Genomic DNA, 115,343 nt, shown 5'->3' with positions numbered 1-115,343 from the left:
TGCTGGTGATCTTTCTTGTGTTGGTGTTTTTCGCCAACGACATTTATCAGGTGGTGTCTGCGCCGCTGATCAAACAGTTGCCCGCCGGGGCGAGCATGATTGCCACCGATGTGGCCTCACCGTTCTTTACCCCGATTAAGTTAACGATGATGGTTTCGGTGATCCTCTCCGCACCGGTCATTCTCTATCAGGTTTGGGCCTTTATCGCGCCTGCTTTGTATAAGCATGAGCGCCGCCTGATGATGCCTTTGCTGGTGTCCAGCAGCCTGCTGTTTTATCTCGGTATGGCGTTTGCCTATTTTGTGGTGTTCCCGCTGGCTTTTGGTTTCTTTGCCAAGACTGCGCCGGTAGGGGTACTGATCGCTACCGATATCAACAACTATCTCAACTTCGTTATGGCGCTGTTTATGGCGTTTGGCGTGGCGTTTGAGGTTCCGGTTGCCATCGTTCTGCTGTGCTGGAGCGGTGTGACTACGCCGGACGATCTGCGCAAGAAACGCCCGTATGTGTTGGTTGGCGCGTTTGTGGTCGGCATGTTGTTAACACCACCGGACGTGTTCTCACAAACCCTGCTGGCGATCCCGATGTACCTGCTGTTTGAGGTGGGCGTATTTTGTGCCCGTTTCTACGTCGGGAAACGGCGTAAACCGGCAGAAGAGGATGAAGGTGAAGAAGAGCCGCCTGCGGTTTAATCTCAGCTATTCGATAAGCCGCCCTGATGGGCGGTTTTTGCTTTGGAAAAACCATGTTTGATATCGGCGTTAACCTGACCAGTTCACAATTTGCCAAAGACGTTCCGCAGGTGGTTGAACGCGCGCGAATGGCGGGCGTTACGGGCCTGCTGATTACCGGCACCAACCTGCAGGAAAGCGTGGCAGCCAGCACGTTGGCTCAGCAACAGCGCGGCTATTGCTGGTCTACTGCCGGTGTGCATCCGCATCATGCCAGCAGTTGGAACGCAGAGGTGGCGCAGCAGCTCCGCCAGCTTGCGTTGCGGCCAGAGGTGGTGGCGATCGGCGAATGTGGGCTGGATTTTAACCGCAACTTTTCCACCCCGGCGGAGCAGGAAGCGGCATTCAGTGCCCAACTGGCGCTGGCGGCAGAGCTCAATATGCCGGTATTCCTGCATTGCCGTGAAGCACACGCACGTTTTGCCGCGCTGCTGGCACCCTGGTTGGATAAACTGCCCGCCGCGGTAGTGCACTGTTTTACCGGCACGGCGGAAGAGTTGGCAGGCTGCCTGGCACTGGGCTTGTCGATCGGCATCACCGGCTGGGTGTGTGATGAGCGCCGTGGCCTGGAACTACGGGCGCTACTGCCGCACATCCCTGCCGATCGTCTGCTGCTGGAAACCGACGCCCCCTACCTGTTGCCACGGGATTTGCAGCCAAAACCGGCATCTCGCCGCAACGAACCCTGTTTTCTGCCCCACATTGTCCGGCAGGTTGCTGCCTGGCGACAGGAAGACCCTGAGTGGCTGGGCAGGAAAACCGATGACAACGCCCGCCGGTTGTTCCGGCTGGTATGAGCAAGGAGAAAACTATGAGCTATGCATTTCCGGGCACTTTCCCTGGTCGCCGTATGCGCCGCCTGCGCCGCCATGATTTCAGCCGCCGCCTGATGGCTGAAAATCAAGTGACGGTGAATGACCTGATTTACCCGGTATTTGTGATGGAGGGCAGCAACCGCCAGGAAGCCGTCGCATCGATGCCCGGTGTGTCGCGCATGACCATCGATCTGCTGATCAAAGAGGCGGAAACCATCGCTAAACTCGGCGTGCCGGTGATCTCCCTGTTCCCGGTGATTGAACCCGCGCTGAAGTCACTGCATGCGGAAGAGGCCTATAATCCGGATGGCCTGGTGCAGCGTACCGTGCGTGCGCTGAAAGACGCCGTGCCTGAGTTGGGGATCCTGACCGATGTGGCGCTCGATCCGTACACCACTCATGGGCAGGATGGAGTGATCGACGAGCAGGGTTATGTGATCAACGATATCAGCAAAGATATTCTGGTGCGTCAGGCGCTGTCCCATGCGGAAGCCGGTGCCGAGATCGTCGCACCCAGCGATATGATGGATGGCCGCATCGGGGCGATCCGCGATCGGCTGGAACTGCAAGGCCTGGTCAATACCCAGATCATGGCCTATTCCGCCAAATATGCTTCCTGCTATTACGGCCCGTTCCGCGATGCGCTGGGTTCGAGCGGTAACCTGAAAGGCGGCAACAAGAAGACCTATCAGATGGATCCGGCCAACAGCGACGAAGCGTTACAGGAAATTGCTCAGGATCTGCACGAGGGGGCAGATATGGTGATGGTGAAACCGGGGATGCCGTATCTGGACGTGGTACGCCGCGTGAAAGATACCTTCGGCGTGCCGACCTTCGCTTATCAGGTTTCCGGTGAATATGCGATGCATATGGCTGCGATTCAGAACGGCTGGTTGCAGGAGCAACCGGCGGTGATGGAGTCCCTGATGTGTTTCAAACGTGCAGGGGCGGACGGTGTGCTGACTTATTTCGCCAAGCGTGTTGCGCAGTGGCTGCATGAGGATGCGATGCGGCGTTAATCGGCCAATACCAAACAGGCACCCAAGGGTGCCTGTCAGACTGCTGACTAACCCCACTTCTTCAGGTGGGGTTCTTCTTTTTTAGCGACCGCAGGTCGCGATCGCGATATTTTTCCATAACCCCGTCATTGGCAACTTCTGTTCGCCCAAGGCACCTTTCTGGCCTTCCCAAGACGCTTTCCACCACCGGTAAAGACAATAAAGAAGCGCCAGCAGCGCCATCTTTTTCATATTCTGCGCTGTGGCCGCCAGCAGGCACTGCATCTGCACTTTTGACAGGCCACGGAACCGCGCATATCGATGGCCATGGTGCTGTTTCGCATCCGCGAAGCTTCTCTCCACTGTCTCTTTGCGCCGCGCGTAGATTTTCTTGCCCCATTTCGTCAGCCGTAACCTGTTGGCTTCCTCTTTCGCCTCTTCCCACACATGCCGCGTTATCGTTTTCTGTGCCTTGCTGTTCTGCGTACATTGCTGCCTCTGCTCACACCGCTGGCACACTGCCGGGGGTGAACGGTAATGCCGATAACCGTTACGGTCTGTCGTGCTGTAGACCAGCAACGTGTCTGCCGGGCACACATACACATCACGCTTCTCATCGTACCTGAAGTGCTTTTTCTGGAAGTCATTCTGACCTTTGTGCGGCCGCCGATAGCCGGGAACCAGCGCGATACCCATTTCCTGTGTCAGATGGCACACCGCGGCGGTGAAGTAACCCGCGTCCACGCCCACCGCCACCGGCTCCAGACCGAAGCGCTCTACCTGCCGCTCAAGTCGCCCGATAAAGGGCTGGCTGTCATGGACATTACCCGGTGTCACATGCGTATCCAGGATGATGCCGTGCTTCCCGTCCACCGTGCGGTGGTCCAGATAGAAGAAGCCCTTCGGTTTGTTGTCCCGGTGCATAAAGCCGCTTTCCGGGTCAGTGGTGCTGACTTTGGTGTTCTTAACGGCGACGGCGTTTTCGGGTGTCTTTTTTACGGCGGGCAGCGGCTTTTTTTCGTGCTTCTTCCTGTCGGCCTCTACAGCAGCATCAAGCTGCTCCAGATATTCACTGATGCCCACCGGACGTTCTTCATTCACCGCTCTGCGAGGGTTGGCGTCGGCTTTCAAGTGCGTGCTGTCAGTGTAAAGAACACGCCCGTTGGCCATGCCGCGGCTGAGAGCCTGTTCCACGATGTGGTCAAAAATCTGCTGGAAGACGTCGCTGTGGTTGAAGCGGCGGAGGCGGTTCTGGCTCAGGGTCGAGGCGTCAGGGACTTTTTCGGTGAGGGCCATACGCAGGAACCAGCGATAAGCGACATTGACCTGTATTTCCTTGACCAGACGGCGCTCGCTGGGGATACCGAAGAGATAACCCAGCAGCATCATTTTAATCAGGCGAACGGGGTCAATAGCGGGTCTGCCGTTATCAGGACAATAGAGATGAGCAACGGCATCGCGGATAAATTCAAAATCGATGGCGGCATCGATTTGGCGAACCAGATGGTCTTCAGGGACCAACTCATCCAGGGTGATGGTTTCAAACTGATATTGCTGGGGAGAGGGTGTTTTGAGCATGGCAGTCAGTCCATTTTTTGCACTGACCTTATTAGATCAAAGTCCTGGCCTCACGGCCAGGACTTTGTCATCAATCTGACAGGCACCCAAGGGTGCCTGTTCGCATTACAGCTTCTGGAATTGCCGGTTATCAATACTTTGGCTGACCTGTTTGTTGATCAGGTTCAGCAACAGCATGGAACGGGTTTCACCATCCGGTTCGGTGTAGATCGCCTTTAAGCCTTCAAAGACTCCGTTGGTAATCAACACGGCATCGCCCGGCTGTGGGGTTTGTGGATCGACATAATGCTCATCACCGTGTGCCTGAAGCTCTTCAATAACCTGTAGCGGAATGAGAGCCGGTAAAGCCCCAAAACGCACAAAGTGACTGACACCTCGGGTTGCGCTGATCGTGGTGGTATGAATGCGCTCCGGATCGAACTCGACGAACAGATAGTTGGGAAATAACGGCTCATCGACCGCAATACGCTTACCGCGTACGATCTTTTCCAGCGTGATAATCGGGCTTAGACAGTTCACTTCTTGCCGCACCAAGTGTTCCTGCGCCCGTAAAAGTTGGCCACGCTTACAATAAAGTAAATACCAAGATTCCATAATTTCACATGCCTTTCTGTCAGCCAGTAAGCATAGCAAAAGCCGCAACGGATACCTAGTAACGCGGATTTTCTGTCTGTGACAATCTCTATCTGTATGAATCTTTGGCTGTCAGGGGAATATCACACACTTATCTACCCTGCTCAGGTATAACAGTAGGCTTTAAATTTGTTACTGTCACAGTATTGTAGGCGTGTCAGATGACCAATGTGACGTCATTATCATTTCTGAATTGAGGGAGAGACATGGAGCTATTTCTGCTGAGTAACGGCAAACTTTCCGGTGAGGCCGAACTGCTCGGCTATGCCAAAAACCAACTGTTGGCGATGATTGAACGCTGTAAGATCGCCTCTGCGGTATTAATCCCTTATGCACTGATCCGCAGCGATTACGATCAGCGGGCGCAAGAGCTGACCCAGGCGTTGGGTATCAAGGTCACCAGCATTCATCATGCCGAGTCTCCGGCGGCGGCGATCGCGCAGGCCGAATGCATCCTGATCAGCGGTGGCAATACCTGGATGCTGAACCAGATGCTGCACGAACAGAGCCTGATCGTGCCCATCCAGCGCGCGGTGCGTGAACGTAATGTGCCTTACGTAGGTTGGAGCGCGGGCTGCAACGTGGCGACACCGAGTATCCGTACCACCAACGATATGCCAGTGCGTAACAGCGTAGTGCTACCCGCCCTGGGCCTGTTCCCGTTGCAGATTAATCCGCACTATATCGATGCCCATATCAGTGGCCACATGGGGGAAACCCGTGATGAGCGATTGGCAGAGTTTTGCGCGGTCAACCCGAGCGAGTCGGTGGTGGCATTGCGCGAAGGCAGCCTGTTGCACGTCAGCGGTAACGATCTGCGTTATTTCAGTGCCAAGCAGCAGGGTTTCAAGGTGTTCCGCCATGGGGTAGAGACGCAGGAGTATCACGACACGCAGGCATTGCGCCCGCTAGTGCCGTTTACCTGTCATTGATCCGTTGAGCTTCGTTTAACAAAATTGCAGCAACAACCCTGAAGAGGGCTTATAATGCCCTCCTCACTGGCCGTTATAATGATCATCATGAAATACCGTGACTTACGTGATTTCCTCTCGTTGCTGGAAAAGAGAGGGGAATTAAAACGCATCAGCCAGCCGATTGATCCTTATCTGGAAATGACAGAAATTGCCGATCGCACCTTGCGTGCGGGCGGCCCGGCGTTGCTGTTCGAAAACCCGAAAGGTTACGACATGCCGGTGCTGTGCAATCTGTTCGGTACCACCCAGCGCGTGGCGATGGGCATGGGCCAGGAAGACGTTAGCGCGCTGCGTGAGGTCGGCAAGCTGCTGGCGTTCCTTAAAGAGCCGGAGCCGCCGAAAGGCTTCCGCGATCTGTTCGATAAAATCCCCAAATTCAAACAGGTGCTCAACATGCCGACCAAGGTGTTGGGTTCCGCGCCGTGTCAGGAACAGGTCTGGCAGGGGGATGATGTTGATTTGGGCCGTATCCCGATTATGCATTGCTGGCCGGAAGATGCCGCACCGCTGGTGACCTGGGGGCTGACCGTGACGCGCGGTCCGCACAAAGAGCGCCAGAATCTGGGCATCTACCGCCAACAGGTGCTGGGCAAGAACAAGCTGATTATGCGTTGGTTGTCGCATCGCGGTGGCGCGCTGGATTATCTGGAATGGTGTCAGACCCATCCCGGTGAGCGTTTCCCGGTCGCGGTTGCCTTGGGGGCCGATCCTGCCACCATTCTCGGCGCAGTCACGCCGGTGCCGGATAACCTTTCCGAATATGCGTTCGCCGGGCTGCTGCGCGGCAACAAGACCGAAGTGGTCAAATGCCTCTCTAACGATCTTGAAGTTCCTGCCAGCGCCGAGATTGTGCTGGAAGGCTATATCGATCCGGGTGAGATGGCACCGGAAGGCCCGTATGGCGATCACACTGGTTACTACAACGAGATTGACCACTTTCCGGTCTTTACCGTCACCCATATTACCCAGCGGCGGAACGCGATTTACCACTCGACCTATACCGGCCGCCCGCCGGATGAACCGGCGATTTTGGGCGTGGCGCTTAACGAAGTCTTTGTGCCGATCCTGCAAAAACAGTTCCCGGAAATTGTGGATTTCTATCTGCCACCGGAAGGGTGTTCCTACCGCCTGGCGGTGGTTACCATCAAAAAACAGTATGCTGGGCATGCCAAACGCGTAATGATGGGGGTCTGGTCTTTCCTGCGCCAATTCATGTATACCAAGTTTGTTATCGTGTGCGATGACGACGTGAATGCGCGCGACTGGAATGACGTGATTTGGGCCATTACCACCCGTATGGATCCGGCAAGGGATACCGTCTTGGTGGAGAATACGCCGATTGATTATCTGGATTTCGCTTCGCCAGTTTCTGGTCTTGGCTCGAAAATGGGCCTGGATGCCACCAATAAATGGCCGGGAGAAACCCAGCGTGAGTGGGGCCGTCCGATTAAGATGGATGAAAAGGTGCGTGCGCGCATCGATGAAATCTGGGACGAGCTCGCCATATTCAGTGACAGAGAACCGACGCTGTAGCGTCAGGCTTTGTACTCAGCTTTGCATTGATGACCCGACAGAGGGAACGCATGACAATATTGAGCTGTAAAGTGACCTCCGTAGAGGCCATTACCGATACCGTTTATCGGGTACGTTTAGTACCTGAAGGATCGTTTTCGTTCCAGGCAGGGCAATACTTGATGGTAGTGATGGACGAGCGTGATAAGCGCCCGTTCTCTCTTGCTTCGACACCGGCACAGCAGGACTATATCGAATTGCACATTGGTGCTTCGGAACTGAATCTGTACGCAATGGCGGTGATGGAGCGAATCCTCAAAGAGCAGGCGATCACCGTGGATATCCCGCACGGTGACGCTTGGCTGCGTGAAGAGGGGAACCGTCCGCTGGTGCTGATTGCGGGTGGGACCGGGTATTCTTATGCCCGTTCTATCCTGTTGGCCGCGCTGGAACGGCAGCCAGATCGTGAAATCTCCATTTACTGGGGCGGGCGTGAACTGAAGCACCTTTATGATCTCAGCGAACTGAAAAACCTTTCGATGCAGTACCCTAATCTAAAGGTGATCCCGGTGGTGGAACAGCCAGAGAGTGATTGGCGTGGCCGTAGCGGTACCGTATTAAGTGCGGTATTGCAGGATTTCGGTTCACTGGCAGAGCATGACATCTATATTGCTGGCCGTTTCGAGATGGCGAAAATTGCTCGTGAGCGTTTTTGTGCCGAGCGTGGCGCTTTAGAAGCGCATATGTATGGCGATGCATTCTCGTTTATCTGATCAAACACGCAGCAGTAAAAACGGGGTGGCCAAGCGCGCCCCGTTTTTATTGGGGCCGGTGCAGATTTTGGGCATAAAATCTATGGTCACCCCCGTTTTTGCAACACTGATTTTGATTTATGATGGGCTTGCTTAAATCTATCCGGCGTCACTATGGGCAAGGATGCCCGCGCCACGATGAGTTCCGCGCCTGATAAACCTAAAAAACCCGGCGGCTTCCAAGAGCCATTTTTTATGTTAGGTTTTTCATCAGGCCGTTTGGCCGTTCATGTCATCAATAATCAGTCTTCGCAAAACCAGATGGGTAACTACTTTAATTAGCGTTAAATCTGTCGGTTAGGGCAGGTTTAACGCTACCTTTCGAACACGGTTTGCCCTGTCGTTACTGCCCACGCTATCCGAGCGAGTTTGTTAGCCAACGCGCAAGCAACGACATTGGAATGCTTTCGTGTCAGTTGCTCTCTGACCCAGTCGGCAAGATGTCCTGACTGGGAGTCAATGTGCTGGAGAAAAACCCTGGCACACTGAACAAGCAACTGGCGCAACTTTTTATCACCGCGTTTACTTATCCCCAGTAACGTATTTTTCCCGCCAGTGCTGTGCTGTCGGGGAACTAAACCTGTTGCAGCCGCAAAATCACGGCTGCGAGCATATTGTTTGCCATCCCCCAGGTGAGAGGACAAAACGCTGGCGGTTATAGGACCGATGCCAGGGATGATCAATAAGCGCTGCCCGGTATCATCACGGCTCAGCTCTTGCTTCAACGCCACTTCCAGTTCTGTGATCTGTTCGACCAGATAAAGGTAATGGGCGTGTAAACGCATAAGCAGTTGTGCCAGATAGGGCGGAAGCTCATTATCTGCCAGTACCGCAGCAAGGCGTTTTATCACTGTAATCCCGACCGGCATGCTGATGCCAAACTCCAGCAAAAAAGCATGCATCTGGTTGGTTGTTTTGACCTTGTCTCTAACCAGCGACTCCCTGACGCGATGTAAAGCTCGCATGGCCTGCTGAGCCTCAGTTCTCGGCTGTACAAACCGCATGGAAGGACGTGAGGCAGCCTCACATATCGCTTCAGCATCGACGAAATCATTCTTGTTGCTCTTAACAAAAGGACGGACAAACTGCGGAGAAATAAGCCTGGCCTCATGGCCTAAGTCTGATATGCGACGAGCCATAAAGTGCGCACCGGCACAGGCCTCCATAACAACAGTCGCAGAGGAACAGCCAGCGAGAAACTCAAATAACTTGGCTCGAGTAAGTTTTTTACGAAGAAGCGCCCTGCCAGACTTATCCTGACAGTGAACATGGAACGAATGCTTGCCGAGAGCGATACCGATGAGTGTAACGTTTTGCATGATGATCCCCTTCAGAAAAAAAACACCCTGTCAGAGTACCGCTCACAGGGTGGGGGTGACCATCTCATTAACCCGCCCCTGACAGGCGGGAAGTACAGCAACTAAACTATGAGGGATGCCCCGGCGGGCATCCAAGCAGACACAGCTAAACGCGTTCAAACACCGTTGCGATCCCCTGACCCAGGCCGATGCACATGGTCGCCAGGCCGAACTGCACATCGCGGCGCTCCATGTTATTCAGCAGGGTAGTGGAGATACGTGAACCGGAACAGCCCAACGGGTGGCCGAGCGCGATCGCGCCGCCGTTCAGGTTCACTTTATCGTCCATACTTTCCAGCAACCCAAGATCTTTGATACAGGGCAGAGACTGGGCAGCAAAAGCTTCATTCAGTTCAAACAGACCGATATCCTGCACGCTTAAACCTGCGCGTTTCAGCGCCAGTTTACTGGCAGGCACCGGGCCGTAACCCATGATGGAAGGATCGCACCCGACCACGGCCATCGAACGGATACGCGCGCGGGCTTTCAAACCCAACGCTTTAGCGCGCGATTCGCTCATAATCAACATTGCAGAGGCGCCGTCGGACAATGCCGAAGAGCTGCCCGCCGTCACGGTGCCATTCACCGGATCGAATGCCGGGCGCAACGCGGCCAGGCTGGCGACGGTGGTTTCCGGGCGGATCACTTCGTCATAATCGTAACGTGTCAGCACGCCGTCGGCGTCGTGGCCGCTGGTCGGGATAATTTCATTTTTGAAGTACCCGGCCAAAGTGGCGGCATGTGCGCGCTGATGTGAACGTGCGGCGAACTCATCCTGCATTTCACGGCTGATGCCATGTATCTTGGCCAGCATCTCTGCGGTGAGGCCCATCATCCCGGCGGCTTTGGCCACGGTACGGCTCAAGCCTGGGTGGAAGTCCACGCCGTGGTTCATCGGCACGTGGCCCATATGCTCAACGCCGCCAATCAGGCTGACCTGCGCGTCGCCGACCATAATAGCGCGAGCGGCATCGTGCAAAGCCTGCATGGATGAACCGCACAGGCGGTTCACCGTCACTGCCGGTACGCTGTGGGGAATCTCTGCCAGCAGCGCGGCGTTGCGAGCGATGTTAAAACCTTGCTCCAGCGTTTGTTGTACGCAACCCCAGTAAATGTCGTCAATCTCGGCGGCATTCAGCGCCGGGTTGCGGCTCAGCACGGCACGCATCAGGTGAGCGGAGAGATCTTCGGCGCGTACCTGGCGGAAGGCGCCGCCTTTTGAGCGGCCCATCGGCGTACGTACGGCATCAACAATAACTACATTTTCCATCTTTATGACCTCATGCCGGTTGGCCAGTGGAGATATCAGACAGCGCCGCTGCCACCACCGGATAGTAGCTTTCATTGCGCTCTGCTTTGGCGCGCAGACCTGCTGGCACCTGATATAGCGCACCAAGATGAGCATAACGCTGCGCCATTTCGACGTAATGAGTGGTGCCAAGCGTATCCAGATAACGGAACACGCCGCCGTGGAACGGCGGGAAGCCAAGACCATACACCAGCGCCATATCGGCTTCTGCCGGGCTGGCGACAATACCTTCTTCCAGGCAACGCACCACTTCGTTGATCATCGGGATCATCATGCGCGCGATGATCTCGTCGCTGCTAATGGCTTGTGCCGGTTGGCTCACTTCTGCCAGCAATGCATCGCTCTGTTCGTCGTTATCCTTGCGCGGTTTACCTTTGCTGTCTTGGCTGTAACGGTAGAAGCCCAACTGGTTTTTCTGCCCAAAACGCTGGTTGTCGAACATCACGTCGACTGCATCGCGGTAATCTTTACTCATCCGCTCAGGGAAGCCAGCGGCCATCACGGCCTGAGCGTGGTGAGCGGTATCAATGCCGACGACATCCAGCAGATAAGCCGGGCCCATCGGCCAGCCGAACTGTTTCTCCATCACTTTGTCGATCTGACGGAAGTCAGCGCCGTCACGCAGCAGCAGGCTGAAACCGGCAAAGTAGGGGAACAGAACGCGGTTGACAAAAAATCCAGGGCAATCGTTGACCACAATCGGTGTTTTACCCATGCGGGTGGCATAAGCCACCACGGCAGCAATGGTGCTGTCGCTGGTTTGCTCACCGCGAATAATTTCGACCAGCGGCATGCGATGGACCGGGTTGAAGAAGTGCATACCGCAGAAGTTTTGTGGGCGCTTCAACGATTTGGCCAGTTGAGTAATCGGGATGGTTGAGGTGTTAGAGGCCAACACGACATTTTCACCGATCAACCCTTCCACTTCGGCTAGCACGGCAGCCTTCACTTTCGGGTTTTCTACCACCGCTTCAACAATCAACTGGGCCCGTTCAATACCGGCATAATCCAGCCGGGGCTGAATGGTGGACAGCACCTGTGCCATCTTCAAACCATCCAACTTACCGCGTTCCAGCTGTTTATTCAGCAGTTTGGCGGCTTCATTCATGCCGAGCGTCAGGGATTTGTCATTAATGTCTTTCATGATGACCGGTACGCCCTTCAGCGCTGATTGGTAGGCAATTCCACCGCCCATGATCCCGGCACCCAAGACGGCAGCCTGTTTTGGTGCCTCGGCATTTTTCGCCAGCTTCTTCGCTTGGCTTTTCACAAACTGATCGTTAAGGAAAATGCCCACCAAAGCGCGTGCTTCATTAGAGCGCGCCAAAGGGACGAAGCTGGCGGTTTCCAGCTTCAGCGCTTCGTCACGGCCCAATTTTGCCGCGGCTTCAATGGTTTTTATTGCGACCATCGGTGCCGGATAATGTTTACCCGCAGTTTGCAGCACCATGCCTTTGGCGGTGGTGAAGCTCATTGCCGCTTCGATTGGGCTTAGTTTCAATGGTTCTAGCTTCGGTTGACGGTAAGCACGCCAATCTAGCTGGCCTTCGATCGCCTGTTTCAGCATCTTCAGGGCGGCTTCTACCAGTTTTTCTGTTGCCACCACCGCATCAACCAGGCCGACTTTCAGTGCCTCTTTGGTACCAATGTCTTTGCCAGCAGCAATGATTTCCAGCGCGCTGTCATTCCCCAGCAGGCGTGGTAAGCGCACCGAGCCACCGAAGCCCGGCATGATGCCAAGTTTGGTTTCAGGCAGACCGATGCGGGCATCTGGAGAGGCAACACGGAAATCGGTAGCCAGGATACATTCACAACCACCGCCGAGTGCATAACCGTTGATGGCCGCAATGGTTGGTACCGGTAAATCTTCCAAGCGGTTGAAAACGCTGTTGGCAAATATCAGCCATTCATGCAGTTTTTCAGCCGGTGCGGCAAATAGCGAAAGGAATTCGGTGATATCGGCGCCGACAATAAAGGCGGCTTTGGAAGAACGCAGCAGCAACCCTTTCAGCTCGGTTTGCTTTTCCAGCACCTCAAGTGCCGCGCCTAGGCTGGCAACGGTGCTGGTATCCAGTTTGTTGATCGAGCCAGGTGCGTTGAACACCAGCTCGGCGATACCGTTTTCGAGCCAGTGTACTTGTAATGTTTCGCCTTGGTAGAGCATGTCTATCTCCTGAATCAGCGCAGATGATCTGGTATGACCAGATGATGAGGAGTGTGGTTTTTATGTTAACAATATGCAAATAAAAGATTGCGTATTTGCAGGATTGATCACATGGAAGATGAGTAATCCATTGATATAAATATAGGTTATTTTTCCTGCTGAGAACGATAAATACGCAAGTTAAAACGCGTTGCCAAAAGACTGAACGCGAGATGCAATGCATTTGCAGCAGGTTTGCGAAGCTCTCCGCATGCAAGAGGAGATGAGGTTGGAGCGCCGATGCAGTGTGTTAAGATGGCGCATTCCGTTTTGAGGATATAAGGGTACTGTGATGGAAACGCTGGCTTCTTTGTATAACGATCATCTGGCAACGCTGCAAAAGCGGGCGCGTGAAGTGTTAGAACGCAATAACTTGGACGCATTGCTGATCCACTCCGGGGAACTGCAACGGGTTTTCTTGGATGACCACCACTATCCGTTTAAAGTGAACGCGAACTTTAAAGCCTGGGTGCCGGTGACTTCCGTGCCGAACTGTTGGCTGTGGGTGGATGGCGTTAACAAACCGAAGCTCTGGTTCTATTCTCCGGTAGATTACTGGCACAGCGTCGAGCCACTGCCGGACAGTTTCTGGACTAAATTTATCGAACTGCAACCTCTGGTTAATGCCAACGATATTGCCAGTCAACTGCCATCACAGCGCGAGCGTGTAGGCTATATCGGCTACGCCCAGCAGCGCGCTCGCGATCTCGGGATTGTTTCTGAGAACATCAACCCGCAAGCGGTACTGAATTATCTCGATTTCCATCGCTCGATCAAAACCGGTTATGAATTGGCTTGCATGCGTGAAGCGCAGAAAACCGCCGTGATGGGCCATCGCGCCGCGCACGAGGCTTTTATGTCTGGCATGAGCGAGTTCGATATCAATCTCGCGTACTTGACGGCAACCGGTCATCGCGATACCGATGTCCCTTACGACAATATTGTCGCCCTGAACGAACATGCGGCGGTACTGCATTACACCAAGCTGGATCATCAACCACCGGCAGAAGCCCGGAGTTTCCTTATCGATGCAGGGGCTGAGTATAACGGCTATGCTGCCGATCTGACGCGCACTTATGCGGGCCAGAGTGGTAATGCATTCGCTCATCTGGTGAAAGATCTTAACGACGAACAACTGGCATTGATTGGTGCCATAAAATCTGGGGTACGCTATACCGATTACCATGTGCAAATGCATCAACGTATCGCCAAGCTGCTCAAAAACCATAAACTGGTGAGTGGCATCAGCGAAGAGGCAATGGTAGAGCAGGGCATTACCTGCCCATTCCTGCCGCATGGCTTGGGGCATCCTCTTGGTTTGCAGGTTCATGATACTGCCGGTTTTATGCAGGATGAAAATGGTACCCATCTGCCAGCACCGGCAAAATATCCTTTCCTGCGTTGTACCCGAGTGTTGCAACCGGGTATGGTGCTGACCATCGAGCCAGGATTGTATTTTATTGAATCACTGTTGGCTCCATGGCGTAGTGGAGAATTCAGTAAACACTTTGCTTGGGATCGCATCGATGCGCTTAAACCCTACGGTGGTATCCGCATTGAGGACAATATTGTGATTCATGAGAAGCGTGTTGAGAATATGACGCGTGACCTGAATCTGGCCTGATGCAGCCTTACCCGATCCCTAGCGCTGCGATCAGCGTCAGTGAAGAGATAAAGAAGAGCCGTTTCATCACGTTGCTGGCACCGACCTGCGGAGTTGATGCGGCCAAAGCCTTTATTCAGCAGGTTCGTGAGGAACATCCCTCCGCCCAGCATCATTGCTGGGCGTTTGTTGCCGGGGCACCTGATGATTCACAGCAGTTGGGTTTCTCTGATGACGGTGAACCTTCGGGGACCGCGGGTAAACCGATCCTTGCTCAGTTGATGGGCAGTGGGATTGGTGAGATAACCGCTGTGGTTGTGCGTTACTACGGCGGTATTAAACTGGGAACCGGTGGGTTAGTGAAAGCTTATGGTAGTGGTGTGCAGCAGGCACTGAAACAATTGGTTGTCAGTAACAAGGTTCCACAGGCCGAATATACTTTGCAGTGTGATTATGCGCAGTTGGCGCTGGTAGAGAATTTGTTGCAGCAAAGTGAAGGGCGGATTGTACATGGGGAATATGGTGCCGCAGTGATGCTGCATCTGGCCTTGCCAGCAACAGGTGTTGAGGTATTTGGGAATAAATTACGTGATCTGAGTCGCGGTAATTTGCAATTAACCCCTATTTCGTAATAATTCCCCAACTGAATCGCTAAGGATCGTGCTGAAATGCATTTTCGCGCCATAACCCGCATCGTGGGCCTGCTAGTCATCTTGTTTTCCGGAACGATGTTCATTCCCGGCCTGGTGGCATTGATATACCGCGACGGAGCAGGGCGGGCATTCAGTCAGACCTTCTTTGTTGCGGTGACAATCGGCCTGATGCTGTGGTGGCCGAACCGTAAACAGAAGAATGAGTTAAAACCTCGCGAAGGCTTCCTGATTGTGGTGCTGTTCTGGACGGTATTGGGCAGCGTTGGGGCATTACCTTTCCTGTTTGCGGAACGGCCAAATCTCTCTCTCACCGACGCATTCTTTGAATCCTTTTCCGGCTTAACCACAACCGGTGCCACTACGCTGGTGGGGTTGGATGCTTTACCGAAGGCGATCCTGTTCTACCGCCAAATGCTGCAATGGATGGGTGGGATGGGAATCATTGTTCTTGCGGTAGCCATACTGCCTATTCTTGGCGTTGGGGGTATGCAGTTGTACCGTGCAGAAATGCCGGGCCCGCTGAAAGACAATAAGATGCGTCCGCGTATTGCTGAAACCGCCAAAACCCTGTGGCTGATTTATGTCTTACTGACGATTGCCTGTGCGCTTGCGTTGTGGGGGGCTGGCATGTCGGCATTTGATGCTATTGGTCACAGCTTCGCAACCATCGCCATCGGTGGGTTTTCCACGCATGATGCCAGCATCGGTTACTATGCCAGCCCGACAATCAACACGATTGTCGCTGTTTTCCTGCTGATCTCTGGCTGTAATTTCGGTCTGCATTTTGCCGTGTTGAGCGGGCGCAGTTTGAAAGTGTACTGGCGAGATCCAGAATTCCGCATGTTCATCGCCGTGCAGTTTACCCTAGTGGCAGTATGCACTCTGATACTGTGGTGGCACGGCATCTATAAAAGCGGTATGGAAACCATCAACCAGGCTTTCTTCCAGGTCGTCTCGATGGCGACAACGGCGGGTTTCACTACCGACAGCTTTTCTAAATGGCCGCTGTTCCTGCCGATGTTGTTACTCTGTTCGGCATTCATTGGTGGTTGTGCTGGTTCAACGGGCGGCGGGCTCAAGGTGATCCGCATTCTTTTGCTGTATTTGCAAGGTTCGCGAGAGTTGAAGCGGTTAGTGCACCCTAATGCGGTTTACACCATCAAATTGGGTAACCGTGCATTGCCAGAACGTATCCTCGAAGCGGTATGGGGCTTCTTCTCGGCCTATGCATTGGTGTTTATCATCAGTATGTTGGCAATTATCGCGACCGGCGTGGATGATTTCTCTGCCTTCGCTGCGGTGACCGCCACACTCAACAATCTGGGGCCGGGCCTCGGTGTGGTTGCCGACAACTTCACTACCATGCCGCCACCGGCTAAATGGATATTAGTGCTGACCATGTTATTTGGTCGTTTGGAAGTCTTTACGCTGTTGGTTCTTTTCACGCCGACCTTCTGGCGTGAGTGATCCTATAAAAGGAGTAATGCCATGAAGGCACTGATTCTTTATTCGAGCCGTGATGGGCAAACGCGTGCCATTGCTTCTTATATAGCAAGCAAATTGCAGGATACCCTGAGCTGTGACGTTATCGACCTGCTGCAGGCGGATGCTATTGAGTTGGAGCAGTACCAACAGGTATTAATTGGTGCCTCTGTGCGTTACGGCCATTTCCATCCGGTGCTGGAAAGGTTTGTTAAGCGCCATGCTGAGCAGTTGAACCAAATGCCAAGTGCCTTCTTTGCGGTGAATCTGACTGCACGTAAACCGGAGAAGCGTGCACCGCAAACCAATGCCTATACTCGTAAGTTCTTGTTGTCATCACCTTGGCAGCCAAAACAATGTGCTGTGTTTGCCGGTGCGTTGCGTTATCCGCGCTATCGCTGGTTTGACCGCGTTATGATTCGTTTCATCATGAAAATGACGGGGGGGGAAACAGATACCAGTAAAGAAGTGGAATATACAGATTGGCAGCAGGTAGAGCGTTTTACCCAGGAGTTTCGCCGTATCCCGTACGAAAAGTGACAAAAACGCTGCCTTGCGCAGCGTTTTGTCGAAAATATCCGCGCTTGAAACGTTTTTTGAATTTAGGGGTTGCGGCGCTCTGAGAACTCCCTATAATGCGCCTCCACTGACCGGGAACAACGACTGATAAGGTCGCCCAGCCAGGAAGTGTCAACCCGGTGAAAACACCGTTCCTCGCAAGAGAAAAAAGGTTGACTCTTCAGCGGGAAAGCGTATTATCTGCCTCCCGCGTTACCGAGAAACATGCCGGTAACCACGCTCTTTAACAATTTATCAGACAATCTGTGTGGGCACTCACAAGACGATATCCAGCCACCTTGGTGGCAAAAAAATATCAAGTCTTGAAGAGTGACCAAAGCAGTAAGCATTTGAACTTCGGTTCAAATGAATATTTGCAGAAAGTAATCTTTGAGCACCGCTTTACTTGTTAAAGCAAATCGAACTTTTAATTGAAGAGTTTGATCATGGCTCAGATTGAACGCTGGCGGCAGGCCTAACACATGCAAGTCGAGCGGTAGCACAGGGAGCTTGCTCCTGGGTGACGAGCGGCGGACGGGTGAGTAATGTCTGGGAAACTGCCCGATGGAGGGGGATAACTACTGGAAACGGTAGCTAATACCGCATAACGTCTTCGGACCAAAGTGGGGGACCTTCGGGCCTCACACCATCGGATGTGCCCAGGTGGGATTAGCTAGTAGGTGGGGTAATGGCTCACCTAGGCGACGATCCCTAGCTGGTCTGAGAGGATGGCCAGCCACACTGGAACTGAGACACGGTCCAGACTCCTACGGGAGGCAGCAGTGGGGAATATTGCACAATGGGCGCAAGCCTGATGCAGCCATGCCGCGTGTGTGAAGAAGGCCTTCGGGTTGTAAAGCACTTTCAGCGAGGAGGAAGGGTGTGGTGTTAATAGCGCCATGCATTGACGTTACTCGCAGAAGAAGCACCGGCTAACTCCGTGCCAGCAGCCGCGGTAATACGGAGGGTGCAAGCGTTAATCGGAATTACTGGGCGTAAAGCGCACGCAGGCGGTTTGTTAAGTCAGATGTGAAATCCCCGCGCTTAACGTGGGAACTGCATTTGAAACTGGCAAGCTAGAGTCTTGTAGAGGGGGGTAGAATTCCAGGTGTAGCGGTGAAATGCGTAGAGATCTGGAGGAATACCGGTGGCGAAGGCGGCCCCCTGGACAAAGACTGACGCTCAGGTGCGAAAGCGTGGGGAGCAAACAGGATTAGATACCCTGGTAGTCCACGCTGTAAACGATGTCGACTTGGAGGTTGTGCCCTTGAGGCGTGGCTTCCGGAGCTAACGCGTTAAGTCGACCGCCTGGGGAGTACGGCCGCAAGGTTAAAACTCAAATGAATTGACGGGGGCCCGCACAAGCGGTGGAGCATGTGGTTTAATTCGATGCAACGCGAAGAACCTTACCTACTCTTGACATCCACGGAATTTGGCAGAGATGCCTGAGTGCCTTCGGGAACCGTGAGACAGGTGCTGCATGGCTGTCGTCAGCTCGTGTTGTGAAATGTTGGGTTAAGTCCCGCAACGAGCGCAACCCTTATCCTTTGTTGCCAGCACGTAATGGTGGGAACTCAAAGGAGACTGCCGGTGATAAACCGGAGGAAGGTGGGGATGACGTCAAGTCATCATGGCCCTTACGAGTAGGGCTACACACGTGCTACAATGGCATATACAAAGAGAAGCAAACTCGCGAGAGCCAGCGGACCTCATAAAGTATGTCGTAGTCCGGATTGGAGTCTGCAACTCGACTCCATGAAGTCGGAATCGCTAGTAATCGTAGATCAGAATGCTACGGTGAATACGTTCCCGGGCCTTGTACACACCGCCCGTCACACCATGGGAGTGGGTTGCAAAAGAAGTAGGTAGCTTAACCTTCGGGAGGGCGCTTACCACTTTGTGATTCATGACTGGGGTGAAGTCGTAACAAGGTAACCGTAGGGGAACCTGCGGTTGGATCACCTCCTTACCGAACGATATTGATTGAGTGAGTGTTCACAACAGATTGTCTGATGAAAAAGTAACGAGCAGAAAAATCTTTATAGGCTTGTAGCTCAGGTGGTTAGAGCGCACCCCTGATAAGGGTGAGGTCGGTGGTTCAAGTCCACTCAGGCCTACCAAATTCGCACTTATGCTGCGTTATGCGCGCGGTCGTTTACCCAAAAGTAAACTTCCCTTACGCATGCCTTGCCTAAGCACGAATTAACAGGATTTCCAACAGGAAAAGATTGTTATTCGCCGCGAGTGGTAATAAAGATTTCTGCAAGTGACTGTATGGGGCTATAGCTCAGCTGGGAGAGCGCCTGCCTTGCACGCAGGAGGTCAGCGGTTCGATCCCGCTTAGCTCCACCATATCCCTACGGTCCTTGAGAATACTTCAGAGTGTACTGGCAACAGTATGCTGCGAAGTATTTTGCTCTTTAACAATCTGGAACAAGCTGAAAATTGAAACCTGACAGCAGAAACTTATCCCTCCGTAGAAGTCTTGGGGTAAGAAGTACCCTGTCAGAGAGTCTCTCAATTGTTTACAGCACGACTGTTGTCTTCTGTTTACAGGAAACACCTTCGGGTTGTGAGGTTAAGTGACTAAGCGTACACGGTGGATGCCTAGGCAGTCAGAGGCGATGAAGGGCGTGCTAATCTGCGAAAAGTGTCGGTAAGGTGATATGAACCGTTATAACCGGCAATACCCGAATGGGGAAACCCAGTGCAATCCGTTGCACTATCGTATGGTGAATACATAGCCATACGAGGCGAACCGGGGGAACTGAAACATCTAAGTACCCCGAGGAAAAGAAATCAACCGAGATTCCCCAAGTAGCGGCGAGCGAACGGGGAAGAGCCCAGAATCTGAATCAGTTTATGTGTTAGTGGAAGCGTCTGGAAAGTCGCGCAGCAAAGGGTGATAGCCCCGTACACCAAAATGCATATTCTGTGAGTTCGATGAGTAGGGCGGGACACGTGACATCCTGTCTGAATATGGGGGGACCATCCTCCAAGGCTAAATACTCCTGACTGACCGATAGTGAACCAGTACCGTGAGGGAAAGGCGAAAAGAACCCCGGCGAGGGGAGTGAAATAGAACCTGAAACCGTGTACGTACAAGCAGTGGGAGCCTCTTTTATGGGGTGACTGCGTACCTTTTGTATAATGGGTCAGCGACTTATATTTTGTAGCAAGGTTAACCGTATAGGGGAGCCGTAGGGAAACCGAGTCTTAACTGGGCGTCTAGTTGCAAGGTATAGACCCGAAACCCGGTGATCTAGCCATGGGCAGGTTGAAGGTTGGGTAACACTAACTGGAGGACCGAACCGACTAATGTTGAAAAATTAGCGGATGACTTGTGGCTGGGGGTGAAAGGCCAATCAAACCGGGAGATAGCTGGTTCTCCCCGAAAGCTATTTAGGTAGCGCCTCGTGAACTCATCTTCGGGGGTAGAGCACTGTTTCGGCTAGGGGGCCATCCCGGCTTACCAACCCGATGCAAACTCCGAATACCGAAGAATGTTATCACGGGAGACACACGGCGGGTGCTAACGTCCGTCGTGAAGAGGGAAACAACCCAGACCGCCAGCTAAGGTCCCAAAGTCATGGTTAAGTGGGAAACGATGTGGGAAGGCATAGACAGCCAGGATGTTGGCTTAGAAGCAGCCATCATTTAAAGAAAGCGTAATAGCTCACTGGTCGAGTCGGCCTGCGCGGAAGATGTAACGGGGCTAAACCATGCACCGAAGCTGCGGCAGCGACGCTTAGGCGTTGTTGGGTAGGGGAGCGTTCTGTAAGCCGTTGAAGGTGGTCTGTGAGGGCTGCTGGAGGTATCAGAAGTGCGAATGCTGACATAAGTAACGATAAAGCGGGTGAAAAACCCGCTCGCCGGAAGACCAAGGGTTCCTGTCCAACGTTAATCGGGGCAGGGTGAGTCGACCCCTAAGGCGAGGCCGAAAGGCGTAGTCGATGGGAAACGGGTTAATATTCCCGTACTCGGTGTTACTGCGAAGGGGGGACGGAGAAGGCTAGGCTGGCCGGGCGACGGTTGTCCCGGTTTAAGCGTGTAGGGGGAGAGAATTGGTAAATCCGTTCTCTTATTCAACCCTGAGGCGTGATGACGATGCACTACGGTGCAGAAGCAGTTGATGCCAAGCTTCCAGGAAAAGCCTCTAAGCTCCAGGTAACACAGAATCGTACCCCAAACCGACACAGGTGGTCAGGTAGAGAATACCCAGGCGCTTGAGAGAACTCGGGTGAAGGAACTAGGCAAAATGGTGCCGTAACTTCGGGAGAAGGCACGCTGGCGCGTAGGTGAAGTCCCTTGCGGATGGAGCTGAAGCCAGTCGCAGATACCAGCTGGCTGCAACTGTTTAATAAAAACACAGCACTGTGCAAACACGAAAGTGGACGTATACGGTGTGACGCCTGCCCGGTGCTGGAAGGTTAATTGATGGGGTTAGCCGCAAGGCGAAGCTCTTGATCGAAGCCCCAGTAAACGGCGGCCGTAACTATAACGGTCCTAAGGTAGCGAAATTCCTTGTCGGGTAAGTTCCGACCTGCACGAATGGCGTAATGATGGCCAGGCTGTCTCCACCCGAGACTCAGTGAAATTGAACTCGCTGTGAAGATGCAGTGTACCCGCGGCAAGACGGAAAGACCCCGTGAACCTTTACTATAGCTTGACACTGAACATTGAGCCTTGATGTGTAGGATAGGTGGGAGGCAGTGAAGTGTGGACGCCAGTCTGCATGGAGCCAACCTTGAAATACCACCCTTTAATGTTTGATGTTCTAACTCGGCCCCGTGATCCGGGGTGAGGACAGTGTCTGGTGGGTAGTTTGACTGGGGCGGTCTCCTCCCAAAGAGTAACGGAGGAGCACGAAGGTTAGCTAATCACGGTCGGACATCGTGAGGTTAGTGCAAAGGCATAAGCTAGCTTGACTGCGAGAGTGACGGCTCGAGCAGGTACGAAAGTAGGTCTTAGTGATCCGGTGGTTCTGAATGGAAGGGCCATCGCTCAACGGATAAAAGGTACTCCGGGGATAACAGGCTGATACCGCCCAAGAGTTCATATCGACGGCGGTGTTTGGCACCTCGATGTCGGCTCATCACATCCTGGGGCTGAAGTAGGTCCCAAGGGTATGGCTGTTCGCCATTTAAAGTGGTACGCGAGCTGGGTTTAGAACGTCGTGAGACAGTTCGGTCCCTATCTGCCGTGGGCGTTGGAAGATTGAGAGGGGTTGCTCCTAGTACGAGAGGACCGGAGTGAACGCACCGCTGGTGTTCGGGTTGTCATGCCAATGGCACTGCCCGGTAGCTAAGTGCGGAACAGATAAGCGCTGAAAGCATCTAAGCGCGAAACTAGCCTCGAGATGAGTCTTCCCTGGGCCTTTAAGGCTCCTGAAGGAACGTTTAAGACTAAAACGTTGATAGGCTGGGTGTGTAAGTGCAGCGATGCATTGAGCTAACCAGTACTAATGAACCGTGAGGCTTAACCTTACAACACCGAAGGTGTTTTGGTGAGAGAGACAGAATATAAGTTTTGATTTTCAGCGATGTTCCGAGATTGGTTTTGATGGTTGCACAAAGAGTGCAACGGTTAAAATGAAACAGAATTTGCCTGGCGGCAATAGCGCGGTGGTCCCACCTGATCCCATGCCGAACTCAGAAGTGAAACGCCGTAGCGCCGATGGTAGTGTGGGGTCTCCCCATGCGAGAGTAGGACACTGCCAGGCATCAAACGAAGCAGAAGGCCATCCGCAAGGATGGCCTTTTTGCGTTATAGCTCTCTTTGCAAGAAAATCTTCTATTTGCATTTTATTGCTAACAGCTTGGTGAATGATTAAATATAGCGAAGATTCTCATCTGAAATATCCTAGAGAAGTTTGGTTTTAAGTATTTAATCTAATATTCATACATATAGACAATAGTTATTAACTTTATATAACGCAGAGAACAGAATTGAGATAGATAAGGTGAGTTCTGGTATCAATATGATCTTAAAATATTTTTCTAATTTTCTCTTAAAAAATTCATTGAGTAATGATGAAAAATCAAATCAATAAAAACAAATAATAGCCATATTCGTTTAATCGAGTAGACTAGATGATAATTTATTACGTAAGAGTATTTAACGTCATGTCTACTGAAAACACTTCTTTAAAAAAACACAATACTTTCGCGCTCCCGGTTAACGCTGCGCATTTAGTTATTGCTGAAAAAATTGAAATGATGATTAAGGCTTGGCAAAAAGCGCAGAAGCGCCGGGAGCCACTACTGGTAATCGGTGAAGGGAGTAATGTCCTGTTCTTGGAAGACTTCGCTGGTACCGTCATGATTAATGACCTGAAAGGTATCGAAGTCAGGGAAGAGGATGATGATTGGCATCTTCATGTCGGCTCCGGTGAGAATTGGCACTATCTGGTAAGTAAGACTCTTGAGCAGGATATACCAGGGTTGGAAAATCTAGCATTGATTCCTGGCTTGGTAGGTTCTGCACCGATCCAAAACATTGGTGCGTATGGCTTGGAACTGAAGCATGTTTGCGAATATGTTGATCTGTTGAATCTGAGGACAGGCGAGATTGATCGCATGAGCCCCGAACGTTGCGAGTTTGGTTACCGTGAAAGCGTGTTTAAACATGAGTTTAAAGTCGGCTATATCATCGTAGGTGTCGGTTTACGGCTCAATAAGTTGTGGAGTCCACTACTGAACTACGGTGATCTTACCAAACTAGACCAACAGACAGTCACGCCACAGCAAGTCTTTGATGCGGTATGCGCCATGCGGCGTAGTAAGTTGCCGGACCCACGGGTAACGGGCAACGCAGGTAGCTTCTTCAAAAACCCGCAGGTGAGCGAAGAAGAAGCCAACATGCTTCTTACCAAGTATCCAACGATGCCTCATTACCCGCAGCCGGGCGGGCAAGTGAAATTGGCCGCTGGTTGGCTCATCGATCAGTGCTCGTTAAAGGGATATCAGATTGGTGGCGCTGCGGTGCACCGTCAGCAGGCACTGGTTCTGGTGAATGCAGATAATGCCAGCAGCCAGGATGTGGTTGCGCTGGCAAGGTATGTTCGCAATACGGTAGCTGAAAAGTTTGATGTCTGGTTGGAGCCGGAAGTGCGCTTTATTGGGGCAACCGGTGAGCTAGATGCGATCGAGGTTCTGTCATGAAAGATCCCAAAGTACCACTTAAGATTATTTCACTTCTAGCTGATGGCGAGTTTCACTCAGGCGAGCACTTGGGTGAGTTTCTGGGAATGAGCCGCGCGGCCATTAACAAACACATTCAGACTATCCGGGAGTGGGGGCTGGATGTGTTTACCGTGCCAGGTAAAGGTTATAGCCTGCAAGGGGCGATGAATTTACTGGATGCCGAGCGTATTCTCGGCATGTTGGAAGATAAGCGTGTCACTGTTTTATCGGTTGTTGATTCGACGAACCAATATTTACTGGATCGCATTGCGGATCTAACCTCTGGTGATGCCTGTATCGCAGAATATCAGCAGGCAGGTCGTGGGCGGCGTGGCAGGCAGTGGGTCTCTCCTTTTGGCGCTAACCTTTACCTGTCTATGTTTTGGCGTCTTGAACAAGGTCCTGCAGCGGCAATGGGGCTTAGCTTGGTCATTGGTATTGTGATGGCCGAAGTGCTTCAACGCTTGGGGGCAGAACAAGTACGGGTTAAATGGCCAAACGATCTGTATCTCAACGATCGGAAGCTAGCTGGCATACTCGTTGAGTTGACCGGTAAAACTGGAGATGCGGCACAACTGGTACTCGGTGCTGGCATTAACATGGCGATGCGTGAAACACATGCGAATACGATCGATCAACGGTGGATTAATTTGCAAGAAACAGGGATCAATATCGATCGTAACGAATTGGCGGCAACCTTGCTTAATGAGTTACGCCATTCATTGGTGCAATTCGAAACTGAAGGACTCCCACCGTTTATTTCTCGTTGGCGCCAACTGGATAACTTTATTGATCGACCGGTTAAACTTTTAATTGGTGAACAGCAGATTTTTGGTATTGCCAGAGGTATCGATCAGCAAGGAGCACTATTACTTGAACAAGATGGTGTCATTAAACCCTTTATTGGCGGCGAGATATCTCTGCGTAGTGCTGAGTAATGTTGTGAAATATGAGAGGCCGAAGCCTCTCTTATTTTATGGCTATTTCCGCAACCGTACACTCTCTACAGCATGATTAGCACTCTTGGTCATAATCAAGCTGGCCCGCTCACGTGTTGGAAGTATATTTTGGTGTAAATTCAATCCATTAATCTCATTCCACAATTGAGTAGCAATATTAATCGCTTCCGTTTCTGGAAGCTTCGCATAGTTATGGAAATAAGAGTCTGGATTGGAAAATGCACCCTGCCGGAATTTCAGAAAACGGTTGATATACCAGGTTTGCAATAAGTCTTCTGGGGCATCGACATATATTGAGAAGTCAACAAAATCAGAGACAAAGACACGGTGGGGATCGTGCGGATAATCCATGCCACTTTGCAGGACATTCAACCCTTCAAGAATCAGGATGTCAGGTTGCTCAATAACTTTATTGCCTTCTGGAACAACATCATAAATCAGATGAGAATAAACCGGAGCGGTGACACGCCGAGCTCCCGATTTTACTTCTGAAACAAACTTCACCAGGCTGTGCATATCGTAGGATTGTGGAAATCCTTTTTTCTTCATCAAGCCACGTTCGTTCAGTACCTTGTTCGGATGCAGGAAACCATCGGTAGTAATCAACTCGACGCTGCGATGTTCAGGCCAACGGCTCAGTAACGCCTGCAACAAGCGTGCTGTCGTACTTTTACCCACGGCTACACTGCCAGCAATGCCAATGACATAAGGGATGCGTTGACCATCCGTGCCCAGGAACTGTTCAAGGACCGCCTGGCGACGCAGGTTAGAACTGATGTAGAAGTTCAGCAGTCGTGAAAGCGGCAAATAGATCTGCGCCACCTCTTCCAAAGAGAGATCCTCGTTAATCCCTTTCAGTTTAACAATCTCTTCTTCCGACAACGTCAGCGGTACTGAATTTCGCAATGCAGCCCACTGGGTACGATCAAACTGAAGATATGGCGTTGCTAAAGATTGCTCTCTTTTTATCATAAGCCAAATTCTGCCTGTTAACGCAGGTTGGGAACGGCGCCGGACGCCAACTCCAGATAATAAACAAGCTGCATATTATAGACAGCTTCGTTTTTGGCGTAGACTTTTTTCGCAAATGTTACCGATTAGCATGAGTTTATGCCAATAGTGCGAACAGGCACGCAGTTGATTGAAAGCAAATTGCAAAGTGCTATCTCCCGGTGATGATACCGCTCTCAGGTCAACTGCCGATGGTGTGAGATACAGCGAATGAAACGAGTACTTACTTTCTATGGACGATTATTTCCTGATGTAGTGCCTCGATCCCGATCACAATTTTTTGTCAGATTGTCCGTTATGCGATGGTCAACACGGAGAAATGCCGGGGAACCCTTGCAAAAAATGAATGAAATTGTACAAAATGATGTCCGCAATGTATGAATATGAGTACGTCCAAAGCGGTGAATTGCTAGCTGGCATGCAAAATCGAATGATTTGTGAGCGATAGTGCGCGGAACGCAAATTTTTTGTTGCATAGGCCGTCAGCTCTACCTAGAATGCGCTGCACTTGATGCCGGCTTAGCTCAGTTGGTAGAGCAACTGACTTGTAATCAGTAGGTCACCAGTTCGATTCCGGTAGCCGGCACCATCAAGTATATTTAGAGTGCATAATTTGGTGGGGTTCCCGAGCGGCCAAAGGGAGCAGACTGTAAATCTGCCGTCACAGACTTCGAAGGTTCGAATCCTTCCCCCACCACCAAATTCGATCCTGGCAACAGGATTAAACCGGGATGACCGATAACAATCAAGGTTGTCACGGAGAAGGTAAAAACCTTCTAAAAAATTCGCGTCAGATGGTAAAAACCATTGGCACGAAGGGTGAAGAGTTAAGCGACGAACAATCCTTTTCTCGCACCTAAAAATTCTACAGAAAAGTCAGGTAGCCGAGTTCCAGGATGCGGGCATCGTATAATGGCTATTACCTCAGCCTTCCAAGCTGATGATGTGGGTTCGATTCCCACTGCCCGCTCCAAGATGTGCTGATATAGCTCAGTTGGTAGAGCGCACCCTTGGTAAGGGTGAGGTCGGCAGTTCGAATCTGCCTATCAGCACCACTTCTTAATTTCTCGCCCCCTGATTTTCTTTCTGTTCTGGATTCAACAAGCAAACGCTTGGTTGATGTGGTGATACCACCGATTTATCCGTGTCTTAGAGGGACAATCGATGTCTAAAGAAAAGTTTGAACGTACAAAACCGCACGTTAACGTCGGTACTATCGGCCACGTTGACCATGGTAAAACTACCCTGACTGCTGCAATCACTACCGTACTGGCTAAAACCTACGGCGGTAACGCACGTGCTTTCGATCAGATCGACAATGCGCCAGAAGAAAAAGCTCGTGGTATCACCATCAACACCTCTCACGTTGAGTACGATACTCCGACTCGTCACTACGCGCACGTTGACTGCCCAGGGCACGCCGACTACGTGAAAAACATGATCACCGGTGCTGCTCAGATGGACGGCGCAATCCTGGTTGTTGCTGCGACTGACGGCCCAATGCCGCAGACCCGTGAGCACATCCTGCTGGGTCGTCAGGTTGGCGTTCCTTACATCATCGTATTCATGAACAAATGTGACATGGTTGATGATGAAGAGCTGCTGGAACTGGTAGAAATGGAAGTGCGTGAACTTCTGTCTGCCTATGACTTCCCTGGTGATGATCTGCCGGTCGTTCGTGGTTCAGCGCTGAAAGCACTGGAAGGCGAAGCCGAGTGGGAAGCGAAGATCATCGAACTGGCTGGTTACCTGGATTCTTACATCCCAGAACCAGAGCGCGCGATCGACAAGCCGTTCCTGCTGCCAATCGAAGACGTATTTTCCATCTCTGGCCGCGGTACGGTTGTTACCGGTCGTGTTGAGCGCGGTATCGTTAAAGTTGGCGAAGAAGTTGAAATCGTTGGTATCAAAGACACCGTTAAGTCTACCTGTACCGGCGTTGAAATGTTCCGCAAACTGCTGGACGAAGGCCGTGCTGGTGAGAACGTGGGTGTTCTGCTGCGTGGTATCAAGCGTGAAGATATCGAACGTGGTCAGGTTCTGGCTAAACCAGGTTCTATCAAGCCGCACACTCAGTTTGATTCAGAAGTGTATATCCTGAGCAAAGAAGAAGGGGGTCGTCATACGCCATTCTTCAAAGGTTACCGTCCACAGTTCTACTTCCGTACGACTGACGTGACCGGTACTATCGAACTGCCAGAAGGCGTAGAGATGGTAATGCCAGGTGATAACGTGAACATGAAAGTCACGCTGATCCACCCAATCGCGATGGATGACGGCCTGCGTTTCGCAATCCGTGAAGGCGGCCGTACTGTAGGTGCGGGCGTTGTTGCCAAAGTTATCGCCTAATCGCTGATAATATTTGACGCGACATGTGGTAAAAGGGCATCATTTGATGCCCTTTTTATACGCTGTGAACTAGAACCTATCTCATCAGCGATTTTGCAGTCATAATCATTGGTGAGATGGGCTCTTAAACCGTATTGACTGAAATACGTCATAGCGTAAAACACCGAGTGCTGCTCAGCAGCATCTGATCGGTTTGGTTTGCCTCGCGTTGCGAGGCAAAGTTATTTGTTCGAATCATTGTGACAGGTTGGTTTATGAGTGCGAATACCGAGGCTCAAGGGAGCGGACGCGGCCTTGAAGTGACTAAGTGGTTGATCGTCGCCGTTCTGTTGGTTATGGCAATTGTCGGTAACTATTATTACCGTGATTTCAGCCTGCCATTGCGCGCGCTGGCAGTTGTACTGATCATTGTGGCTGCGGGTGCAGTGGCACTGATGACTACCAAGGGCAAAGCCACCGTTGCGTTTGCGCGCGAAGCGCGTACTGAAGTACGTAAAGTGATTTGGCCAACTCGTCAGGAAACGTTACATACCACGTTGATCGTTGCCGCGGTAACTGCCGTGATGTCACTGATTCTGTGGGGGCTGGATGGTATTCTGGTCCGTCTGGTATCGTTTATTACTGGCCTGAGGTTCTAAAATGTCTGAAGCCCCAAAAAAACGTTGGTACGTCGTTCAGGCGTTTTCCGGTTTTGAAGGTCGCGTAGCTCAATCGCTGCGTGAACACATCAAACTGCACGATATGGAAGAACTGTTCGGCGAAGTCATGGTACCTACGGAAGAAGTGGTTGAAATCCGTGGTGGCCAGCGTCGCAAGAGTGAACGTAAATTCTTCCCTGGTTATGTATTGGTCCAGATGGTGATGAATGATGCCAGCTGGCACTTGGTGCGTAGCGTTCCTCGTGTTATGGGCTTCATCGGTGGAACTTCCGATCGTCCTGCGCCGATCAGCGATAAAGAAGTGGATGCGATTATGAACCGCCTGCAGCAGGTGGGTGATAAGCCACGTCCGAAAACGTTGTTCGAACCGGGTGAACTGGTGCGTGTTAACGATGGTCCGTTTGCTGACTTCAACGGTGTGGTTGAAGAAGTGGACTACGAGAAAAGCCGCCTGAAGGTTTCTGTTTCCATCTTTGGCCGTGCAACGCCGGTGGAATTGGACTTCAGCCAGGTAGAAAAAGGCTGATCAATTAGTCAGCAATGCAAGCGGATTTGCTGCTTGTCAGAGGCGCGGAATTGAACTACAATTTCGCGCCTTTTGTTTTTAGATGCTTTGCTCTTGGAGCAGGGCGAAACACGGGGAGCCTCTTAAGAGGCGATACTACCCATACGAGGAAATTTCAATGGCCAAGAAAGTACAAGCCTACGTCAAGCTGCAAGTTGCAGCCGGTATGGCTAACCCGAGCCCGCCAGTCGGTCCAGCTCTGGGTCAGCAAGGTGTTAACATCATGGAATTCTGTAAGGCGTTCAATGCTAAGACTGACAGCGTTGAAAAAGGTCTGCCGATCCCTGTTGTTATTACTGTTTATTCTGATCGCTCCTTCACTTTCGTTACCAAAACCCCGCCAGCGGCAGTTCTGCTGAAGAAAGCGGCTGGTGTTAAGTCTGGTTCCGGTAAGCCGAACAAAGAAAAAGTCGGTAAAGTGACTCGTGCTCAGGTACGTGAAATCGCAGAAACCAAAGCTGCGGACATGACTGGTTCTGACGTTGAAGCGATGACTCGCTCCATCGAAGGTACTGCTCGTTCCATGGGCCTGGTAGTGGAGGATTAAGAGATGGCTAAGCTGACCAAGCGCATGCGCGTGATCCGTGACAAAGTTGATGCTACTAAACAGTATGACATCACCGAAGCTGTTGCTCTGCTGAAAGAGCTGGCCACCGCTAAATTCGTAGAAAGCGTTGACGTTGCTGTTAACCTCGGCATCGACGCTCGTAAATCAGACCAAAACGTACGTGGTGCTACCGTTCTGCCACACGGCACCGGTCGTTCCGTTCGCGTTGCCGTATTTGCCCAAGGCCCTAACGCTGAAGCTGCGAAAGCGGCTGGCGCAGAGCTGGTAGGTATGGAAGATCTGGCTGACCAGATCAAGAAAGGCGAAATGAACTTCGACGTTGTTATTGCTTCCCCGGATGCAATGCGCGTTGTAGGTCAACTGGGCCAGGTTCTGGGTCCACGTGGCCTGATGCCAAACCCGAAAGTGGGTACCGTTACTCCGAACGTTGCTGAAGCAGTGAAAAACGCTAAAGCAGGCCAGGTTCGTTATCGTAACGACAAAAACGGCATCATCCATACCACTATCGGTAAGGTTGATTTCGATACAGACAAGCTGAAAGAAAACCTGGAATCCCTGCTGGTTGCGCTGAAAAAAGCAAAACCCTCTCAGGCGAAAGGCGTGTACATCAAGAAAGTTAGCCTCTCCACCACCATGGGTGCTGGCGTTGCTATCGATCAAAGCGGCTTGACTGCTGTAGCGAACTAATCGCCTTGCGATTATCGCTTTGACTTGGGGCAAAGATTCACCTAGAATCCTATGCCCCAAGGTTTTGCTATAGCGCTGCTACGGTAAAACGACAGATTTTTCGGTTGGAGCCTGGCCTATCCAGGCCTCCGTCCAAGACCGCAGGTGTGCTGAAAAGCGCTTAATCTTCCTGCGTAGACGGTGACAGAGCCTAAAGAAATTTTTTCTTTTATAAAGAATAGTCTTTGCTGGATTCTGCTCACCGTGTTAAGCCGCTCAACCCCGCGTGTTTACACTAAGGTGTTGAGTGAAGTGAGTTCCGGGGAATTTTCCCCGGCTAATCCAGGAGCAAAAAGCTAATGGCATTAAATCTTCAAGACAAACAAGCGATTGTTGCTGAAGTCAACGAAGTGGCCAAAGGCGCGCTGTCTGCGGTTGTTGCGGATTCTCGCGGCGTTACCGTTGATAAAATGACTGAACTGCGTAGAGCAGGTCGTGAAGCTGGCGTTTACATGCGTGTTGTTCGTAACACCTTGATGCGTCGCGTAGTTGAAGGCACTCCGTTTGAATGCCTGAAAGACACGTTTGTCGGTCCAACCTTGATTGCATTCTCTAACGAACACCCGGGCGCTGCTGCTCGTCTGTTCAAAGAGTTCGCGAAAGCGAATGCAAAATTCGAGGTTAAAGCTGCGGCCTTTGAAGGTGAGCTGATCCCTGCGGCACAAATTGACCGCTTGGCAACGCTGCCTACTTACGATGAAGCAATCGCACGCCTGATGGCAACCATGAAAGAAGCCGCTGCTGGCAAATTGGTTCGCACTCTGGCTGCTCTGCGCGATCAGAAAGAAGCTGCATAAGCCGCTCTTTCTTAGCCTTTGCTAACGTATTTAAACTATTTCTGAATTTTAGGAACTTTTGTTATGTCTATCACTAAAGACCAAATTATCGAAGGCGTTGCAGCTCTGTCTGTAATGGAAATCGTTGAACTGATCGCCGCTATGGAAGAGAAGTTCGGTGTTTCTGCTGCTGCTGTAGCTGCAGGTCCTGCTGCTGCTGTTGAAGCTGTTGAAGAAAAAACTGAATTTGACGTTGTACTGAAAGGTATTGGCGCGAACAAAGTTGCAGTAATCAAAGCAGTACGTGGCGCGACCGGTCTGGGCCTGAAAGAAGCTAAAGACCTGGTAGAATCAGCTCCAGCAGTAATGAAAGAAGGCATCAGCAAAGACGACGCTGAAGCTCTGAAAAAATCTCTGGAAGAAGCTGGCGCTGAAGTTGAAGTTAAATAAGCCACTGCTTTTGGAGTGCAGTCTGTTTTAACTAACAGACTGATGGCTGGTGACTTTTTGGTCACCAGCCTTTTTGCGCTGTAGGGCGTCAGTAGAGTTTCACACTGTTTGGCTACTGGCTAACCCCAATATTTCTTTCTATCGACGACTTAATATACTGCTTTTCCTGCTTCAGCCGAATCTGTCGCACAGGCAATGAAATGATTTAAGCGTGATAGAAACGAGTATTGCGGAAAGTGTTCCCGCTTTTCGATCGACAAAATGGTGTTGCATGAACTGCCCTGATTCTGGGCAGAGACAAATGGTTCGACTTTCCAGCGAGCTGAGGAACCCTATGGTTTACTCCTATACCGAGAAGAAACGTATTCGTAAGGATTTTGGTAAACGTCCACAAGTTTTGGACATACCTTATCTCCTTTCTATCCAGCTTGACTCGTTCCAGAAGTTTATCGAGCAAGATCCAGAAGGGCAACACGGCCTAGAAGCCGCATTCCGTTCTGTTTTCCCTATCCAGAGCTACAGTGGCAATTCGGAGCTGCAATACGTTAGCTACCGTCTTGGTGAGCCGGTGTTTGACGTCAAAGAGTGCCAGATTCGTGGTGTGACGTACTCTGCACCGCTGCGCGTAAAACTGCGCCTGGTTATCTACGAGCGTGAAGCACCAGAAGGTACGGTCAAAGACATCAAGGAACAAGAAGTCTATATGGGCGAAATTCCGCTCATGACCGAAAACGGTACCTTTGTGATTAACGGTACTGAGAGGGTTATCGTATCCCAGCTGCACCGTAGCCCGGGTGTGTTCTTCGACAGCGATAAGGGTAAAACCCACTCCTCGGGTAAAGTGCTGTATAACGCACGTATCATCCCTTACCGTGGTTCATGGTTGGATTTCGAGTTTGACCCGAAAGACAACCTGTTCGTGCGTATTGACCGTCGCCGCAAGCTGCCTGCGACCATCATTCTGCGCGCCCTGAGCTACACCACTGAACAGATCCTTGACCTGTTCTTTGCGAAAATTGTTTTCGAGATCCGTGATAACAAGCTGCAGATGGAGCTGGTTCCAGAGCGTCTGCGTGGTGAAACTGCGTCCTTCGATATCGAAGCCAATGGTAAGATCTACATTGAGAAAGGCCGTCGTATCACTGCTCGTCATATCCGTCAGCTCGAAAAAGACGAAATCCAGAGTATTGAAGTACCGGTTGAGTACATCGCAGGCAAAGTGGTCGCGAAGGACTATATCGATACCAATACTGGCGAACTGATCTGTGCAGCCAACATGGAGCTGTCGCTGGATCTGCTGGCCAAGCTGAGCCAGTCTGGCCACAAACGTATCGAAACGCTGTTCACCAACGATCTGGATCACGGGGCGTACATTTCCGAGACCGTACGTGTCGATCCAACCAGCGATCGTCTGAGCGCGCTGGTAGAAATCTACCGCATGATGCGCCCTGGTGAACCACCAACGCGTGAAGCGGCGGAAAGCCTGTTCGAGAACCTGTTCTTCTCTGAAGACCGCTACGATCTGTCTGCGGTTGGCCGAATGAAGTTCAACCGTTCTCTGCTGCGTGACGAGATCGAAGGTTCGGGCATCCTGAGCAAAGACGACATCATTGAAGTGATGAAGAAGCTCATCGATATCCGTAACGGTAAAGGCGAAGTGGACGATATCGACCACTTGGGCAACCGTCGTATCCGTTCCGTGGGTGAAATGGCCGAGAACCAGTTCCGTGTCGGTCTGGTGCGTGTTGAGCGTGCGGTGAAAGAGCGTCTGTCTCTGGGCGATCTGGACACCTTGATGCCTCAGGACATGATCAACGCCAAGCCGATTTCGGCAGCGGTGAAAGAGTTCTTCGGCTCAAGCCAACTGTCTCAGTTTATGGATCAGAACAACCCGTTGTCTGAGATTACGCACAAACGTCGTATCTCTGCATTGGGCCCAGGCGGCTTGACCCGTGAACGTGCGGGCTTTGAAGTTCGAGACGTACACCCGACTCACTACGGTCGCGTGTGCCCAATCGAAACGCCGGAAGGTCCAAACATCGGTCTGATCAACTCCTTGTCCGTGTACGCACAGACCAACGAGTATGGCTTCCTGGAAACCCCGTACCGCCGCGTGCGTGACGGCGTGGTGACCGATGAAATCAACTATCTGTCTGCTATTGAAGAAGGCAACTTCGTTATCGCTCAGGCGAACTCCAACCTTGACGAAGAAGGCCGCTTTGAAGAAGACCTGGTTACCTGTCGTAGCAAAGGTGAATCAAGCCTGTTTAGCCGCGACCAGGTTGACTATATGGACGTATCCACCCAGCAGGTTGTTTCCGTTGGTGCTTCACTGATTCCATTCCTGGAACACGATGACGCCAACCGTGCCTTGATGGGTGCGAACATGCAACGTCAGGCGGTTCCAACTCTGCGTGCTGACAAGCCGCTGGTCGGTACCGGTATGGAACGTGCTGTAGCGGTTGACTCCGGTGTTACTGCCGTAGCCAAGCGTGGTGGTGTGATCCAGTACGTGGATGCCTCCCGTATCGTTATCAAAGTTAACGAAGACGAGATGTACCCGGGCGAAGCAGGTATCGATATTTATAACCTGACCAAGTACACCCGTTCTAACCAGAACACCTGTATCAACCAGATGCCGTGTGTAAATCTGGGCGAGCCAATCGAGCGTGGCGACGTGCTGGCAGATGGTCCGTCTACCGATCTGGGTGAACTGGCACTGGGCCAGAACATGCGCGTCGCGTTCATGCCTTGGAACGGCTACAACTTCGAAGACTCCATTTTGGTCTCCGAGCGTGTGGTACAGGAAGATCGCTTCACCACCATCCACATTCAGGAATTGGCCTGTGTGTCTCGCGACACCAAGCTGGGGCCGGAAGAGATCACCGCCGACATCCCGAACGTGGGTGAAGCTGCGCTCTCCAAGCTGGATGAATCCGGTATCGTGTATATCGGTGCTGAAGTGACCGGTGGCGACATTCTGGTGGGCAAGGTAACGCCGAAAGGTGAGACCCAGCTGACACCAGAAGAGAAGCTGCTGCGTGCGATCTTCGGTGAGAAAGCGTCTGACGTTAAAGACTCTTCTCTGCGTGTACCTAACGGCGTTTCCGGTACGATTATTGACGTGCAGGTCTTCACCCGCGATGGCGTGGAAAAAGACAAGCGTGCGTTGGAAATTGAAGAGATGCAGCTGAAGCAGGCGAAAAAAGACCTGACTGAAGAACTGCAGATCCTGGAAGCTGGCCTGTTTGCACGTATCCATGCGGTGCTGGTCGCCGGTGGCATTGAAGCTGAGAAGCTGAGCAAGCTGCCACGCGATCGCTGGCTGGAACTGGGCCTGACCGACGAAGACAAGCAAAACCAGCTGGAACAGTTGGCAGAGCAGTATGACGAACTGAAATCCGACTTCGAGAAGAAGCTGGAAGCCAAGCGTCGTAAGATCACCCAAGGCGACGATCTGGCACCAGGCGTGCTGAAAATCGTTAAGGTTTATCTGGCGGTTAAGCGTCAGATCCAACCGGGTGACAAGATGGCAGGCCGCCACGGTAACAAGGGTGTTATCTCCAAGATCAACCCGATCGAAGATATGCCTTACGATGAAAACGGCACGCCGGTTGACATCGTACTGAACCCGCTGGGCGTTCCATCGCGTATGAACATCGGTCAGATCCTGGAAACCCACCTGGGTATGGCGGCGAAAGGCATTGGTGAGAAGATCAACCAAATGCTCAAGCAGCATCAGGAAGTGGCCAAGCTGCGTGAGTTCATCCAGAAGGCTTACGATCTCGGCGACGACGTTTGCCAGAAAGTCGATCTGAACACTTTCACCGATGACGAAGTCTTGCGTCTGGCAGAGAACCTGAAAAAGGGTATGCCGATCGCAACACCAGTCTTCGATGGTGCGAAAGAGACAGAAATCAAGCAATTGCTGGAAATGGGCGGTATCCCGACTTCGGGTCAGATTACGCTGTTTGATGGCCGTACCGGCGAGCAGTTTGAGCGCCAGGTCACCGTTGGCTATATGTACATGCTGAAGCTGAACCACTTGGTCGACGATAAAATGCACGCCCGTTCTACCGGTTCTTACAGCTTGGTGACTCAGCAACCGCTGGGTGGTAAGGCGCAATTCGGTGGTCAGCGCTTCGGTGAGATGGAAGTGTGGGCGCTGGAAGCCTACGGCGCCGCTTACACCTTGCAGGAAATGCTTACCGTTAAGTCGGATGACGTCAACGGCCGTACCAAGATGTACAAAAACATCGTGGATGGCGATCACCGTATGGAACCTGGCATGCCGGAATCCTTCAACGTACTGTTGAAAGAAATCCGTTCGCTGGGGATCAACATCGAACTGGAAGGCGACTAATCGCTATTCCGGCTCTGGTTCCCGGCCTTAGGGAACCAGAGGGTGGTTGTTCAGGTCACACGGGCGCGCGATTTGTCAGCGTGCGCCCAACAGGTTTAACTCCGACAGGAGCCAATCCGTGAAAGACTTATTGAAGTTTCTGAAAGCGCAAACTAAGACCGAAGAGTTTGATGCGATCAAGATTGCTCTGGCATCGCCAGACATGATCCGTTCATGGTCGTTCGGCGAAGTGAAGAAGCCGGAAACCATTAACTACCGTACGTTCAAACCAGAACGTGACGGCCTTTTCTGTGCCCGTATCTTTGGGCCGGTAAAAGATTACGAGTGCCTGTGCGGTAAGTACAAGCGCTTGAAGCACCGCGGTGTGATCTGCGAGAAGTGCGGCGTTGAAGTGACCCAGACCAAAGTACGCCGTGAGCGTATGGGCCACATCGAACTGGCTTCCCCAACTGCGCACATCTGGTTCCTGAAATCGCTGCCATCGCGCATCGGTTTGCTGCTGGATATGCCGCTGCGTGACATCGAACGTGTACTGTACTTCGAATCCTATGTGGTCGTTGAAGGCGGTATGACCAACCTCGAGCGTCGTCAGATCCTGACTGAAGAGCAGTATCTGGATGCGCTGGAAGAGTTTGGTGACGAATTCGACGCCAAGATGGGTGCGGAAGCTATTCAGGCCCTGTTGAAAAACATGGATCTGGAAGCCGAGTGCGAGCAGCTGCGTGAAGAGCTGAACGAAACCAACTCCGAAACCAAGCGTAAGAAGCTGACCAAGCGTATCAAGCTGCTGGAAGCGTTCGTTCAGTCTGGCAACAAGCCAGAGTGGATGATCCTGACCGTGCTGCCGGTACTGCCGCCGGATCTGCGTCCATTGGTTCCGCTGGATGGTGGCCGTTTCGCGACTTCCGATCTTAACGATCTGTATCGCCGCGTCATCAACCGTAACAACCGTCTGAAACGCCTGCTGGATCTGGCTGCGCCTGACATCATCGTGCGCAACGAAAAGCGTATGCTGCAAGAAGCGGTAGATGCCCTGCTGGATAACGGCCGTCGCGGTCGTGCGATCACCGGTTCGAACAAGCGTCCTCTGAAATCTTTGGCCGACATGATCAAAGGTAAGCAAGGTCGTTTCCGTCAGAACCTGTTGGGTAAACGCGTTGACTACTCTGGTCGTTCTGTAATCACCGTAGGTCCATACCTGCGTCTGCATCAGTGCGGTCTGCCGAAGAAAATGGCACTGGAGCTGTTCAAACCGTTCATCTACGGCAAGCTGGAACTGCGTGGCCTGGCCACAACGATCAAAGCCGCCAAGAAAATGGTTGAGCGTGAAGAAGCGGTGGTTTGGGATATCCTGGACGAAGTGATCCGCGAACACCCGGTACTGCTGAACCGTGCACCAACCCTGCACCGTTTGGGTATTCAGGCATTTGAACCGGTTCTGATCGAAGGTAAAGCGATCCAACTGCACCCATTGGTTTGTGCGGCATACAACGCCGACTTCGATGGTGACCAGATGGCTGTGCACGTACCGCTGACGCTGGAAGCCCAGCTGGAAGCGCGTGCGTTGATGATGTCTACCAACAACATCCTGTCACCAGCGAACGGCGAGCCAATCATCGTTCCTTCTCAGGACGTGGTATTGGGTCTGTACTATATGACTCGTGACTGTGTTAACGCCAAAGGCGAAGGCATGGTTCTGACGGGTCCTAAAGAAGCTGAACGTGTTTATCGCGCCGGTCTGGCCTCTCTGCACGCACGCGTTAAAGTGCGTATCATAGAAGAGATCAGAAATACCGAAGGCGAATCGGTTCATCAGACCACTATCGTTGATACCACCATTGGTCGTGCCATCCTGTGGATGATCGTACCGAAAGGTCTGCCGTACTCGATCGTTAACCAGCCTCTGGGCAAGAAAGCGATCTCCAAGATGCTGAACACCTGTTACCGCATCCTGGGCCTGAAGCCGACCGTTATCTTTGCTGACCAGATCATGTACACCGGTTTTGCTTACGCTGCCCGTTCAGGTGCTTCCGTAGGCATCGATGACATGGTTATCCCGGCTAAAAAAGCGGAGATCATCGAAGAAGCGGAAACCGAAGTTGCCGAGATCCAGGAGCAGTTCCAGTCTGGTCTGGTTACCGCGGGCGAACGCTACAACAAAGTGATCGATATCTGGGCTGCGGCGAACGAACGTGTTGCTAAAGCGATGATGGAAAACCTGTCGGTTGAAGACGTGGTTAACCGTGACGGCGTGGTGGAACAACAAGTTTCCTTCAACAGCATCTTTATGATGGCCGACTCCGGTGCTCGTGGTTCTGCTGCTCAGATTCGTCAGTTGGCCGGTATGCGTGGCCTGATGGCCAAGCCAGACGGCTCAATCATCGAAACGCCAATCACCGCGAACTTCCGTGAAGGCTTGAACGTACTCCAGTACTTCATCTCCACGCACGGTGCGCGTAAAGGCTTGGCGGATACCGCACTGAAAACGGCAAACTCCGGTTATCTGACCCGTCGTCTGGTTGACGTGGCGCAGGATCTGGTAGTGACCGAAGACGACTGTGGTACTCATAATGGCATCATGATGACTCCGGTTATCGAAGGTGGTGACGTTAAAGAGCCACTGCGTGAGCGCGTTCTGGGTCGTGTGACCGCTGAAGATGTCATCAAGCCGGGTACGGCGGACATCCTGGTGCCACGTAACACCCTGCTGAACGAGAAGACCTGTGACCTGTTGGAAGAAAACTCTGTCGACAGCGTTAAGGTTCGTTCCGTAGTAAGTTGTGAAACCGACTTTGGTGTGTGTGCTAACTGCTATGGTCGCGACCTGGCACGTGGTCACATCATCAACAAAGGCGAAGCCATCGGCGTTATCGCGGCCCAGTCTATCGGTGAACCAGGTACACAGCTGACGATGCGTACGTTCCACATCGGTGGTGCGGCTTCGCGTGCGGCTGCTGAATCCAGCATTCAGGTGAAGAACAAGGGTACGCTGAAGCTGAGCAATGTGAAGTTCGTTATGAACGCCGCAGGCAAGCTGGTGATCACCTCTCGTAACACCGAACTGAAGCTGATCGACGAATTCGGTCGTACCAAAGAAAGCTACAAAGTGCCTTACGGTTCTGTAATGGGCAAAGGTGATGGTGCAGAAGTTAACGGCGGCGAAACCGTGGCTAACTGGGATCCGCACACCATGCCGGTCGTTACCGAGGTGGGCGGTTTCATTCGCTTCGCCGATATGGTTGACGGCCAGACCATTACCCGCCAGACCGACGAACTGACCGGTTTGTCTTCTCTGGTGGTACTGGACAGCGCAGAGCGTACCGGTAGCGGTAAAGACCTGCGCCCGGCACTGAAAATCGTTGATGCCAAAGGCAACGACGTATTGATCCCTGGTACTGATATGCCTGCTCAATACTTCCTGCCAGGTAAAGCGATTGTGCAGCTGGAAGACGGCATTCAGATCGGTGCGGGTGATACCCTGGCGCGTATTCCTCAGGAATCCGGCGGTACCAAGGACATCACCGGTGGTCTGCCACGCGTTGCGGATCTGTTCGAAGCACGTCGTCCGAAAGAGCCGGCAATCCTGGCTGAAATCAGCGGGATTATCTCGTTCGGTAAAGAGACCAAAGGCAAACGTCGCCTGGTGATCTCGCCACTGGACGGCAGCGATGCTTACGAAGAGATGATTCCGAAATGGCGTCAGCTCAACGTGTTCGAAGGTGAAATTGTGGAACGTGGTGACGTTGTTTCCGACGGCCCAGAGTCTCCGCACGACATTCTGCGCTTGCGTGGTGTGCATGCGGTTACCCGCTACATTACCAACGAAGTGCAGGAAGTTTACCGTCTGCAAGGCGTTAAGATTAACGATAAACACATCGAAGTTATCGTTCGTCAGATGCTGCGTAAAGGCACCATCGTCAGCGCAGGTGGCACTGAGTTCCTGGAAGGCGAGCAGGCTGAAGTTTCACGCGTCAAGATTGCTAACCGTAAGCTTGCTGCTGAAGGCAAGATCGAAGCCACCTTCTCGCGCGATCTGCTGGGTATCACCAAGGCTTCCTTGGCGACCGAGTCCTTCATCTCTGCCGCATCGTTCCAGGAAACGACGCGTGTTCTCACCGAAGCGGCAGTTGCCGGTAAGCGTGATGAACTGCGTGGCCTGAAAGAGAACGTGATCGTGGGCCGTCTGATCCCTGCTGGTACCGGTTACGCTTATCACCAGGATCGCATGCGCCGTAAAGCACAGGGCGAAGCGCCAGTGGTTCCTGTAGTGAGCGCGGCAGAAGCGACGGCTAACCTGGCCGAGTTGCTGAACGCAGGTAACCTGGGTGGCAACAACGACGAGTAAGTCGCCTTGACCTGATGTTTGATTAACTGCACGTTCTAAAGCCCTGGCTATCACAGCCGGGGCTTTTTGTTGTACAGTGCCTGTAAAGTTAAAACAACGGAATAGGCATGGATACCTCAACATCAGTGAGTAACAATACCTCTGTGAACGGCGTAGTCACTCCGCAAATCCAGTTAAACAGCCCTTCTAAAAGCCGCGCGCGCCGCGCAGCGTGGGGCAGTTTTGTTGGTGCGGTGGTCGACTGGTACGATTTTTTACTGTACGGAATAGTTGCCGCTCTGGTATTTAACACCGAGTTCTTCCCACAGGTCAGCCCAACAATGGGAACGCTGGCCGCTTTTGGTACCTTTGGCGTCGGTTTCCTGTTCCGCCCGCTAGGTGGGATCGTGTTTGGGCACTTTGGTGACAAGTTGGGCCGCAAACGCATGCTGATGATTACCGTCTGGATGATGGGGATCGCGACAGCGCTGATTGGCCTGTTACCCTCTTTTGCTGCGGTTGGCTGGTGGGCCCCGGTCATGCTGGTAGTGCTCCGCGCTGTTCAGGGGTTTGCCGTCGGCGGCGAATGGGGTGGGGCTGCCCTGTTGGCGGTTGAGAGTGCGCCGAAAAAGAAAAAAGCTTTTTACAGCAGCGGCGTACAAATTGGCTTCGGCGTCGGGCTGTTACTGGCGACCGGCTCGGTTTCCATTGTTAACCAATTTACCACCAATGATGAGTTTGTCAGTTGGGGCTGGCGTTTGCCGTTCTTATTCAGCTTAGTGCTGGTCGCGATTGCCTGGTGGGTGCGTAACGGCATGGATGAATCACTGGAGTTTGAAGCAAACAAAACGCTGCAAGACAGAGCCGACAAAATACGCAAGTTCCCGATTTTAGAGGCATTGCGTCAAAACCCTAAGGCATTCTTACTGATTATCGCCTTGCGATTGGGCGAGTTGCTCACGATGTACATCGTGACGGCCTTTGCGCTGAATTACTCCACCACCCACCTTGGCCTGGCGCGCGACATGTTTCTCAACATTGGCTTACTGGTTGGAGCGGTGAGCTGCGTCTCTATTCCCTGTTTTGCCTATTTGGCCGATCGCTTTGGCCGACGCCGGATCTACGTGACAGGCGCGTTAATTGGTTGCGCCAGCGCAGTACCGTTTTTCATGGCACTAGAGAGCCGTAATACCCTAATGATTATCTTGTTTGCCATCATGCTCGGGAATGTGGCGCACGACATGCTGGTCAGCGTGCAGCAGCCGATGTTTACCGAGCTGTTTGGCACCGCTTACCGTTACAGCGGTGCTGGGGTTGGCTATCAGGTCGCCAGCGTCGTCGGTGGTGGTTTCACGCCTTTTATCGCCGTCTTGTTGGTGGAGTTTATGGATGGTTCTTGGCATTTGGTCGCCGCTTATCTGGCAATAGGTTGCCTGCTGTCGGCCATTGTAGGGGCGAGCATGAAGCCTCAGGCCACGGATTGATAAAATCAGAAACCGGAGGCGCGCGGGGAACATCCGCGCGCTCCGGGGTTTGGTAGGGCAAGGCTCTCAAGAGGGGAAGATAGCCTTGGTTGGCTTCGGGTTTGATAACCAACGCAGTCACTATAACGGTGCCGATTTTCAGCACCAGCCCGGCTTTTTAGCTTTGCGCATTGCCTCCAGCGCTATTGGATCGCCGCTGTAACTGTTGCAGGTTATTGCGCAGCACGCCCCAGATAATCATCCCAATCTTTCCACACCGGCTGTAATCCCGCGGCGCTAATAGCAAGAGCGACCTGCTGCGGTGTCCGGCCATCGTGCGGTTCAAACTGCTCCAGCTCTGCTGGCGTGTCATCGGCGTAACCGCCCGGCTGGGTTTTTGAACCTGCGCTGACGCTGTTGATTGCCAATGGGATCATATGATCGCGGAAGTACGGTGATTCGCGGGTTGATAATGACAGCTCAACGTCAGGGGCAAACAAGCGGAAGGCGCAGATGAGCTGGACCAGTTGCGGCTCACTCATCACCGAAGCGGGTTCAATACCTCCTGCGCAGGGCCGCAAACGGGGGAACGAGATCGAGTAACGGCTCTGCCAGTAGGTTTGCTGCAAATAGAACAGATGTTCCGCCAATATGTAACAGTCGGTGCGCCAACTGCTGGAAAGCCCGATTAACGCGCCAAGGCCGATCTTGTCGATCCCGGCACAGCCCAAGCGATCCGGCGTCGCCAGCCGCCAATGAAAATCCTGTTTATGCCCACGCAGATGATGCCGTTGGTAAGTGGCAGCATGATAGGTTTCCTGATAAACCATCACCCCATCCAGCCCCAGGGTTTTCAATTCGGCGTACTCTTCTTCAGCCAGTGGCTGAACCTCCATCATCAACGAACTGAAATGGCGGCGGATCTGCGGCAGATGTTGGCGGAAATAGGCCATACCCACTTTGTTCTGATGTTCACCGGTCACCAGCAGCAGGTGCTCAAAACCCAACGCCTTGATCGCCGCACATTCCCGTTCGATCTCGTCACTATCCAGCGTTTTACGTTTGATGCGGTTGCTCATAGAGAAACCGCAGTAAGTACAATCGTTGGCGCACAGGTTAGAGAGATATAACGGCACGTAAAAGCTCACCACGTTACCGAAACGCTGACGGGTTAGTTGCTGTGCGCGCTGCGCCAGCGGTTCCAGATAAGGCGCAGCAGCGGGGGAAATCAGCGCCATAAAGTCATCGCGCGTCAGCTTCTGTGCATTAAGTGCCTGTTCGACATCGCGCGCGGTTTTGCTGTTGATACGCAGTTGGATGTCATCCCAATCCAGCTGTTGCCAGCGGCTACTGAAATCATCACTCATCAGCGTATCTCCTCTGATTGGCTGAGAAATGCGGTCAGCGGGCTGGATGCAACGGCAATCCGCTGGCGATGGCCCAATCCGGCGCGGCGTGCCAACTCACCGGCTTCCAGCGCCAGCCGGAATGCCTGTGCCATTTGCACCGGATCCTGAGCCACGGCGATGGCGGTATTGACCAGCACCGCATCGGCACCTAATTCCATGGCTTCCAGCGCCTGGCTTGGGGCGCCGATACCGGCATCGACTACCACCGGCACTTTGGCTTGTTCGATGATGATCTCAAGGAAATCACGGGTCAGCAGGCCACGATTAGAACCAATTGGCGCACCGAGCGGCATTACCGCCGCACATCCGGCCTCTTCCAGCCGCTTGCATAGCACCGGATCGGCACCGCAGTAGGGCAACACGACGAAGCCTTCTTTAACCAGAATTTCTGCGGCTTTTAAGGTTTCGATCGGATCTGGCAGCAGGTATTTTACATCCGGGTGGATTTCCAGTTTTACCCAGTGAGTACCGAGCGCTTCGCGTGCCAATCTGGCGGCAAACACCGCTTCGGCGGCGGTTTTAGCGCCGGAGGTATTCGGCAGCAGCTTGACACCTAACTGTTGCAGCGGCGCCAGAATGGCATCGTTACCGCCGCGCAAGTCGACGCGTTTCATTGCCATGGTGACCAACTGGGAACCGGAGGCTTGCAACGCTGCCAGCATTAAGGCCGGGGTGGCGAACTTGCCAGTGCCGGTAAACAGGCGTGAAGTAAACGTGGTATCGGCGATTTGCAGCATATCAGCCTCCGGCAATCGCTTGAAAAAGCAGGATATCATCACCGTCCTGCACCTGGCGGCTTGCCCAGTCGGCGCGTGGAATGATGGTTTGATTAATCGCCAGTGCAGTGCCCGGCTGGTGGCGATCCAGTTGTTCGAGCAGGGCGGTGACGCTTAAGGCTTGCGCCAACTCCAACGGCTGGTCATTCAGCGTGATCTTCATGCGGCACCTCGGCAAACTGGGCAATTGCTGGCTTGGCTGAGTTGCAAGGTGCTCCAGCTCTGCTGTTTGCCGTCGAACAAACGCAGCTTGCCGCTGAGGGGGGAAGCCATTCCGGCCAGCATTTTGATCGCCTCCAGCGCCTGGAGCGTGCCGATCACCCCCACCACCGGGCCAAGCACGCCTGCCGTCCGGCAGTTACGCTGCGGTTCGGCTTGCTCAGGGTAGAGACAGGCATAGCAACCTTGGGCATACGGTGGTTCGATCACCAGCAACTGGCCGCTGAAGCCCACCGCGCTGCCGCTGATCAAGGGCTTGTTCGCCGCCACACAGGCACTGTTTACCGCGTGGCGAGTTGCCATATTGTCACTGCAATCCAGTACCAGGTTGGCGGTTAAGACTGCTTCAGTGAGCAGTTTTTCTTGCAAGCGAAGGTCTATGGCGATGGCTCTCAGTTGTGGGTTTAATGCCTGCAAATGATACTTAGCCAAGTTAGCTTTATTCTGTGATATATCAGATGTTCGGTATAAGATTTGCCGCTGTAGATTGGAGATATGCAACTGGTCATCATCCGCTAGCAACAGTGTGCCAACGCCAGCGGCGGCCAGATACAGTGCCGCCGGGGAGCCTAAACCCCCTAGACCGACTATCAGCACCGTGGATTGCTTCAGCTTTTCCTGGCCTTCAGGGCCGAATTCTTCCAGCAGCAACTGGCGGCTGTAACGCAGAAATTCCTGATCGTTGAGCATCGCATTACTCCTTGCCTTCAACCAGCTTCAGCAGTTGCGCCGTGGCTGTGCGCCAATCCGTTGCCTGAGTGATGGCGCTGACCACCGCCACGCTGCCCACGCCGCACTCAAGTACGGCGGGCACGCGATCGAAGCTGATCCCGCCGATCGCCACCGTCGGGTAATCTTGTAATCCAGTGACGTGGCGCTTCAGCTCCACCAACCCTTGCGGTGCGGAAGGCATCTCTTTGGTTTGGGTGGGGAAGATATGCCCCAGCGCAATGTAGGAAGGTTTTACCGCGATGGCCCGGGCGATCTCGGCGTCGTCATGGGTTGATACCCCCAGGCGCAATCCGGCCCGATGAATGGCAGCCAGATCGGCAGTCTCCAGATCTTCCTGCCCGAGATGAACGCCATAGGCACCGTGTTTAATCGCCAAGCGCCAGTAGTCGTTGATAAACAACCGTGCACGGTATTGCTTGCCAAGCGCAATAGCGGCGGCAACGTCGGTTTCAACCTGTTCGTCCGGCAGATCTTTGATGCGCAACTGAATGGTGGTTACGCCTGCATCCAGCAGGCGGGCAATCCATTCAACGTTGTCGACCACCGGGTACAGCCCCAGTTTGTGCGGGGTGGCAGGAAAGGGCGTGGTGATGTCAGTCATTGTTCACCTCTTCCTGTAGGTTAGATGCGCTGTGGTACAGCTCGCTGCCGCGTGAGCGGAATTCGGCGGACATTTTCTCCATGCCGGAAAGCTGAACTTCGACCGGTTTGGCGGCCTCAAGCACTGCGGCGTAATCGCGTACCTCCTGCGAGATTTTCATCGAGCAGAACTTCGGCCCGCACATGGAACAGAAGTGGGCGATTTTGCCGGACTCCTGCGGCAAGGTTTCGTCGTGATAAGCGCGGGCCGTGGCCGGATCCAGCGCCAGATTGAACTGATCTTCCCAGCGGAATTCGAAGCGCGCCTTGGACATGGCGTTATCACGGATCTGCGCCCCCGGATGGCCTTTTGCCAGATCGGCGGCGTGGGCCGCAATCTTGTAGGTGATCAGCCCTTGCTTCACATCTTCTTTATTCGGCAGGCCAAGGTGCTCTTTCGGCGTGACGTAGCACAGCATCGCGCAGCCGAACCAGCCGATCATCGCGGCACCGATCCCCGAGGTGAAATGGTCGTAGCCCGGCGCAATGTCGGTGGTCAATGGGCCAAGGGTATAGAACGGTGCTTCGTGGCAATGTTCCAACTCTTCGGTCATGTTGCGGCGGATCATCTGCATTGGTACGTGGCCTGGGCCTTCGATCATCACCTGTACATCATATTCCCAGGCGATTTTGGTCAGTTCACCCAGCGTGTGCAGTTCGGCAAATTGCGCTTCGTCGTTGGCATCCTGAATTGAACCTGGACGCAGACCATCGCCGAGCGACAGGGCGACGTCGTAGGCGGCGCAGATTTCGCAGATTTCGCGGAAGTGCTGATAGAGGAAGTTTTCCTGATGGTGTGACAGACACCATTTCGCCATGATCGACCCCCCGCGTGACACGATACCGGTCAGGCGTTTGGCGGTCATCGGCACATAGCGCAGCAACACACCCGCGTGGATGGTGAAGTAGTCCACGCCCTGTTCTGCCTGCTCCAGCAGGGTATCGCGGAACATTTCCCAGGTCAGGTTTTCCGCCACGCCGTTCACTTTTTCCAGTGCCTGATAGATCGGCACCGTGCCAATCGGCACCGGGCTGTTACGCAGGATCCATTCACGGGTTTCGTGGATGTAGCGGCCGGTGGAGAGATCCATCACGGTATCCGCGCCCCAGCGGGTGGACCACACTAGCTTTTCGACTTCTTCTTCGATCGACGAAGTGACCGCCGAATTGCCAATATTGGCATTCACTTTCACCAGGAAATTACGGCCAATGATCATCGGCTCGGATTCCGGGTGGTTGATGTTGGCAGGGATGATGGCGCGGCCAGCGGCCACTTCCTGGCGCACAAATTCCGGCGTGATGTTTTCCGGCAGATTGGCGCCCCAGTTCTGACCTGGGTGCTGCTGGCGTAACACCTCGCCACGAATGCGTTCACGGCCCATGTTCTCGCGGATGGCGATGAACTCCATCTCTGGCGTAACGATACCGGCGCGAGCATAGTGCAACTGGGTGACACATTTGCCGGACAGGGCTTTGCGTGGCAACGGTAAGTGTTCGAAACGCAGGTGATCCAGCCCTTCGTCCGCCAGGCGCTGTTGGGTAAAGCCGGAACTGACGCCGTTCAAAGTTGCGGTATCAGCCCGTTCCTCAATCCAGCCTGCCCGCAGTTTTTCCAGGCCACGATGGACATCCAGCGTGGCGTGCGGATCGCCGTAAGGGCCAGCGGTGTCATACACCGGGATCGCCTCATTCGGTTCATACTGCGGGTTATCTTTGTTGCCGCCGGTAAGCGTCGGGCTAAGCTGGATTTCACGCATTGGAACACGGATGTCGCTGCGTGAACCTTGCAGATAGATACGCTGTGAATTGGGGAAAGTCACGCCCTGTAAGGCATCGATAAATTGCTGCGCTTCGTCGCGCTGTTGTTTGCGGGCACGGGGTTTTTTCATAGTAGACATAGCAAATTCCTATCAGTGGGTGATGTTTGGAAAATTGCTTGTCTGGAGCTCGGAGGGAGTAATGATGCTGGCCAAGAAAGCAGCGAGATCCTGGATCGGAAAAGCTGTGTTCGGCGATAGATTACTCTTGTTCCCTTCGCGGGTCTTAACCCGATCAGGTTCCGCGGATCCCGAATTAACGGTCTCAGCCTGGCTAATTTGATAAATAAATCAGCGCTAGGCACTCCGACAAGAAGCGTCCAGTATAGGAGGGTGAATAAAAACTACAAGCCTACCTGTGATCTTTCATGCTGTGGTGTTGTGGGTAGTGCGGGGTGACTCAGCCCGTCCGTGGGCCAGAATATATTGGTGGGATTAGGCGCGGTTTTCCAGCGTATCGGAGTTTGAAGCCCCTGGTTGCGCCTGTTGCCAAGTTTCCGCAGCCAGTTGAATCAACTGATCCTCCAGGGCAAAGCGTGATGCCAGCGCCTCGCCAATATCCGACAGTGCCTGATGAAACTCCAGACAAACGTCCTGATCGATATCCACTTCGGTATAGCGATCGTGGAACGCCATAATGGTTTCGGTATTGGCCTGTAACTTCGGGTAGAACTTGGTGGTCAGCGCCATTTTGGGGCTGGCTGAGCCTTCCACCTGCTTGATAATTTTGCCATAGATGTGAAAATGCCCGTCAGAGAGATAATCCACCAGATTCTGGCAAAAGTTCTCCAGCGCTTTTTCATTCAGCGGCGTATGCTTTTCTTTGTTCGGTTTGATGCCTACCAAGGTGCAATAGGCGACCAGTAATTGCTTACGCGCTTGTAGCCATTGATCAACTAATTCATTACTGCCACCAACGCGTTGAGTCAGGCTTTCTAACTGATTGAGCATGTTTGACTCCGTGAGTAATAGAAAGAAACAGTAAGTTATTAAAATGTAACAAGGAACAACTCCTAGATTGCCAGTGAAGCAGAGGTTGTGCAACAACATATGGAACTTGCATTAACGGGTAACGAAAATGGCTGGTGGATCGTCAGCCATGAAAGCAAAATTTGGCTGCCGAACGGTGAGTTGCCGTTGGGTTCAGCGGCGTCATATTCACTGTTGGGCCTACAGGCTCGCCAGATTGGTGAATGGGAAGGAGTACCGGTATGGCTGGTATGCCAGCCGATGCCAAAAGAGATGGGATCGGTACGGCAATTGCTCGATCTCGATCGCGGTCTGTTCCAGCTTGCCGGGCGCGGCGTGCAGCTTGCCGACTTTTATCGTTCACATAAGTTTTGTGGCTATTGCGGCCATGAAATGGTGCTCAGCCGCACCGAAAGCGCCTGCTTGTGTAATCACTGTCGTGAACGCTATTACCCGCAAATTGCGCCGTGCGTGATCGTCGCCATCCGCCGTAATGATGAGATCCTGCTGGCACAGCACGTGCGCCACCGTGGCGGCATCCATACCGTGCTGGCCGGGTTTGTGGAGGTGGGGGAAACGCTGGAGCAGGCCGTGGCACGTGAGGTGATGGAAGAAAGCAACATTGCCATCACCAACCTGCGTTATGTGACATCTCAACCCTGGCCGTTCCCCCATTCGCTGATGATGGCCTTTATGGCGGATTATCAGAGCGGTGAACTGCGTCACGATCCAAAAGAGTTGCTCAACGCTGGCTGGTATCGCTATGACCAATTGCCGTTGCTACCGCCACCGGGCACCGTGGCGCGCCGGTTGATCGAGGATACCGTGGCGTTGTGTCGGGCAGAATAGAATCATGTACAATGGCGCCAGATGATGACGGGAGCCTGATAAATGAATGAGTTGAAGAACGATCGTTACCTGCGTGCCTTGCTGCGCCAACCGGTAGATGTGACCCCTGTGTGGATGATGCGTCAGGCCGGTCGTTATTTGCCGGAGTACAAGGCCACTCGCGCTCAGGCCGGTGATTTTATGTCGCTGTGCAAAAATGCGGAGCTGGCCTGCGAAGTCACTTTACAGCCGCTGCGCCGTTATGCGCTGGACGCCGCCATTCTGTTCTCCGACATTCTCACCATTCCCGATGCCATGGGCCTGGGGCTCTATTTCGAAGCCGGTGAAGGGCCACGTTTTTCATCCCCGATTACCTGCCGTGCCGACGTAGACAAGCTGCCAGCGTTTGATCCAGAAGATGAACTGGGTTACGTCATGAATGCGGTGCGCACCATTCGTCGTGAGCTAAAAGGCGCTGTACCGCTGATCGGTTTCTCCGGCAGCCCCTGGACGTTGGCGACCTACATGGTGGAAGGTGGCAGCAGCAAGGCGTTTACCAAGCTCAAGAAGATGATGTACGCCGAGCCGCAAACGCTGCATCTGCTGCTGGATAAGTTGGCAGACAGCGTCATTCTGTATCTCAATGCCCAAATCAAAGCCGGTGCGCAATCGGTGATGGTGTTTGATACCTGGGGTGGCGTGCTGACTGGCCGCGACTATCTGGAGTTCTCACTGCATTACATGCATAAAATCGTTGATGGCCTGCTGCGTGAAAACGACGGCCGCCGCGTGCCGGTAACCTTGTTCACCAAAGGCGGCGGTCAGTGGTTGGAAGCGATGGCCGCGACCGGTTGTGATGCGCTGGGCCTGGATTGGACCACGGATATCGCCGACGCGCGCCGCCGTGTGGGTCACCAGGTTGCGCTACAGGGCAATATGGATCCTTCCCTGCTGTATGCCGCACCGGAACGTATCGCGCAGGAAGTGGAAACCATTCTGGCTGGTTTCGGCCACGGCGAAGGGCACGTTTTCAACCTGGGGCATGGCATCCACCAGGATGTGCCGCCAGAGCATGCTGGAGCCTTTGTCGAAGCCGTGCATGCGCTTTCGGCTAAATACCATCGCTGAGCCCGTAAGGAGACGCTGTGATTGATACTCAGGCCCTGCGCATGGAGCAGTTACAGCGTGCGGGGGAGGTTATTCGCCACGATGATTTTCTGCAAAACCCGCCAGCTTTTATTGCCGGTGCCGATGTCGGTTTCGAGCAAGAAGGCGCGGTAACGCGCGCTGCCATTGCGATTCTGCGCTATCCTTCTTTGGAACTGGTGGAATACCGGGTGGCGCGTATCAATACCACTATGCCCTATATCCCCGGATTTCTTTCGTTCCGTGAGTATCCGGCGCTGTTTGCCGCGTGGGAGCAACTGCAACAGAAACCCGATCTGATCTTCGTCGATGGGCATGGTATTTCGCACCCGCGGCGTTTGGGCGTGGCCAGCCACTTTGGCTTGCTGGTCAATGTGCCGACGATCGGCGTGGCCAAAAAGCGCTTGTGCGGCACCTTTGCCCCGCTCAATGCGGCGGCTGGTGCGTTGGCACCGTTGGAAGATAAGGGCGAGCAGCTTGGCTGGGTATGGCGCAGCAAGGCGCGTTGTAATCCGTTGTTTATCGCCACCGGTCATCGTGTGAGCACCGCTAGCGCACTGGCCTGGGTACAGCGTTGCATGGCTGGCTACCGTTTGCCGGAGCCCACGCGTTGGGCCGATGCCATCGCTTCGCGCCGTCCGGCCTTTGTACGCTGGCTACAGCAGCATCCAGAGATGTCGACCTGCGCGATTTCGGGTACACTGCGCGGCAGATAACGAGTAAGAGAGTAGACAATGCTACGTAACCCGATTCATTTACGCTTGGAAAAGCTCGAAAGCTGGCAACATTTGACCTTTATGGCGAGTTTGTGCGAGCGTATGTACCCGAATTACCAGATGTTCTGCCTGCAAACCGGGTTCGGCGATCCAGCGATTTATCGCCGTATTCTGGATCTGGTGTGGGAGACGTTGGTGGTAAAAGACGCCAAGGTCAACTTTGACAGCCAACTGGAAAAGCTGGAAGAGGCGATTCCATCGGCAGAAGATTACGATCTTTACGGCGTTTACCCAGCGATCGACGCCTGCATCGCATTAGGCGAACTGATCCATTCGCGCCTTAGCGGAGAGACCCTGGAGCACGCCATCGCCATCAGCGAAACCTCAATTCGCACTGTGGCGATGCTGGAAATGACCCAGGCTGGTAAAGAAATGACCGACGAAGAGCTGAAAATTCTGCCTGCCGTTGAGGAAGAATGGGACATCCAATGGGAGATTTTCCGCCTGTTGGCCGCCAGCGAAGAGCGCGATTTGGATCTGATCAAAGGGTTACGATCTGACCTGCGTGAGGCGGCGGTAAGTAATATCGGGATAAATTTAACGCAATAAGGCAAGAAAACGTGATTTAACGCCTGATTTGTCATGCCTTAAGGCTTCACATCCGCACCCTGTCTGGTCTACATTTGGGGGGCGAAAAAAAAGTGGCTATCGGTGCGTGTATGCAGGAGAGTGCTGTCAATCGGCATATCCGTCGCACTCGATGCTTTGCAAACGATAAACACACTGTAAGGATAACTTATGAACAAGACTCAACTGATTGATGTAATCGCGGACAAGGCTGACCTTTCCAAAGCACAAGCTAAACTGGCTCTGGAGTCTACCTTGGCTGCTATTACTGAGTCTCTGAAAGAAGGTGATGCAGTACAATTGGTTGGTTTCGGTACTTTCAAAGTAAACCATCGTAACGAGCGCACTGGCCGCAACCCACAGACTGGTAAAGAAATCAAAATCGCAGCTGCAAATGTGCCTGCGTTCGTTTCTGGCAAAGCACTGAAAGACGCAGTCAAATAAGACGCGTGTTGGTGAAAAGATTAAACAGAGGGGCGATGGCGCCCCTTTTGTTTGCCCGCCGGATACTCATGGTGGCTGCAGTTATCGGCGGCTTAAGTGCCTGCAGTTTGCGTTCTACGCCACCTTCCTTTACCGCCAGCGGTTTTGTTGCCGATCAGGGAGTCATCCGCCTGTGGCGCAAAGACGACAGCCAGCAGCGCCCCATGGTGCTGATGAGCGTCTATAGTCCCTATCGTGGGCCGGGAACGATAACCACTCTGTATGAATACCAGAATGGCGTGCTGCGCCAGATTAGGCGTACCGATGCCGACGGCGATAAGGACTCGATTCAGTTGCGTTTTACCAACGATGGTACGGTCAGCTTTATGCAGCGCCAATTGGCGACGCGGCGCGAAAAACTGTCCAGCGACGATATCGCGCTCTACCAATATCAGGCTCGCCGCATCCTGGAAGTGAGTGATGCCCTCAATGCTGGCCGGGTAAGGCTGTTGCAGGGGCGTTGGCAGCAGGGGAATGTGCAGTCGTGTCGTGGCGAAGTGCTGAAACCCGACTTTGGCAAGCAGGCTGAGGCCTGGATTGCGCAGCGTGCAGCCAACAGCAGCCAACCGGTGAGCGTTGCCTGGCTGGATGGGCCGGACGGGCGTGAATTGCTGCTGGTGGCGAACGACGATTTCTGTCGTTGGGAACCGACGGAAGATTCGCTCTAGAAGAGCTAATAAAAAAGCTCTGCGAACAGAGCTTCTCGTTTTAACCTTGGTCGAGTTTATTTGCCACGGGCAATCGCGCGGTAGCCAATATCCTTGCGGCAGAAGCTGCCTTGCCACTGAATACTTTCCGCTAACTGATAAGCGCGTTGCTGTGCTTCGGCCACCGTTGCACCCAAGGCCGTCACGCACAATACGCGGCCGCCGCTGGTGACCACATCATTCCCTTGCAGACGCGTACCGGCATGGAACACTTTCCCATCAGCCGTTTCCTGCGGTGGTAAACCCTGGATCACATCGCCATTGCGGTAATCACCAGGATAGCCTCCGGCAGCCAGTACTACGCCTAAAGCAGGACGCTCGTCCCACTCGGAAGTTTTCTCACTAAGCCTGCCTTCGGCACCCGCCAGACATAGTTCAACCAGGTCGGAACGCAGGCGTAACATGATTGGCTGAGTTTCCGGATCGCCAAAGCGGCAGTTGAATTCAATCACCTTAGGTTGACCGTCGGCATCAATCATCAGGCCAGCATACAGGAAGCCCACGTAAGTATTGCCCTCTGCCGCCATGCCGCGCACGGTTGGCCAGATCACCTGATCCATCACGCGCTGATGGATTTCATCGGTGACCACCGGAGCCGGTGAATAAGCCCCCATGCCGCCGGTATTCGGGCCGGTATCGCCATCGCCCACGCGCTTGTGATCCTGGCTGGTGGCCATCGGAACCACGTTTTCGCCGTCCACCATCACGATAAAGCTGGCTTCTTCGCCTTCAAGGAATTCTTCAATCACAATGCGGTGTCCGGCGTCACCAAAGGCATTGCCCGCCAGCATATCCTGAATGGCGTCTTCTGCTTCTTGCAGCGTCATGGCAACGATCACGCCTTTACCGGCTGCCAAGCCGTCAGCTTTGATCACGATCGGCGCGCCTTTGCTGCGCACATAGGCCAGTGCAGCGTCCACGTCGGTGAAGTTCTGGTATTCCGCACTTGGGATTGCGTGGCGCGCCAGGAAATCTTTGGTAAAGGCTTTAGAGCCTTCTAGCTGGGCGGCAGCCTGCGACGGACCAAAAATTTTCAGACCGGCAGCTTGGAAAGCATCAACCACGCCGATGACCAACGGGGCTTCTGGGCCGACAATGGTGAGATCGATGGCATGGCTTGTGGCAAAAGCCAGCAAGGCCGGGATATCGGTGGGGGCGATATCCACATTGATCAGGTTGTTTTCCAGCGCGGTGCCCGCATTGCCCGGTGCAACGTAGACTTTGTCCGCCAGCGGCGATTGGGCAGCTTTCCAGGCCAGCGCATGTTCGCGCCCGCCGTTACCGATAATCAGAATATTCATCAGGTGCTCCATAAACAGCGTGCACTTTGGCGCACGCAGCAAAAGGGATTAATGGCGGAAGTGACGCATGTCGGTGAAGATCATCGCAATACCGTGCTCATTGGCAGCGGCAATCACTTCGTCATCGCGGATCGAACCACCTGGCTGGATCACGCAGGTAATACCCACTGCGGCGGCGGCGTCGATACCGTCACGGAACGGGAAGAAAGCGTCAGACGCCATGGCAGAGCCGGGTACTTCCAGGCCTTCGTCAGCGGCTTTGATACCCGCAATCTTGGCCGAGTAAACGCGGCTCATCTGGCCCGCCCCGATGCCGATGGTCATGTTGTCACGCGCATAAACAATGGCGTTGGATTTAACGAACTTAGCCACTTTCCAGCAGAACAGCGCATCACGCAGTTCCTGAGCGGTTGGCTGACGTTCAGAAACCACGCGCAGATCGCCTTCAGTCACCATGCCCAGATCGCGATCCTGTACCAGCAGGCCACCGTTGACGCGTTTGAAATCCAGACCGGCAACGCGTTGCTGCCACTGGCCACATGCCAATACGCGCACATTCTGTTTGGCCGCTAGCAGAGAGCGGGCTTCGTCACTGATACCTGGTGCGATGATCACCTCAACGAACTGGCGGCTGATGATCGCTTTCGCTGTCTCAGCATCCAACTCGCGGTTGAAAGCGATGATGCCACCAAAGGCAGAGGTGGGATCGGTCTGGTAGGCGCGATCATAAGCGGTAAACAGGTTTGCACCGATCGCTACACCACAAGGGTTGGCGTGCTTGACGATCACACAAGCCGGCTCGGCGAACTCTTTCACACATTCCAGCGCAGCGTCGGTATCAGCGATATTGTTGTAAGAGAGAGCCTTGCCTTGGAGTTGCGTGGCGGTGGCGACGGACGCTTCCTGTAGATTCTCTTCTATATAGAAGGCGGCTTGCTGGTGGCTGTTCTCGCCGTAGCGCATATCCTGCTTCTTGATGTAGTTCAGGTTCAGGGTGCGTGGGAAGCGGCCGGAAGGCTGCTCAGTTTCGCCGTGATAGGCCGGAACCAGAGCGCCAAAGTAGTTGGCGATCATGCTGTCGTAAGCTGCGGTATGCTCAAAGGCCTTGATCGCCAGATCGAATCGGGTTGGATAGCGCAGCGAGCCCGCATTGTTATCCATTTCGGTAATGATGGCGGCGTAGTCGCTGCTCTTCACCACGATAGCGACATCTTTATGGTTCTTGGCGGCAGAGCGGACCATGGTCGGGCCACCGATATCGATATTCTCAACGGCATCTTCCAATGAACAATCTGGACGAGCTACGGTTTGGGCGAAGGGATACAGGTTGACCACCACCATATCGATCGGTTTGATCGCATGTTGCTCCATGATGGCATCATCCTGGCCGCGACGGCCCAGAATACCGCCGTGCACCTTCGGATGCAGGGTCTTCACTCGTCCGTCCATCATTTCCGGGAAACCGGTGTAGTCATAAACTTCGGTAACGGGCAGACCGGCATTCGCCAGCAGGCGGGCGGTGCCACCGGTGGAAAGCAGTTCTACGCCTCTCTGGGAGAGTGCTTCGGCGAATTCAACGATACCGGCTTTATCAGACACGCTGAGCAGAGCCCGGCGGATTGGACGAGGTTGTTGCATGGTTTTATCCCTTGGCTTTGAGTCGCAATATAAAGAGCGTTACGTGAATCTCTACCTTCTTTCCTTATATATAGGAAGAGCAGGAACAGATTCAGGTAACGCCCCCGTAAAAAGGGGGGATCGTTTTGTCGCGGGAATTGTAGCGAAAACGTTTGCGCGGTGCTCGACAATTTTCCGAGCAAATGCGCTCTGTGGATAAGTTAGTGCATAACCGGGTATAAGGACGGGTTTTGCTGTGGAATGCAGCAAACGGTGATTTTTGTCGAAAATACCTGTTGCGGCCTGCGTGGAACTCCCTATAATGCGCCTCCATCGACCAGGAACATGTGAACAACTTCACAGAGTCTCCGGGGGTCGCAGAGAAAAAACCTGAAAATTAAGGTTGACTCTGAAAGAGGAACGCGTAATATACGCCACCTCGAGTTAGCAAGCGAAAGCGCGTAACTCACTGCTCTTTAACAATTTATCAGACAATCTGTGTGGGCACTCACAAGACGATATCCAGCCACCTCGGTGGCAAAAAAATATCAAGTCTTGAAGAGTGACCAAAGCAGTAAGCATTTGAACTTCGGTTCCAATGCATATTTGCAGAAAGTAATCTTTGAGCATCGCTTTACTTGTTAAAGCAAATCGAACTTTTAATTGAAGAGTTTGATCATGGCTCAGATTGAACGCTGGCGGCAGGCCTAACACATGCAAGTCGAGCGGTAGCACAGGGAGCTTGCTCCTGGGTGACGAGCGGCGGACGGGTGAGTAATGTCTGGGAAACTGCCCGATGGAGGGGGATAACTACTGGAAACGGTAGCTAATACCGCATAACGTCTTCGGACCAAAGTGGGGGACCTTCGGGCCTCACACCATCGGATGTGCCCAGATGGGATTAGCTAGTAGGTGGGGTAATGGCTCACCTAGGCGACGATCCCTAGCTGGTCTGAGAGGATGACCAGCCACACTGGAACTGAGACACGGTCCAGACTCCTACGGGAGGCAGCAGTGGGGAATATTGCACAATGGGCGCAAGCCTGATGCAGCCATGCCGCGTGTGTGAAGAAGGCCTTCGGGTTGTAAAGCACTTTCAGCGAGGAGGAAGGGTGGTGTGTTAATAGCGCATCACATTGACGTTACTCGCAGAAGAAGCACCGGCTAACTCCGTGCCAGCAGCCGCGGTAATACGGAGGGTGCAAGCGTTAATCGGAATTACTGGGCGTAAAGCGCACGCAGGCGGTTTGTTAAGTCAGATGTGAAATCCCCGCGCTTAACGTGGGAACTGCATTTGAAACTGGCAAGCTAGAGTCTTGTAGAGGGGGGTAGAATTCCAGGTGTAGCGGTGAAATGCGTAGAGATCTGGAGGAATACCGGTGGCGAAGGCGGCCCCCTGGACAAAGACTGACGCTCAGGTGCGAAAGCGTGGGGAGCAAACAGGATTAGATACCCTGGTAGTCCACGCTGTAAACGATGTCGACTTGGAGGTTGTGCCCTTGAGGCGTGGCTTCCGGAGCTAACGCGTTAAGTCGACCGCCTGGGGAGTACGGCCGCAAGGTTAAAACTCAAATGAATTGACGGGGGCCCGCACAAGCGGTGGAGCATGTGGTTTAATTCGATGCAACGCGAAGAACCTTACCTACTCTTGACATCCACGGAATTTGGCAGAGATGCCTGAGTGCCTTCGGGAACCGTGAGACAGGTGCTGCATGGCTGTCGTCAGCTCGTGTTGTGAAATGTTGGGTTAAGTCCCGCAACGAGCGCAACCCTTATCCTTTGTTGCCAGCACGTGATGGTGGGAACTCAAAGGAGACTGCCGGTGATAAACCGGAGGAAGGTGGGGATGACGTCAAGTCATCATGGCCCTTACGAGTAGGGCTACACACGTGCTACAATGGCATATACAAAGAGAAGCAAACTCGCGAGAGCCAGCGGACCTCATAAAGTATGTCGTAGTCCGGATTGGAGTCTGCAACTCGACTCCATGAAGTCGGAATCGCTAGTAATCGTAGATCAGAATGCTACGGTGAATACGTTCCCGGGCCTTGTACACACCGCCCGTCACACCATGGGAGTGGGTTGCAAAAGAAGTAGGTAGCTTAACCTTCGGGAGGGCGCTTACCACTTTGTGATTCATGACTGGGGTGAAGTCGTAACAAGGTAACCGTAGGGGAACCTGCGGTTGGATCACCTCCTTACCGAACGATATTGATTGAGTGAGTGTTCACAACAGATTGTCTGATGAAAAAGTAACGAGCAGAAAAATCTTTATAGGCTTGTAGCTCAGGTGGTTAGAGCGCACCCCTGATAAGGGTGAGGTCGGTGGTTCAAGTCCACTCAGGCCTACCAAATTCGCACTTATGCTGCGTTATGCGCGCGGTCGTTTACCCAAAAGTAAACTTCCCTTACGCATGCCTTGCCTAAGCACGAATTAACAGGATTTCCAACAGGAAAAGATTGTTATTCGCCGCGAGTGGTAATAAAGATTTCTGCAAGTGACTGTATGGGGCTATAGCTCAGCTGGGAGAGCGCCTGCCTTGCACGCAGGAGGTCAGCGGTTCGATCCCGCTTAGCTCCACCATATCCCTACGGTCCTTGAGAATACTTCAGAGTGTACTGGCAACAGTATGCTGCGAAGTATTTTGCTCTTTAACAATCTGGAACAAGCTGAAAATTGAAACCTGACAGCAGAAACTTATCCCTCCGTAGAAGTCTTGGGGTAAGAAGTACCCTGTCAGAGAGTCTCTCAATTGTTTACAGCACGACTGTTGTCTTCTGTTTACAGGAAACACCTTCGGGTTGTGAGGTTAAGTGACTAAGCGTACACGGTGGATGCCTAGGCAGTCAGAGGCGATGAAGGGCGTGCTAATCTGCGAAAAGTGTCGGTAAGGTGATATGAACCGTTATAACCGGCAATACCCGAATGGGGAAACCCAGTGCAATCCGTTGCACTATCGTATGGTGAATACATAGCCATACGAGGCGAACCGGGGGAACTGAAACATCTAAGTACCCCGAGGAAAAGAAATCAACCGAGATTCCCCAAGTAGCGGCGAGCGAACGGGGAAGAGCCCAGAATCTGAATCAGTTTATGTGTTAGTGGAAGCGTCTGGAAAGTCGCGCAGCAAAGGGTGATAGCCCCGTACACCAAAATGCATATTCTGTGAGTTCGATGAGTAGGGCGGGACACGTGACATCCTGTCTGAATATGGGGGGACCATCCTCCAAGGCTAAATACTCCTGACTGACCGATAGTGAACCAGTACCGTGAGGGAAAGGCGAAAAGAACCCCGGCGAGGGGAGTGAAATAGAACCTGAAACCGTGTACGTACAAGCAGTGGGAGCCTCTTTTATGGGGTGACTGCGTACCTTTTGTATAATGGGTCAGCGACTTATATTTTGTAGCAAGGTTAACCGTATAGGGGAGCCGTAGGGAAACCGAGTCTTAACTGGGCGTCTAGTTGCAAGGTATAGACCCGAAACCCGGTGATCTAGCCATGGGCAGGTTGAAGGTTGGGTAACACTAACTGGAGGACCGAACCGACTAATGTTGAAAAATTAGCGGATGACTTGTGGCTGGGGGTGAAAGGCCAATCAAACCGGGAGATAGCTGGTTCTCCCCGAAAGCTATTTAGGTAGCGCCTCGTGAACTCATCTTCGGGGGTAGAGCACTGTTTCGGCTAGGGGGCCATCCCGGCTTACCAACCCGATGCAAACTCCGAATACCGAAGAATGTTATCACGGGAGACACACGGCGGGTGCTAACGTCCGTCGTGAAGAGGGAAACAACCCAGACCGCCAGCTAAGGTCCCAAAGTCATGGTTAAGTGGGAAACGATGTGGGAAGGCATAGACAGCCAGGATGTTGGCTTAGAAGCAGCCATCATTTAAAGAAAGCGTAATAGCTCACTGGTCGAGTCGGCCTGCGCGGAAGATGTAACGGGGCTAAACCATGCACCGAAGCTGCGGCAGCGACGCTTAGGCGTTGTTGGGTAGGGGAGCGTTCTGTAAGCCGTTGAAGGTGGTCTGTGAGGGCTGCTGGAGGTATCAGAAGTGCGAATGCTGACATAAGTAACGATAAAGCGGGTGAAAAACCCGCTCGCCGGAAGACCAAGGGTTCCTGTCCAACGTTAATCGGGGCAGGGTGAGTCGACCCCTAAGGCGAGGCCGAAAGGCGTAGTCGATGGGAAACGGGTTAATATTCCCGTACTCGGTGTTACTGCGAAGGGGGGACGGAGAAGGCTAGGCTGGCCGGGCGACGGTTGTCCCGGTTTAAGCGTGTAGGGGGAGAGAATTGGTAAATCCGTTCTCTTATTCAACCCTGAGGCGTGATGACGAGTCACTACGGTGGCGAAGTAGTTGATGCCAAGCTTCCAGGAAAAGCCTCTAAGCTCCAGGTAACACAGAATCGTACCCCAAACCGACACAGGTGGTCAGGTAGAGAATACCCAGGCGCTTGAGAGAACTCGGGTGAAGGAACTAGGCAAAATGGTGCCGTAACTTCGGGAGAAGGCACGCTGGCGCGTAGGTGAAGAGACTTGCTCTCGGAGCTGAAGCCAGTCGCAGATACCAGCTGGCTGCAACTGTTTAATAAAAACACAGCACTGTGCAAACACGAAAGTGGACGTATACGGTGTGACGCCTGCCCGGTGCTGGAAGGTTAATTGATGGGGTTAGCCGCAAGGCGAAGCTCTTGATCGAAGCCCCAGTAAACGGCGGCCGTAACTATAACGGTCCTAAGGTAGCGAAATTCCTTGTCGGGTAAGTTCCGACCTGCACGAATGGCGTAATGATGGCCAGGCTGTCTCCACCCGAGACTCAGTGAAATTGAACTCGCTGTGAAGATGCAGTGTACCCGCGGCAAGACGGAAAGACCCCGTGAACCTTTACTATAGCTTGACACTGAACATTGAGCCTTGATGTGTAGGATAGGTGGGAGGCAGTGAAGTGTGGACGCCAGTCTGCATGGAGCCAACCTTGAAATACCACCCTTTAATGTTTGATGTTCTAACTCGGCCCCGTAATCCGGGGTGAGGACAGTGTCTGGTGGGTAGTTTGACTGGGGCGGTCTCCTCCCAAAGAGTAACGGAGGAGCACGAAGGTTAGCTAATCACGGTCGGACATCGTGAGGTTAGTGCAAAGGCATAAGCTAGCTTGACTGCGAGAGTGACGGCTCGAGCAGGTACGAAAGTAGGTCTTAGTGATCCGGTGGTTCTGAATGGAAGGGCCATCGCTCAACGGATAAAAGGTACTCCGGGGATAACAGGCTGATACCGCCCAAGAGTTCATATCGACGGCGGTGTTTGGCACCTCGATGTCGGCTCATCACATCCTGGGGCTGAAGTAGGTCCCAAGGGTATGGCTGTTCGCCATTTAAAGTGGTACGCGAGCTGGGTTTAGAACGTCGTGAGACAGTTCGGTCCCTATCTGCCGTGGGCGTTGGAAGATTGAGAGGGGTTGCTCCTAGTACGAGAGGACCGGAGTGAACGCACCACTGGTGTTCGGGTTGTCATGCCAATGGCACTGCCCGGTAGCTAAGTGCGGAAAAGATAAGTGCTGAAAGCATCTAAGCACGAAACTTGCCTCGAGATGAGTCTTCCCTGGGCCTTTAAGGCCCCTGAAGGAACGTTTAAGACTAAGACGTTGATAGGCTGGGTGTGTAAGTGCAGCGATGCATTGAGCTAACCAGTACTAATGAACCGTGAGGCTTAACCTTACAACACCGAAGGTGTTTTTAGAGACGAAATATTGAAGTTTTAATTTTCAGCGATGTTCCTAGATTGGTTCCGGTGGTTGCGTGTGAAGACATGTGACGGCTTGGAATGAAACAGAATTTGCCTGGCGGCAATAGCGCGGTGGTCCCACCTGATCCCATGCCGAACTCAGAAGTGAAACGCCGTAGCGCCGATGGTAGTGTGGGGTCTCCCCATGCGAGAGTAGGACACTGCCAGGCATCAAACGAAGCAGAAGGCCATCCGCAAGGATGGCCTTTTTGCGTTTTGAAATTCACGACTAAAGGTTACAGACTCATCCCAGAATGAATCGGGTAGAGCGGATTTACCGAGTCGTGTGGCACATCTTCTTTTTGTTGTAGAACAGCGTCCCAATTTGAAGGCAGTTCAAACGGTAATTTACCCTCAGGCTTCGCTTTACCACTGATAATATCGAAAAGTGTGGCATCAGAGCTGCCGAAGTTTGCCAATAAAACATCCGTTTTATCGACGATGTTAGTGAGTATCGCCGGACGATCGAGATAAATTGATGTGATGGTCGGTATACCCTGAAGTTTCACCTGTTTGATGATCTGGTAATCAGCACTGCCGCTGTAAATACCGGGTTTCTCATCTAGTACCACGCTTGCCTGATCGTCAAACCCCAGTTGCCCAAAATGCACCGAACCAAACGGATAGTGTGGATCGGTCTGGTAAGGCGTATTCACGCGTATCACCGCAATATCTGCCGCTTCTGGTGTGCTAACAACCGTTAGCCCATAATTGGCCGCCACTTCGGCATTCACGTTATACAGGAAGACCTTTTTACCTGTGAGTGACATTGGTAACAGGTCATTATCGTTTTTCAACAAGATATGCGACCGGCGCTGCGCATCAGTAGCCTGCTGTTGGAAGCCATTGTTACCGACAAGCGTTGCGGCAGCCGTTTCATCAACATAGGGATTTTCGAAAAGTCCAAGAGCGAATTTTTGTTTCAGTATCCTGACGACGGACTGATCAAGGCGAGTGGCGGTGATTTGCTGCTCCTCTACTGCCGCGATCAAATCGCTGGGATCGCTGGTCCCGCCAAACTGATCGATACCGGCATCTACGGCTTTAACGATTCGCTCCTGACGCGTCAGGGTTTCGACGCCCCAAGGCATCCCAAAGGGAACGATAGCGAAAGGTGAAATACCTGTGGCGACGTCTGCATCACTCATACCGGTAATACATGTGCCTTCACAGTCTGACAAAATTCCCCAATCGCTCAGGATCACGCCGTCAAAAGCATAACGGCCACGGAGAATGTCTGTCAGAACCTGTTTGTTAAAGCCGAACCCTACGGACTCAATGAGCGCATCTTTATACCAAAGGTCGACTGGTTGGCCGTAATAGGGCATAACCGAGGCGACTTTTGCGGCAAATGCTCCTTCAAAAGGCACCAGGTGATACTCAAAATCGTCTCCTGGGTAGACCTGCTCTTTACCGTAATCGTTGTGAGGATCCAGGCCTTTCAACTGCGGCCCACCGCCAGCGAAGTGTTTTACTACGGTAATGACACTGTCTTTATTCAGGCCGGTGTTACCGTTTTGGAAACCCTCAATATAGGCCTGAGTCATTCTCTTCGAGATCTGGTTATCTTCGCCGAATGTTCCGTTGATTCTTCCCCACCGCGGTTCGGTCGCCAGATCGGCCTGCGGTGACAACGCCATCTGGATCCCTACTGCCCGATACTCTTTCCGCGCGATATCACCGAATTTTTTCATCAGTTCTACGTCATCGATCGCGGCGAATCCCAGCGTTTCAGGCCATTGGGAAAAACTACCCGCAACAATGCTGGTTGCATTCGGATCGTTGGTAAAATGATTTCTAGGGTCGGTGCTGATGATAATGGGAATGCCGAGACGAGTTCCCTCGGCGACTTGCTGTACCTGGTTATTATCATGGGAAATGTAGTTAGGATTACCAGCCATACGCGTGATGAACGTATTTACGGCATTATCGATAATATCTTTTTTAGCCGTTTCAACGTCGACACGCTCTGAAGAGAGTGGCAACGTTCCATGCATCATTAACCCGGCTTTCTCTGCAGTGGTCATCAGTGAAGCCAGATTGTTGGCACGCGTTGTAGCATCCAGACGCCAATCTTCATAAGGATCGAGCTTATTGTTCTTGTTGAGATCTTTGAACTTCAGACCACCGATTTCCAACAGTTTTACGTCCCGATAACCTAAGTCTGCCTGTTTGGAACTGTCAGTATTTACCGTATCGCTATCATTACACCCACTAAGACCCAGAGCCATAAAACTCGCCAAAGACATTGCAGTACCGAACTTTCCTATTTGCATTGGTCTATCTCCATTTTAGTGACAAAACTGCCAGAAGCAGGTCATTAGCCCACCTCAGATTTTTTTCCCTAAAAGAAACAACGAAATAGTTTGGATACTTCCCAACGAAAAATATGTAGAAACGCTGACTATGCTAACGATCTATTTTTTCGGACTATAAAATAAATAGCTGCTGATATATGAGATAGAGTTCAACCTTTGGACAATTGCTTTTCAGCCTTTGGTCATTTTTTCTGGAGGGTAACGAGGTTTTTTAGCGGATCTAGGAGGTTTTTAAATCGTGACGCATATTTTATGCGTGAATAATTTCACAAAGAAAAAGATATCACCTTTTCTTGGCGATCCTGCAGTGGTTTTCCCTTTTGATAAGAAAGGCTCCCGAAGGAGCCTTTGGTAATCAGTAATATCAATGCTTTGAACTCTGAGAGATACCCAGCCCGGTTTGCGAACGCACAAACTGGAAGCGGAAGCGCTCACGCTCTTGCTGCCCAGTGAGGGAACTGTCGGTAACCGAGAAGAACCAGGTGCCAATAAAGGCAACTGCCATTGAGAACAGTGCTGGATACTCATACGGATAGATAGGTTTGGCATGCCCAAGGATCTGCACCCAGATGGTTGGGCCGAGGATCATCAGGATCACTGCGGTCAACAGGCCGAGCCAGCCACCGATCATCGCCCCACGGGTTGTCAGGCGTGACCAATACATGGAAAGAATGATAATCGGGAAGTTACAGCTGGCGGCGATGGAAAACGCCAAGCCCACCATAAAGGCGATATTCTGTTTCTCAAACAGGATACCCAGAGCGATGGCGACGATCCCCAAAACCAAGACGGTGATCTTGGAGACTTTAAGCTCGTTACGTTCGGTTGCTTTGCCGTCTTTAATGACACAAGAGTACAGATCGTGAGAAACCGCAGAAGCGCCAGCCAAGGTTAGCCCGGCGACTACCGCCAGAATGGTGGCGAACGCTACGGCAGAGATAAAGCCGAGGAAGAAGTTGCCGCCCACGGCGTTGGCCAAGTGCACCGCAGCCATGTTGTTGCCGCCCAACAGGGCTCCACTGGCATCCTTGAACGCTGGGTTAGCGCTGACTAGCAGGATCGCGCCAAAGCCGATAATAAAGGTCAGGATATAGAAGTAACCGATAAAACCGGTGGCATATAACACGCTTTTACGCGCTTCTTTGGCATCGTTAACGGTGAAGAAACGCATCAGAATATGCGGCAAACCTGCGGTACCGAACATCAATGCCAGGCCGAGAGAGAGCGCCGATATCGGATCAGAAACCAGCCCGCCAGGGCTCATGATGGCAATCCCTTTCGGATGGACCTTCACGGCTTCGCTAAACAGGGTATTGAAGTTAAAGTTTACCGACTTCATAACCATCAGAGCCATAAAGCTGGCACCTGCCAACAGCAGCACGGCCTTGATGATCTGTACCCAGGTGGTGGCCAGCATGCCGCCAAACAGCACGTATAACACCATCAATATGCCGACCAGGATCACGGCGATATGGTAGTTGAGGCCAAATAACAGCTGGATCAGTTTGCCTGCGCCGACCATCTGAGCGATCAGATACAGCGCCACCACCACCAGTGAACCACAGGCGGAAAGGGTACGGATGGGTTTTTGTTTAAGCCGGTAAGAGGCAACGTCGGCGAAAGTATAGCGCCCGAGGTTACGCAACCGTTCGGCAATCAGGAACAGAATGATCGGCCAACCAATCAGGAAGCCGATGGAATAAATCAGGCCATCATAGCCGGAGGTGTACACCAAAGCTGAGATGCCGAGGAACGACGCGGCAGACATAAAGTCACCGGCAATCGCCAACCCGTTTTGCAGCCCGGTAATGCGGCCACCTGCCGTGTAGTAATCCCCCCGCGAGCGGGTGCGTTTGGAAGCCCAGTAAGTGATATAGAGAGTAGCGCCCACAAACAGGACGAACATGACAATGGCCTGGATGTTCAGTGGCTGGCGTTGTACCTCGCCCCCAATCGCATCAGCATGGCTCAGGCCCGGTAATGCCAGCAGGGTGAGAGCGGATATCAGGCGCTTCATTGCTGCACCTCGCGCAGGACTTCGGCGTTAAGACGATCGAATTCACCGTTAGCGCGGTAAACATAAATTCCGGTCAAAACAAAAGAGATCACGATCAGCCCCACACCGATCGGGATCCCACGGGTAATGGTCGATCCTGCGGCGATCGGCGTACCCAACCAATGCGGATTGAAGGCGATCAGAAGAATAAAGCCAACGTACAATGTGAGTGTGATCAGCGAAAGTAGCCAGGCGAAACGGCTGCGTTTTCGTACCAGTTCCTTGAAGCGCGGGTTTTCCTCAATCCTTTGATAAATGTTGTCATTCATCTGAGTCTCTCCAGTAGGTATTGATCGAGTACGTCGCGCTATACCTCTCATTTTTCAAGCACACCTTGCGGCACCTTGAAGTCAATCGGGTATACAAGCCGTTCACCCCGTGATTGCAGGTGAACGGCCGAGGCGGCGCAAATTAGGATGGAACTTTAATTGATTGTTTTTCTTCCAACAGCTTGTCGACTACAGCTGGATCTGCCAGCGTTGAGGTATCCCCCAGGTTGCTGGTATCACCGGCAGCAATTTTGCGCAGAATACGCCGCATGATCTTGCCGGAGCGCGTTTTCGGTAACGAATCGGTCCAGTGGAGAACGTCTGGCGTAGCGAGTGGGCCGATCTCTTTACGTACCCAGTTACGTACCTCGGTATAGAGTTCCGGCGTGGGTTCTTCACCATGATTCAGCGTGATATAGGCATAAATCGCCTGGCCTTTGATGTGATGTGGAATGCCCACCACCGCGGCCTCGGCAATTTTCGGGTGAGCAACCAGCGCCGATTCGATCTCAGCGGTACCCAGACGGTGGCCGGAGACGTTCAGCACGTCATCGACGCGGCCGGTGATCCAGTAATAGCCATCCTCGTCACGGCGGGCGCCGTCACCGCTGAAATACATGCCTTTGAAGGTAGAGAAGTAAGTCTGCTCGAAGCGATCGTGGTCACCGAACAGGGTGCGTGCCTGGCCTGGCCAGGAGTCGGTGATCACCAGGTTACCTTCGCTGGCCCCTTCCTGTGGTTCCCCCATGTTGTCCACCAGCGCAGGCTGAACGCCAAAGAACGGGCGCGTGGCGGAACCGGCTTTCAGTTCGGTGGCACCCGGTAACGGGGTGATCATAAAGCCGCCGGTTTCGGTCTGCCACCAGGTATCGACGATCGGGCATTTACCGTTACCAATCTTGTTGTAATACCATTCCCAGGCTTCCGGGTTGATCGGCTCACCGACCGAACCCATGATGCGCAGCGAATCACGCTTGGTGCCTTCGATGGCTTTATCACCTTCGGCCATCAACGCACGGATCGCGGTGGGGGCGGTGTACAGAATATTGACCTGATGTTTATCAACCACCTGTGACAGGCGGTTCACACCGGGATAGTTTGGCACGCCTTCAAACATCAGCGTGATTGCGCCACAGGCCAACGGCCCATACAGCAGATAGCTGTGGCCGGTCACCCAGCCCACGTCGGCGGTACACCAGTAGATATCGCCATCGTGATAATCGAAGACATATTTGAACGTCAGCGCGGCATAAACCAGATAGCCACCGGTCGTATGCACTACGCCTTTTGGCTTGCCGGTAGAACCGGAGGTATAAAGGATGAACAACGGATCTTCAGCGTTCATCTCTTCCGGCGGGCAGTCGGCGGCAACGCCTGCGATCAATTCATGCCACCACAGATCTCGCCCTTCCTGCCAGTAACCCGGCTTGCCGGTACGCTGGAAGACCACCACATTGCTGATGCTTTTCACCCCAGGGTTTTGCAGCGCATCGTCCACGTTCTTTTTCAGCGGCACGGAACGGCCAGCGCGCAGCCCTTCATCGGCGGTGATCACCAGTTTGGCGTTACAGTCGATAACACGGCCTGCCACGGCTTCCGGCGAGAAACCGCCAAAGATCACGGTATGAATGGCACCTATGCGGGCACAGGCCAGCATCGCGACGGCGGCTTCTGGCACCATCGGCATATAGATAGCGACGACATCGCCTTTTTTCACCCCGAGCTTTTTCAGCACGTTGGCGAACTGGCAGACATCATGGTGCAACTGTTTGTAGGTGACTTTTTTCGATAGGGTTGGATCATCACCTTCCCAGATAATGGCGGTTTGATCGCCGCGATCGGCCAAATGGCGATCCAGGCAATTGGCTGACAGGTTCAGCGTACCGTCCTCGAACCAGCGGATACTGATATGGCCGGGATCGAAGGAAGTGTTCTTCACTTTGGTATAAGGTTTGATCCAATCCACGATCTTGCCGTGCTCCCCCCAGAACGCTGCCGGGTCTTGCACAGATTGTTGATAATATTGTTGATATTGCTCCGGGTTAATCAGGGCTCGTTCTGCAATTGCAGACGGAATGACGTGTTTATGCAGTTGGCTCATGCTTTTTCTCCTTAGAATTGTTAATAATATGTCAACTGATGGTTATGTATAGTTTGCTCTAATTCTTTGTTCCTTTTTTGCGCGGCGGATCACGCAACGAAGATATTGATTTGTAATAGTTACTGCTGTAATTGCGTGATGGATCTGCTTGGTTGACGGTGAAAAACCCTGAATGCAGGGGTTTTCCTTAAAAAACTTTTTAAATAACCAAAAAGAGTTAGCATTAAGAAGCGGAATTCTTTTGGCTGAAGGGAATAGAATGTTGTAAGTAGGGAATATATTTCTATTTAAACTGCTTTTAATTCAGGATATAAATAATTTTTGCAGTTCTTAACTACCGAGTTATCTTTATTCTCTCCCTCTTGTGAATATCATTATTAGCCAGCAAGGGCGTTATGAGATCTTTCTTGTTTACATAATTTTCGTTCTCATTATGGCTGTTAATTCAGCGGCTGTGATTTCATTTTATAAACTATCCATTAACAAAATACAAACATTTCATTGGGATTAATTATGCAAAATGAATGAAAAATAACGCATTTCCATTTTGTTTGAAAATTGTTCGATTCAGTGTGTATGTGATCCTTTAGCGCTAACATTATGTTTTTAAGAACAAGCAATTATGTTGCCATTCATTTTTATCTTGCTTATTCTTCATTCTGAAAAGTCTGCAAGCCAGATAAAACAAGGCTTGCAGAACAGGGGCTCCAAATGGTACAGATTTATATTGCGCTGCATGAGGGGCAAGCGAGCGCATGGTTTTAATTAGCATAAGCCTGTATTAAATGATTAAGTATTCCATCTGAAGCCGATCGTTTGTTAAATGCTTTGGAGAGGAACCTTTGAGGAATTTTTTGGGTATGAAGAGTGTGAAAATTAGTCTGGCTTGGCAAATACTGATTGCGTTGGTATTGGGGATTATATTAGGTGCTGTATTACATAATCAGACGGAATCACGTGAGTGGCTGGTCAATAATATACTGAGCCCGGCTGGTGATATCTTTATTCGTCTGATTAAGATGATTGTGGTGCCTATCGTTATTTCCACGCTAATTGTGGGGATTGCCGGTGTTGGCGACACCAAGAAGTTAGGCCGTATTGGATTGAAAACCATTATCTATTTTGAAGTGATTACCACCATTGCCATTGTGCTTGGGGTGACATTGGCTAATGTTTTTCAACCCGGGCAGGGTATCGACATGTCGGCGCTGACCGCGGTGGATATCTCCAAATATGAAAGAACCACGGAGCAGGTACAGAGCGGCTCACACAGCCTGGTGGCCACTATCCTGTCGCTGATCCCTTCAAACGTCTTTGCATCCATTGCTAAAGGCGACATGTTACCGATCATCTTCTTCTCGGTGTTGTTTGGCTTGGGGCTTTCCTCACTGCCAAAAGAGACTAAAGAGCCGCTGTTGAAGGTGTTTAAGGCGGTTTCTGAAAGCATGTTCAAAGTGACGCACATGATTATGCGTTATGCGCCGATCGGGGTGTTTGGTCTGATTTCGGTCACGGTAGCGAACTTTGGCTTTGCCTCGCTGCTGCCGCTGGCCAAGCTGGTGGTGCTGGTTTATTTCGCCATTGCCTTCTTTGCCCTGGTGGTTCTGGGCATTGTGGCGCGGATATGTAACCTGCGGATTTGGACGTTGATCCGCATTTTGAAAGAGGAACTGATTCTGGCTTACTCGACCGCCAGTTCAGAGACCGTGCTGCCACGCATTATTGAAAAAATGGAGGCTTACGGCGCGCCGAAGTCGATCACCAGCTTTGTGGTACCCACCGGTTACTCTTTCAATCTGGATGGTTCCACTTTGTATCAGAGTATCGCCGCCATTTTCATTGCGCAGCTGTATGGCATTGAGCTGTCGCTAGGGCAGGAGATCATTCTGGTGCTGACGCTGATGGTGACCTCAAAAGGGATCGCTGGCGTCCCTGGCGTGTCTTTTGTGGTACTGCTGGCAACGCTGGGCAGCGTGGGGATCCCGTTGGAAGGCCTGGCGTTTATCGCCGGTGTGGATCGCATCCTGGATATGGCGCGTACCGCACTGAACGTGGTGGGCAACGCTCTGGCGGTGCTGGTGATCGCCAAGTGGGAGAATCAGTTCGATCATGAGAAATCATTGGCCTACGAGCGTGAGTTCCTGGCTGGCAAGGTGAAACCGGTCACTCAGTCTTAAAAACACCGGTAAACCTGCTAACGGCGGGTTTACCGGCACCATCATCGTATCTTGCGCCAGGCAATCAGCACGGTCATCAGGATAAGCCCTGGCAGCCATACCCACTGCAATTCCGAAACCATCACCGCATGGCCTGACGGCGTCAGATATTTTGCCAGGCTGAACGGTGCTACCCGAATCACCTGCCAAGGCGCGAAGAAGCGTTCATCGCTCCACGGCCATAGCCAGCCAACACCTTTGCCGCCTGTGGTGATCGAATCCAGCAGACTGTGCGACAGCAGCGAAACAAACAGGAAAAGCCAACTCTTGAGCGGCGGTGTTTTAAACCATCGGCACAGCAGCAAAGCCAGCGTGGGCATTAGCGCAGCAAAAAACAGCGAATGCGTAAAGCCGCGATGGCCAAACGCGTTGCCATAAGCGACGCCAAATTTAAATGCCAGCACGTCGGCATCGGGCAACATGGCCAAGACAACGCCCGCGAAGAGCAGGCGCGGCGGGATGATTTTCTGCCCCAGCCCCAATCCGAGGCATAGCGGGACCGCTGCGTGAGTGATGATCGTTGGCATGTTGGTCTTCCGTGATTTGAGCTTAGTATTGCGCCCGCTGTTTTATCACAATCACTCCGTGATCGCCTACTTTAGCCACCGCAAGCCCCGAGCGTGATATAACAATATGTCATTGAGCATCATGGAGAGGGGCTGACTATGTGGGATGTCATCGTCATTGGTTCAGGGATTGGCGGGCTCACCAGCGCCGGGCTGTTGGCGGGTGTCGGTAAGAAAAAGGTTCTGGTGTTAGAAAAACACTCAGAACCCGGCGGGCTGACCCATGTTTTTCGTCGTGATGGCGCATCCTGGGATGTCGGCCTGCACTATACCCGTGATCATTGAAGATGCTTGATTTTGTTGATGAAGAGGATCATGCTTTCATCCCATGAAGATATTTATCACCGCTGAGCAAAAAATCGAACTCGAACGCCGGCATGATTCCAGCCGGGACAAACACGTTTGCGATCGTATTAAAGCCGTACTTCTCGCCTCCGAAGGTTGGAGTTCGGTCATGATTGCTCAGGCTCTGCGCCTGCATCAGACCACTGTTGACCACCATATCAGCGAATATCTGAATAAAGGGAAGTTGAAACCCGAAAATGGTGGCTCTGATGGCATGCTCAGCACAGAAAAAACCGAACAGCTTATCAGCCACTTAACTCAACATTTATTCCATCATACTGTCCAGATTGTGGCCTACGTGGCACAAAAATGGGGTGTCATATACAGCGTCCCAGGAATGAACAAATGGCTGCACCGGCATGGCTTCAGCTATAAGAAACCCTCAGGCGTACCCCATAAATTCAGTGAAGAGAAACAGCAACAGTTCATTGAATATTATGAAGAATTAAAAGTTGCCACGAGAGGTGAACCGATCCTTTTTCTGGATGCAGTGCATCCGACTCAGGCGACAAAACTGAGCTTCGGCTGGATAAAAAAAGGGGAAAAAAAGACTGTTGAAACAACAGGAAGCCGTACTCGGATGAACATTCTGGGCGCGCTGGATCTGAATGATGCTGCCCATCCAGTCATTCATGATTACGAAACGATTAATGAATACACTATCTGTCAATTTTTCAATGAGATAAGAACATGTTATCCCGACTATAAGCAGCCAATTCATATTATTCTGGATGGCGCGGGGTATAACAAAACAAACCTGGTCAAAGATTGGGCATTTGTCTGCAATATAAAATTGCATTCCCTGCCACCTTACAGCCCCAACTTGAATCCCATAGAACGGTTATGGAAGCTGATGCACGAATGTGCAAGGAACAACCGTTACTTTGCCAGTAAGCCTGATTTCCGAACGGCTATATTTAACTTTTTTACGACAACGCTCCCTGAGATGGCGGGTTCATTATCGTCCCGGCTGAATGACAATTTTCAGGTGCTAAAGCAAGCGTCTTCAAGTTAATCGGGTATATATCGGCAATGTTGAGCCCGACTCTAAAACCCGGCAGCTATTTGATTGGCTTTCCTATGGCGAATTGAAATGGAATAAACTCCCTGACGATTTTGACCGCTTTATCTACCCAGATTTCCAGTTCAACGTACCTTCCGATCCCGCTGTATATAAAGCGCGTTTAATCGCCCATTTTCCCGCTGAAGCCAGGGCCATCAACCGCTATTTCCGCGATATTAACCTCTGCTCTCTTTGGGCCACCATGGGGTTTGTCCGCGCCTTTGTGCCACAGAAAGTCGCCCCTATCGTAGGGGTGTTACAGCGGTTAACCAGCCGTAAATCGCTCCAGACTACCCAGCAATATATGGAGAACAACTTTCATTCCCCGCTGTTACGCGCCGTGTTAGTCAGCCAGTGGGGCGATTATGGTTTGCCTCCGGCCAAGAGTGCTTTTGCGATTCATGCGCAGATCGTAAAGCACTACTTAAACGGCGCTTGGTATCCGCAAGGCGGCGCTGGCCGTATCGCACGGACGTTTGAAAAGCGAATAGAAAACCACGGCGGGGCGGTGCGTGTCAGCCAGCAAGCGGTGGCGATCGTGATCGAAAATGGTCGGGCCGCTGGGGTTAGGGTGATCGATAGAAGAAGCGGCGAACCACGCGAAGTTATTTATCGCGCACCCACGATTATCTCCAATATTGGTTTAGAGAATACGTTTCACTATTTACTGCCGACGGATGGCGAGATCGGCGGTAAAACGGCGGCAATTCGCGAACTGGTGGAGCTGTTAGAAGGGCACGGCGTATCTGCTGTCACATTATATCTGCGTTTAACTGCGCCGGTTTCTACCTTGGGCATACAGGGTGAAAACTATTGGATTAATACCCGTACCGACTACAGCGATCTGAGTTTGCACTCCGAAAATGTGATGAAAGGCCAGCCTGCGCACATCTATGTCTCTTTCCCTTCAGCCAAAGCGGGTGATGATCGATTCCATACGGCGGAAATCATCTCTTTTGTGCAGCCTGATGCCTTCTCTGCCTGGCAAGATTCCCTTAAAGGGCAGCGTGGCAATGATTATGCGGTACAGAAAAATATTGTGACCGAAGGGTTATTGCGATTGGCAGAAACATCGTTGCCCGGTTTAAGGCAGTTGGTGAGTTATGCTGAGCTGTCTACGCCTTTAACGATGGAGCACTATACTTCGCATCCCCGGGGCGGTTTCTACGGATTGCCCGCCACCCCAGAACGCTATCGCGCCTATTTTTTAGGGGCGACCACGCCGGTTCCGGGGTTATATATTTCCGGCACCGACGCCGGCTGCTTAGGGATCGTTGGCGCGTTGATGGGCGGTGTGGGGGCCGCATCACAGGCCATGGGGGCCAGAGGGTATAATTTGATCCAGGCGGCGCTGAAAGAGGAGCTTCCACCTTTACCCACCTATCCGTTACCTGCGGAAAAGCAACGTGCCGTGTTAAGCCACAAAACGCAACTTACCGCCACCGTTTGGCATCTTCATTTTGAGTTGGATTCACCGCTTGCCGCCTTTGAAGCGGGGCAATTTGGCCGCCTGCGCGTCGCCGATTACGAATGGCGTGATTATTCGATTGTGCGTGCTGAGGGGAAAACGGTTGAATTGGTGATCGATACCCGCACCGGCGGCGATGGCTCTATTTTCGTCAGGAATGCCGCTATTGGGCAGCAGACCGAAATTGAACTCCCGCTGGGCCATTATGCCTTGGTGAAAAACGCCAACCGCAAGGTGTTTATTGCCACCGGTACGGGGTTAGCGCCATTTTTACCGATGTTTAACCAGCTTGAACAGGAAGGGAAGATTAATACGGCAGAGCTGCTTTTTGGCTGCCGGACGTTGGTTGATGATATTACCGGCCATTTCTCCCCGTTGCCGCCGACGAAAACAATTTGCCTCAGTAGGGTAGAGGTTATTCCTGATGGCACATTTAAAGGCAGAGTGACCGAAGCGCTCAATAACCTGCATTTTGATCCGGCCACGACAGATTTTTATGTGTGTGGCTCAGCGGTTATGGTGATGAATTGCCAATCGTTACTGGAAGGTAGGGGAGCAAAAAATATTTTTATCGAGGTTTATTAGACCGTGCCCTACGTAGTTTTTGACTCAAATCATGAAATAATAAAACAACAAAATTAATTTAATGAAACGCTGTTTCTTTATTTGGAGGGTGGTGGCAAAGAGGATAGTATTCAATGCGCTGTAGCGATATTGACCACTCCTCCAGTGATAAGGGATCCCATGAGAATACCGTATCCACCTTCCACGATGACTTTTAAGGCAACGCTTCTATTTATGGCGACCAGTTTGATGGCAATAACTCCGCAGGCTTCTGCCGCTGCTCTGAATAAAGCGGCACCACAGCAACTTCAGGTGCCAACGTTGGCAGCCGACAGCAGCAGCCTGGTGCTGGTGTGGAAAACGCCAGAAGATACCCGTGATATCGTTGACTATCTGGTTTATGAAGATGGCAAACTGCTGGGCAAAGCCAGCGAGAACAGCGATCGGTTTTCACCCGCCAAGCCTTATATCAATCATTTCTACGCTAACGACAAAGATAATTTCTCGCAGCGGATTGTGATCCAGAATTTCAAAGTCACCGGCCTAAAACCAGACAGCCAATATTCATTTACCGTCAAAGCGCTCTATGCCGACGGCTCGCAGTCAGACGCCAGTAACAGCATCATGGCCAAAACCACCCCGTTACCTACGGTGATCAATATTGCCGACTTTGGTGCCAAAGGCGACGGCAGCACGCTGAATACCAAAGCGATTCAGCGGGCGATCGACGCTTGCCAGCCCGGCTGCCGGGTTGATATTCCGGCGGGTGTCTACAAAACCGGTGCGCTGTGGCTGAAAAGTGATATGACGCTCAACCTGCAAGCAGGATCGACCCTGCTGGGTTCAGAGGATCCGGCGGATTATCCACCGGCCTACCGGCTGTACAGCTATTCCACCGAAATGCGCCCGGCCTCGTTGATCAATGCCATCGATCCTGAACATGTGGAACCCGGCACCTTCCGTAATATCCGCATCGTCGGGCCCGGCATTATTGACGGTAATGGCTGGCTACGGCAGGAAGCGGCTGAATGGATCGATGAAGTAGGCAACCGCCTGCCGCAATATATTTCCAGCAGAAACAGCAAGGTGCATGAAGACGGGATCCTGGCTAAACATCAGGTCGCCAAAGCGGTGGCCGAAGGCGTGCCGCTACAGATCGCCTACGGGCAGCGCCGCTCCAGCCTGGTGACGCTGCGTGGCGTAGAGAATGTTTATCTGGCGGACTTTACGGCGCGTAACCCGGCATTCCACGGCATTATGCTGCTGGAAAGCCACAATGTGGTGGCCAATAACCTGATCCATCAAACCTTTGATGCTAACAACGGCGATGGGATTGAGTTCGGTAATAGCCAGAACGTGATGGTGATGAATAACTTTTTTGATACCGGCGATGACTGTATTAACTTTGCGGCAGGAACCGGCGAAAAAGCGCGTGAGCAACCACCGATGAAGGGGGCTTGGTTGTTCAACAACTATCTGCGCAGAGGGCACGGCGCTGTCGTGACCGGCAGCCACACCGGTGCCTGGATTGAAGACGTTCTGGCCGAAAATAACGTCATCTACCTTACCGATGTCGGCCTGCGCGCCAAGAGCACCACGGATATCGGCGGTGGTGCCCGTAACGTGACGTTCCGCAATAATGCCATGAAGGATATCGTGCGCCAGCCGGTGATCCTGACGTTGAATTACTCGGATCCTAACGCCAAGATTGATTATCCGGCGGCGAAGCAACCAGCGCAGTTTTACCATTTCCTGGTGCAGAACGTGACGGTGCAGGGCACGCAAGAGGATCACCCGGCCATTGAGATCAAAGGCAACAGCGAGAAAAATGCCTGGCATCGGCAGGTGCATTTTGACAACGTGCGCTTTAATAACGTGCCGCCCACTGCGATTAGCGATTTGGAAGACAGCCAGTTCGACCGCGTGGTTTTCAGCCAGTTGCGCGGCGATACTCCTTGGCATTTCAGCGCCATCAGGAACGTGACCATCGACGGTAAACCGGTCGTGCCTTAACGCATCCTAATGCACGTTTAACACCATTAAAGGCAGGGGGATTCTCCTGCCTTTGTCGTTTTAATGGCCAGAATGAAAACTCTTGCAGTCCTTTCCGATCGGCCTACATTAAAACCTGATGGATGCCAATAAAGGACTAATCAATGAAATTAGCGACATTACAAAAAAACCATGAAGCCAGTTTTGTGGCGATTGTCGACGCTGCACAGGCGCGTTACTGGCCTGTGGCCGAAATGGTGCCGGGCCTGACATTGAACATGCACCCACTGTTGCAGCAGTGGGAAAGCATCAGCAGTGATCTGGTGCCGAAAGGGGAAGGTTACCCGCTGGCGGACGTCAGCATTTGTGCTCCGCTGATCCCCGCACGTAACATTTTTTGCATTGGTAAAAACTATCGTGAGCATGCCGCTGAGTTCAGCCAGTCGGGTTTCGACCATAGCGCGAAAGCCGGTGAGGTGGCGCCAGAGTTTGCCGTGGTGTTCACCAAAGCGCCGGAAACCGTGATTGCTAGCGGTGCCAAAATCCCACGTCATGCGCAAGTCACCGATCAGTTGGATTATGAGGCTGAACTGGCGGTGATTATCGGTAAGGGCGGCCGTGGCATCAGCAAGGCTGATGCGCTCGATCACGTCTGGGGCTACACCATTATTAATGACGTCACTGCGCGTGATTTACAAAAAAATCATCGTCAGTGGTTTATGGGTAAATCGCTGGATGGGTTTTGTCCGATGGGGCCGTGGCTGGTGTCGGCGGATGAAATCGATCTCACCTCGGTGGCCATACAATGTTGGGTCAACGGTGAACTACGCCAAAATTCCAATATCCGCGATCTGATTTTTGATATTCCATCATTAATCGCCACCTTATCTGCCGGTATTGAACTTAAGCCTGGCGATATTATCGCCACCGGAACCCCAGCCGGAGTGGGGATTGGTTTCACGCCGCCGCGTTTCTTACAAACCGGTGATGTGGTGCGTATTGAGATCGAAGGGATTGGCCGCTTGGAAAATGAGGTGGGCCAGTCATTGCTATGATTGAGCTTGGTGAATAGGGCTGCTGCCGCAGCCCTATTGCGGTTACAGATAAACGTGCAGGTATTCCACCAGGCAGAGAATCGCCATCGCCTGACCATAAGGCATCGAGGTGAGCGGTACCTGGCGATAATAGTCCAGGTTTTTGCCCATCGCGGTACCGAACGAGACTTGCGTCAGTTCGCCATCGGCGTTGATCTGCTTCACCACGCCCTGCAACGCTTTTTCCGCGACCGCCAGATACTTGCCGTCGATATAGCGTTTGCGCACCGCTTTCAGCATGCCGAAGGCGAAACCGGCGGTGGCGGATGATTCCAGATACGACTCAGGATCGTCCAGCAGCGTGTGCCACAGGCCACTTGGGTGCTGGCACTGCGCCAGCGCCGCCACCTGGCATTCCAAGACCTGTAGCAGAATGCGGTGGGTGGCATCGTATTCCGGCAGATCCAGCAGTTCGAGGAACTCCGGGATCACGATGGTCAGCCAACTGTTGCCGCGTGCCCAGCGGGCTTTGGCAAAGTTGTGCTTGCCTTCGAAAGTCCAACCATGGAACCACAGACCGCTTTCGCGCTCCATCAGGTGCTGAATGTGAACCAGAAACTGATATTTGGCCTCTTCCACATACTGCGGGCGGTTCAGCAGCTTGCCGATTTTGGCCAGCGGCAGCACGCTCATCATCAAGGTGTCATCCCACAGTTGCTGGTGGTTCTCTTCTGCCAGCGTGACGTGCTGCATACCACCGCGCTCGGTGCGTGGCATTTCGTGCATCAACCACTCCGCCCAACGCTCCAGATACGGCAGCCAGCGCGCATCGCCGGTTTCCTCATAGCGGTAGGCCAAGGTGAGAAACGGGCAGGCGGTATTGACGTTTTTGGTCGGCGTGCCCTCGGCAAAGCGCGCGGCGAACCAGTCGTCAACGATGGCACACATCTTGGTGTCGCCGGTCTGGCGGTAATACTGATTGATGCCGTACAGGCCGATGCCGTGCGTCCACTCCCAACCAGCCCAGCCTTTGGTGTCGATGACTCGCCCATCGTCAAGGCGCAGCAGAAACTCACCGGTTTCATCGGTGATATTGACCAGATTGTCCACCAGGCTGCCAATTAACTGGTGCAGCTCCTGGCGGCTGATAACGTGCTCTGGCTGGCGCAGTAACGGGCTGTGTTTTACAGGATATACCAACATTGCGATGTCCTTTTTAACCGGTGGTCAATGTGTCACGCTGCCCGCCGCCTTCTGGCCTGGTGTGGCCTTGGGTAACGGCAGAGCAGCGGGTTTATTGCGGTTGAGGTAGCCAATATTGTTGTTACCCCATAGCGATTCATAAGGCATGCCCGCCAGCATTTCGACGGTGGCACGCGCCTCTGGCGTGATGTTGCCGGGCACCACATGGCCCGCGATGCGCATCTTCTCGGTTTCCTGACGCAGCACGCTGTGAGTGGCCAGGTTGAGTTTGAAGCGCAGTGAAATGGTGAAGCCGATCGCCAGAACTACCAAGGTTCCCACGCTCAGAATCATCAGAATGGCGTGGCTCACCTCCGGTGCCTGCTGGCTCTGGCCGGAAACAAAGCCCGACAGTTGCAGAATGACGCCAACCAGCATCACCGCACCGGCCTGTGAAGCCTTGCGGGTCAAGGTCATGATACCGGCAAAGATACCTTCACGGCGTTGGCCGGTGATCACTTCGTCCACGTCGGCAATATAGGTGTAGATGTTCCATGGCACGTAGTTGATGCCACCACGGCCCAGCCCGGCGAAGCCAGAAACCAGCAGTAACAGCGAGAAAGCATCACTGAGGTTGGCGTAATACAGCACGGCGTAGGAGGCGGCCCCCATACCGAACAGCACCACCACCATGCGGTAAGAGGGGGCGGGGCCGAAGCGAATACACAGCGGGATCATGGCGATCACCGCCACGAACTGCATGATGGCCATGGTGCCCATCAGGTTGGAGGCTGTGGCGGCGCTTTGCATCAGCACGAACACCACGTAATAGGTGAACACCGCATTGAAGACGTCCTGCGCGATATAACCGCCAAGGTACATGCCTAAATGCTGGCGGAAAATACGGATGCGCAGCGTGGAGGTCAGTTCGACGTTCAGGCGTTTCAGGCTTTGAACCAGCGTGAGCTTTTGCTTTTCGGCTTCCAGTGCGGCAGCGGATTTTTGCTCCGCAGGCCGCTCCCAGGTGAAGAGATAGACCAGCGTCAATACCACGGCGCAGATGATCGAGAACACCAGGCTGGCGTAGAAAAACGACACGGCATTGTCCTTACCCAGATAGCTAAGCAGAATGCCCGGCAGGAACGCGGCAAGAATGGCAGACAGTTGCGCCAGCGCGATACGCGCTCCGGAAAACTTGGTTTTTTGTTTGAAATCGTCGGTCATCTCCGGCACCAGCGTTTCGTACGGTACCAGGATCATGGTGTAGACCACATCGAAGAACAGATAGGTCAGCAGGTAGTACCAATAATTCATATTGCCTACCCACATCAGGCTGTAGCTGAAGACCAGCGGAATGCCGAGCAGGATAAAGAACTTACGGCGGCCGAAGCGTTTACCCAGCCAGGTGGAACCAAAGTTATCGGTCAGATAGCCCATCAGCGGGCTGACTACCGCATCCAGTACCCTTGCCATGGCAAAGATAAAGGTCGCTTCGATCGGGCTAAGCCCGCAGAACGTCGTGTAAAAATACAGTAACCAGGCGGCGGTGAGTGCCGTCGTACCCGCACCGAGGAAATCCCCGGAGCCGTAGGCGAGATAGTTGAATAGGCCTATTTTACGTGTTTGCATTGTTGCCATCCCCATAGCCACATCACGTGTGATCTTCCCGGCAATATGCAGGGAATCTCAGTAACATAGGGTTATGGCGGTGGGAAAACCTTTGTGTTTTTGCCAGTTCTGGCGAGTCTATGGCAAAGGAGAAAAGGATTGGCCGATCAATCTCACCAATTTTATAAAACGCTGTTTTATTTTTAGTGTCTGTGGCGGTTTTTTAGTTAGAGAGGGCGGGGTATTAATTGGCGAGTTATTTTATTGTCGGGTTCTAAACTATTCCGGTGGCGAGAATTTAACGCATCGCGACACTTATTCAGGCAACTGCAGGCCCGATAATGCAGCAGACAAACATTTGCGCATTAATCGAACCTGCATTCGCCTTGTCGGCCAGCGCTTATTGCAAGGTATCTTTGGTGAGCAGCTCTTTGAATAACGACTTCTCCGCCGTAATAATGTCTGTGCGTCGTTTATCATCAATGAGCCAGTTCAAGCCTGCATCAGACAAATCGATGGCGGTGCCGTCTGGCGAGATCACTTTCCCGGCAAAAATCATCTGCTGGTACAGTTGTGCAATCCCACCAACCCGGGTGTAATCAGCCACAAAACTTTGATCGACCACCGCACCTTGCTCCAATAGACAACCGGCGCCAATAATCGCTGGCCCTCTGATGGTCACTCCTGGCTGTATTTCGGTACTGCTGCCAATATAAACCGGCCCTTCAATATCCAGGTTGGCAAAATCGGCTTTAACGTTAAGCCCGCACCAGATTTGCGGCGCAACCTGAATGCCCGGCATCGGATAATCAGGCAGTTCCCGATTAAGGATCATGCGGTTCACATGCCAGAAGTCCTGCAATGAGCCAATGTCTACCCATTGGAATGGCAGGGCAATGCCGTAGAAAGGAACACCTAATTCGGCCAGTTTAGGGAATAACTGGCTGCCAATGTCATATTCAACGCCGTCAGGAATATAATTGAATATCTCGGGTTCAAAAACATAGATACCCGTATTGGCATTGTTTGATAATGCCTCTTCTGCTTTAGGTTTTTCCTGAAACTTACTGACCCGGCCTTGGTCATCGGTGACCACAATACCGTACTTACTCACTTGATCGGCTGGTACGGGGCGCATAATCAGGGTGGCGACACTTTTTCTGGCCCGATGAAAAGCCAATACCTGATCGAAATCCACATCAATTAATGCGTCACCACACACCACGACAAAAGTGTCATCAAAAAAGCCTGAGAAATTTTGGATGTGCTTCATTCCACCGGCGGAGCCCAGCACGTTATCAACAAAGGTATTTCCTTCCATCACACCTTCGTAGGAGTAACCCATTTCCACTCCCCAGGCATGACCATCGCGGAAATAATTCTCGATATCTGCGGAAAGGTAGCTGGTATTGACCATTAACTGATTAAATCCATACTCTCTTAAATGCTCAACGATCGACTCCATAATCGGCTTGCGAATTAATGGGATCATTGGCTTTGGCAATATGGTGGTCAGCGGTCTGGCTCTGGTTCCTTTACCTGCGGCAAGAATCATGGCTTTCATAATAAATATTCCTTGTTAATCAAGGTGCTAATTAGCACATTTGTTGTAATGCATTGCTTTGATCAGCGCCGATAGTAAATATTTTATCCATCCGGGTTAGCTTGAACATACTGTGGATATTGGTATTCAGTGAGCAGACCGCGAGCTCACCTTTTCCATGTAAGGCCTTCAAAAGAGAGACCAAAGCGCCTAAAAAACTGCTGTCGATAAAATCAACCTGAGCGAAATCCAGTAAAATATTGTGAGTCCCCTGCGCAATCATGGCTTGTATATCTTCCTTAAACTGAGCGGAAACCGATGCATCCAACCGCCTGTCCAAAAGAGTCACCACCAAGACATTGCCAATTGACTGAGTTTCAAAGTTCATTCTTTCTTCCTTACAATACCGTTGGGAGGGGGAAAACAGCTATTACGTTAGCTCACCAGTAAAGAAATATCGCGACTCAATGCCACAGATCCATGCCGAGTATCACTTTGCTGTTCATCTGTTTATGTTGGATACCAGTAACGCCATGGTTGTTGTATTTGCCGCAAACGTAGCATAGGCAGAGGAGATAAACCGCCATACGGCCAGCAGTTTTGCCGCTACCGGCAAGTCATCTTCTATTTGCTTATCGGGCGGTGAAGGCATTTTGAGAGGTGTTTCTGGCATCAGGCGGTGTCCCTCCATGTCACATCGTCACGGTTGGCGATTATTTGGCAAAGCATTCAGCGCAGAGCATAAACATCGTGATATTCAATGTTCCTGAGCTGTCCCTACGCAGGTCTTTGACTAGCAATAACGGTATTAAGCGTAGCACAGAGTTCTAGCCTTTCAATTCGTGGCTCGGATGCGGTTTGATGCAGGAAGAAAACGCTTGAATGCAGTGGCGATGGATCGTAATAACAGCAGGATTTTAAAGGCGAAACGGACGCACGTAGACATCCGTTTCTAACGCGTTGATGCCGGGCTTGGGATTGAAATAGCCCATTAAAATCATTGCCCTTACCTATCCTCGATTAAAGGATGTAGGCGGTTAAACCGTTTTGGCCATTGAGGCGCATAACCTGGGTGCAGGCTCTGGCTGGTTGCGGGTCTTTGACCGTTGATGTCTGGCTAAGGCCGGATACGAGCTGTTTATCTCACGTGTGATTAACTGCGTTGGCGATAGGTATCCCGTTTCTGTCAGCCCTTCTGGTTGCTGTGGCAAAAGGTGTATTTCCGCCAGTGCCCGTTCGTTTAAATAGCGCCCGCCTCCCTGAAGGAGCCATTGATACAGTTCCTGGTTACACTTGAAATTCAGTTTCCGCATGGCACTTTGCTTATGGGCATTAGCCGTTTTTACGTTGATATCTAAATGTGCACCGGTATCACGCCCGTTCATCCCACGGTAGATACAGCGTAAAACATCCATTTCCCGAGGCGTCAACGGGGACATGCACGAGCAATTATGGTGAAACAACCCTGATGGTAGGCGGGGCGAAGACAGTACGGAGTCCAGCAGGTTAAGCAAGGAGAACAGAGTCTGGTGGCGGTACAGTGTTCCTGCATGGCATTTTTCGCACTGTAGTCCGTGTTTGAATACGCTTTTGTTCCGCCCTTGAGGTTTGATAAAGAACATCATCGGATGGCAATTCCGTTGATGTAATCGGTAAAGCCACGGGGGGTTGGTGATGAGATCACCCAAGAAAATGATGTCAATATTGCCCTCAGTCTGTGTTTCATCAAGCAGATGAATGTCTTGACCACGAGACTGGAAAAAAACCTGCAACCCTAGGCGCAGGCCATAGGTAAAATAGCGGTCGGTATCGACTATCAGGATGGAGAGTGGCTGTGCCATGATATGGAGTCCTTTCTACCAGGGGGTCTGTTATACGGTGATATACTCGCCATACTTCAAGCTGCATGTGCGTTGGTTTTGTTACTCGGCCCATCCGTGGGCCTCGCCCCAATGGGGCCGCTGCAAGCAGCGTTCAAACCTGCTCCCGGCAGATTTTTCGCTCACCCTTGTCACAGAGTTATCTATGCTCTAGGGTTTTCGGGCTTGCTGCCTTCCTGAAACTCGAATTATTGAGAGTATAAGAGAGAGACAGGTACTGTAATGGAATGAATATCGGTTAAAAATAAAGGTGAAACAGATGTCCGAAGGTCAGTCAGTGTATTTAATTTTCTGCCGTGGCGGATTGTACCTCCCTTTTTTGATGCTGCTTAGACAGTGGAGTCGATTCGGCGATGTACCAGCGTAAACTGTTATTGAGTGCACCGGAGGTAACATAAGCTTTTTTATCATCAACCAATCTCAGCAGATAGTAACGTGCAAGGTATATGGTAATTTCGCAGTATTCTGCTATCTCCCGAGTTTTGGGCCAATTTACTTGCGGGGGGATGGCTACGTGGTGAACATCGCGCTTGCATAGAGCCCGCAGGGCATTAAGGACATTATTAAGCTGCTGTTCTCTTTCTTTATTGTGATAAGACATATTTCACTACCTCCTTTTAATGAGTCTTGGTAGAGCTTAATTGATAGGGATTAATCTTACCCTGCTAATATTTTCTCTCTGTGGCAACCAAGGAAAGTCATCTAGAGTTAAAGTGCTTTTTCCATTTGCATGAGGCATTCGTTCTCCACTCTAAGCTAGCATGGGTTATTGTTTTGTAAAAATGAAATTAACGATCAATGAAATCGTCTATGGCCACTTTGGTAGTATTATATTCTGATTAATCTGATTTTGCGACCAGTGTTGTCGCAATAGGAATATTCTTTCTTAAAAATAAGACTTTTATGGCGAAATCGCGTTATTTAGAAAAAATACTTTCAAAATTCAGGTGCGTTTGCAATAATTTTTCCGCTGTCAAGTATGAGACATGTCTTATGAAATAGTCTGTGGAGTTTCCCTCTTTTAATGTGTTGGTATTCGATAGATAAATTGGGTGCTGACTTTTTAGAGTGTGAAATTCGATCTTTCAAGACTGTTGCATAGATCATTATTTTACCTTTTTGCTTTGTTCATTGGATGAAGCACCGGGAAAGTGTTGCTTTTTTTCTGGTGTGCCGCCCCTTCGAAAATAAAGGGGAAGGAAAGGAAGCCTTCTTTTATACCAAATGAAAGGATGCTGCCCGGTATATCAACCAACGTCCAATTTAAACTGTGTTGCACTGGTCGGCACGGTTTAAATTTCGACGGAATAATATGCCTGGATCTCTCGTTAATTAACGTTTTAAGGATAAAGAAAACATGAAACTGAATAACATCGCGCTGGCTACGATTTTGTCTCTGGGAATGGTATCTCTGGCAAATGCTGATGCCGGTTCAGGCAAAGTCAATTTCGTAGGCAAGATCATCGATGCCCCTTGCTCCATCGCACCAGAGAGCCTTGATCAGACCAAGAGCTTTGGTCAGGTAGCTAACGTGGCCCTGGTGAACGGCGGTAGATCCAGCGTACTGAACTTTGATATCAAGCTGCAAGGTTGTGATATTGCCAGCAAAAACAAGGTACAAGTGACTTTCGGTGGCCCAAATGGTGGCGCTGCGGGTAATACCAATACGCTGCTGGCTATCGCAGGTGCTCATGGCGCGAGTATTGCCATGTTCGATGGTTCTAACCAGCCGATCAAACTGGGTACTGCCACTACCGTGCAAAACCTGTTGGCGGGTGCTAACACCCTGAGTTTCTCTGCTTATCTGCAGGGGCATGCCGGTACTACGTTGGCGGATATCGAGGAAGGTGACTTCACCTCAACCACCAACTTTACGTTGGCATACAACTAAGATTGGACGTGGCTGCATGTGGGAACCGCATGCAGCCTTTGTTTCCTTTGTCCGTAACGGGAGTCAGGGATGTCAGGGAATACGTTTACTACTGCCACGTTGCTGTTACTGGTGAGCACTGTCACCGCGCTGCCAGCCTGGGGGAATAGCCGCCTTAACATGAACGGGGCGATCGTTGCCACCGCCTGCGATATCGATACCAATAGCCGTGACCAGACCATTGATATGGGCACGCTGCCCTTCGATCAGGTGGTTAATAACAGCCAGGCACTGGCACGCCCATTCAGTATTGGCCTGGTGAACTGCGCGCTGAAACACGTCGGCGACAATATCCTCGGCGGGCAGCATTTTCGGGTCACGTTTGACGGTCGCAATGAGGATGGGCGTTTCGGGGTTGATGGCGAAGCCCGTGGCGTGGCGCTGGTATTGAGCGATGCGCGGGGCAATGAGGCCGTTCCCGGTAGAGAACTACCCGAGCAGACGCCGGTGTTGCAGGCCAAGGAAATGCGCCTGAACTACACCGCCCGTATGGTAAGTAACAACCAGCCGTTGCAGACCGGCACCTATACCGCTCTGGTGCGCTACCAACTCGAGTATTACTGAGTCGTACGCTGACGTGATGATGGAGAATCCGCGCGTCAAGACAGATTTACTTCCCCGGCAGGGTATTCCCTTCAATAACAACCATAACGTCCGGGAAAGTCATTAACGCATAAAGGTCAATGGATGATGAGCACCCCACTTGTAGGAGTACAGGTTCCGCGCCCCCGACTGCTGCCGCTGCTGATTGCGCTGGCGCTGGTGAATGGCCAGGTGTCTGCCGCAAAACCCATCGAATTCAATACCGACGTGCTGGATGTTCAGGAGCGCGGCAATATCGATCTGAAGCGTTTTGCTCGAGCGGGCTATGTGATGCCAGGTGAATACAGCCTGGTGGTCAACGTTAATCAACAGGAACTGTCAGAACAGTCGATTCAGTTTTATCCGGCGGAAAAAGATCCGGCTAACAGTGAGGCCTGCCTCCCGGCCTCGCTGGTGGCACAGATAGGGCTCAAGGAGGAGTTTGCCCGCCAACTGGCCTGGTGGCATAACGGCCAGTGTTTGGCGTTCAGCAGCCTGGAAGGGATGACGGTACGCCCCGATTTGGGCAGCAACACCCTGTATCTCAGCATTCCGCAGGCTTACCTGGAATACAGCGCCGCCGACTGGGATCCGCCTGCGCGCTGGGATAACGGTATCCCAGGGCTGCTGCTGGACTACAACCTCAACGCGCAGAATCAGCGTCAGACCCAGAATGACAATGTGCAGAAGGGCTATAACCTGAGCGGCAACGGGCTGGTGGGCGCCAATGCGGGAAGCTGGCGGCTACGGGCCAGTTGGCAGACACAGATCGATCACCAGACCGGCTCGGGTGAACCCATCCATCAGAAATTCGAGTGGACACAGTACACCGCTTACCGGGCGATCGCACAGCTACGCGCCAAGCTGACGGTGGGTGAAGACTTCCTGAATTCCGACATCTTTGACAGTTTCCGCTATACCGGGGTAAGCCTGGTGAGCGATGACGCGATGCTGCCACCGAACCTGCGCGGCTATGCGCCGGAGGTGAGCGGGGTGGCACGTACCAACGCCCGGGTGGTGGTCAGCCAGCAGGGGCGAGTGCTGTATGAAACGCTGGTGCCAGCCGGGCCGTTCCGTATTCAGGATCTGAGTAACGCGGTATCGGGGCTGATGGATGTCCGCGTCGAGGAACAGGACGGTAGCGTGCAGGCGTTCAGCATCAGCACGGCGAGTATCCCTTACCTGACGCGGCCGGGCATGGTGCGCTACAAACTGGCGAGCGGGCGGCCGACCGACTGGCGGCACCGCACGCAGGGGCCGCTGTTTGGCAGCGGCGAATTCTCCTGGGGCATCAGCAACGGCTGGTCGCTGTTCGGTGGTGTCCTGGCCGGTGATGAGTACAACGCCTTGGCTCTGGGGATCGGCCGTGACCTGATGGCGTTTGGGGCACTGTCGTTTGACGTGACTCAGTCTCGGGCGCGCTTGCCGCAGGAAACCCTGAGCGGGGGATCGTACCGCCTGCGTTATTCGAAGAACTTCGATCAGATTGGTGGGCAGGTGACCTTTGCCGGTTACCGCTTCTCGGAACGCAGCTTTATGACCATGGGTGAGTTTATCGAGATGCGTAACCTTGGAGTTCGCAGCCAGAGCAGCAAAGAGATGTATACGGTGTCATACAGCCAGCAGTTCCGCGACATGGGGCTGACGGCCAACCTGAACTACGACCACCAGACCTACTGGGATCGGGAAGCCAACGATCGCTACAGCCTGTCGCTGATGCGCTATCTCAATATCGGCCGTTTCAAGAACCTCAGCCTGTCATTGACCGGTTACCGCAATCAGTACAACGGGCTGAATGACGACGGTGTGTTCCTGTCGCTATCCCTGCCTTGGGGTAACAGAGGCTCAGTCAGCTACAGCGGGACATGGGATCGCAATGACAACACGCACCGGGTCAGCTACTCCGATCGTGTTGGCGATCGCGGCAGCTATCAGGTGAGCAGTGGTTGGACGCGCAACGGCGCGCTGGCGAGCGGTTTCTACAGCCATCAGGCCGATTGGGCACAGATTAATGCTACCGCCAGTGCCCAGAGTGGGAGCTACAGCGCGGTGGGGCTGGCTCTGCAAGGTGGAATGACCGCGACCCGCGAAGGGGCTGCATTGCACCGCGTAGCGGTACCGGGTGGCACCCGTCTGCTGGTGGATACCGATGGGGTGGCAGGTATTCCTATTCGTAACTACGGCGCACCGGTGCTGACCAACCGCTATGGCAAGGCGGTGGTGGCGGATATGAACAGTTACTACCGCAATCGGGTGAACATCGATCTGGACCAACTGCCTGACAACGCCGAGGCGTTGAAGTCGGTGGTGCAGGCGACGCTGACGGAAGGGGCGATTGGCTACCGCCGGTTTGACGTGGTCGCGGGTGAGAAGGCGATGGCGGTGATCCGCTTGGAAGACGGCACGATGCCGCCATTCGGGGCGGTAGTACAGAATCTGAAAAAGCGCGATGTGGGGATCGTCAACGACGGTGGCAGCGTATATCTGAGCGGTATCCAGCGCGGCGAGACGATGACCGTGCACTGGGACGAGCGGGCGCAATGTGAACTGATATTGCCTGCCGTACTGCCCACCGATGGGATAAAAGAGTTGCTGTTGCCATGCAGGATTGTCACCCCGAAAACCACCACCACAGACTTGGCCGCAGTACAGAAAAACGCTGAGATAACACAATGATGAGACATGAAATGAAGAGAGTGAATACAGGGGTGGCGCTGGTCGCCGGAACTTTGCTGTGCGTACTGACGACGCAGGCTCAGGCGGCTATCGCGCTGGATCGCACCCGGATTATCTTTGCAGGCGGAGATAAGTCGGTCAGCCTGAGCGTGAACAATGATAACCCGCAACTGCCGTATCTGGCACAGGGCTGGATAGAGGATGAGAAGGGTAACAAAGTGACCAGCCCGCTGACGGTGCTGCCACCGGTACAGCGCATCGAAGCCGGGGCGAAAAGCCAGGTCAAGGTGCAGGCGTTGCCGACGGTGAACCAACTGCCGCAGGATCGGGAAACGCTGTACTACTTCAACCTGCGTGAGATCCCGCCAAAGAGTGATAAGTCCAACACGTTGCAGATCGCACTGCAAACGCGCATCAAGCTGTTTTATCGGCCAAAAGGGCTGGTGAAGACCACCACAGAGATGGCAACGCCGTGGCAGGAGCAACTGACGTTGAGCAGGCAGGGTGACAAGTATGTGGTCAACAACCCGACGCCCTATTATGTGACGCTGGTGGACGCGGGGAGCCAAAAGGGGGTCAGCGCGCCAGGTTTTGAGCCGCTGATGCTGGATCCGAAAGGGAGTGCATCGCTGGGGGTAGGAACCGCGGTGCTGGGCAATACGCCGGTACTGACCTACGTCAACGATTATGGCGGCCGCCCGTTGCTGACGTTCAGATGCGGTGGGGCGGACTGCCAACTGGTACCGGAGAAGAAGGGCTAACTCAAGCCGGTCGTGCCAGGTCACAGGGAGAGGGCGCGGGTCAGGTCTGCAAGGAGAGAACGAATGCAACAACATTATCCTGTACCGGGTGCGTATCGCCAGGGTGCAATGCGCACAGGGGCGATAGCTAAATATCGCTTCGCGGTGTTACTGAGCGTTTTGCTGATGAGTGCTCCCTCTATCGCCAACGTACTGGTGAATATCAGAGGGACGGTCATTATTCCACCGCCCTGTACGATTAATAATAATCAGACGATTCGGGTGGATTTTGGTGATGAAGTCATGACCACCCGTATCGATGGCGTTAATTATAAACAGGCGATTACCTATAGCCTGAGCTGCGATATCCAGAAATCCAATAACCTGAAAATGAGTATTCAAGGTACTGCGGCCAGTTTTAATTCGGCGTTGCTGCGTACGGATAAAAACGGTTTAGGGATCGCGTTATATCGCGGGACTCAACCGTTAAATGCCAATACCTGGTTTAACTATACCTATCCCAGCAAACCGGAACTTTATGCGGTGCTGGTCAAACAGAGTGGGGCCACCCTGACCGGCGGTGAGTTTACGGCAGCCGCGACGTTATTAATCGATTACCAGTAAACAGAGGGAGACAGACGTCATGCGGATTTTACAGTTTTCCCTGCTGGCTGCGGGTTTAAGTGGATATTTATCGATGGCGTGTGCTGCTGGGGGAGATGTGGCATTTCGGGGAACCTTGCTCGAGCCGCCTCCTTGTACCATCAACAGTGGCAATAATATCACCGTTGATTTCGGCCTGAAGGTCGGCATTAAAAAGGTGGATGGCGTTAATTATATGCAGGACATTAATTACAGTCTGGTTTGTGAACCTAATACCCACAGTTGGGTATTAAAGCTGAAACTGACGGGGAACAGCACCTCGTTTGATAATGCCGCCGTGCAAACCAATATTAATGACTTGGGGATTAAGATCCTGCGTGACGGCCAGCCATTTACCTTGGGGAGCGAACTCACCATCACGTCAGCCAGCAAGCCCCAGCTCAAAGCCGTGCCGGTACAAAAGCCGGGAGTGTTGTTAACGGAAGGCCCTTTTGAAGCCGCAGTGACGCTTCAGGCTGATTACCAATAATAGGGAGCAATATGATGCGGCTTTCAGCACGGTTATTACCCATGGTGATAGGGCTTATTGGTTTACCCGGTTTATCCCAAGCTGCCGATAACGTCCGTTTCAGGGGCGCTTTGGTCGCGGAACCCTGCACATTGCGGGCGGCAGATGAAAATATCACGGTCGATTTTGGTTCGATAGTGGAGAAATATCTTTATCTCAATGGCCGCACACTCGGTGAACCGCTGGTATTGCATCTGGATGATTGTGATATCAGCCTGGGGAATATGGTGAAGCTGACGTTTTCCGGTATTGAGAGCACCAAACTTAACGGACTGTTGGCGATATCAGGGGCGAGTCAGACTCAAGGCATTGCCATTGGTATTGAAACGCAGCAGGGCAATCTGGTGGCACTCAATAGCGGGCGTTATAACCAGGGGCTGCTCGCGGGGAATAATACCCTCAGCCTGCGGGCTTATGTGCAGGGTGAACCCGAAGCGATTACCCAAAAAAGCATTATTCCCGGTGGCTTTACCGCCAGTGCGACATTTTTATTGGAATATGAGTAGCCTGTTAATACGGCTTACCCTGATATCAACGATGTGGCTAATTGACACGCGACGGATAAAGGATAATCACAGGAGTGTTTATGAAAGCCATAAGAAATATTCTTTTGGCTGTCACGATGTTGGCAGCTTTTAGCGCCCAGAGTGCAATTTATTCTTATATAACCAAAAGTGAGGGGACGCCCTCGGTCGCCAAATATTGGTGGACCATCGAATACTGGGATACCAACGATGCCACGCCGAACCCCTGCTACGGGTGGTCACAATGCACGGCATTTATCGGCCACCGACATAGCGATGCTGGAGAATCCGGTAACTGGGTGTCGGATGGTAACGAATTTATTAATGGTATCCAGATTTACCGAACAGTAGGCGAGGTGGGGGCAGCTTTTCAACGCAATTATTCACTGCCGCGCAGCGGCACTCAGAGCCATAGTGGGCCAGCGGTCACTCAGGAGTGCGTCGGGATCTACTATAAGGCGGCAACAGGGACGTCCAGCGCTCAGGGCAACCCCATGATGTCCAGCAGCTTATGCGGTATCGTACCGCCGCCGGTGGGCAAGTGTGAGTTTACCGAAACCAGCATTGAGCTGACACACGGGCAGGTCCAGTTGAAAGAGATTGAAGGGAACCAAGCCCGGCAGACTGGCTATATCCGTTGTACACAAGAAATGGATGTGATGGTCTACGCCGCAGGTGCGGGCGGGAATGGCATGGTGAATCTCAGAAGTGATGGCAGCCTGCAATCCCGGTTGACCATTGGCGGGGTCAGTGGGTCAACCGGGGTCAGGATTCGCGCTTTAGCGAATACCAAGATGCCGCTGGAGTTTGCCTCCACCCTGACGAAAGTGGGGAGCGTGGAGGCCGGTGATTTCTTCGGTTCGGCCACCGCTATTCTGACTATGCCGTAGTTTTGCTTACTCTGATGCTGGGGATTGTGGTTTAGCGTCAATCCCCAGCAGATTAGCCCCCATCGCGGCTGCGATAATGTTGATGTCGTGATCGCTGATCTGAAAAATCCCAAATCGCAGTTGATACCCCCAATTCCGATTGCCAGCGGAAAAAGCCAAAACATTCAATATCGGCTGAATAGGCGCTTCATGGGCGTTGAACCAGGCGACATCACGGCGGAAAGGGCAAAATCCGCCGCCCATATCGAATGGGTAAGGCTCCCCAGGTTTGACTATGCCGAGGGCAGTGAATGCCTGTAGTTTATTTTTGCTACCGAACTCAACCGTGGGTGAATAATAAGCAACTCGATCCCCTGGCTTCACGCGGCGCAATGGGCCTGCTTTACCGTGACAAACCTGCATAAATCCACCGATTCTGCCACATTGCACATGCTCTGCCGAGGCTACGGCAATCCAGTTATTACTCATTTTTCAGACGGCGCAAAAACATGCTGACGATGGTCATCTGAATCCAAGGCCACAAACCGGCAGAGCACTGGGCTCTCTACGGACAAAATAATGCAATCTGGCTCTGTCATATGGAGACTCCGCATAGGGTGATGAATACGTCGGCGCAAGAGATGCTCGACGCAACCAATGCTAAGGCGTCTTACTGTCAATTTCTGGCAGTAGCGATGGGGAGTGCCATGGGCTATCGTATAGCCTCAAAATAATTCACTGTAAAACTATTTATGTTGTTTTTATTCGCAATATGAATTTATACAAGGCGGAAACCGTAAGTTCCTGTCCAGATTTTCCCGTTATTCCAAAGTCAGCCATCGATTTAAATGAGAATTTTCTTTTTATTCCTGAATGTATATATGGAGTGCAAGGGTGTTTTTTCTCTATTTTTCAATTGCAATGACACCTATTTATTGATTCTTTTAAAAGTTATAATTCTTATTTTATGGGATAATTCTTATATAGAGATAAACGATCGAAAATAATCAATTGATAGTTTTTGACTATTCATGGTCGCCAATGCTCACTGGTAAATAAAATGGGCATATCCAACCCTAAAGTGCTGGCTCGGATCGTGGTAAATGGTACGGTTTGAAATGGCATAAAATTAACTTGTCATGTTGATTATTATTAACGCCTGAAGCCGTGGCGATCTTTTTATGCAATTAAAGCACCATTAAAATATGTGTGTAAACTTTCGTTATCGCTACTAAGAATAAAGGCAGTATTTACATTGAGACAACGAAATACGTGCTTTCTTTATGGGGATGTAAACACCCGTTTATAAGAAAATAGCAGGTAATAACGTGGTTATTTGTCTTTTTTTTTGTTTTTAATTACAGGAAGTTTGACTATGAAATTATGGCCTAAGGTATTGGCTACCGGGTTAATGCCTTAGCTATCCCCTCATATGAGTGAGGCATGGTACGGCTTCTGAGGTATGATCTCCGTTATTGACCCGCTAATAACGAGCAGACAATCTCCATGCTTAACCACGAAATAATCCTTAACCACATTGATGACATATTCGGGCAGGACATGCATGCCAAGCGTGTATTGTCGCTCGCCAATGCAACCCACGGGGTGATTGAGTCGGGCTCATTGGCCATCCATGCAATTGGCAATGGGCTCTCTTTGGCAAGCGGCCTTGAGCGAAAGCACGCCGTCAAGCAGGTTGATAGACTGCTCACCAACACTAAACTAAACGTCTGGAGCCTGTTTGATGACTGGGTTCCCTATGTGGTGGCTGAACGTACTGACATCGTCGTCTCCATGGATTGGACTGAGTTTGATACTGATGACCACAGCACCCTGGTTATCAGCTTGCAAACCAACCATGGACGCAACACGCCGCTCCTGTGGAAAACCCACCAGAAATCCTTGCTCAAAGGGCAACGCAACGCTCATGAAAAGGCGCTGTTAACCAAGCTCAGGAAGACCTTGCCGCAAGGGGTTTTTGTCACCGTCGTGGCGGACCGTGGCTTCGGTTATATGGCGTTGTTTGAACGTCTTGAACAAGAGTTGGGTTTTGCCTATATCATTCGTTTTAAAAGCAATATTCTCGTTGGCTACCCAGGTATGGCTCAGGTGCCGGCGACTGAATGGCTTACCCCGACCGGGCGAACTCGCACGCTCAAAGAGGTGGAGCTTACCGGGCAACGACAGCGGGTCGAGCGGGTCTATTGCTGTCACAAGAGCGGTATGAAAGAGCCGTGGTTTCTGGCGAGTAATCGCGTCGATTTGAGCGCTGCCAAGGCCTTGAGTCTGTATGGTCAGCGCTGGGGTATCGAGAGCAGTTTTCGGGACATCAAGGACTACAGATTTGGCATGGGAATGGGTCAGGTTCGTGTCAAAAATCCGGCACGACGCGACCGATTATTTCTGTTCAGTGCGCTGGCGATAGTCCTGTTGACGCTGCTGGGCAAGGCGGGTGACAGCGTGGGTCTGGAACGAACGATCAAGGTCAATACCAGCAAAAGCCGAACGTATTCATTTTTCCGACAGGGTGTCATCTACTATCAGTTGCTGCCTAAAATGAAAGAAGCCTACGCGACGTTGTTGATGGAGAAGTTTACTTATTACCTGAGGCAGCATCGGTTATATACCCGCACACTTGGAATTATTTGAGTCTCTAAAAATGAGGGGATCATTGCAGCATCGGTTATATACCCGCACACTTGGAATTATTTGAGTCTCTAAAAATGAGGGGATCATTAAGGGTTAATGCTGCATTCTCTAAGCATCTCTGCGGGCATTGTCGTGGGAGGAACCCGGGTTATTTATGATGGTAGTAAAAAAGAAGCCGCGCTCAGCGTCAAAAATCCGGACAAGATCCCTTACCTCATCCAATCCTGGGCTGAGGTGCAAGGAAAGGGTGAAGCCAAAGCCCCCTTTGTGGTGACTCCCCCGCTGTTCCGGCTGGATGGCGGGCAGGATAACGTGCTGCGTATTGTCAGGGCGGGCATTTCTCGCAGAAGGTTAACCGCCAGTTGTTCCCGGTGGTCTGCATCGACGGCAGAGATTACAGGGTCATGACCACCGAACTGTCCGGTGTCCCTGCCAGTGTCACTGTCTGGGAAGAACTACCACAAGGGCGCAAACGTTACGTTTGAGCTGATATTGTGTGTTTTTTTGGCGTTTTTTTGTTCAAAATCGGTCTTGTTATTGATGTATTATTATGTGAGAGAGCAGTGCTTTTTATAGCCCCACGTGCATGATTTTCGTGTTGTGAATGCGCTATCTTTCATCTTATTCATAATAAATAATTAAGTAAGGTTAATATAATCATTCATAAAATGAATGTTTTGCTCTCGAAATCTGATACCTTATGTTGAAGCGATTTTTTAAACCATAACCTGATTACCTTTGTCTGGCCTTATTCTTTGTGGCTTGCTGGGACTTTTTTTAGGATATTTCTTGCTATCTAGGCTGGCGTGTCTTTAGGGACAATAGCTATTGCTGCATAATAGAAGTTAAAAATTTCTTTCCAATCACTTTGCTAATCCTTCCATGCTGCTATTATGGTCGTCTGTCTGGAAGACGGTATTTCAGATTTTTATCTAAAACACATTGCGTCATGCCATCAGGGATTGAATGCGCTCGCTTGTCACACCCGCTTTGGTTTACACCGAAAGGTGTAAAGAAAAAGGATGTTGTTATCTGGCAGGGTTAGCCATTCTTATTTATCCCCCAGGGCAGACCGTTTTTCATTGTTTCAGTTGAACAGGGATAACTATGTCCAATTCCTCCTACCAGAGCGAAATTCCGAAGGCCCGCATTAACGTCCGACTTGACCTGCACACCGGTGGCGCACAGAGAAAAGTCGAGTTGCCGCTCAAGTTGCTGGTGATGGGCGACTACAGCCAAGGCCAGGAACAGCGTGCCTTATCTGAACGCAGCAAGGTCGCCGTCAATAAAAACAATTTCGACAGCGTGCTCGCAGAATTCAACCCTCAACTTACCCTCTCCGTGCCCGATACCCTGGCTGATGACCGCAGCGACACCGCCGTGGAACTGGCCTTCCGCGAAATGAAAGATTTCGAACCGGAACAGGTGGCGCGCCAAATCCCGCAACTGCGCGCCCTGCTGGCGATGCGCAACCTGCTGCGTGATCTCAAATCCAACCTGCTGGACAACACCACCTTCCGACGTGAGCTCGAAATCATCCTGAAGGATGAGGCGCTGAGCGACGAACTGCGGATGGAGCTGGAAATACTGGCACTCGAAAACTGTTAATCGCCCGGGATGGGAAGATAAGGAAGAAACCGATGTCTGGACAGGAAGAAACACTGCAGGAAATAACGGCACAACGTCAGAACCTTACCACCACCGTGCTGGAAAAAGACGTCCCGGCCCCGCACAGCGTTTACGCGTCATTGTTTGAAAAAATCAACCTTAACCCGGTTTCCCAGTTGAACGGCATTGACGCCTTTCAGGACGGCGATGCCCTGGCGGATGTCTCCGCCGATGAGCGGGTTACCGCCGCCGTCAGCGTCTTTCTGGATTTGCTCAAGCAGTCGGCGCAGAAGGTCGAAAAACTCGACAAGAATTTGTTGGACAGCCATATCGCCGCGCTGGATGAAAAAATCAGCCGTCAGCTGGATGCGGTGATGCATCACCCGGAATTCCAGAAAGTGGAATCCCTGTGGCGTGGCCTGAAATCCCTGGTGAACAAAACCGATTTTCGCCAGAACGTGAAGCTGGAGCTGCTCGACGTCTCCAAAGACGATCTGCGCCAGGATTTTGAAGACAGCCCGGAAATCATCCAGAGCGGCCTGTATCGTCACACCTATATTCAGGAGTATGACACCCCTGGCGGTGAGCCGATTGGGGCAGTGATTTCCAACTACGAGTTTGATGCCAGCCCGCAGGACGTGGCGTTGCTACGCAACCTCTCCAAGGTGGCGGCGGCGGCCCATATGCCGTTTATCGGTGCCGTTGGCCCGGCGTTCTTCGGCAAAAACACCATGGAGGAAGTGGCCGCCATCAAGGATATTGGCAACTACTTTGATCGTGCCGAATACATCAAGTGGAAGTCCTTCCGTGACACTGACGATGCCCGCTATATCGGTCTGACCCTACCTCGCGTGCTGGGGCGTTTGCCGTATGGGCCGGATACCGTGCCGGTACGCAACTTCAACTATGTGGAAGACATCACCGGTCCAGACCACGACCGCTACCTGTGGACCAACGCCTCGTTCGCTTTTGCCGCCAATATGGTGAAAAGCTTTATTGACAACGGTTGGTGCGTGCAGATCCGTGGCCCGCAGGCGGGTGGCGCAGTCACCGACCTGCCGATCCACCTGTATGACCTGGGTACCGGCAATCAGGTGAAGATCCCGTCAGAAGTGATGATCCCGGAAACCCGCGAGTTCGAGTTCGCCAACCTGGGCTTTATCCCGCTGTCGTATTACAAAAACCGGGATTACGCCTGCTTTTTCTCCGCCAACTCGGCGCAGAAACCGGCACTGTACGACACCGCGGATGCGACGGCTAACAGCCGCATCAACGCCCGCCTGCCGTACATCTTCCTGCTGTCACGTATCGCACATTACCTGAAGATTATTCAGCGCGAGAACATCGGCACCACCAAAGACCGTCGTCTGCTGGAGCTGGAGCTCAACAACTGGGTGCGCGGCCTGGTGACCGAGATGACCGATCCGGGTGATGACCTGCAGGCGTCTCACCCGCTGCGTGACGCCAAGGTAACGGTGGAAGACATCGAGGATAACCCGGGCTTCTTCCGTGTGAAATTGTATGCGGTGCCGCACTTCCAGGTGGAAGGCTTGGACGTGGCGCTGTCACTGGTGTCACAGATGCCGAAAGCCAAAGCCTGATTGTTGACGTAAAGGATATGCCATGAAGATTGCTCGCCCGTTATGGGCCACGGGGATGATGCTGTCCCCCCAGATTTTTCAGCAGCAGGCGCGCTGGGAAGCGTATACCAACGAGTGTTTGGCCAGCCTGGCGCTGACCCATCCCTGGGGGGTGCTGGCGGCATCGTTTGACAACGACGCCTTGCGCCTGGGGAAATTGAAGGCCCAGCACCTGCGGGTACGCCTGCAGGATGGCACGCTGATTGATACCGACTGTGCGGACCGGTTGCCCCCGGCGCTGGAGCTGGCGCAAGTGGTACCGGAAGGCCGTCAGACGGTGACCCTGTTGCTGGCCTTGCCGCTGGAGCATGCCAATGGCGGCAATTGCCTGCGCGGGGAAGCGAAGGCCGATCGTCCGACCCGTTACCGCCAGGACTGGCGTGAGGTGCAGGACGTGTATGACGACGACAGCCTGTCGATTGCGGTGGAAGAGTATGCCCTGACGCTGCGTGTGGACGATGACGAGAACGGCAATTACCTGACCTGCCCGGTGGTGCAACTGGTGCGTGATACGCAGGGCAGTTGGAACCTGGATCCGCTGTTTGTGCCGCCGTTGCTGCATTTCAGCGCCCAACCCGCCCTGATGAATCAGTTGGACAGCCTGCTGACCCAACTGTGTGCCAAGCGCACCCGGCTGATGGGGATGCGCCGGGAAAGCAACCAGCGCATGGCCGATTTTGCCGTGGCCGATGTGTCGTTGTTCTGGCTGCTCAACGCCCTGAACACCTATGAGCCGGTGCTGGCCGACCTGCTGGCCCATCCGGCGCGTCCTCCCGAACTGGTTTATCGGGAACTGGTCAAGCTGGCCGGGGCCTTGCTGACGTTTTCACTGGATCATGAGTTGTCGGCTATCCCGGCCTATGACCATCAGCAACTGGGTACGGTATTGCCCCCGTTGCTCAGCCTGATCGGCACCTTGCTGGAAGCCAGCCTGCCATCGCGGGTGATGGCGCTGCCGCTGGAAAACGTGAATGCCCATCTGTGGACCGTTTCACTGAACGACCCGCGTTTACGCGAGGACGCAGATTTCTACCTGTCCGTTCGTTCCAGCCTGCCGGCACACCAGATCCAGACGCAGTTCCCGTTACTGTGCAAGGCCGGTGCTCCCGATGACGTCAATCAACTGATTAACATCGCCCTGAACGGCATTCCGTTGCTGCCGCTCAGTCACGTGCCAGCCGCCATCCCGTTGCGGCTGGAGAACCAGTATTTTGCGCTGGATCTGAAGCATGCCAAAGGGCAGGCCATGCTGGCGGCGGGGGCCTGTTCGTTTTACGTGCCCGGCACGCTGACGGACGTGCAGCTTGAACTGTTCGCGGTACTGCGATCATGAAAACGCCGCCGGTCGATATCGATGCCCTGTTGCAGGACAGCTATCTCCTGGTGGTGCAGTTGCGACAGGGTGTGGCGGTTGAACAGGGGGCCTCGCTGTGGCAGCACTGCACGGAGCAGATTGAACAGACCCGGCAGCGCCTGCGTGAGCAGGGGGTGAACGAGCGGTCGGTCGACCACCTCTGCTATGCCCTGTGCGCGTTGCTGGATGAGACCGTGCTGGTGCGGGCGAAGGGGGCGGAACATGCTGCCTGGGCCGCACAACCGCTGCAGGCGCATTTTTTCAATCAGCATCAGGCCGGGGTGCAACTGTATGACCAGATGCGTGCGGTACTGCGTGAACCGGCCCCGGATGTGGCGGTACTGACCGGTTTTCACCGGGTGCTGATGCTGGGGTTCTGCGGGCATTACGGCGACGAGCAGGCACCGGAGCGGGTGAAATTGCTGACGGAGTTGGCCAGCCGGGTCACGCCGTTGGCGGTGACGCCGGGGACGTCCCTGTTGATTAAGGCCAACCGACGCCAGTGGGCAGGCTGGATGTCGTCACGGGTTGTGCATCTGCTGGTTGCGGTCGGCGTATTGGCCAGCCTTTGGTGGGGGCTGCAACAGCACCTGGCCATGGCCGTCACGGCCCTGTTGCCGGGGCATCCTTAAGGACTCGGTATGACACCAAGGGGAGTGCGGGGCCTGTGGCTCTGGGGCGGTGGACTGCTCCTGTTGCTGTCGTGGGGCTTTCTGCCGTTATCCACCGGGCTACGGGTGGGTGTATCGGTTGCCGTGGTGCTTATCGTTCTGGTGGTGTGGGTGCGGTATGGACGTCAGACCGGTACCGACGCGTTTGCTGATGATAGCGTACTGCCCCCGGCGACGTACCCCCATCCGGTAGTGTTGGTGTGTGGCGATGGCCTGGCCGCCTTGTTGGGTGAACACCCGGTGCGCGTGACGCCACAGGGTTGTTACCTGCCGGTGCCGGCGATCAGGCAGTTGGCGCAACGGGTTGGGGACATCCTGGCGCACCGTCCGGGGTGGGGAGGGCAGCTCAGTGTGTTATGGGTGGTCAACCCGCAGCAGCAACAGGATGTGGCGGTACTGGCGGGGCAGACAAGGACCCTGCGCTATCAGTTGGGTGACGTGCGTCGCCGGTATGGTATCGAGATGACGGTCTGCCTGACCAGTTACCTTGCCGGGCCTGCCCAGCACCTTGCCGACACGACCTGGTTTATCTGGCAAGCCGGGCAGACTTCGGTGTGCGTCAGTGAAGCAGGCGGGGATCCGGTGCCATTGGCGCAGGGGGCAGTTGCAGCCTCCCTGGATACCCGGGTGGAGTTGAACAACTGGTTGGAGTGGGTGGCACAGACGCTCCTGCCCGCCTGGACTGACCCTGAACACCCTGAGCGACCGGGTTCACTGGCGCTGCTGGCGTTGACCTGGGTCCCGGAGGTGCCTTTGCGGGCCACGGACAGTCTCTGGCAGCAGTGGGGTCAGCGTAAAACCTCGCTGAATGAGGGTGTCGCGCCGTCCCGTGGGGACGCGCCGGTGAGTTTGCCGTTTCCCGACAGGCTATTGCCGCTGTTGCCGTGCCAATCCCGGTGGACACCGGGGCATCGGGCGCAGGTGACGGTACTCTGGTTATTCGTAGTGGCCGGTGTCGTTGCGTTGGGGTGTTCCGCCTGGCAGAACCGGCTGCTGTTGCGGCAGGTCGGTGACGACCTGCAGCGCTATCAGACGGTGGCGGCCGATGATAAGACGGAGCAAGCCCGCACGGTGGCGGTATTGCAGCGTGATGCGCGCCTGTTGACCGGTTATTACCGCGAGGGAGCGCCGCTGCGTCTGGGGCTGGGGTTGTATGCCGGTGAGCGGGTGCGCCAGCCGGTACTGACGGCGATTGCGCGGTATCGGCCTCCGGCAGTGCCGGTGGGCAACGCCCCGGCTGTTACCTCGGCCGAGGCACCCCAGACGGTGCGTCTGGACAGCCTGTCGCTGTTTGAACCCGGTCGGTTTCAGCTTAAACCGGGCGCTATCCCGGTGCTGGCGAAGGCGCTGGTCAACCTCAAGGCCCTGCCGGGTTGGCTGATTGTGGTGAGTGGCCATACCGATGCCACGGGCAATGCACAGGGCAACCAGGGGCTGTCACTCAAGCGGGCCGAAGCGGTGCGTGACTGGATAATACAAAACAGCACGGTGTCGGCGAGCTGTTTTGCCGTGCAGGGGTTTGGCGCGACCCAACCGGTGGCCAGCAATGAGAAGGCTGCCGGGCGAGCGGCCAATCGCCGCGTTGAAATCAGTCTGGTGCCGGCGGCCTCGGCCTGCCCGGGGCCAGAAACGATAACCCGGTCACCGGAGCAGGTGACCTTATTACGTCAATAAAAGGAGCTTTACATGGCAATTCCAGTCTATCTGTGGCTGAAGGACGACGGCGGTGCAGACATCAAGGGTTCGGTGGACGTGCAAAGTCGCCAGGGCAGCATCGAAGTGGTGGCACAGGACCATAACTTGTACATCCCGACCGACAACAACACCGGCAAGCTGACCGGGACCCGTATCCACACGCCGTTTGTGTTCACCAAGGAAATCGACGCGTCCAGCCCGTACCTGTACAAGGCGGTGACCACTGGCCAGACGCTGAAAAAGGCCGAGTTCAAGTGGTACCGCATCGATGACGCCGGTCAGGAAGTGGAGTATTTCAACACCACGCTGGACAACGTCAAAGTGGTGAAAGTGGCGCCGAAGATGCACGACATCAAGGATCCGGGTAAAGAGAAGCACAACCACCTGGAAGAGATCGAGTTGCGCTACGAAAAAATCACCTGGACCTACAAAGACGGCAACATCATTCATTCCGATGCCTGGAATGAGCGTACCACCGCGTAAGCCCTGACAGCAGGCGGGAAACCGCCTGCTTTTGGGTGTGTTTGGCTGAGTCTCGCCGTGCCGGTATTCAGCCAAACGCATTCATATGACATCAATGACCTTATGGGCCTCGGTTAACGGCTATGGGCGGTAGCGTGCCTGCACGGGATCATGGCGGGCACAGGAAAGAGAAAACAGGGAAGAGGCATGAGCACTCACGCAGCACGTTTATTACATCGGTTAAATCCTTACTGTGCCCAGGCGTTGGCGGCAGCAGCCACCCTGTGCCAGACCCGGGGCCATGCGGAGATCACCGTGGAGCACTGGTTGCTCAAGCTGCTGGAGCAGGGGGACGGGGATGTCTCGGTGATCGCCCGGCGTTACGACTGGGATCAGGATGCGCTGTGGCACGGGCTGCTGGCCCCGCTGGAGCGGTTACCCTATCAGCGGCAGGGCAAACCGCAACTGTCGGCCCCGTTGCAACAGTTGATACAAAGCGCATGGTTGGAAGCCTCGGCACAGGTCAATACGGAGGCGGTGCGGTCACTGCACGTGCTGATGGCACTCACGGCCACAGGATACCTGGTCTCCCAGACGGCAGCCTGGCCGTTGCTCAGCCTCAGTGCCACGCAACTGGCCCACCTGATGCCATTGCTGGATGCGCAATCGGAAGAGCGCCCGGAAAAGCCCCCGCGCCTGGAATGGCAGGTTGATGCTCCGGTGGAGGCCACGTTGCCCCCGGCCGTCGAACCGAATGAGGCTTTGCAGATTGAACTGAATAAATTTACCCAGGATTTAACCGCCAAAGCGCGGGCGGGCGAGATTGACCCGGTGTTGGGCCGTGACAATGAAATTCGCCAGATGGTGGACATTCTTTCCCGCCGTCGCAAGAACAACCCGATCTTGGTGGGTGAACCTGGCGTCGGCAAAACGGCCCTGGTGGAAGGGTTGGCGCTGCGTCTGGCGGAAGGTGACGCCCCGGCCAGTGTGAAAAACATCGCGATACGCACCCTGGATTTGGGGCTGTTGCAAGCGGGCGCAGGCGTGCGGGGCGAGTTTGAACAACGGCTTAAGAATGTGATTGCCGCCGTGCAGCAATCACCGACGCCGATCGTGCTGTTTATCGATGAAGCGCACACGCTTATCGGTGCCGGTAATCAGGCGGGCGGAGCCGATGCGGCCAACCTGCTGAAACCGGCACTGGCACGCGGGGAGTTGCGCACCATTGCCGCCACTACCTGGTCAGAGTACAAGCAGTATTTTGAGCGAGATGCGGCGTTGGAGCGGCGTTTCCAACGGGTCAACGTGGAGGAGCCGGATGATGTAAACGCCTGCCGGATGCTGCGTGGCCTGAAGGCCCGTTATGCCGCCTACCACGGGGTGCATATCCGCGACTCGGCGGTTAAAGCCGCCGTCACCTTGTCGCGCCGTTACCTGATCGGCCGACAGTTGCCGGACAAGGCGGTCGACCTGCTGGATACCGCCAGTGCCCGGGTGCGCATGAGCCTGGATAACGAACCACAGCAAATCGTACACCTCAGAGCAGAACTGGCGGCGTTGGCCCTCGAGCAGCAGGCGATCGAAGATGACAAGGTGTTGAGCTCCGAAGTCGATCCGGCCCGGCTGGCGGACATCAGCGATCGGGTCCGGGCACTGCAGAAGCATCAGATCCGGCTGGCGGTGCAATACGAGAAAGAACGAGCGCTGACAGAGCAACTATTGATGGTGCGTCAGGCGGGTAATCGCCGCGAAGAGAGTCAGGCGCTCAGGGCGCAGTTGCACGATATCCAGCGTTGCAACCCGCTGTTGTGGTTGGACGTGGATGCGCGGGCGGTGGCGACGGTGATCGCTGACTGGACCGGCGTGCCGCTGGGCAGCCTGCTGAAGGACGAACAGAGCGAATTATTGCAGCTTGAACGCCAGTTGACGAAACGGGTTATCGGGCAGGACGTGGCGCTGGGTGCTCTGGCGCAGCGATTGCGTGCAACCCGCGCCGGATTGACGCCGGATAATGGCCCGCAGGGCGTGTTCCTGCTGGTCGGTCCGAGCGGGGTGGGGAAAACCGAAACCGCGCTGGCGCTGGCCGATACCCTGTTTGGCGGTGAAGCGTCGTTGGTCACCCTCAACCTCTCCGAATACCAGGAAGCCCACACCGTCAGCCAGCTCAAAGGCTCACCGCCGGGCTATGTGGGTTACGGCCAGGGGGGCATTCTGACCGAAGCGGTGCGCCAACGGCCTTACAGTGTGGTGCTGCTTGATGAGGTGGAGAAAGCTCACCACGACGTACTCAACCTGTTCTATCAGGTGTTTGACCGGGGCTTTATGCGCGATGGCGAAGGGCGGGAGATTGATTTTCGCAATACCGTGATCGTGATGACCTCCAACCTCGGCAGCGATGCGCTGATGACGTATCTCGATAAATACCCCGATGCGCCGGAGAGCGAATTACATGAACGGCTACGCCCGCTGTTGCGTGACCATTTTCAGCCGGCGCTGCTGGCGCGCTTCCAGACCCTGATTTACCGCCCGCTGGGCGCGATGGCACTCACGCGTATCGTTGCCATCAAGCTGGGCCAACTGGCCCAACGGTTGCACCAGCATTACGGTCTGCACTGCGTGATGGAAGACAGCCTGACCGACACCCTGGTGGCTGCCTGTCTGCTGCCAGACAGCGGGGCACGCCATATCGACAGCCTGCTCAATCAACACATTCTGCCCGCACTCAGCAGCCAACTGCTGCAACGGCAGGCGGCCTCACAATCGGCCCAGGGGCTGACGTTGGGTTACAACAACAACGGCATCACCCTGACCTTCACGGACACGGCTGTCGCGACTGATAGCACGGAGGCATGACCATGTTAAGTACCGTCAGTTCACTGTTTTTTGACCACAGTCAGCACAAACTGACCGTGTGGGGTATTACCGCGCCACTGGACGTGCTGGCATTCAGTGGCGAAGAACACCTCAGTCAGCCCTTTACCTACCAGATTGCGTTTACCAGCCCGGAGAAAGACCTGCAACCCGCGCAGATGCTGATGCAGGACGCGAGCTTTACGCTCAACGCGCCCCCGGTCTCGTTGCCGATGCTGGGGTTTGCCGTGCCGGAGCCGACCCCGTTGCGCACCCTGCATGGGGTGATCAGTGGGTTTAAACGCCTCTCCACCTCGCGTGACGAAAGCCGTTATGAAGTGACGCTGGTTCCCCGTCTGGCGCTGTTGGCCAACAGCCATCAAAACCGTATTTACCAGCACCTGTCGGTGCCGGAGATTGTGGAAAAGGTGCTGCGTGACCGGCATGGCTTCAAAGGCCAGGACTTCCTGTTCACCCTCGCCCACACTTACCCGAAACGTGAGCTGGTCATGCAGTACGGCGAGGATGACCTGAAATTCATCAGCCGTCTGCTGGCCGAAGTGGGGATCTGGTTCCGCTTTACTGCTGACCCCCGCCTCAAGATTGACGTGGTGGAGTTCTATGATGACCAGCGGCACTACCAGTTTGGCCTTACCCTGCCGCTGCGCAGCCCGTCAGGGCTGGATGCACAGGGGGCGGAGTGCGTCTGGGCCCTGGAAACGGCACACAATGTGGTGGAAGGACGTGTCAGTACCCGTGACTACAACTACCGTGACGCCGGTGCCGGGATGGACAGCGAGGTGGATGTCAGCCGGGGAGACAAGACCACCTACGGCGAAGCCTATCACTATGCCGACAATTATCTGGCCCTCGGGGATCAATATGCACAGGAGCCTGACCCGGAAAGCGGCGTATTCTACGCCCGGCTGCGCCACGAACGTTATCTGAACCGGCAGACGCAACTGAACGGCATGACCACCTCGGCCAGCCTGACGCCGGGGCAAGAGCTGAAGGTGGTGGGGGCAGATGCGCCTGCGGTGTTCCAGAAAGGGGCGGTGATCACCGGGATACGCAGCCAGGCGGCGCGGGATAAAAGCTATGAAGTGGCGTTTACCGCCATCCCGTACTCGGAAACGGTGTGCTATCGCCCAGAGCCAAGCGCCAAACCGGTGATGGCCGGGACGATCCCGGCCCGGGTGACCAGCACGTTGGTGAACGACACCTACAGCCATATCGACAAGGACGGACGCTACCGGGTGTCGTTCAATCTGGACAGGGACGAGTGGCAAACGGGATATGAGAGCCTGTGGGTACGCCTGGCGCGCCCGTATGCCGGGGATGTTTATGGCCTGCATCTCCCGTTACTGTCGGGTGTTGAGGTCGGGATTGCCTTTGAGGGGGGCAATCCGGATAAACCGTACATCGCGCACGCCCTGCACGACTCGAAACACCCGGATCATGTGACGATCGCCAACTACAAACGGAATGTGCTGCGTACGGCAGGTCTTAACAAGATAAGACTCGACGATGAGCGCAATAAGGAGCATATCAAGCTCAGTACGGTCCATGGCGCGAGCCAATTCAGCATCGGTCACCTGGTCGACAGTGCTCGAGAACAACGGGGAGCGGGGTTTGAAACGCGCACCGATTTGTTTGGGGCGATACGGGCAGAGAAGGGCGTCTTTATCACCGCCGATGCGCAACCGAAAGCGCAGGGTGACGTGCTGGAGATGGGGGCGGCGCTCAATGAACTGGAGAGCTTGAGTCGACAGATACAACAGCTGTCAGACGATGCCGCTACGGCCCATGCCGACAGTGCGGATATGGCCGCGCAAATCACGCTGATCAGGCAAAGGGTGAAAAACCTGACCGCTTCGGTGTTGCTGATGAGTGCGCCGAAAGGGATTGCGATGACCAGCGGGGAGCACCTGCAACTGGCGGCGGCCAAAAACCTGATGATGAATGCCGGCAATCAGGCCGATATCGGGGTGGTGAAGAACCTGTTTGTGGGAGTGGGGCAGGCATTCAGCCTGTTTGTGCGCAAGCTGGGGATGAAGCTGATCGCCAACCAGGGGCCGGTCTCGATGCAGGCACAGAATGACCTGATAGAGCTGCTCGCGCGTAAAGGCCTGGTACTGGCCAGCACGGAAGATGAAATCCTTATCACGGCGAAGAAAAAAATCACGCTGAACGCCGGAGGATCGTATATCACGCTGGATCCCAACAAGATTGAGTCGGGGACGGCGGGGGATTTTCGGGTGAAGAGTGCGTATTTAGGTCATGAGGCAAAATCAAGCCAAAAAGTAGATTTATCTAGTCTTCTTACTGTTCCTAGAATAACCGATTTCAATGAGCTAGTTCGGATTATTAACAATGAAGGTGCTCCAATGAATAATACCCCATATTTTATTACTGATAATGAAGGGCGAGTGTATAAAGGTATCACCAATCGCGATGGTTATTGTGATCGTGTTTATACAGATAATCCTCAAGAACTAAAAGTATTATTAGGTGTACGCGCTTTGGAGAAGTGGTGATGTCTGAGCATACTGTATTGACTAACGATAAAGTAAACTCTCAGCATGATATTTTAGGGCCACTGATGCCTGCTCGAGCGTTTTTTTTCATTGTTGTTGATGAAGTTGGGAAAGATGGTTTTTTAGTAAGAAAAATTTATGCATCTCCTAAGAGCCCTTATCTGGAAAAAATGAATCTTTCACCATTGAGTCAATTGGCTGAAACAAAGCCTGAATACTATGGCATGATGCCAAAAGATTATGGTTCAACAACGAGCATTGCTGAGCATGTGATGGGTAATAATAAATCATCATATATATCTACAAGCTCAATATTTCCTGAAGGATCACCAAGGTTTGATGGTAAGTCTATTTTTATCGATACTCGAGAAGCTGTTAAGTCAGGTGCGAAACTTGTTACAACTGAAGAAATTATAGCATCTTTAAATGAGTATAAATCGCAAAACCCTCATTTGGCTAAAAGAGTAGATAAAATAGCTGACTATGTGAGGGAAGTTGATAAAGAAATATTGGTTCATGGAGAGAAAGTTCCAGCAAAAGCTATCTTTACGCCTGAATCATTAAAATTTGCTAAAGGTATTCAAAATACTGCCAGAGTTGTACAAGTTATTGGTATTGTTTTAACAGCATATGATTTGGAACAAGCTACAGAAAAATCGATAAAGTTAGGTAATGCTAAACCTATTAAAGCTGAAGTTATTAGGCAGGTTGGAGGATGGGGAGGATTTGTTGCTGGAGCGAAGTTAGGTTCAGCAGGTGGTGCAGCTCTTGGTATCGAAACAGGCCCAGGGATGATAGTGACCGGCTTGATTGGTGGGATTATCGGCGGAACTGCTGGTTATTATGGTGCTGACTGGATTGCGGATCATATAGATGAAAATTAAATTTTTTAATAAATTGAGGTCGTTTCTTAATAAAAAAGGTGAGTTGTATAGTATCGAAAACTTTCAACATATTCTTTTTGAAAAAAAATACCCAATATACAATTCTCTCGAAAAACAGGGTGTTTATGCATACCATACAAAATTTATGCTTTCCTTTGAACGAGTAAAGGATATTAAGAATATCATTGGTCATGTGTTTGCTGTTGAGCTTGATAAAGTTGAGGATAAAGGGGAGGTGAAAAATGGCGGTCACTCTATAACATACTCTATTGATGAAGAGTTTAGAAGTCACTCAATGGATTTGGTAACAAACTCGGTAGAGTTTATTCAGAATCTCCAGACGTTAGACCTGTCACCGTCACCACCTTGGATTGTTTTTCCTGATATTGATCCTGAGGGCATGGGGAGTTTACAAGGCGAGTTGGAGTATTGGTGGAGTAATTATTGGCTACCATTTTGGCATACTCTGTCCCCTAGTGAGAAGGATATATATATATCTAAATCGTCAGTTAGTGTTGAATGGATTGATTTTATTAGATTTCATGATAAGAGCCTATCTCAATAGGCCTGTGCGCAAACATCGAGAGATGTAGTGAGATGATAAAATTAAATTACTTATATAAATGGGTTGGTTTTTTATCCATCATGTATGTATTACAAGGATGTGGTGGTCAACAGATTAGTATTTCGCCTGAAAAAAATGCCTTCCCGATGCCAGATTCAAAGAACCTTACTTTGCGACAATCAATATTGGTGGGGGAAGGGTAAGAAGCGAAGTGTTTCGCTACAAGATTACACCGCCAAACTCAGGGTTTGATCTTGGTCCAGAGGGTACTGATGTTGATGCATATAATCAAATAAAAATACATGGCACTCCAGTAATACTCGGTGATATTAAAGAGCATATTAGCGGCAGCACATATGACACCATGCATCATGGTGACTTTTTCGGAAATGGCTATGTGGTTAGAGTGATAGAGTAATATTTAACCACTATAATTTCCATGGGATATATTTATAGAGAGGCAAAGAGTATCAATTAAAATGCGTAAACACTTTATTTTTCCCTGCTTGCTTTTTGTGTTTTTTTTACTCGGTTGTAGCCCGACTATCAGATATGTACCTGCTGGAAATTATTTACCTGATGCCTATGAAAATAAACCCTACCATGAGTTGATAAGCATTAAAGGAGGGAAGGTAATGGATTCTCTTTTTTGGTTTGAAGTAACACCTCGAGATTCTGGGTTAACTGTAGTGCCGGATGAGGAAAGAAAGCATGGTGAGGTTTATACTACTTATAACAGGGTAAAGGTTCAGGGGACTCCCAAGGTTTCTGGTGAAATAAAGTTGAGAATTGGTGGTGGGACGTTTGGCACAAACGTCACAGGTATAGATTTTGAAAGGAAATATATAATCAAAGTGAAATGATAGGATTTGATTAATATATTTTTTTCAAAAAATAAAACTTCTCTGATAAATTATTTATAAATTCAATATTAATATAAAGAGATATTATTGGAGTATGAAAATTATTGCCGTTTTATTCTTGCTGTTTTTCTCATCTCTGGTGTTTTCGAGAGAAGTTGTTACTTCATGCAAGGTCGGTTCTAAAGATAACCAGCTTGTGGAGATTGTTAGAGATGGCAAGGTTTATGATACACATGTATATTATCTGAAAGTAAAGGGAAGCATTGTTCCTATTTTTGATGATGAAGAACACTCTCGTGGTTCATCTGTTAAAGTAATTTGTGCAGGAAAAAATAATCGAGTACTTATATTGTCTGGCGAGTTTACTGCAAATGCCATACAGGGCTTAGCTATAACCTATGTGCAGGAAAAGGGAACGGTAGACCGTCTGGACTTTGCTGAGAAAAGCAGGCCTATCAGACTGTATATAAATAAAAAAGATGTCTTGCTTTTTTTTCCTACATATGGTCATGGTGAGTTTAGTCAGAAATACGTTATGTATAGTCACATAATTGGCGATAAAAAAGATGCTGATATCAAAGACATCGATCAGTTTCCCAAGAATGTTAATGATATGGAAGTATTAAAGTTAAAACAGTGATTGTGCATAATACTAACTTTGTTGTTTTTTAACAGATAGTCACAAGCTTTGCAATTAAACTGATAAAAACTCTAATAAAAATGAAGATATTAAGGTATGGGATGAGCCAATGAATATACGATTATATATTATCGCTCTCTGTTTTTTTTCGTTTTCTTGTCTGGCTGATTCAATTAGAGATGTTAAAACCTGTAATTTAAAACAGAGGGAGAAGGTTCATCTTCTTGCGTTAAAAACAATTGATGGCGACACATTATATTTAAGGTTTAGAAATATTATAATTGGTGCTTTTTTGGATGATTCAAAAAATAGTCACCAGTTTTTCGGAGATATTAAGTTATCTAAGTGTGTAAATAACTCTCTTGTATTCTCACTTGAGTATGGTTCTCCATATATAAAAGGTTGCTTGGTTACTGGTTGGGAAAATGGCTTTAAAGGTAAAAATGATCCTGAAGGTTTTTGTTTTGCTGAAAAAGATCTTCCTGAATCAATCTGGTTTGGTGATAAAAATACATTGATTGTTATAAGAAATGAAAATGAAATTAGTGCGTTAGATGGTAAATACACAATCTATGATAGTGCGAGAAAAAGTGGCGAGCGGTCATATCATATTGACACACTCCCACCTAAAGAAGGATATAAAATATTTTCATTAAAATGATGTCATCAATATAAAAGTACAATGAAATGATATGGATGAAAAAGTATAGTTTCAAAACCATCATTTTCTTATTGCTATCATTATGTATTCTTGTTTTGCCTTGGTACTTTATCAAACTGAGATCTGATAATACCCTGTGTCAGGAGATTCTAATGAAGCCAAAAGGGAATGCTGATTTCTATACCCTACTGCAAAACTTGTTGGAAAATAATGGTGAGGGTAATGCATTACCCTTACCCTCCTGGCGTGATATGCAAAATCGATATGATATTTTTTCCGATGGTGTGGTGCAAAAAATCGATGCTGCGCCCAGTAAGTATTTAAGTGATGCGCTGAAGGTTATTGCCAACCCAGCGTATGACCAAAGTCAAAAAATGTACACGGTTATGATGATGCAGAAACTACCGATTAAAGAATATCTGTGTGTCATGGATGTCGTGAACACGGCGCTAGAAAATCATGTTATTACGGATAAAGACGTGGCTATGCAGGCTATCAACCCTGATCTGAATATCAAAGGAACGTCATTGTATTATTGGTGGTTGCCAGATTGGCGTGCGCGCTTTAAAAAGAATGCTGACGTTATGTTCACTCAAGAGCATGTTGAGGATGTCCTCAAGGGGCAGTATATGTGGTCATATCCTTATTGATAATCTGATCCTCTATTTACACAGCGCTTTGCTGAGAAAAGAGCGTATTTGTAACAACGTATTGATTAAAAGGACAGAAAATATAATGAATCATTACCGGCGTATTCATTATGTTTTTTAATTCACTGATGCAGACATAATGGAGATGCATCCATGAGCAGCAATATACCCGCGATCTTTTTCGATCACAGTCAGCACAAGTTGACCGTGTGGGACATTACCGCACCGCTGGACGTGTTGGCGTTCAGCGGCGAAGAACACCTCAGTCAGCCCTTTGCCTACCAGATTGCGTTTACCAGCCCGGAGAAAGACCTGCAGCCTGCGCAGATGCTGATGCAGGATGCGAGTTTTACGCTCAACGCGCCGCCGGTCACACTGCCGATGTTGGGGTTTGCCGTACCGGAGCCGACGCCGTTGCGCACCCTGCACGGGGTGATCAGTGGGTTTAAGCGCCTCTCCACTTCACGTGATGAAAGCCGCTATGAAGTGACGCTGGTTCCCCGTCTGGCGCTGTTGGCCAACAGCCATCAAAACCGTATTTACCAGCACCTGTCGGTGCCGGAGATTGTGGAGAAGGTGCTGCGTGACCGGCATGGCTTCAAAGGCCAGGACTTCCTGTTCACTCTCGCCCACACTTACCCGAAACGTGAGTTGGTCATGCAGTACGGCGAGGATGACCTGAAATTCATCAGCCGTTTGTTGGCCGAAGTGGGGATCTGGTTTCGCTTTACTGCCGACCCCCGCCTCAAGATTGACGTGGTGGAGTTTTATGACGACCAGCGGCACTACCAGTTTGGCCTTACCCTGCCGTTGCGCAGCCCATCAGGGCTGGATGCACAGGGGGCGGAGTGCGTCTGGGCCCTGGAAACGGCACACAATGTGGTGGAAGGACGTGTCAGCACCCGCGACTACAACTACCGTGACGCCGGTGCCGGGATGGACAGCGAGGTGGATGTCAGCCGGGGAGACAAGACCACCTACGGCGAAGCCTATCACTATGCCGACAATTACCTGACCCTCGGGGACCAGTACGCGCAGGAGCCGGAGCCGGAAAGCGGCGTATTCTACGCCCGGTTGCGCCACGAACGTTATCTTAACCGACAGACACAACTGAACGGCATGACCACCTCGGCCAGCCTGACGCCGGGGCAAGAGCTGAAGGTGGTGGGGGCAGATGCCCCTGCGGTGTTCCAGAAAGGGGCGGTGATCACCGGGATACGCAGCCAGGCGGCGCGGGATAAAAGCTATGAAGTGGCGTTTACCGCTATCCCGTACTCAGAGACGGTGTGCTATCGCCCGGAGCCGAGTGCCAAACCGGTGATGGCCGGGACAATCCCGGCCAGGGTGACCAGCACGTTGGTGAATGACACCTACAGCCATATCGACAAGGACGGACGCTACCGGGTGTCGTTCAATCTAGACCGTGACGAGTGGCAAACCGGGTATGAGAGCATGTGGGTACGCCTGGCGCGCCTGTATGCAGGAGAACTTTATGGCCTGCATCTCCCTTTATTAGCGGGATCAGAGGTCGGAATTGCCTTTGAGGGGGGCAATCCAGATAGGCCGTACATCTCGCACGCCCTGCACGACTCGAAACATCCGGATCATGTGACGATCGCCAACTACAAGCGAAATGTGCTACGTACTGCCGGGCTTAACAAGATAAGGCTCGAAGATGAACGCGGAAAGGAGCATATCAAGCTAAGTACGCTCTTTGGCGCCAGCCAGTTCAGCATCGGTCACCTGGTCGACAGTGCCCGAGAACAACGTGGGGCGGGTTTTGAGGCCCGAACGGACCTGTTCGGGGCGATACGCGCGGCGAAAGGGATCTTTATTACGGCAGATGCGCAGCCGAAAGCGCAAGGGGCAGTGCTGGAGATGGGCGCTGCGCTTGGCCAGCTAAGGCAGGCGGGCGACCAGATGCAGAGCCTCTCGGAGGATGCACAGGCGGCGAATGCGGACCCGGCGAAGGTCAACGCCCAACTGGCGATGCTAAAGCAGGACATCGATCAGTTGAAATCGGCAGTATTGCTGATGAGTGCGCCGAAGGGGATTGCGGTGACCAGCGGGGAGCACCTGCAACTGGCGGCGGCACAGAACCTGATGGTGAACGCCGGTAACCAGGCAGACATCGGGGTGGTAAAGAACCTGTTTGTGGGGGTTGGGCAGGCGTTCAGTCTGTTTGTGCGCAAGCTGGGGATGAAACTGATTGCCAACCAGGGGCCGATCTCGGTGCAGGCGCAGAATGACCGGATGGAGTTACTGGCGCGTAAAGCGATCGACATCACCAGTACCGAAGATGAAATCCGCATCACGGCGAAGACGAAAATCACGCTGAACGCTGGCGGTACGTACATTACGCTGGATGCGAACAAAATTGAATCAGGAACGGCCGGTGACTATCTGGCCAAAAGTGCCAGTTTTGCTTATACCGGCCCGGCCACGCAGAGCGGAGAAACCCCGGTAATGCCAATGAAGGCGGCGGACCCGATAGTACGTTCGTCATTCTCTTGATATAAGGAACAGAGCA

91 protein-coding genes, 8 tRNA genes, 6 rRNA genes, 1 pseudogene and 1 riboswitch (1 of these 107 cut by a window edge) are annotated in these 115,343 nt (G+C 52.5%); of the genes and pseudogenes, 78 read left to right on the top strand and 28 right to left on the bottom strand.

What is annotated here, in order from left to right; translation table 11 throughout:
- The 3 genes in view from tatC to hemB are tightly spaced (at most 53 nt apart) and all read left to right on the top strand, a layout consistent with a single transcriptional unit that may run on beyond the window.
- Positions 1-692, top strand: partial view of a Sec-independent protein translocase subunit TatC gene (gene tatC / locus ACX9GT_RS23830; RefSeq protein WP_473189003.1) — the 3' portion only. The gene continues 79 nt to the left of window position 1, outside the view; the window shows 692 of its 771 coding nt (coding positions 80-771); its start codon lies off the left edge, out of view; it ends in the stop codon at positions 690-692.
- Between the two features lie 53 nt (positions 693-745).
- Positions 746-1,528, top strand: coding sequence for a 3'-5' ssDNA/RNA exonuclease TatD (gene tatD / locus ACX9GT_RS23825; RefSeq protein WP_473189002.1), 783 nt, complete (start codon positions 746-748; stop codon positions 1,526-1,528).
- 14 nt (positions 1,529-1,542) lie between these two features.
- Entirely contained in the window at positions 1,543-2,565 is a 1,023-nt protein-coding gene (gene hemB, locus ACX9GT_RS23820; protein WP_473189001.1) for a porphobilinogen synthase, read from the top strand.
- Positions 2,566-2,646: 81 nt separating this feature from the next.
- Here the strand turns inward: hemB and ACX9GT_RS23815 are convergent, their stop codons facing one another.
- Positions 2,647-4,122, bottom strand: a complete 1,476-nt coding sequence (locus ACX9GT_RS23815; RefSeq protein WP_473188488.1) for an IS1182 family transposase — start codon at positions 4,120-4,122, stop codon at positions 2,647-2,649.
- Between the two features lie 105 nt (positions 4,123-4,227).
- Positions 4,228-4,716: a transcription/translation regulatory transformer protein RfaH gene (gene rfaH, locus ACX9GT_RS23810; protein WP_473189000.1), complete on the bottom strand. Its 489-nt coding sequence runs from the start codon at positions 4,714-4,716 to the stop codon at positions 4,228-4,230.
- Positions 4,717-4,961: 245 nt separating this feature from the next.
- Between rfaH and pepE the strand changes: the two genes are divergently transcribed.
- From pepE to ACX9GT_RS23785, 5 genes are read left to right on the top strand one after another with little or no spacing between them, the layout of a single operon-like run.
- Positions 4,962-5,687, top strand: coding sequence for a dipeptidase PepE (pepE, locus tag ACX9GT_RS23805; RefSeq protein ID WP_473188999.1), 726 nt, complete (start codon positions 4,962-4,964; stop codon positions 5,685-5,687).
- A 54-nt stretch (positions 5,688-5,741) separates the two neighbouring features.
- Positions 5,742-7,262, top strand: coding sequence for a 4-hydroxy-3-polyprenylbenzoate decarboxylase (gene ubiD / locus ACX9GT_RS23800; protein ID WP_473188998.1), 1,521 nt, complete (start codon positions 5,742-5,744; stop codon positions 7,260-7,262).
- 50 nt (positions 7,263-7,312) lie between these two features.
- Positions 7,313-8,014 (top strand): NAD(P)H-flavin reductase, encoded by a 702-nt coding sequence (gene fre / locus ACX9GT_RS23795; protein WP_459400911.1) that lies wholly within the window; start codon positions 7,313-7,315, stop codon positions 8,012-8,014.
- A complete protein-coding gene (locus tag ACX9GT_RS23790) occupies positions 7,989-8,150 on the top strand; it encodes a hypothetical protein (protein WP_473191689.1) in 162 nt (53 codons plus the stop codon). The genes fre and ACX9GT_RS23790 overlap by 26 nt, the downstream gene beginning before the upstream one ends.
- Before the next feature lie 17 nt (positions 8,151-8,167).
- Positions 8,168-8,335 (top strand): hypothetical protein, encoded by a 168-nt coding sequence (locus tag ACX9GT_RS23785; protein WP_473188563.1) that lies wholly within the window; start codon positions 8,168-8,170, stop codon positions 8,333-8,335.
- A 32-nt stretch (positions 8,336-8,367) separates the two neighbouring features.
- On the opposite strand, the gene ACX9GT_RS23780 is transcribed toward ACX9GT_RS23785, so the two are convergent.
- From ACX9GT_RS23780 to fadB, 3 genes are all read right to left on the bottom strand, one after another.
- Complete coding sequence (locus tag ACX9GT_RS23780) at positions 8,368-9,372, bottom strand: IS110 family RNA-guided transposase (protein WP_473188997.1); 1,005 nt, start codon at positions 9,370-9,372, stop codon at positions 8,368-8,370.
- A 145-nt stretch (positions 9,373-9,517) separates the two neighbouring features.
- Positions 9,518-10,681, bottom strand: coding sequence for an acetyl-CoA C-acyltransferase FadA (gene fadA / locus ACX9GT_RS23775; protein WP_473188996.1), 1,164 nt, complete (start codon positions 10,679-10,681; stop codon positions 9,518-9,520).
- Positions 10,682-10,691: 10 nt separating this feature from the next.
- Complete coding sequence (gene fadB / locus ACX9GT_RS23770; protein WP_473188995.1) at positions 10,692-12,884, bottom strand: fatty acid oxidation complex subunit alpha FadB; 2,193 nt, start codon at positions 12,882-12,884, stop codon at positions 10,692-10,694.
- A 331-nt stretch (positions 12,885-13,215) separates the two neighbouring features.
- On the opposite strand from fadB, the gene pepQ reads away from it, so the two are divergent.
- The 11 genes from pepQ to birA all read left to right on the top strand — a co-directional run bounded on the left by pepQ (position 13,216) and on the right by birA (position 25,341).
- Positions 13,216-14,547, top strand: coding sequence for a Xaa-Pro dipeptidase (pepQ, locus tag ACX9GT_RS23765; RefSeq protein ID WP_473188994.1), 1,332 nt, complete (start codon positions 13,216-13,218; stop codon positions 14,545-14,547).
- The gene (locus tag ACX9GT_RS23760) at positions 14,547-15,158 is read left to right on the top strand and encodes an IMPACT family protein (RefSeq protein ID WP_473188993.1); all 612 of its coding nucleotides are present in this window, start codon (positions 14,547-14,549) and stop codon (positions 15,156-15,158) included. The genes pepQ and ACX9GT_RS23760 overlap by 1 nt, the downstream gene beginning before the upstream one ends.
- A gap of 36 nt (positions 15,159-15,194) precedes the next feature.
- Entirely contained in the window at positions 15,195-16,646 is a 1,452-nt protein-coding gene (gene trkH / locus ACX9GT_RS23755) for a Trk system potassium transporter TrkH (RefSeq protein WP_473188992.1), read from the top strand.
- A 21-nt stretch (positions 16,647-16,667) separates the two neighbouring features.
- Positions 16,668-17,201, top strand: coding sequence for a menaquinone-dependent protoporphyrinogen IX dehydrogenase (gene hemG / locus ACX9GT_RS23750; protein WP_473188991.1), 534 nt, complete (start codon positions 16,668-16,670; stop codon positions 17,199-17,201).
- A 446-nt stretch (positions 17,202-17,647) separates the two neighbouring features.
- Positions 17,648-19,188, top strand: a 16S ribosomal RNA gene (locus tag ACX9GT_RS23745).
- A gap of 74 nt (positions 19,189-19,262) precedes the next feature.
- A tRNA-Ile gene (locus tag ACX9GT_RS23740) sits at positions 19,263-19,339 on the top strand.
- A gap of 156 nt (positions 19,340-19,495) precedes the next feature.
- Positions 19,496-19,571: transfer RNA gene (locus ACX9GT_RS23735), tRNA-Ala, on the top strand.
- 224 nt (positions 19,572-19,795) lie between these two features.
- Positions 19,796-22,705: ribosomal RNA gene (locus tag ACX9GT_RS23730) — 23S ribosomal RNA — on the top strand.
- Between the two features lie 120 nt (positions 22,706-22,825).
- Positions 22,826-22,941, top strand: a 5S ribosomal RNA gene (gene rrf, locus ACX9GT_RS23725).
- Together the 16S, 23S and 5S rRNA genes with 2 tRNA genes alongside form the textbook arrangement of a ribosomal RNA operon.
- Before the next feature lie 403 nt (positions 22,942-23,344).
- Entirely contained in the window at positions 23,345-24,382 is a 1,038-nt protein-coding gene (murB, locus tag ACX9GT_RS23720) for a UDP-N-acetylmuramate dehydrogenase (protein ID WP_473188990.1), read from the top strand.
- Positions 24,379-25,341 carry a bifunctional biotin--[acetyl-CoA-carboxylase] ligase/biotin operon repressor BirA gene (gene birA, locus ACX9GT_RS23715; RefSeq protein ID WP_473188989.1) on the top strand — a complete coding sequence of 321 codons (963 nt, stop codon included), beginning with the start codon at positions 24,379-24,381 and terminating at the stop codon, positions 25,339-25,341. The genes murB and birA overlap by 4 nt, the downstream gene beginning before the upstream one ends.
- A 42-nt stretch (positions 25,342-25,383) precedes the next feature.
- Here the strand turns inward: birA and coaA are convergent, their stop codons facing one another.
- Positions 25,384-26,334, bottom strand: a complete 951-nt coding sequence (gene coaA / locus ACX9GT_RS23710; RefSeq protein WP_473188988.1) for a type I pantothenate kinase — start codon at positions 26,332-26,334, stop codon at positions 25,384-25,386.
- A gap of 552 nt (positions 26,335-26,886) precedes the next feature.
- Between coaA and ACX9GT_RS23705 the strand changes: the two genes are divergently transcribed.
- The 15 genes from ACX9GT_RS23705 (at position 26,887) to shiA (ending at position 42,637) form a co-directional block, all read left to right on the top strand.
- Positions 26,887-26,962: transfer RNA gene (locus ACX9GT_RS23705), tRNA-Thr, on the top strand.
- Between the two features lie 26 nt (positions 26,963-26,988).
- Positions 26,989-27,073 (top strand) — tRNA-Tyr (locus ACX9GT_RS23700).
- Between the two features lie 31 nt (positions 27,074-27,104).
- Positions 27,105-27,233 carry a hypothetical protein gene (locus tag ACX9GT_RS23695; protein ID WP_473188987.1) on the top strand — a complete coding sequence of 43 codons (129 nt, stop codon included), beginning with the start codon at positions 27,105-27,107 and terminating at the stop codon, positions 27,231-27,233.
- Between the two features lie 38 nt (positions 27,234-27,271).
- A tRNA-Gly gene (locus ACX9GT_RS23690) sits at positions 27,272-27,346 on the top strand.
- Between the two features lie 6 nt (positions 27,347-27,352).
- Positions 27,353-27,428, top strand: a tRNA-Thr gene (locus ACX9GT_RS23685).
- A gap of 109 nt (positions 27,429-27,537) precedes the next feature.
- Complete coding sequence (tuf, locus tag ACX9GT_RS23680; protein WP_473188986.1) at positions 27,538-28,722, top strand: elongation factor Tu; 1,185 nt, start codon at positions 27,538-27,540, stop codon at positions 28,720-28,722.
- 254 nt (positions 28,723-28,976) lie between these two features.
- Positions 28,977-29,360 carry a preprotein translocase subunit SecE gene (secE, locus tag ACX9GT_RS23675; protein ID WP_473188985.1) on the top strand — a complete coding sequence of 128 codons (384 nt, stop codon included), beginning with the start codon at positions 28,977-28,979 and terminating at the stop codon, positions 29,358-29,360.
- Between the two features lies 1 nt (position 29,361).
- Positions 29,362-29,907, top strand: a complete 546-nt coding sequence (nusG, locus tag ACX9GT_RS23670; protein WP_004929914.1) for a transcription termination/antitermination protein NusG — start codon at positions 29,362-29,364, stop codon at positions 29,905-29,907.
- 157 nt (positions 29,908-30,064) lie between these two features.
- A complete protein-coding gene (gene rplK / locus ACX9GT_RS23665; RefSeq protein ID WP_459400326.1) occupies positions 30,065-30,493 on the top strand; it encodes a 50S ribosomal protein L11 in 429 nt (142 codons plus the stop codon).
- A 3-nt stretch (positions 30,494-30,496) separates the two neighbouring features.
- On the top strand, positions 30,497-31,201 hold the full coding sequence (gene rplA / locus ACX9GT_RS23660; RefSeq protein ID WP_459400325.1) for a 50S ribosomal protein L1: 705 nt from the start codon (positions 30,497-30,499) through the stop codon (positions 31,199-31,201).
- A 338-nt stretch (positions 31,202-31,539) separates the two neighbouring features.
- Complete coding sequence (rplJ, locus tag ACX9GT_RS23655; protein ID WP_459400324.1) at positions 31,540-32,037, top strand: 50S ribosomal protein L10; 498 nt, start codon at positions 31,540-31,542, stop codon at positions 32,035-32,037.
- A 63-nt stretch (positions 32,038-32,100) separates the two neighbouring features.
- Positions 32,101-32,466 carry a 50S ribosomal protein L7/L12 gene (rplL, locus tag ACX9GT_RS23650; RefSeq protein WP_473188984.1) on the top strand — a complete coding sequence of 122 codons (366 nt, stop codon included), beginning with the start codon at positions 32,101-32,103 and terminating at the stop codon, positions 32,464-32,466.
- 334 nt (positions 32,467-32,800) lie between these two features.
- The gene (gene rpoB / locus ACX9GT_RS23645; RefSeq protein WP_473188983.1) at positions 32,801-36,829 is read left to right on the top strand and encodes a DNA-directed RNA polymerase subunit beta; all 4,029 of its coding nucleotides are present in this window, start codon (positions 32,801-32,803) and stop codon (positions 36,827-36,829) included.
- A gap of 118 nt (positions 36,830-36,947) precedes the next feature.
- The gene (gene rpoC, locus ACX9GT_RS23640; protein ID WP_473188982.1) at positions 36,948-41,174 is read left to right on the top strand and encodes a DNA-directed RNA polymerase subunit beta'; all 4,227 of its coding nucleotides are present in this window, start codon (positions 36,948-36,950) and stop codon (positions 41,172-41,174) included.
- Positions 41,175-41,281: 107 nt separating this feature from the next.
- Positions 41,282-42,637 carry a shikimate transporter gene (gene shiA / locus ACX9GT_RS23635; RefSeq protein ID WP_473188981.1) on the top strand — a complete coding sequence of 452 codons (1,356 nt, stop codon included), beginning with the start codon at positions 41,282-41,284 and terminating at the stop codon, positions 42,635-42,637.
- 212 nt (positions 42,638-42,849) lie between these two features.
- Here the strand turns inward: shiA and thiH are convergent, their stop codons facing one another.
- From thiH to rsd, 7 genes are all read right to left on the bottom strand, one after another.
- Entirely contained in the window at positions 42,850-43,983 is a 1,134-nt protein-coding gene (gene thiH, locus ACX9GT_RS23630; protein WP_473188980.1) for a 2-iminoacetate synthase ThiH, read from the bottom strand.
- On the bottom strand, positions 43,983-44,762 hold the full coding sequence (locus ACX9GT_RS23625; protein ID WP_473188979.1) for a thiazole synthase: 780 nt from the start codon (positions 44,760-44,762) through the stop codon (positions 43,983-43,985). The genes thiH and ACX9GT_RS23625 overlap by 1 nt, the downstream gene beginning before the upstream one ends.
- A 1-nt stretch (position 44,763) precedes the next feature.
- A complete protein-coding gene (gene thiS, locus ACX9GT_RS23620; protein ID WP_459400317.1) occupies positions 44,764-44,964 on the bottom strand; it encodes a sulfur carrier protein ThiS in 201 nt (66 codons plus the stop codon).
- Entirely contained in the window at positions 44,961-45,710 is a 750-nt protein-coding gene (locus ACX9GT_RS23615; protein ID WP_473188978.1) for a HesA/MoeB/ThiF family protein, read from the bottom strand. The genes thiS and ACX9GT_RS23615 overlap by 4 nt, the downstream gene beginning before the upstream one ends.
- A 4-nt stretch (positions 45,711-45,714) precedes the next feature.
- The gene (gene thiE, locus ACX9GT_RS23610; RefSeq protein ID WP_473188977.1) at positions 45,715-46,353 is read right to left on the bottom strand and encodes a thiamine phosphate synthase; all 639 of its coding nucleotides are present in this window, start codon (positions 46,351-46,353) and stop codon (positions 45,715-45,717) included.
- On the bottom strand, positions 46,346-48,289 hold the full coding sequence (thiC, locus tag ACX9GT_RS23605; RefSeq protein ID WP_473188976.1) for a phosphomethylpyrimidine synthase ThiC: 1,944 nt from the start codon (positions 48,287-48,289) through the stop codon (positions 46,346-46,348). The genes thiE and thiC overlap by 8 nt, the downstream gene beginning before the upstream one ends.
- Positions 48,290-48,403: 114 nt before the next feature.
- Positions 48,404-48,527: riboswitch (TPP riboswitch) on the bottom strand.
- A gap of 116 nt (positions 48,528-48,643) precedes the next feature.
- Positions 48,644-49,159, bottom strand: coding sequence for a sigma D regulator (gene rsd, locus ACX9GT_RS23600; protein WP_473188975.1), 516 nt, complete (start codon positions 49,157-49,159; stop codon positions 48,644-48,646).
- A gap of 99 nt (positions 49,160-49,258) precedes the next feature.
- On the opposite strand from rsd, the gene nudC reads away from it, so the two are divergent.
- The 6 genes from nudC to ACX9GT_RS23570 all read left to right on the top strand — a co-directional run bounded on the left by nudC (position 49,259) and on the right by ACX9GT_RS23570 (position 53,645).
- Positions 49,259-50,026 (top strand): NAD(+) diphosphatase, encoded by a 768-nt coding sequence (gene nudC / locus ACX9GT_RS23595; RefSeq protein WP_473188974.1) that lies wholly within the window; start codon positions 49,259-49,261, stop codon positions 50,024-50,026.
- A gap of 42 nt (positions 50,027-50,068) precedes the next feature.
- Positions 50,069-51,133 carry a uroporphyrinogen decarboxylase gene (gene hemE, locus ACX9GT_RS23590; RefSeq protein ID WP_473188973.1) on the top strand — a complete coding sequence of 355 codons (1,065 nt, stop codon included), beginning with the start codon at positions 50,069-50,071 and terminating at the stop codon, positions 51,131-51,133.
- A 20-nt stretch (positions 51,134-51,153) separates the two neighbouring features.
- Entirely contained in the window at positions 51,154-51,867 is a 714-nt protein-coding gene (gene nfi, locus ACX9GT_RS23585; RefSeq protein WP_473191677.1) for a deoxyribonuclease V, read from the top strand.
- A gap of 18 nt (positions 51,868-51,885) precedes the next feature.
- A complete protein-coding gene (locus ACX9GT_RS23580; RefSeq protein ID WP_473188972.1) occupies positions 51,886-52,476 on the top strand; it encodes a YjaG family protein in 591 nt (196 codons plus the stop codon).
- A gap of 189 nt (positions 52,477-52,665) precedes the next feature.
- Positions 52,666-52,938 (top strand): nucleoid-associated protein HU-alpha, encoded by a 273-nt coding sequence (gene hupA, locus ACX9GT_RS23575; RefSeq protein WP_012004757.1) that lies wholly within the window; start codon positions 52,666-52,668, stop codon positions 52,936-52,938.
- Between the two features lie 35 nt (positions 52,939-52,973).
- Positions 52,974-53,645 carry a DUF1481 domain-containing protein gene (locus ACX9GT_RS23570; RefSeq protein ID WP_473188971.1) on the top strand — a complete coding sequence of 224 codons (672 nt, stop codon included), beginning with the start codon at positions 52,974-52,976 and terminating at the stop codon, positions 53,643-53,645.
- Positions 53,646-53,701: 56 nt separating this feature from the next.
- Here ACX9GT_RS23570 and purD read toward each other — a convergent pair whose 3' ends face one another.
- Together purD and purH are read right to left on the bottom strand one after the other, a co-directional pair.
- Positions 53,702-54,985, bottom strand: a complete 1,284-nt coding sequence (gene purD / locus ACX9GT_RS23565) for a phosphoribosylamine--glycine ligase (RefSeq protein WP_473188970.1) — start codon at positions 54,983-54,985, stop codon at positions 53,702-53,704.
- A 48-nt stretch (positions 54,986-55,033) separates the two neighbouring features.
- Positions 55,034-56,623 (bottom strand): bifunctional phosphoribosylaminoimidazolecarboxamide formyltransferase/IMP cyclohydrolase, encoded by a 1,590-nt coding sequence (gene purH, locus ACX9GT_RS23560; RefSeq protein WP_473188969.1) that lies wholly within the window; start codon positions 56,621-56,623, stop codon positions 55,034-55,036.
- Positions 56,624-57,262: 639 nt separating this feature from the next.
- Here purH and ACX9GT_RS23555 point away from each other — a divergent pair.
- The 5 genes from ACX9GT_RS23555 to rrf (ACX9GT_RS23535) all read left to right on the top strand — a co-directional run bounded on the left by ACX9GT_RS23555 (position 57,263) and on the right by rrf (ACX9GT_RS23535) (position 62,557).
- Positions 57,263-58,803, top strand: a 16S ribosomal RNA gene (locus ACX9GT_RS23555).
- A 74-nt stretch (positions 58,804-58,877) separates the two neighbouring features.
- Positions 58,878-58,954, top strand: a tRNA-Ile gene (locus ACX9GT_RS23550).
- A gap of 156 nt (positions 58,955-59,110) precedes the next feature.
- Positions 59,111-59,186: transfer RNA gene (locus tag ACX9GT_RS23545), tRNA-Ala, on the top strand.
- Positions 59,187-59,410: 224 nt separating this feature from the next.
- Positions 59,411-62,320 (top strand): 23S ribosomal RNA (locus tag ACX9GT_RS23540).
- Between the two features lie 121 nt (positions 62,321-62,441).
- A 5S ribosomal RNA gene (rrf, locus tag ACX9GT_RS23535) occupies positions 62,442-62,557 on the top strand.
- A gap of 66 nt (positions 62,558-62,623) precedes the next feature.
- On the opposite strand, the gene ACX9GT_RS23530 is transcribed toward rrf (ACX9GT_RS23535), so the two are convergent.
- The 4 genes from ACX9GT_RS23530 to acs form a co-directional block, all read right to left on the bottom strand.
- The gene (locus ACX9GT_RS23530; protein ID WP_473188968.1) at positions 62,624-64,663 is read right to left on the bottom strand and encodes a glycoside hydrolase family 3 protein; all 2,040 of its coding nucleotides are present in this window, start codon (positions 64,661-64,663) and stop codon (positions 62,624-62,626) included.
- Between the two features lie 406 nt (positions 64,664-65,069).
- Positions 65,070-66,722 (bottom strand): cation/acetate symporter ActP, encoded by a 1,653-nt coding sequence (actP, locus tag ACX9GT_RS23525; RefSeq protein ID WP_473188967.1) that lies wholly within the window; start codon positions 66,720-66,722, stop codon positions 65,070-65,072.
- Positions 66,719-67,030, bottom strand: coding sequence for a DUF485 domain-containing protein (locus ACX9GT_RS23520; RefSeq protein ID WP_473188966.1), 312 nt, complete (start codon positions 67,028-67,030; stop codon positions 66,719-66,721). Before ACX9GT_RS23520 ends, actP begins: the two co-directional genes overlap by 4 nt.
- Before the next feature lie 142 nt (positions 67,031-67,172).
- Positions 67,173-69,131, bottom strand: coding sequence for an acetate--CoA ligase (acs, locus tag ACX9GT_RS23515; RefSeq protein ID WP_473188965.1), 1,959 nt, complete (start codon positions 69,129-69,131; stop codon positions 67,173-67,175).
- A gap of 860 nt (positions 69,132-69,991) precedes the next feature.
- Between acs and gltP the strand changes: the two genes are divergently transcribed.
- Positions 69,992-71,308: a glutamate/aspartate:proton symporter GltP gene (gltP, locus tag ACX9GT_RS23510; RefSeq protein ID WP_473188964.1), complete on the top strand. Its 1,317-nt coding sequence runs from the start codon at positions 69,992-69,994 to the stop codon at positions 71,306-71,308.
- A gap of 41 nt (positions 71,309-71,349) precedes the next feature.
- On the opposite strand, the gene ACX9GT_RS23505 is transcribed toward gltP, so the two are convergent.
- Positions 71,350-71,874, bottom strand: a complete 525-nt coding sequence (locus ACX9GT_RS23505; protein ID WP_473188963.1) for a metal-dependent hydrolase — start codon at positions 71,872-71,874, stop codon at positions 71,350-71,352.
- A gap of 138 nt (positions 71,875-72,012) precedes the next feature.
- Between ACX9GT_RS23505 and ACX9GT_RS23500 the strand changes: the two genes are divergently transcribed.
- The 5 genes from ACX9GT_RS23500 to ACX9GT_RS23480 all read left to right on the top strand — a co-directional run bounded on the left by ACX9GT_RS23500 (position 72,013) and on the right by ACX9GT_RS23480 (position 78,400).
- Positions 72,013-72,198, top strand: coding sequence for an NAD(P)-binding protein (locus tag ACX9GT_RS23500; RefSeq protein WP_473188962.1), 186 nt, complete (start codon positions 72,013-72,015; stop codon positions 72,196-72,198).
- Positions 72,199-72,241: 43 nt separating this feature from the next.
- Positions 72,242-73,273 (top strand): IS630 family transposase, encoded by a 1,032-nt coding sequence (locus tag ACX9GT_RS23495; RefSeq protein ID WP_473187389.1) that lies wholly within the window; start codon positions 72,242-72,244, stop codon positions 73,271-73,273.
- A gap of 73 nt (positions 73,274-73,346) precedes the next feature.
- Positions 73,347-75,374 (top strand): FAD-binding oxidoreductase, encoded by a 2,028-nt coding sequence (locus tag ACX9GT_RS23490; protein ID WP_473188961.1) that lies wholly within the window; start codon positions 73,347-73,349, stop codon positions 75,372-75,374.
- 228 nt (positions 75,375-75,602) lie between these two features.
- Positions 75,603-77,366, top strand: coding sequence for a glycosyl hydrolase family 28 protein (locus ACX9GT_RS23485; protein ID WP_473188960.1), 1,764 nt, complete (start codon positions 75,603-75,605; stop codon positions 77,364-77,366).
- Between the two features lie 143 nt (positions 77,367-77,509).
- Complete coding sequence (locus tag ACX9GT_RS23480; RefSeq protein ID WP_473188959.1) at positions 77,510-78,400, top strand: fumarylacetoacetate hydrolase family protein; 891 nt, start codon at positions 77,510-77,512, stop codon at positions 78,398-78,400.
- Between the two features lie 42 nt (positions 78,401-78,442).
- Here the strand turns inward: ACX9GT_RS23480 and bglB are convergent, their stop codons facing one another.
- Positions 78,443-79,582 carry a beta-galactosidase BglB gene (gene bglB, locus ACX9GT_RS23475; RefSeq protein ID WP_473188958.1) on the bottom strand — a complete coding sequence of 380 codons (1,140 nt, stop codon included), beginning with the start codon at positions 79,580-79,582 and terminating at the stop codon, positions 78,443-78,445.
- A 24-nt stretch (positions 79,583-79,606) separates the two neighbouring features.
- Positions 79,607-81,199 (bottom strand): MFS transporter, encoded by a 1,593-nt coding sequence (locus ACX9GT_RS23470; protein ID WP_473188957.1) that lies wholly within the window; start codon positions 81,197-81,199, stop codon positions 79,607-79,609.
- A gap of 70 nt (positions 81,200-81,269) precedes the next feature.
- Between ACX9GT_RS23470 and ACX9GT_RS23465 the strand changes: the two genes are divergently transcribed.
- Complete coding sequence (locus tag ACX9GT_RS23465) at positions 81,270-81,608, top strand: hypothetical protein (protein WP_473188956.1); 339 nt, start codon at positions 81,270-81,272, stop codon at positions 81,606-81,608.
- On the opposite strand, the gene ACX9GT_RS23460 is transcribed toward ACX9GT_RS23465, so the two are convergent.
- The 5 genes from ACX9GT_RS23460 to ACX9GT_RS23440 form a co-directional block, all read right to left on the bottom strand.
- A complete protein-coding gene (locus tag ACX9GT_RS23460) occupies positions 81,570-82,733 on the bottom strand; it encodes a nucleotidyltransferase family protein (RefSeq protein ID WP_459400929.1) in 1,164 nt (387 codons plus the stop codon). The genes ACX9GT_RS23465 and ACX9GT_RS23460 overlap by 39 nt on opposite strands.
- A gap of 31 nt (positions 82,734-82,764) precedes the next feature.
- Positions 82,765-83,100, bottom strand: a complete 336-nt coding sequence (locus ACX9GT_RS23455) for an STAS domain-containing protein (RefSeq protein WP_473188955.1) — start codon at positions 83,098-83,100, stop codon at positions 82,765-82,767.
- Between the two features lie 114 nt (positions 83,101-83,214).
- Positions 83,215-83,385: a hypothetical protein gene (locus tag ACX9GT_RS23450; RefSeq protein ID WP_473188954.1), complete on the bottom strand. Its 171-nt coding sequence runs from the start codon at positions 83,383-83,385 to the stop codon at positions 83,215-83,217.
- 364 nt (positions 83,386-83,749) lie between these two features.
- The gene (locus ACX9GT_RS23445; protein ID WP_473188953.1) at positions 83,750-84,553 is read right to left on the bottom strand and encodes a helix-turn-helix domain-containing protein; all 804 of its coding nucleotides are present in this window, start codon (positions 84,551-84,553) and stop codon (positions 83,750-83,752) included.
- 322 nt (positions 84,554-84,875) lie between these two features.
- Positions 84,876-85,193: a FaeA/PapI family transcriptional regulator gene (locus ACX9GT_RS23440; RefSeq protein WP_473188952.1), complete on the bottom strand. Its 318-nt coding sequence runs from the start codon at positions 85,191-85,193 to the stop codon at positions 84,876-84,878.
- Between the two features lie 756 nt (positions 85,194-85,949).
- Between ACX9GT_RS23440 and ACX9GT_RS23435 the strand changes: the two genes are divergently transcribed.
- The 8 genes from ACX9GT_RS23435 (at position 85,950) to ACX9GT_RS23400 (ending at position 93,105) form a co-directional block, all read left to right on the top strand.
- Positions 85,950-86,483 carry a fimbrial protein gene (locus ACX9GT_RS23435; protein ID WP_473188951.1) on the top strand — a complete coding sequence of 178 codons (534 nt, stop codon included), beginning with the start codon at positions 85,950-85,952 and terminating at the stop codon, positions 86,481-86,483.
- A gap of 69 nt (positions 86,484-86,552) precedes the next feature.
- Positions 86,553-87,086, top strand: a complete 534-nt coding sequence (locus ACX9GT_RS23430) for a fimbrial protein (protein WP_473188950.1) — start codon at positions 86,553-86,555, stop codon at positions 87,084-87,086.
- Positions 87,087-87,209: 123 nt separating this feature from the next.
- Positions 87,210-89,780 (top strand): outer membrane usher protein, encoded by a 2,571-nt coding sequence (locus ACX9GT_RS23425; protein ID WP_473188949.1) that lies wholly within the window; start codon positions 87,210-87,212, stop codon positions 89,778-89,780.
- 11 nt (positions 89,781-89,791) lie between these two features.
- Complete coding sequence (locus tag ACX9GT_RS23420; protein WP_473188948.1) at positions 89,792-90,541, top strand: fimbria/pilus periplasmic chaperone; 750 nt, start codon at positions 89,792-89,794, stop codon at positions 90,539-90,541.
- 63 nt (positions 90,542-90,604) lie between these two features.
- A complete protein-coding gene (locus ACX9GT_RS23415; protein WP_473188947.1) occupies positions 90,605-91,144 on the top strand; it encodes a fimbrial protein in 540 nt (179 codons plus the stop codon).
- A 19-nt stretch (positions 91,145-91,163) separates the two neighbouring features.
- Positions 91,164-91,652: a fimbrial protein gene (locus ACX9GT_RS23410; protein WP_473188946.1), complete on the top strand. Its 489-nt coding sequence runs from the start codon at positions 91,164-91,166 to the stop codon at positions 91,650-91,652.
- Between the two features lie 41 nt (positions 91,653-91,693).
- Positions 91,694-92,197, top strand: a complete 504-nt coding sequence (locus ACX9GT_RS23405) for a fimbrial protein (protein ID WP_473188945.1) — start codon at positions 91,694-91,696, stop codon at positions 92,195-92,197.
- 80 nt (positions 92,198-92,277) lie between these two features.
- On the top strand, positions 92,278-93,105 hold the full coding sequence (locus tag ACX9GT_RS23400; protein WP_473188944.1) for an MrpH family fimbial adhesin: 828 nt from the start codon (positions 92,278-92,280) through the stop codon (positions 93,103-93,105).
- Positions 93,106-93,111: 6 nt separating this feature from the next.
- Here the strand turns inward: ACX9GT_RS23400 and ACX9GT_RS23395 are convergent, their stop codons facing one another.
- Complete coding sequence (locus tag ACX9GT_RS23395) at positions 93,112-93,573, bottom strand: EVE domain-containing protein (protein ID WP_473188943.1); 462 nt, start codon at positions 93,571-93,573, stop codon at positions 93,112-93,114.
- Between the two features lie 1,017 nt (positions 93,574-94,590).
- On the opposite strand from ACX9GT_RS23395, the gene ACX9GT_RS23390 reads away from it, so the two are divergent.
- The 18 genes and pseudogenes from ACX9GT_RS23390 to ACX9GT_RS23305 all read left to right on the top strand — a co-directional run bounded on the left by ACX9GT_RS23390 (position 94,591) and on the right by ACX9GT_RS23305 (position 115,327).
- On the top strand, positions 94,591-95,733 hold the full coding sequence (locus ACX9GT_RS23390; protein ID WP_473187570.1) for an IS4 family transposase: 1,143 nt from the start codon (positions 94,591-94,593) through the stop codon (positions 95,731-95,733).
- A gap of 96 nt (positions 95,734-95,829) precedes the next feature.
- A pseudogene (locus ACX9GT_RS23385) lies at positions 95,830-96,069 on the top strand (fimbria/pilus periplasmic chaperone); the annotation flags it as partial.
- Positions 96,070-96,840: 771 nt separating this feature from the next.
- Positions 96,841-97,341 carry a type VI secretion system contractile sheath small subunit gene (gene tssB, locus ACX9GT_RS23380; RefSeq protein WP_473188942.1) on the top strand — a complete coding sequence of 167 codons (501 nt, stop codon included), beginning with the start codon at positions 96,841-96,843 and terminating at the stop codon, positions 97,339-97,341.
- Between the two features lie 32 nt (positions 97,342-97,373).
- On the top strand, positions 97,374-98,942 hold the full coding sequence (gene tssC, locus ACX9GT_RS23375; protein ID WP_473188941.1) for a type VI secretion system contractile sheath large subunit: 1,569 nt from the start codon (positions 97,374-97,376) through the stop codon (positions 98,940-98,942).
- 22 nt (positions 98,943-98,964) lie between these two features.
- A complete protein-coding gene (tssK, locus tag ACX9GT_RS23370) occupies positions 98,965-100,314 on the top strand; it encodes a type VI secretion system baseplate subunit TssK (protein ID WP_473188940.1) in 1,350 nt (449 codons plus the stop codon).
- Complete coding sequence (gene tssL, locus ACX9GT_RS23365) at positions 100,311-100,967, top strand: type VI secretion system protein TssL, short form (protein ID WP_473188939.1); 657 nt, start codon at positions 100,311-100,313, stop codon at positions 100,965-100,967. The genes tssK and tssL overlap by 4 nt, the downstream gene beginning before the upstream one ends.
- Before the next feature lie 9 nt (positions 100,968-100,976).
- Positions 100,977-102,680 (top strand): OmpA family protein, encoded by a 1,704-nt coding sequence (locus ACX9GT_RS23360; protein WP_473188938.1) that lies wholly within the window; start codon positions 100,977-100,979, stop codon positions 102,678-102,680.
- A gap of 12 nt (positions 102,681-102,692) precedes the next feature.
- Positions 102,693-103,184 carry an Hcp family type VI secretion system effector gene (locus tag ACX9GT_RS23355; protein WP_459402226.1) on the top strand — a complete coding sequence of 164 codons (492 nt, stop codon included), beginning with the start codon at positions 102,693-102,695 and terminating at the stop codon, positions 103,182-103,184.
- Between the two features lie 186 nt (positions 103,185-103,370).
- Entirely contained in the window at positions 103,371-106,016 is a 2,646-nt protein-coding gene (gene tssH / locus ACX9GT_RS23350; protein WP_473188937.1) for a type VI secretion system ATPase TssH, read from the top strand.
- A gap of 2 nt (positions 106,017-106,018) precedes the next feature.
- On the top strand, positions 106,019-108,550 hold the full coding sequence (locus ACX9GT_RS23345; protein ID WP_473188936.1) for a type VI secretion system Vgr family protein: 2,532 nt from the start codon (positions 106,019-106,021) through the stop codon (positions 108,548-108,550).
- Positions 108,550-109,434: a glycine zipper family protein gene (locus ACX9GT_RS23340; RefSeq protein ID WP_473188935.1), complete on the top strand. Its 885-nt coding sequence runs from the start codon at positions 108,550-108,552 to the stop codon at positions 109,432-109,434. The genes ACX9GT_RS23345 and ACX9GT_RS23340 overlap by 1 nt, the downstream gene beginning before the upstream one ends.
- A complete protein-coding gene (locus ACX9GT_RS23335; RefSeq protein ID WP_473188934.1) occupies positions 109,424-109,999 on the top strand; it encodes a hypothetical protein in 576 nt (191 codons plus the stop codon). Before ACX9GT_RS23340 ends, ACX9GT_RS23335 begins: the two co-directional genes overlap by 11 nt.
- Before the next feature lie 211 nt (positions 110,000-110,210).
- Complete coding sequence (locus ACX9GT_RS23330) at positions 110,211-110,417, top strand: hypothetical protein (protein WP_473188933.1); 207 nt, start codon at positions 110,211-110,213, stop codon at positions 110,415-110,417.
- Between the two features lie 61 nt (positions 110,418-110,478).
- Positions 110,479-110,862, top strand: coding sequence for a hypothetical protein (locus ACX9GT_RS23325; RefSeq protein WP_473188932.1), 384 nt, complete (start codon positions 110,479-110,481; stop codon positions 110,860-110,862).
- A 94-nt stretch (positions 110,863-110,956) separates the two neighbouring features.
- On the top strand, positions 110,957-111,502 hold the full coding sequence (locus ACX9GT_RS23320; protein WP_473188931.1) for a hypothetical protein: 546 nt from the start codon (positions 110,957-110,959) through the stop codon (positions 111,500-111,502).
- A 109-nt stretch (positions 111,503-111,611) separates the two neighbouring features.
- Positions 111,612-112,163 carry a hypothetical protein gene (locus tag ACX9GT_RS23315; RefSeq protein ID WP_473188930.1) on the top strand — a complete coding sequence of 184 codons (552 nt, stop codon included), beginning with the start codon at positions 111,612-111,614 and terminating at the stop codon, positions 112,161-112,163.
- A 152-nt stretch (positions 112,164-112,315) separates the two neighbouring features.
- Positions 112,316-112,813: a hypothetical protein gene (locus ACX9GT_RS23310; protein ID WP_473188929.1), complete on the top strand. Its 498-nt coding sequence runs from the start codon at positions 112,316-112,318 to the stop codon at positions 112,811-112,813.
- A gap of 153 nt (positions 112,814-112,966) precedes the next feature.
- Positions 112,967-115,327: a type VI secretion system Vgr family protein gene (locus ACX9GT_RS23305; protein WP_473188928.1), complete on the top strand. Its 2,361-nt coding sequence runs from the start codon at positions 112,967-112,969 to the stop codon at positions 115,325-115,327.
- Positions 115,328-115,343 lie beyond the last annotated feature (16 nt).

The organism is Serratia sp. YWN4 (assembly GCF_055790845.1).
This window is presented reverse-complemented; position numbering and strand designations above follow the sequence as displayed.

Coding starts and splice junctions, on each gene's coding strand:
- ACX9GT_RS23460 (WP_459400929.1), bottom strand. CDS start 82,733: ATGAAAGCCATGATTCTTGCCGCAGGTAAAGGAACCAGAGCCAGACCG.
- ACX9GT_RS23695 (WP_473188987.1), top strand. CDS start 27,105: ATGACCGATAACAATCAAGGTTGTCACGGAGAAGGTAAAAACCTTCTA.
- ACX9GT_RS23415 (WP_473188947.1), top strand. CDS start 90,605: ATGCAACAACATTATCCTGTACCGGGTGCGTATCGCCAGGGTGCAATG.
- rplK (WP_459400326.1), top strand. CDS start 30,065: ATGGCCAAGAAAGTACAAGCCTACGTCAAGCTGCAAGTTGCAGCCGGT.
- ACX9GT_RS23480 (WP_473188959.1), top strand. CDS start 77,510: ATGAAATTAGCGACATTACAAAAAAACCATGAAGCCAGTTTTGTGGCG.
- ACX9GT_RS23615 (WP_473188978.1), bottom strand. CDS start 45,710: ATGCTCAACGATCAGGAATTTCTGCGTTACAGCCGCCAGTTGCTGCTG.
- tssH (WP_473188937.1), top strand. CDS start 103,371: ATGAGCACTCACGCAGCACGTTTATTACATCGGTTAAATCCTTACTGT.
- purH (WP_473188969.1), bottom strand. CDS start 56,623: ATGCAACAACCTCGTCCAATCCGCCGGGCTCTGCTCAGCGTGTCTGAT.
- thiC (WP_473188976.1), bottom strand. CDS start 48,289: ATGTCTACTATGAAAAAACCCCGTGCCCGCAAACAACAGCGCGACGAA.
- ACX9GT_RS23320 (WP_473188931.1), top strand. CDS start 110,957: ATGAAAATTATTGCCGTTTTATTCTTGCTGTTTTTCTCATCTCTGGTG.
- ACX9GT_RS23445 (WP_473188953.1), bottom strand. CDS start 84,553: ATGGCACAGCCACTCTCCATCCTGATAGTCGATACCGACCGCTATTTT.
- ACX9GT_RS23310 (WP_473188929.1), top strand. CDS start 112,316: ATGAAGCCAAAAGGGAATGCTGATTTCTATACCCTACTGCAAAACTTG.
- rfaH (WP_473189000.1), bottom strand. CDS start 4,716: ATGGAATCTTGGTATTTACTTTATTGTAAGCGTGGCCAACTTTTACGG.
- ACX9GT_RS23425 (WP_473188949.1), top strand. CDS start 87,210: ATGATGAGCACCCCACTTGTAGGAGTACAGGTTCCGCGCCCCCGACTG.
- ACX9GT_RS23500 (WP_473188962.1), top strand. CDS start 72,013: ATGTGGGATGTCATCGTCATTGGTTCAGGGATTGGCGGGCTCACCAGC.
- ACX9GT_RS23455 (WP_473188955.1), bottom strand. CDS start 83,100: ATGAACTTTGAAACTCAGTCAATTGGCAATGTCTTGGTGGTGACTCTT.
- ACX9GT_RS23420 (WP_473188948.1), top strand. CDS start 89,792: ATGAAGAGAGTGAATACAGGGGTGGCGCTGGTCGCCGGAACTTTGCTG.
- ACX9GT_RS23315 (WP_473188930.1), top strand. CDS start 111,612: ATGAATATACGATTATATATTATCGCTCTCTGTTTTTTTTCGTTTTCT.
- rsd (WP_473188975.1), bottom strand. CDS start 49,159: ATGCTCAATCAGTTAGAAAGCCTGACTCAACGCGTTGGTGGCAGTAAT.
- trkH (WP_473188992.1), top strand. CDS start 15,195: ATGCATTTTCGCGCCATAACCCGCATCGTGGGCCTGCTAGTCATCTTG.
- hemG (WP_473188991.1), top strand. CDS start 16,668: ATGAAGGCACTGATTCTTTATTCGAGCCGTGATGGGCAAACGCGTGCC.
- ACX9GT_RS23625 (WP_473188979.1), bottom strand. CDS start 44,762: ATGCTGCAAATCGCCGATACCACGTTTACTTCACGCCTGTTTACCGGC.
- thiH (WP_473188980.1), bottom strand. CDS start 43,983: ATGAGTGATGATTTCAGTAGCCGCTGGCAACAGCTGGATTGGGATGAC.
- ACX9GT_RS23325 (WP_473188932.1), top strand. CDS start 110,479: ATGCGTAAACACTTTATTTTTCCCTGCTTGCTTTTTGTGTTTTTTTTA.
- tssL (WP_473188939.1), top strand. CDS start 100,311: ATGAAAACGCCGCCGGTCGATATCGATGCCCTGTTGCAGGACAGCTAT.
- hupA (WP_012004757.1), top strand. CDS start 52,666: ATGAACAAGACTCAACTGATTGATGTAATCGCGGACAAGGCTGACCTT.
- ACX9GT_RS23430 (WP_473188950.1), top strand. CDS start 86,553: ATGTCAGGGAATACGTTTACTACTGCCACGTTGCTGTTACTGGTGAGC.
- secE (WP_473188985.1), top strand. CDS start 28,977: ATGAGTGCGAATACCGAGGCTCAAGGGAGCGGACGCGGCCTTGAAGTG.
- ACX9GT_RS23305 (WP_473188928.1), top strand. CDS start 112,967: ATGAGCAGCAATATACCCGCGATCTTTTTCGATCACAGTCAGCACAAG.
- birA (WP_473188989.1), top strand. CDS start 24,379: ATGAAAGATCCCAAAGTACCACTTAAGATTATTTCACTTCTAGCTGAT.
- purD (WP_473188970.1), bottom strand. CDS start 54,985: ATGAATATTCTGATTATCGGTAACGGCGGGCGCGAACATGCGCTGGCC.
- ACX9GT_RS23440 (WP_473188952.1), bottom strand. CDS start 85,193: ATGTCTTATCACAATAAAGAAAGAGAACAGCAGCTTAATAATGTCCTT.
- fre (WP_459400911.1), top strand. CDS start 7,313: ATGACAATATTGAGCTGTAAAGTGACCTCCGTAGAGGCCATTACCGAT.
- ubiD (WP_473188998.1), top strand. CDS start 5,742: ATGCCCTCCTCACTGGCCGTTATAATGATCATCATGAAATACCGTGAC.
- acs (WP_473188965.1), bottom strand. CDS start 69,131: ATGAGCCAACTGCATAAACACGTCATTCCGTCTGCAATTGCAGAACGA.
- ACX9GT_RS23495 (WP_473187389.1), top strand. CDS start 72,242: ATGAAGATATTTATCACCGCTGAGCAAAAAATCGAACTCGAACGCCGG.
- ACX9GT_RS23570 (WP_473188971.1), top strand. CDS start 52,974: ATGGCGCCCCTTTTGTTTGCCCGCCGGATACTCATGGTGGCTGCAGTT.
- ACX9GT_RS23395 (WP_473188943.1), bottom strand. CDS start 93,573: ATGAGTAATAACTGGATTGCCGTAGCCTCGGCAGAGCATGTGCAATGT.
- gltP (WP_473188964.1), top strand. CDS start 69,992: ATGAAGAGTGTGAAAATTAGTCTGGCTTGGCAAATACTGATTGCGTTG.
- rpoB (WP_473188983.1), top strand. CDS start 32,801: ATGGTTTACTCCTATACCGAGAAGAAACGTATTCGTAAGGATTTTGGT.
- ACX9GT_RS23390 (WP_473187570.1), top strand. CDS start 94,591: ATGCTTAACCACGAAATAATCCTTAACCACATTGATGACATATTCGGG.
- ACX9GT_RS23760 (WP_473188993.1), top strand. CDS start 14,547: ATGCAGCCTTACCCGATCCCTAGCGCTGCGATCAGCGTCAGTGAAGAG.
- ACX9GT_RS23400 (WP_473188944.1), top strand. CDS start 92,278: ATGAAAGCCATAAGAAATATTCTTTTGGCTGTCACGATGTTGGCAGCT.
- rplA (WP_459400325.1), top strand. CDS start 30,497: ATGGCTAAGCTGACCAAGCGCATGCGCGTGATCCGTGACAAAGTTGAT.
- thiE (WP_473188977.1), bottom strand. CDS start 46,353: ATGACTGACATCACCACGCCCTTTCCTGCCACCCCGCACAAACTGGGG.
- tssK (WP_473188940.1), top strand. CDS start 98,965: ATGAAGATTGCTCGCCCGTTATGGGCCACGGGGATGATGCTGTCCCCC.
- fadA (WP_473188996.1), bottom strand. CDS start 10,681: ATGGAAAATGTAGTTATTGTTGATGCCGTACGTACGCCGATGGGCCGC.
- nudC (WP_473188974.1), top strand. CDS start 49,259: ATGGAACTTGCATTAACGGGTAACGAAAATGGCTGGTGGATCGTCAGC.
- thiS (WP_459400317.1), bottom strand. CDS start 44,964: ATGAAGATCACGCTGAATGACCAGCCGTTGGAGTTGGCGCAAGCCTTA.
- hemB (WP_473189001.1), top strand. CDS start 1,543: ATGAGCTATGCATTTCCGGGCACTTTCCCTGGTCGCCGTATGCGCCGC.
- ACX9GT_RS23815 (WP_473188488.1), bottom strand. CDS start 4,122: ATGCTCAAAACACCCTCTCCCCAGCAATATCAGTTTGAAACCATCACC.
- ACX9GT_RS23790 (WP_473191689.1), top strand. CDS start 7,989: ATGGCGATGCATTCTCGTTTATCTGATCAAACACGCAGCAGTAAAAAC.
- ACX9GT_RS23405 (WP_473188945.1), top strand. CDS start 91,694: ATGGTGATAGGGCTTATTGGTTTACCCGGTTTATCCCAAGCTGCCGAT.
- ACX9GT_RS23485 (WP_473188960.1), top strand. CDS start 75,603: ATGGCAATAACTCCGCAGGCTTCTGCCGCTGCTCTGAATAAAGCGGCA.
- ACX9GT_RS23470 (WP_473188957.1), bottom strand. CDS start 81,199: ATGGCAACAATGCAAACACGTAAAATAGGCCTATTCAACTATCTCGCC.
- ACX9GT_RS23410 (WP_473188946.1), top strand. CDS start 91,164: ATGCGGATTTTACAGTTTTCCCTGCTGGCTGCGGGTTTAAGTGGATAT.
- ACX9GT_RS23360 (WP_473188938.1), top strand. CDS start 100,977: ATGACACCAAGGGGAGTGCGGGGCCTGTGGCTCTGGGGCGGTGGACTG.
- bglB (WP_473188958.1), bottom strand. CDS start 79,582: ATGTTGGTATATCCTGTAAAACACAGCCCGTTACTGCGCCAGCCAGAG.
- ACX9GT_RS23355 (WP_459402226.1), top strand. CDS start 102,693: ATGGCAATTCCAGTCTATCTGTGGCTGAAGGACGACGGCGGTGCAGAC.
- rplL (WP_473188984.1), top strand. CDS start 32,101: ATGTCTATCACTAAAGACCAAATTATCGAAGGCGTTGCAGCTCTGTCT.
- ACX9GT_RS23780 (WP_473188997.1), bottom strand. CDS start 9,372: ATGCAAAACGTTACACTCATCGGTATCGCTCTCGGCAAGCATTCGTTC.
- tuf (WP_473188986.1), top strand. CDS start 27,538: ATGTCTAAAGAAAAGTTTGAACGTACAAAACCGCACGTTAACGTCGGT.
- pepQ (WP_473188994.1), top strand. CDS start 13,216: ATGGAAACGCTGGCTTCTTTGTATAACGATCATCTGGCAACGCTGCAA.
- ACX9GT_RS23785 (WP_473188563.1), top strand. CDS start 8,168: ATGGGCAAGGATGCCCGCGCCACGATGAGTTCCGCGCCTGATAAACCT.
- ACX9GT_RS23435 (WP_473188951.1), top strand. CDS start 85,950: ATGAAACTGAATAACATCGCGCTGGCTACGATTTTGTCTCTGGGAATG.
- shiA (WP_473188981.1), top strand. CDS start 41,282: ATGGATACCTCAACATCAGTGAGTAACAATACCTCTGTGAACGGCGTA.
- tatD (WP_473189002.1), top strand. CDS start 746: ATGTTTGATATCGGCGTTAACCTGACCAGTTCACAATTTGCCAAAGAC.
- hemE (WP_473188973.1), top strand. CDS start 50,069: ATGAATGAGTTGAAGAACGATCGTTACCTGCGTGCCTTGCTGCGCCAA.
- rplJ (WP_459400324.1), top strand. CDS start 31,540: ATGGCATTAAATCTTCAAGACAAACAAGCGATTGTTGCTGAAGTCAAC.
- murB (WP_473188990.1), top strand. CDS start 23,345: ATGTCTACTGAAAACACTTCTTTAAAAAAACACAATACTTTCGCGCTC.
- tssB (WP_473188942.1), top strand. CDS start 96,841: ATGTCCAATTCCTCCTACCAGAGCGAAATTCCGAAGGCCCGCATTAAC.
- nusG (WP_004929914.1), top strand. CDS start 29,362: ATGTCTGAAGCCCCAAAAAAACGTTGGTACGTCGTTCAGGCGTTTTCC.
- ACX9GT_RS23505 (WP_473188963.1), bottom strand. CDS start 71,874: ATGCCAACGATCATCACTCACGCAGCGGTCCCGCTATGCCTCGGATTG.
- ACX9GT_RS23450 (WP_473188954.1), bottom strand. CDS start 83,385: ATGCCAGAAACACCTCTCAAAATGCCTTCACCGCCCGATAAGCAAATA.
- ACX9GT_RS23520 (WP_473188966.1), bottom strand. CDS start 67,030: ATGAATGACAACATTTATCAAAGGATTGAGGAAAACCCGCGCTTCAAG.
- pepE (WP_473188999.1), top strand. CDS start 4,962: ATGGAGCTATTTCTGCTGAGTAACGGCAAACTTTCCGGTGAGGCCGAA.
- ACX9GT_RS23340 (WP_473188935.1), top strand. CDS start 108,550: ATGTCTGAGCATACTGTATTGACTAACGATAAAGTAAACTCTCAGCAT.
- actP (WP_473188967.1), bottom strand. CDS start 66,722: ATGAAGCGCCTGATATCCGCTCTCACCCTGCTGGCATTACCGGGCCTG.
- fadB (WP_473188995.1), bottom strand. CDS start 12,884: ATGCTCTACCAAGGCGAAACATTACAAGTACACTGGCTCGAAAACGGT.
- tssC (WP_473188941.1), top strand. CDS start 97,374: ATGTCTGGACAGGAAGAAACACTGCAGGAAATAACGGCACAACGTCAG.
- coaA (WP_473188988.1), bottom strand. CDS start 26,334: ATGATAAAAAGAGAGCAATCTTTAGCAACGCCATATCTTCAGTTTGAT.
- ACX9GT_RS23345 (WP_473188936.1), top strand. CDS start 106,019: ATGTTAAGTACCGTCAGTTCACTGTTTTTTGACCACAGTCAGCACAAA.
- ACX9GT_RS23335 (WP_473188934.1), top strand. CDS start 109,424: ATGAAAATTAAATTTTTTAATAAATTGAGGTCGTTTCTTAATAAAAAA.
- ACX9GT_RS23530 (WP_473188968.1), bottom strand. CDS start 64,663: ATGCAAATAGGAAAGTTCGGTACTGCAATGTCTTTGGCGAGTTTTATG.
- ACX9GT_RS23580 (WP_473188972.1), top strand. CDS start 51,886: ATGCTACGTAACCCGATTCATTTACGCTTGGAAAAGCTCGAAAGCTGG.